The 113,844-nt window shown below is 61.5% G+C and carries 104 protein-coding genes, 1 tRNA gene, 1 other RNA gene and 2 pseudogenes (2 of these 108 only partly in view); 43 read left to right on the top strand and 65 right to left on the bottom strand.

Annotated features, from left to right (window positions below; all coding sequences use genetic code 11):
* From N2A41_RS18025 to N2A41_RS18010, 4 genes are all read right to left on the bottom strand, one after another.
* Window positions 1-111: the 5' end (the start) of a YciI family protein gene (locus N2A41_RS18025; protein ID WP_222384593.1), read on the bottom strand. 228 nt of this gene lie to the left of the window's left edge; 111 of the gene's 339 nt are visible here — the first part of the coding sequence; it begins with the start codon at window positions 109-111; its stop codon lies beyond the left edge, outside the window.
* A 276-nt stretch (window positions 112-387) separates the two neighbouring features.
* Window positions 388-576, bottom strand: a complete 189-nt coding sequence (locus N2A41_RS18020) for a YegP family protein (protein WP_017968150.1) — start codon at window positions 574-576, stop codon at window positions 388-390.
* Window positions 577-750: 174 nt separating this feature from the next.
* Window positions 751-1,743 carry a Bug family tripartite tricarboxylate transporter substrate binding protein gene (locus N2A41_RS18015; RefSeq protein WP_260109395.1) on the bottom strand — a complete coding sequence of 331 codons (993 nt, stop codon included), beginning with the start codon at window positions 1,741-1,743 and terminating at the stop codon, window positions 751-753.
* A 143-nt stretch (window positions 1,744-1,886) separates the two neighbouring features.
* Window positions 1,887-3,689, bottom strand: coding sequence for an ABC transporter transmembrane domain-containing protein (locus N2A41_RS18010; protein ID WP_017968148.1), 1,803 nt, complete (start codon window positions 3,687-3,689; stop codon window positions 1,887-1,889).
* Window positions 3,690-3,882: 193 nt separating this feature from the next.
* Here N2A41_RS18010 and rpmE point away from each other — a divergent pair, with 193 nt between their 5' ends.
* Window positions 3,883-4,104: a 50S ribosomal protein L31 gene (gene rpmE, locus N2A41_RS18005; protein WP_003542805.1), complete on the top strand. Its 222-nt coding sequence runs from the start codon at window positions 3,883-3,885 to the stop codon at window positions 4,102-4,104.
* 192 nt (window positions 4,105-4,296) lie between these two features.
* On the opposite strand, the gene rcdA is transcribed toward rpmE, so the two are convergent.
* The 3 genes from rcdA to N2A41_RS17990 all read right to left on the bottom strand — a co-directional run bounded on the left by rcdA (window position 4,297) and on the right by N2A41_RS17990 (window position 6,883).
* Window positions 4,297-4,812 (bottom strand): protease adaptor protein RcdA, encoded by a 516-nt coding sequence (rcdA, locus tag N2A41_RS18000; protein WP_003542804.1) that lies wholly within the window; start codon window positions 4,810-4,812, stop codon window positions 4,297-4,299.
* Between the two features lie 389 nt (window positions 4,813-5,201).
* The gene (locus N2A41_RS17995; RefSeq protein WP_222280434.1) at window positions 5,202-5,393 is read right to left on the bottom strand and encodes a DUF1192 domain-containing protein; all 192 of its coding nucleotides are present in this window, start codon (window positions 5,391-5,393) and stop codon (window positions 5,202-5,204) included.
* 191 nt (window positions 5,394-5,584) lie between these two features.
* A complete protein-coding gene (locus N2A41_RS17990) occupies window positions 5,585-6,883 on the bottom strand; it encodes an MFS transporter (RefSeq protein WP_017968146.1) in 1,299 nt (432 codons plus the stop codon).
* Window positions 6,884-7,055: 172 nt separating this feature from the next.
* Between N2A41_RS17990 and N2A41_RS17985 the strand changes: the two genes are divergently transcribed.
* The gene (locus N2A41_RS17985) at window positions 7,056-7,220 is read left to right on the top strand and encodes a hypothetical protein (protein ID WP_003542801.1); all 165 of its coding nucleotides are present in this window, start codon (window positions 7,056-7,058) and stop codon (window positions 7,218-7,220) included.
* 47 nt (window positions 7,221-7,267) lie between these two features.
* Here N2A41_RS17985 and N2A41_RS17980 read toward each other — a convergent pair whose 3' ends face one another.
* From N2A41_RS17980 to tkt, 8 genes are all read right to left on the bottom strand, one after another.
* Entirely contained in the window at window positions 7,268-8,191 is a 924-nt protein-coding gene (locus tag N2A41_RS17980) for a PhzF family phenazine biosynthesis protein (RefSeq protein ID WP_222280435.1), read from the bottom strand.
* A 150-nt stretch (window positions 8,192-8,341) separates the two neighbouring features.
* Complete coding sequence (locus N2A41_RS17975; protein ID WP_260109394.1) at window positions 8,342-9,367, bottom strand: class I fructose-bisphosphate aldolase; 1,026 nt, start codon at window positions 9,365-9,367, stop codon at window positions 8,342-8,344.
* A gap of 224 nt (window positions 9,368-9,591) precedes the next feature.
* Window positions 9,592-10,794 (bottom strand): phosphoglycerate kinase, encoded by a 1,203-nt coding sequence (locus N2A41_RS17970; RefSeq protein WP_026154568.1) that lies wholly within the window; start codon window positions 10,792-10,794, stop codon window positions 9,592-9,594.
* Window positions 10,795-10,864: 70 nt separating this feature from the next.
* On the bottom strand, window positions 10,865-12,739 hold the full coding sequence (locus N2A41_RS17965; protein WP_026154567.1) for a potassium/proton antiporter: 1,875 nt from the start codon (window positions 12,737-12,739) through the stop codon (window positions 10,865-10,867).
* Window positions 12,740-13,227: 488 nt separating this feature from the next.
* Entirely contained in the window at window positions 13,228-13,407 is a 180-nt protein-coding gene (locus tag N2A41_RS17960; protein WP_162119434.1) for a hypothetical protein, read from the bottom strand.
* Window positions 13,408-13,665: 258 nt separating this feature from the next.
* A complete protein-coding gene (locus tag N2A41_RS17955; protein ID WP_017968139.1) occupies window positions 13,666-13,983 on the bottom strand; it encodes a hypothetical protein in 318 nt (105 codons plus the stop codon).
* Window positions 13,984-14,230: 247 nt separating this feature from the next.
* A complete protein-coding gene (gene gap / locus N2A41_RS17950) occupies window positions 14,231-15,241 on the bottom strand; it encodes a type I glyceraldehyde-3-phosphate dehydrogenase (protein ID WP_024323244.1) in 1,011 nt (336 codons plus the stop codon).
* 81 nt (window positions 15,242-15,322) lie between these two features.
* A complete protein-coding gene (gene tkt, locus N2A41_RS17945; RefSeq protein WP_260109393.1) occupies window positions 15,323-17,296 on the bottom strand; it encodes a transketolase in 1,974 nt (657 codons plus the stop codon).
* A gap of 333 nt (window positions 17,297-17,629) precedes the next feature.
* Between tkt and N2A41_RS17940 the strand changes: the two genes are divergently transcribed.
* From N2A41_RS17940 to ssrS, 3 genes are all read left to right on the top strand, one after another.
* Entirely contained in the window at window positions 17,630-17,905 is a 276-nt protein-coding gene (locus N2A41_RS17940; RefSeq protein WP_012758879.1) for a DUF4164 domain-containing protein, read from the top strand.
* A gap of 15 nt (window positions 17,906-17,920) precedes the next feature.
* Window positions 17,921-18,298 carry a cell division protein ZapA gene (locus tag N2A41_RS17935; protein ID WP_018072888.1) on the top strand — a complete coding sequence of 126 codons (378 nt, stop codon included), beginning with the start codon at window positions 17,921-17,923 and terminating at the stop codon, window positions 18,296-18,298.
* Window positions 18,299-18,367: 69 nt separating this feature from the next.
* Window positions 18,368-18,526: non-coding RNA, 6S RNA (gene ssrS / locus N2A41_RS17930), on the top strand.
* Between the two features lie 183 nt (window positions 18,527-18,709).
* Here the strand turns inward: ssrS and N2A41_RS17925 are convergent.
* From N2A41_RS17925 to N2A41_RS17910, 4 genes are all read right to left on the bottom strand, one after another.
* Window positions 18,710-20,197, bottom strand: coding sequence for an esterase-like activity of phytase family protein (locus N2A41_RS17925; RefSeq protein WP_260109392.1), 1,488 nt, complete (start codon window positions 20,195-20,197; stop codon window positions 18,710-18,712).
* Between the two features lie 246 nt (window positions 20,198-20,443).
* On the bottom strand, window positions 20,444-21,427 hold the full coding sequence (locus N2A41_RS17920; RefSeq protein ID WP_260109391.1) for an NAD-dependent epimerase/dehydratase family protein: 984 nt from the start codon (window positions 21,425-21,427) through the stop codon (window positions 20,444-20,446).
* A gap of 97 nt (window positions 21,428-21,524) precedes the next feature.
* Window positions 21,525-22,061, bottom strand: coding sequence for a helix-turn-helix transcriptional regulator (locus tag N2A41_RS17915; protein ID WP_260109390.1), 537 nt, complete (start codon window positions 22,059-22,061; stop codon window positions 21,525-21,527).
* Between the two features lie 76 nt (window positions 22,062-22,137).
* Window positions 22,138-22,470: an ArsR/SmtB family transcription factor gene (locus N2A41_RS17910; RefSeq protein WP_164563985.1), complete on the bottom strand. Its 333-nt coding sequence runs from the start codon at window positions 22,468-22,470 to the stop codon at window positions 22,138-22,140.
* Between the two features lie 55 nt (window positions 22,471-22,525).
* On the opposite strand from N2A41_RS17910, the gene N2A41_RS17905 reads away from it, so the two are divergent.
* The 3 genes from N2A41_RS17905 (at window position 22,526) to N2A41_RS17895 (ending at window position 26,563) form a co-directional block, all read left to right on the top strand.
* A complete protein-coding gene (locus N2A41_RS17905) occupies window positions 22,526-23,008 on the top strand; it encodes an SRPBCC domain-containing protein (RefSeq protein ID WP_260109389.1) in 483 nt (160 codons plus the stop codon).
* A gap of 135 nt (window positions 23,009-23,143) precedes the next feature.
* Window positions 23,144-24,175, top strand: coding sequence for a phosphogluconate dehydrogenase (NAD(+)-dependent, decarboxylating) (gene gnd, locus N2A41_RS17900; protein WP_260109388.1), 1,032 nt, complete (start codon window positions 23,144-23,146; stop codon window positions 24,173-24,175).
* A gap of 279 nt (window positions 24,176-24,454) precedes the next feature.
* Complete coding sequence (locus N2A41_RS17895; RefSeq protein ID WP_260109387.1) at window positions 24,455-26,563, top strand: mechanosensitive ion channel family protein; 2,109 nt, start codon at window positions 24,455-24,457, stop codon at window positions 26,561-26,563.
* A 6-nt stretch (window positions 26,564-26,569) separates the two neighbouring features.
* On the opposite strand, the gene N2A41_RS17890 is transcribed toward N2A41_RS17895, so the two are convergent.
* The gene (locus N2A41_RS17890; protein ID WP_222384604.1) at window positions 26,570-26,947 is read right to left on the bottom strand and encodes a DoxX family protein; all 378 of its coding nucleotides are present in this window, start codon (window positions 26,945-26,947) and stop codon (window positions 26,570-26,572) included.
* A gap of 237 nt (window positions 26,948-27,184) precedes the next feature.
* Between N2A41_RS17890 and mprF the strand changes: the two genes are divergently transcribed.
* The gene (mprF, locus tag N2A41_RS17885; protein WP_162119443.1) at window positions 27,185-29,788 is read left to right on the top strand and encodes a bifunctional lysylphosphatidylglycerol flippase/synthetase MprF; all 2,604 of its coding nucleotides are present in this window, start codon (window positions 27,185-27,187) and stop codon (window positions 29,786-29,788) included.
* Complete coding sequence (locus N2A41_RS17880; protein ID WP_222384606.1) at window positions 29,785-31,167, top strand: virulence factor family protein; 1,383 nt, start codon at window positions 29,785-29,787, stop codon at window positions 31,165-31,167. Before mprF ends, N2A41_RS17880 begins: the two co-directional genes overlap by 4 nt.
* An 88-nt stretch (window positions 31,168-31,255) precedes the next feature.
* On the opposite strand, the gene N2A41_RS17875 is transcribed toward N2A41_RS17880, so the two are convergent.
* The 10 genes from N2A41_RS17875 to ruvC all read right to left on the bottom strand — a co-directional run bounded on the left by N2A41_RS17875 (window position 31,256) and on the right by ruvC (window position 36,940).
* Window positions 31,256-31,819 carry a DinB family protein gene (locus N2A41_RS17875; protein WP_222384607.1) on the bottom strand — a complete coding sequence of 188 codons (564 nt, stop codon included), beginning with the start codon at window positions 31,817-31,819 and terminating at the stop codon, window positions 31,256-31,258.
* Between the two features lie 91 nt (window positions 31,820-31,910).
* The gene (locus N2A41_RS17870) at window positions 31,911-32,423 is read right to left on the bottom strand and encodes an NUDIX hydrolase (protein ID WP_260109386.1); all 513 of its coding nucleotides are present in this window, start codon (window positions 32,421-32,423) and stop codon (window positions 31,911-31,913) included.
* A 7-nt stretch (window positions 32,424-32,430) separates the two neighbouring features.
* On the bottom strand, window positions 32,431-33,333 hold the full coding sequence (locus tag N2A41_RS17865; RefSeq protein ID WP_260109385.1) for a metallophosphoesterase: 903 nt from the start codon (window positions 33,331-33,333) through the stop codon (window positions 32,431-32,433).
* Window positions 33,334-34,374, bottom strand: a complete 1,041-nt coding sequence (gene ruvB / locus N2A41_RS17860; RefSeq protein ID WP_017968121.1) for a Holliday junction branch migration DNA helicase RuvB — start codon at window positions 34,372-34,374, stop codon at window positions 33,334-33,336.
* Window positions 34,371-34,769, bottom strand: coding sequence for a PIN domain-containing protein (locus tag N2A41_RS17855; RefSeq protein WP_017968120.1), 399 nt, complete (start codon window positions 34,767-34,769; stop codon window positions 34,371-34,373). Before N2A41_RS17855 ends, ruvB begins: the two co-directional genes overlap by 4 nt.
* Window positions 34,766-35,026: an AbrB/MazE/SpoVT family DNA-binding domain-containing protein gene (locus tag N2A41_RS17850; protein ID WP_222384610.1), complete on the bottom strand. Its 261-nt coding sequence runs from the start codon at window positions 35,024-35,026 to the stop codon at window positions 34,766-34,768. The genes N2A41_RS17855 and N2A41_RS17850 overlap by 4 nt, the downstream gene beginning before the upstream one ends.
* A 54-nt stretch (window positions 35,027-35,080) precedes the next feature.
* On the bottom strand, window positions 35,081-35,695 hold the full coding sequence (gene ruvA, locus N2A41_RS17845) for a Holliday junction branch migration protein RuvA (protein ID WP_017968118.1): 615 nt from the start codon (window positions 35,693-35,695) through the stop codon (window positions 35,081-35,083).
* Window positions 35,696-35,708: 13 nt separating this feature from the next.
* The gene (locus N2A41_RS17840) at window positions 35,709-36,122 is read right to left on the bottom strand and encodes a type II toxin-antitoxin system VapC family toxin (RefSeq protein ID WP_260109384.1); all 414 of its coding nucleotides are present in this window, start codon (window positions 36,120-36,122) and stop codon (window positions 35,709-35,711) included.
* Window positions 36,122-36,373 (bottom strand): AbrB/MazE/SpoVT family DNA-binding domain-containing protein, encoded by a 252-nt coding sequence (locus tag N2A41_RS17835; RefSeq protein WP_017961997.1) that lies wholly within the window; start codon window positions 36,371-36,373, stop codon window positions 36,122-36,124. The genes N2A41_RS17840 and N2A41_RS17835 overlap by 1 nt, the downstream gene beginning before the upstream one ends.
* Window positions 36,374-36,430: 57 nt before the next feature.
* Window positions 36,431-36,940, bottom strand: coding sequence for a crossover junction endodeoxyribonuclease RuvC (ruvC, locus tag N2A41_RS17830; protein ID WP_260109383.1), 510 nt, complete (start codon window positions 36,938-36,940; stop codon window positions 36,431-36,433).
* Between the two features lie 245 nt (window positions 36,941-37,185).
* Here ruvC and N2A41_RS17825 point away from each other — a divergent pair, with 245 nt between their 5' ends.
* Both N2A41_RS17825 and N2A41_RS17820 read left to right on the top strand, forming a co-directional pair.
* Window positions 37,186-39,501: a methyl-accepting chemotaxis protein gene (locus tag N2A41_RS17825; protein WP_260109382.1), complete on the top strand. Its 2,316-nt coding sequence runs from the start codon at window positions 37,186-37,188 to the stop codon at window positions 39,499-39,501.
* A 125-nt stretch (window positions 39,502-39,626) separates the two neighbouring features.
* Window positions 39,627-40,628: an LLM class flavin-dependent oxidoreductase gene (locus tag N2A41_RS17820; protein WP_260109381.1), complete on the top strand. Its 1,002-nt coding sequence runs from the start codon at window positions 39,627-39,629 to the stop codon at window positions 40,626-40,628.
* Between the two features lie 102 nt (window positions 40,629-40,730).
* Here the strand turns inward: N2A41_RS17820 and N2A41_RS17815 are convergent, their stop codons facing one another.
* Both N2A41_RS17815 and N2A41_RS17810 read right to left on the bottom strand, forming a co-directional pair.
* Complete coding sequence (locus tag N2A41_RS17815; protein WP_017968114.1) at window positions 40,731-41,477, bottom strand: YebC/PmpR family DNA-binding transcriptional regulator; 747 nt, start codon at window positions 41,475-41,477, stop codon at window positions 40,731-40,733.
* Window positions 41,478-41,593: 116 nt separating this feature from the next.
* Window positions 41,594-42,028 (bottom strand): DUF6636 domain-containing protein, encoded by a 435-nt coding sequence (locus N2A41_RS17810; protein WP_260109380.1) that lies wholly within the window; start codon window positions 42,026-42,028, stop codon window positions 41,594-41,596.
* 138 nt (window positions 42,029-42,166) lie between these two features.
* On the opposite strand from N2A41_RS17810, the gene N2A41_RS17805 reads away from it, so the two are divergent.
* Window positions 42,167-42,670 carry a pyridoxamine 5'-phosphate oxidase family protein gene (locus N2A41_RS17805; RefSeq protein WP_017968112.1) on the top strand — a complete coding sequence of 168 codons (504 nt, stop codon included), beginning with the start codon at window positions 42,167-42,169 and terminating at the stop codon, window positions 42,668-42,670.
* Window positions 42,671-42,806: 136 nt separating this feature from the next.
* Here N2A41_RS17805 and N2A41_RS17800 read toward each other — a convergent pair whose 3' ends face one another.
* From N2A41_RS17800 to N2A41_RS17770, 7 genes are all read right to left on the bottom strand, one after another.
* Window positions 42,807-43,652, bottom strand: coding sequence for an MBL fold metallo-hydrolase (locus N2A41_RS17800; protein ID WP_260109379.1), 846 nt, complete (start codon window positions 43,650-43,652; stop codon window positions 42,807-42,809).
* A gap of 163 nt (window positions 43,653-43,815) precedes the next feature.
* Entirely contained in the window at window positions 43,816-44,640 is an 825-nt protein-coding gene (locus N2A41_RS17795) for a TIGR00282 family metallophosphoesterase (protein ID WP_011653409.1), read from the bottom strand.
* A 3-nt stretch (window positions 44,641-44,643) separates the two neighbouring features.
* A complete protein-coding gene (locus tag N2A41_RS17790) occupies window positions 44,644-45,231 on the bottom strand; it encodes a 5-formyltetrahydrofolate cyclo-ligase (RefSeq protein WP_017968109.1) in 588 nt (195 codons plus the stop codon).
* Window positions 45,232-45,348: 117 nt separating this feature from the next.
* A complete protein-coding gene (locus tag N2A41_RS17785; protein WP_260109378.1) occupies window positions 45,349-46,056 on the bottom strand; it encodes a DUF1552 domain-containing protein in 708 nt (235 codons plus the stop codon).
* A gap of 60 nt (window positions 46,057-46,116) precedes the next feature.
* Window positions 46,117-47,034 carry an NAD-dependent epimerase/dehydratase family protein gene (locus N2A41_RS17780; protein WP_170277151.1) on the bottom strand — a complete coding sequence of 306 codons (918 nt, stop codon included), beginning with the start codon at window positions 47,032-47,034 and terminating at the stop codon, window positions 46,117-46,119.
* Entirely contained in the window at window positions 47,031-47,855 is an 825-nt protein-coding gene (locus tag N2A41_RS17775) for a glycosyltransferase (protein WP_260109377.1), read from the bottom strand. Before N2A41_RS17775 ends, N2A41_RS17780 begins: the two co-directional genes overlap by 4 nt.
* 387 nt (window positions 47,856-48,242) lie before the next feature.
* A complete protein-coding gene (locus tag N2A41_RS17770) occupies window positions 48,243-49,463 on the bottom strand; it encodes an NAD-dependent epimerase/dehydratase family protein (RefSeq protein ID WP_260109376.1) in 1,221 nt (406 codons plus the stop codon).
* A gap of 119 nt (window positions 49,464-49,582) precedes the next feature.
* Between N2A41_RS17770 and ybgC the strand changes: the two genes are divergently transcribed.
* The 14 genes from ybgC to serA all read left to right on the top strand — a co-directional run bounded on the left by ybgC (window position 49,583) and on the right by serA (window position 65,566).
* Complete coding sequence (ybgC, locus tag N2A41_RS17765) at window positions 49,583-50,038, top strand: tol-pal system-associated acyl-CoA thioesterase (protein ID WP_017968104.1); 456 nt, start codon at window positions 49,583-49,585, stop codon at window positions 50,036-50,038.
* Between the two features lie 375 nt (window positions 50,039-50,413).
* Window positions 50,414-51,133 (top strand): protein TolQ, encoded by a 720-nt coding sequence (tolQ, locus tag N2A41_RS17760; protein WP_162118847.1) that lies wholly within the window; start codon window positions 50,414-50,416, stop codon window positions 51,131-51,133.
* An 18-nt stretch (window positions 51,134-51,151) separates the two neighbouring features.
* Window positions 51,152-51,604, top strand: coding sequence for a protein TolR (gene tolR, locus N2A41_RS17755; protein WP_170262185.1), 453 nt, complete (start codon window positions 51,152-51,154; stop codon window positions 51,602-51,604).
* Between the two features lie 8 nt (window positions 51,605-51,612).
* Window positions 51,613-52,758 (top strand): hypothetical protein, encoded by a 1,146-nt coding sequence (locus N2A41_RS17750; RefSeq protein WP_260109375.1) that lies wholly within the window; start codon window positions 51,613-51,615, stop codon window positions 52,756-52,758.
* Window positions 52,759-53,205 (top strand): cell envelope integrity protein TolA, encoded by a 447-nt coding sequence (locus N2A41_RS17745; protein ID WP_260109374.1) that lies wholly within the window; start codon window positions 52,759-52,761, stop codon window positions 53,203-53,205.
* A 21-nt stretch (window positions 53,206-53,226) separates the two neighbouring features.
* Entirely contained in the window at window positions 53,227-54,534 is a 1,308-nt protein-coding gene (tolB, locus tag N2A41_RS17740; RefSeq protein WP_222294059.1) for a Tol-Pal system beta propeller repeat protein TolB, read from the top strand.
* 151 nt (window positions 54,535-54,685) lie between these two features.
* A complete protein-coding gene (pal, locus tag N2A41_RS17735) occupies window positions 54,686-55,216 on the top strand; it encodes a peptidoglycan-associated lipoprotein Pal (RefSeq protein ID WP_017968098.1) in 531 nt (176 codons plus the stop codon).
* 163 nt (window positions 55,217-55,379) lie between these two features.
* Complete coding sequence (gene ybgF / locus N2A41_RS17730; RefSeq protein WP_260109373.1) at window positions 55,380-56,366, top strand: tol-pal system protein YbgF; 987 nt, start codon at window positions 55,380-55,382, stop codon at window positions 56,364-56,366.
* 11 nt (window positions 56,367-56,377) lie between these two features.
* Window positions 56,378-57,802: a tRNA lysidine(34) synthetase TilS gene (tilS, locus tag N2A41_RS17725; protein WP_260109372.1), complete on the top strand. Its 1,425-nt coding sequence runs from the start codon at window positions 56,378-56,380 to the stop codon at window positions 57,800-57,802.
* A 96-nt stretch (window positions 57,803-57,898) separates the two neighbouring features.
* Window positions 57,899-59,830 (top strand): ATP-dependent zinc metalloprotease FtsH, encoded by a 1,932-nt coding sequence (gene ftsH / locus N2A41_RS17720; RefSeq protein WP_260109371.1) that lies wholly within the window; start codon window positions 57,899-57,901, stop codon window positions 59,828-59,830.
* A gap of 241 nt (window positions 59,831-60,071) precedes the next feature.
* Window positions 60,072-61,424, top strand: a complete 1,353-nt coding sequence (glmM, locus tag N2A41_RS17715) for a phosphoglucosamine mutase (RefSeq protein WP_017968094.1) — start codon at window positions 60,072-60,074, stop codon at window positions 61,422-61,424.
* 264 nt (window positions 61,425-61,688) lie between these two features.
* Window positions 61,689-62,525, top strand: a complete 837-nt coding sequence (locus N2A41_RS17710) for an outer membrane protein (RefSeq protein ID WP_162118840.1) — start codon at window positions 61,689-61,691, stop codon at window positions 62,523-62,525.
* A 186-nt stretch (window positions 62,526-62,711) separates the two neighbouring features.
* Window positions 62,712-63,890: a phosphoserine transaminase gene (locus tag N2A41_RS17705; protein ID WP_222384626.1), complete on the top strand. Its 1,179-nt coding sequence runs from the start codon at window positions 62,712-62,714 to the stop codon at window positions 63,888-63,890.
* An 80-nt stretch (window positions 63,891-63,970) separates the two neighbouring features.
* Window positions 63,971-65,566 (top strand): phosphoglycerate dehydrogenase, encoded by a 1,596-nt coding sequence (serA, locus tag N2A41_RS17700; protein ID WP_020486256.1) that lies wholly within the window; start codon window positions 63,971-63,973, stop codon window positions 65,564-65,566.
* A 74-nt stretch (window positions 65,567-65,640) separates the two neighbouring features.
* Here serA and N2A41_RS17695 read toward each other — a convergent pair whose 3' ends face one another.
* Window positions 65,641-65,904 (bottom strand): hypothetical protein, encoded by a 264-nt coding sequence (locus tag N2A41_RS17695; RefSeq protein ID WP_017968090.1) that lies wholly within the window; start codon window positions 65,902-65,904, stop codon window positions 65,641-65,643.
* 164 nt (window positions 65,905-66,068) lie between these two features.
* Here N2A41_RS17695 and N2A41_RS17690 point away from each other — a divergent pair, with 164 nt between their 5' ends.
* From N2A41_RS17690 to N2A41_RS17680, 3 genes are all read left to right on the top strand, one after another.
* The gene (locus N2A41_RS17690) at window positions 66,069-68,222 is read left to right on the top strand and encodes a putative bifunctional diguanylate cyclase/phosphodiesterase (protein ID WP_260109370.1); all 2,154 of its coding nucleotides are present in this window, start codon (window positions 66,069-66,071) and stop codon (window positions 68,220-68,222) included.
* Window positions 68,223-68,666: 444 nt separating this feature from the next.
* The gene (gene mnmA, locus N2A41_RS17685; RefSeq protein ID WP_260109369.1) at window positions 68,667-69,866 is read left to right on the top strand and encodes a tRNA 2-thiouridine(34) synthase MnmA; all 1,200 of its coding nucleotides are present in this window, start codon (window positions 68,667-68,669) and stop codon (window positions 69,864-69,866) included.
* A 135-nt stretch (window positions 69,867-70,001) separates the two neighbouring features.
* Window positions 70,002-70,078, top strand: a tRNA-Met gene (locus tag N2A41_RS17680).
* Window positions 70,079-70,122: 44 nt separating this feature from the next.
* On the opposite strand, the gene N2A41_RS17675 is transcribed toward N2A41_RS17680, so the two are convergent.
* The 8 genes from N2A41_RS17675 to pobA form a co-directional block, all read right to left on the bottom strand.
* Window positions 70,123-71,313 (bottom strand): IS481 family transposase, encoded by a 1,191-nt coding sequence (locus tag N2A41_RS17675; RefSeq protein WP_260109368.1) that lies wholly within the window; start codon window positions 71,311-71,313, stop codon window positions 70,123-70,125.
* Between the two features lie 506 nt (window positions 71,314-71,819).
* Window positions 71,820-72,653, bottom strand: a complete 834-nt coding sequence (locus N2A41_RS17670; RefSeq protein ID WP_260109367.1) for a VCBS domain-containing protein — start codon at window positions 72,651-72,653, stop codon at window positions 71,820-71,822.
* Window positions 72,654-73,059: 406 nt separating this feature from the next.
* On the bottom strand, window positions 73,060-73,776 hold the full coding sequence (locus N2A41_RS17665; RefSeq protein ID WP_222384630.1) for an ABC transporter ATP-binding protein: 717 nt from the start codon (window positions 73,774-73,776) through the stop codon (window positions 73,060-73,062).
* Window positions 73,757-74,521, bottom strand: a complete 765-nt coding sequence (locus N2A41_RS17660) for an ABC transporter ATP-binding protein (RefSeq protein WP_260109366.1) — start codon at window positions 74,519-74,521, stop codon at window positions 73,757-73,759. Before N2A41_RS17660 ends, N2A41_RS17665 begins: the two co-directional genes overlap by 20 nt.
* Entirely contained in the window at window positions 74,518-75,522 is a 1,005-nt protein-coding gene (locus N2A41_RS17655) for a branched-chain amino acid ABC transporter permease (protein WP_260109365.1), read from the bottom strand. Before N2A41_RS17655 ends, N2A41_RS17660 begins: the two co-directional genes overlap by 4 nt.
* A gap of 1 nt (window position 75,523) precedes the next feature.
* Window positions 75,524-76,387, bottom strand: a complete 864-nt coding sequence (locus tag N2A41_RS17650; protein WP_260111068.1) for a branched-chain amino acid ABC transporter permease — start codon at window positions 76,385-76,387, stop codon at window positions 75,524-75,526.
* Window positions 76,388-76,459: 72 nt separating this feature from the next.
* A complete protein-coding gene (locus N2A41_RS17645) occupies window positions 76,460-77,632 on the bottom strand; it encodes an ABC transporter substrate-binding protein (protein ID WP_260109364.1) in 1,173 nt (390 codons plus the stop codon).
* 210 nt (window positions 77,633-77,842) lie between these two features.
* Window positions 77,843-79,015 carry a 4-hydroxybenzoate 3-monooxygenase gene (pobA, locus tag N2A41_RS17640; protein ID WP_260109363.1) on the bottom strand — a complete coding sequence of 391 codons (1,173 nt, stop codon included), beginning with the start codon at window positions 79,013-79,015 and terminating at the stop codon, window positions 77,843-77,845.
* A 117-nt stretch (window positions 79,016-79,132) separates the two neighbouring features.
* Between pobA and N2A41_RS17635 the strand changes: the two genes are divergently transcribed.
* Window positions 79,133-80,023 carry a helix-turn-helix domain-containing protein gene (locus tag N2A41_RS17635; protein WP_170279757.1) on the top strand — a complete coding sequence of 297 codons (891 nt, stop codon included), beginning with the start codon at window positions 79,133-79,135 and terminating at the stop codon, window positions 80,021-80,023.
* A 32-nt stretch (window positions 80,024-80,055) separates the two neighbouring features.
* Here the strand turns inward: N2A41_RS17635 and N2A41_RS17630 are convergent, their stop codons facing one another.
* The 3 genes and pseudogenes from N2A41_RS17630 to N2A41_RS17620 form a co-directional block, all read right to left on the bottom strand.
* The gene (locus N2A41_RS17630; RefSeq protein WP_311202871.1) at window positions 80,056-80,334 is read right to left on the bottom strand and encodes a hypothetical protein; all 279 of its coding nucleotides are present in this window, start codon (window positions 80,332-80,334) and stop codon (window positions 80,056-80,058) included.
* Between the two features lie 79 nt (window positions 80,335-80,413).
* Window positions 80,414-82,798, bottom strand: a pseudogene (locus N2A41_RS17625) (phosphoketolase family protein).
* Window positions 82,799-82,869: 71 nt separating this feature from the next.
* A complete protein-coding gene (locus tag N2A41_RS17620) occupies window positions 82,870-84,048 on the bottom strand; it encodes an acetate/propionate family kinase (protein ID WP_260109361.1) in 1,179 nt (392 codons plus the stop codon).
* A 290-nt stretch (window positions 84,049-84,338) separates the two neighbouring features.
* Here N2A41_RS17620 and N2A41_RS17615 point away from each other — a divergent pair, with 290 nt between their 5' ends.
* Entirely contained in the window at window positions 84,339-85,940 is a 1,602-nt protein-coding gene (locus tag N2A41_RS17615; RefSeq protein WP_260109360.1) for an inorganic phosphate transporter, read from the top strand.
* An 8-nt stretch (window positions 85,941-85,948) separates the two neighbouring features.
* On the opposite strand, the gene N2A41_RS17610 is transcribed toward N2A41_RS17615, so the two are convergent.
* The gene (locus tag N2A41_RS17610) at window positions 85,949-87,520 is read right to left on the bottom strand and encodes a putative bifunctional diguanylate cyclase/phosphodiesterase (protein WP_260109359.1); all 1,572 of its coding nucleotides are present in this window, start codon (window positions 87,518-87,520) and stop codon (window positions 85,949-85,951) included.
* A gap of 454 nt (window positions 87,521-87,974) precedes the next feature.
* Complete coding sequence (locus N2A41_RS17605) at window positions 87,975-88,529, bottom strand: histidine phosphatase family protein (protein WP_260109358.1); 555 nt, start codon at window positions 88,527-88,529, stop codon at window positions 87,975-87,977.
* A gap of 233 nt (window positions 88,530-88,762) precedes the next feature.
* Here N2A41_RS17605 and N2A41_RS17600 point away from each other — a divergent pair, with 233 nt between their 5' ends.
* The 3 genes from N2A41_RS17600 to N2A41_RS17590 all read left to right on the top strand — a co-directional run bounded on the left by N2A41_RS17600 (window position 88,763) and on the right by N2A41_RS17590 (window position 90,623).
* Window positions 88,763-88,972: a CbtB domain-containing protein gene (locus tag N2A41_RS17600; protein WP_003542661.1), complete on the top strand. Its 210-nt coding sequence runs from the start codon at window positions 88,763-88,765 to the stop codon at window positions 88,970-88,972.
* Between the two features lie 26 nt (window positions 88,973-88,998).
* Window positions 88,999-89,733: a CbtA family protein gene (locus N2A41_RS17595; RefSeq protein WP_260109357.1), complete on the top strand. Its 735-nt coding sequence runs from the start codon at window positions 88,999-89,001 to the stop codon at window positions 89,731-89,733.
* A 257-nt stretch (window positions 89,734-89,990) separates the two neighbouring features.
* Window positions 89,991-90,623 (top strand): hypothetical protein, encoded by a 633-nt coding sequence (locus N2A41_RS17590; protein WP_260109356.1) that lies wholly within the window; start codon window positions 89,991-89,993, stop codon window positions 90,621-90,623.
* Here the strand turns inward: N2A41_RS17590 and N2A41_RS17585 are convergent.
* A complete protein-coding gene (locus tag N2A41_RS17585; protein WP_162118820.1) occupies window positions 90,608-91,270 on the bottom strand; it encodes a sulfite oxidase-like oxidoreductase in 663 nt (220 codons plus the stop codon). The genes N2A41_RS17590 and N2A41_RS17585 overlap by 16 nt on opposite strands.
* Before the next feature lie 109 nt (window positions 91,271-91,379).
* Between N2A41_RS17585 and N2A41_RS17580 the strand changes: the two genes are divergently transcribed.
* The 8 genes from N2A41_RS17580 (at window position 91,380) to N2A41_RS17545 (ending at window position 100,192) form a co-directional block, all read left to right on the top strand.
* Window positions 91,380-93,254, top strand: coding sequence for a sensor histidine kinase (locus N2A41_RS17580; RefSeq protein ID WP_260109355.1), 1,875 nt, complete (start codon window positions 91,380-91,382; stop codon window positions 93,252-93,254).
* Window positions 93,251-94,597: a sigma-54-dependent transcriptional regulator gene (locus N2A41_RS17575; RefSeq protein ID WP_162118819.1), complete on the top strand. Its 1,347-nt coding sequence runs from the start codon at window positions 93,251-93,253 to the stop codon at window positions 94,595-94,597. The genes N2A41_RS17580 and N2A41_RS17575 overlap by 4 nt, the downstream gene beginning before the upstream one ends.
* A gap of 99 nt (window positions 94,598-94,696) precedes the next feature.
* Window positions 94,697-95,020 (top strand): ArsR/SmtB family transcription factor, encoded by a 324-nt coding sequence (locus tag N2A41_RS17570; RefSeq protein ID WP_162118818.1) that lies wholly within the window; start codon window positions 94,697-94,699, stop codon window positions 95,018-95,020.
* A gap of 54 nt (window positions 95,021-95,074) precedes the next feature.
* Window positions 95,075-95,524 carry an SRPBCC family protein gene (locus N2A41_RS17565; RefSeq protein WP_162118817.1) on the top strand — a complete coding sequence of 150 codons (450 nt, stop codon included), beginning with the start codon at window positions 95,075-95,077 and terminating at the stop codon, window positions 95,522-95,524.
* Between the two features lie 209 nt (window positions 95,525-95,733).
* On the top strand, window positions 95,734-96,717 hold the full coding sequence (locus N2A41_RS17560; protein ID WP_017968059.1) for a tripartite tricarboxylate transporter substrate-binding protein: 984 nt from the start codon (window positions 95,734-95,736) through the stop codon (window positions 96,715-96,717).
* Between the two features lie 221 nt (window positions 96,718-96,938).
* Window positions 96,939-97,400, top strand: coding sequence for a tripartite tricarboxylate transporter TctB family protein (locus N2A41_RS17555; RefSeq protein ID WP_017968058.1), 462 nt, complete (start codon window positions 96,939-96,941; stop codon window positions 97,398-97,400).
* Between the two features lie 9 nt (window positions 97,401-97,409).
* Window positions 97,410-98,915, top strand: a complete 1,506-nt coding sequence (locus N2A41_RS17550) for a tripartite tricarboxylate transporter permease (RefSeq protein WP_017968057.1) — start codon at window positions 97,410-97,412, stop codon at window positions 98,913-98,915.
* Window positions 98,916-99,022: 107 nt separating this feature from the next.
* Window positions 99,023-100,192 (top strand): M20 aminoacylase family protein, encoded by a 1,170-nt coding sequence (locus tag N2A41_RS17545; protein WP_170257756.1) that lies wholly within the window; start codon window positions 99,023-99,025, stop codon window positions 100,190-100,192.
* Between the two features lie 167 nt (window positions 100,193-100,359).
* Here N2A41_RS17545 and N2A41_RS17540 read toward each other — a convergent pair whose 3' ends face one another.
* The 11 genes and pseudogenes from N2A41_RS17540 to N2A41_RS17490 all read right to left on the bottom strand — a co-directional run.
* Entirely contained in the window at window positions 100,360-102,147 is a 1,788-nt protein-coding gene (locus N2A41_RS17540) for an adenine deaminase (RefSeq protein ID WP_260109354.1), read from the bottom strand.
* Entirely contained in the window at window positions 102,144-103,064 is a 921-nt protein-coding gene (locus tag N2A41_RS17535) for a nucleoside hydrolase (RefSeq protein WP_260109353.1), read from the bottom strand. Before N2A41_RS17535 ends, N2A41_RS17540 begins: the two co-directional genes overlap by 4 nt.
* A 4-nt stretch (window positions 103,065-103,068) precedes the next feature.
* Window positions 103,069-103,197 (bottom strand): annotated as a pseudogene (locus N2A41_RS17530) (ABC transporter ATP-binding protein); the annotation flags it as partial.
* A gap of 34 nt (window positions 103,198-103,231) precedes the next feature.
* Complete coding sequence (locus N2A41_RS17525; protein ID WP_260109352.1) at window positions 103,232-104,275, bottom strand: LacI family DNA-binding transcriptional regulator; 1,044 nt, start codon at window positions 104,273-104,275, stop codon at window positions 103,232-103,234.
* A gap of 174 nt (window positions 104,276-104,449) precedes the next feature.
* A complete protein-coding gene (locus tag N2A41_RS17520) occupies window positions 104,450-105,883 on the bottom strand; it encodes an efflux transporter outer membrane subunit (protein ID WP_162118810.1) in 1,434 nt (477 codons plus the stop codon).
* 150 nt (window positions 105,884-106,033) lie between these two features.
* Entirely contained in the window at window positions 106,034-109,144 is a 3,111-nt protein-coding gene (locus N2A41_RS17515) for an efflux RND transporter permease subunit (protein ID WP_017968050.1), read from the bottom strand.
* A 48-nt stretch (window positions 109,145-109,192) separates the two neighbouring features.
* Window positions 109,193-110,404, bottom strand: a complete 1,212-nt coding sequence (locus tag N2A41_RS17510) for an efflux RND transporter periplasmic adaptor subunit (RefSeq protein WP_260109351.1) — start codon at window positions 110,402-110,404, stop codon at window positions 109,193-109,195.
* 162 nt (window positions 110,405-110,566) lie between these two features.
* Entirely contained in the window at window positions 110,567-111,169 is a 603-nt protein-coding gene (locus tag N2A41_RS17505; protein ID WP_017968048.1) for a TetR family transcriptional regulator, read from the bottom strand.
* A 198-nt stretch (window positions 111,170-111,367) separates the two neighbouring features.
* A complete protein-coding gene (locus N2A41_RS17500) occupies window positions 111,368-112,312 on the bottom strand; it encodes a phosphoribosylaminoimidazolesuccinocarboxamide synthase (RefSeq protein ID WP_260109350.1) in 945 nt (314 codons plus the stop codon).
* Window positions 112,313-112,559: 247 nt separating this feature from the next.
* The gene (locus tag N2A41_RS17495; RefSeq protein WP_260111067.1) at window positions 112,560-113,258 is read right to left on the bottom strand and encodes a phosphoribosyltransferase; all 699 of its coding nucleotides are present in this window, start codon (window positions 113,256-113,258) and stop codon (window positions 112,560-112,562) included.
* Window positions 113,259-113,272: 14 nt separating this feature from the next.
* Window positions 113,273-113,844: the 3' portion of a pseudouridine synthase gene (locus N2A41_RS17490; protein ID WP_260109349.1), read on the bottom strand. 235 nt of this gene lie beyond the right edge of the window; only the last 572 of its 807 coding nucleotides appear in the window; its start codon lies beyond the right edge, outside the window; its stop codon occupies window positions 113,273-113,275.

The raw sequence follows: 113,844 nt of genomic DNA, 5'->3' as shown, positions 1-113,844 counted from the left end.
CCCCGCCTGCACAAGCGCCTTGCTGTAGGCGACCCAGCCGTCGCGATAGACGGGATCGCCGCGGCGGGCGAAATCTTCGGCGGCTTCGCGAATGATGAGAGCATATTGCATGGAGAACTCCTGATCTCGTTGTTGCGTTGATCCAGGCATGCCGGCCGGATTCTCCATCCGAAACCTCCTGCCCGGCGGAGCGGCCCGGCTTTCGGGATATCCGTTCCGTGACAATGAGACGCGGCCACCCGTCGTTTCGACATGGCCTCATAAAAAATATGCAAAAAGAGAAATGGCGCAGAAAGTCGGAAGCAAGCGTCCGGGCTCAAGGGCGCCGGCGCTGCTCAAGGGCGCGAAAGGGCAGGGCGGCAGTTCAGGCCGCCGCTGCCGGTCTGCTCAGGACTCGGCCTTCGTCTGGTCGACTACCTCGGCGCTTGGCGTGTTCTTCTTGATGGATTCGATGGCACTCATGGCGGACGCCTTCGCCTTGTAGCCCTCGGACGAGAACATGGCCTCCCCGTTCGATGCCTTGAAGCGGAACCGGAACTCGCCGGCCTTATCCTTATAGACTTCGAATTTATACATAGATGTCTCCCGAAATCCCAAATCGCTGAATTGCAACCATCAGCTTAGCGGAGGCTAGATCAAAATGGCGAGCTTTTCCACTGCCTTAATAAGAATTGGGTTGCCAAGCGTCCAATTGCCACCGTTTCCATTGCACGCAAGTGAAGGAGGGATGCCGGTACATGCTCTTTCACATTACTCCATCTGGATATTCGCGCCTTTGACGACCGGCCCCCATTTGGCGAGTTCGGCCTTTACATGGGCAGCCAGTTCGTCCGGCGTCGAGCCGACGATGGTGGCGCTGAATTCTTTCATGCGTTCAGCGACGGCAGGGTCGGCAAGCGCCTTCTTAGCCGAGGCGTTGAGACGCGTTACCACCTCATTCGGTGTCTTGGCCGGCGCGAAAAGCGCATTCCAAGTATAGGTCTCGTAACCTGGAATGCCCGACTCGGCGACAGTCGGCACGTCGGGGAAGGAGGGTGCACGCTCGGCCGTGGTCACCGCCAGCGCCCGCAGGGTGCCAGCCTTGATGTGGCTCGACGAGGAGGGCAAATTGTCGAACATGATTGGCACCTGGTTGCCGATGACGTCGTTCAATGCCGGACCGGCGCCCTTATAGGGTATGTGCTGCATGCTGACACCGGCCATGGATTTGAAGAGTTCTCCGGAAAGATGCAACGGCGTGCCGTTGCCCGATGAGGCGTAGCTGTATTTGTCGGGCTCGGCCTTCAGCAGGGCGATCAGCTCCTGCACGGTCTTTGCCGGCAGTTCCGGATTGACGACCAGCACGTTCGGCACGACGACGAGCAGCGAGACCGGCGCAAAATCCTTTTCGGCGTCATAGGGCGTCGATTTCAGGATGAGCGGATTGAGGGCGTGGGTCGCGACCGTGCCCATCAGGATGGTGTAGCCGTCCGGTTCGGCGCGGGCGACGTTACCGGCGCCGAGATTGCCGCCGGCGCCGGCGACGTTCTGGACGATCACTTGCTGGCCAAGATCCTCCGACATCTTCTGCGCAACGATGCGAGCGAGGACATCGGTTGAGCCGCCGGCCGCGAAGGGTACGACCATGGTGATCGTGCGATCGGGAAAATCCGCAGCAGCGGCAGACGCGCCGACGGCAAAGGCCGCAAGCACAGCGAAACCGAGCGCAAGGCCCGTACGTCGCGTTATATCGGAAAGCGCCATTCCTATCTCCTCCCAAGGATTTCAGCCGCAATATCCCCACCCCCGGGGAATGAAGAGGTTAGGGCGGGACGCGCGAAAGACAACCGCGGAGATGTGCGGCGGGTTCAGACTTTAGTCGCTGTCGGCCGGAGAAGTAGCGCCGGCTATTTCGCCGCGGCGAGCACATCCTCATTGGCGGCGTCGAATTGCAGCCGCGCCAGCCGCGCATAGAGGCCGCCATGGCGGATCAGGCTCTGATGCGTGCCCTCCTCGACGACGCGGCCCTGATCCATGACGAGGATGCGGTCGGCCTTCAGCACGGTCGCCAGGCGATGGGCGATGACGAGCGTCGTGCGGCCGTCCACCAGGCCGTCGAGCGCCTTCTGCACCAGCGTCTCGCTTTCCGCGTCAAGCGCGGAGGTTGCCTCGTCGAGCAGCAGCACCGGCGCGTTCTTCAGGATGGCACGGGCAATGGCGATGCGCTGGCGCTGGCCGCCGGAGAGCATGATGCCGCGTTCGCCAACCTCGGTCTCGTAGCCCCTGTCCAGCCGAGCGATGAATTCGTCGGCCTGCGCGGCAAGGGCTGCAGCGCGGACCTCGTCACGCGAGGCGCCGGGACGGCCGAAGGCGATGTTGTCATGGATCGAGGCGGCAAAGATGGTGACATCCTGCGGCACGATGGCGATGCGCTGGCGCAGCTCGTCGGGCGTCGTCAGCTGCGCATCGACACCGTCGATCCTCACGCTGCCCTGCTGCGGATCGTAAAAGCGCAGCAGCAGCGAAAAGACGGTGCTCTTGCCGGCACCGGAAGGGCCGACAATGGCGACCGTCTCGCCTGGCGCGACGGCGAAGCTTAAGCCATGTAGCGCCGATTTGCCGGGGCGCGAGGGATAGGCGAAGTGCACGCCTGAAAATTCGACGCGGCCGCGGCTGGGCGAAGGAAGCGGCTCAGGGCTGGCGGGGGCTGTGATCGGCGAGACCTCGTCGAGAAGCTCGGTCAGCCGGTCTGCGGCACCGGCTGCCTGCGAAAGTTCGCCCCAGACCTCCGACAGCGCGCCCAGCGAACCGGCGGAGATGACGGCATAAAGCAGGAACTGGCCGAGCGTGCCGGCCGACAGCGTGCCGGCGAGCACGCTGTGGGCGCCGACCCAGAGCACGGCGACGACGCTGCCGAAGATCAGCGTGATGGCGATCCCCGTCAGCAACGCGCGCGAGCGGATGGCGGCGCGGGCGGCCTCGTAGGCGGATTCGACGGCAGTGCCGTAACGCGTCGCTGCGGCATCTTCGCCGTTGAAGGCCTGAACCGTGCGGGTCGCGGCGATCGTCTCGTTGGCGAAGGCGGAGGCATCGGCGAGCGTATCCTGGGCGGCGCGCGAACGTTTGCGCACCGAGCGGCCGAAGGCGACGAGCGGGAAGACAATCAGCGGGATCGCTCCGATGACGAGGCTCGAAAGCTTCGGCGAGGTGACGATCATCATGCCCATGGCGCCGATACAGAGGATGAGGTTCCTGAGCGCTACAGAGGCAGTGGCGCCGACGGCGGACTTGATCTGCGTGGTATCGGCGGTCAGCCGCGAGACGATCTCGCCGGACTGGTTGACATCGAAGAAGGAGGGCGACAGCCTCGTCACATGGGAAAAGACATCGCGGCGAAGATCGGCGACGATGCGCTCGCCAATGGTGATGACGAAATAATAGCGCAGCGCGCTGGCGACCGCGAGCACGATGGCCATGACCATCAGCATGGCGAAGTAACTGTTGATGAAGCGACCATCCGACTGGGTGAAGCCGTGATCGATCATGCGACGCACGGCGAGCGGCAGCGCCAACGAAGTGACGGCGGCAAGCGCCAGCGACATCAGCGCACCGGCCACCATGGCGCGATAACGCATGACGTAGGGCGTCAGCCTGCCGAGCGGCCGCAGCGATCGTCTTTTGTTTTCCTCAGCCCGTGCCTGCTCTGCCAAATCGTCTCCGATCGCCCGCAGGACCCGCGCAATGCGGCCTGTAGGCTCTTGTTATCTAGGCGTCCTTCATGTATAGGCACCGCATCCTAATGGGAAGCCGTAGCCATCACGACTGCGGCTTCATTTATTCAATCGGTTCGGTGGCTGCAACTGCATGCGGCAATTTGAACTCCGGTATCGCAGGAAGATTGTTATGAAGGCAGGCATCCATCCCGAATATCACATGATCAAGGTGGTCATGACCGATGGCACCGAATACGAAACCCGCTCGACCTGGGGTTCGGAGGGCGCTGTCATGAACCTTGAAATCGATTCCAAGTCGCATCCGGCCTGGACCGGCGGCAACCAGCAGCTCATGGACCGCGGTGGCCGCGTCTCCAAGTTCAACAAGCGTTTCGGCGGCCTCGGCCTCTAATCGCTTCTGCTCGACGGAATTCGAAGAGAGCCCGGTTACGCCGGGCTTTTTGCGTTCGCAATGCCCTACTGCGCCACGCGTCTTTTCAGACGCGCAAAGGACGCTCCAGGGATGCCGGTGTTCAGAGGCAAACAAAAAACCGGCCGCGTATAAGACGCAGCCGGTCTGTTTCGAAGAAGTCTGCAGATCCGGTCAGTTGTTGCCGAAGGCGGTCTGCAGCAGGGAAAGCTGAGCCTGGACGCTGTTCTGATTATCATGAACGATCACGGCTTCGGACGGGCGGTAGATCTCGCGGTCGAGCAGGGCAATGCGGTTCTGCAGACGCAGTGAGCGCTCGACGAGGTCGCGGAAGGATTCCGGCAGGTCGCCCCAGCCGGGCGCAGCGCGGTCGACGTTGAAGCCGTCGAGACGGACCTTGTTCTTTTCGGCCAGTACCTGGTCGCGGGACATTTCGCCATTGTTGACGGCGCGCTGCAGCAGCAGCCAGGAGGCCATCTGCATGAGGCGGGTGGTGAGACGCATCGATTCCGCGGCGTAAAGGACCGAGGCCATCCGCGGCAGAACCTTGGAGGCGGCGCGGCCCTGGCCGTCGAGGTAGGCGGCAGTCTCTTCGACCAGCGACATGCCTTCCGCGTAAAGTGCTTTGAACTGCGAGGATGCAGCGGCGCGGCCTGCAAAACTGATCGTGTTCAATCCAACTTCCGACATCGCAATAGTCCCTGTTTGCACGCAGCTACATATATTCAGGTAACGCCGGCACCGACGGAAAAGTTTCCGGGCCCCGTCTTTATGACTTTAAGATGGTATCATTAGCTCAAATGCGCAAGCCGTTTCTTAAGAAAGGGTTAATCTCCACAGTTTCGTGGAAGTGCGCCGGCCATAGGAAAAAGAAGAGCCGCAGACGCGGCTCTCAAGGTAAAACAGGGAGAAAAATCAGACCAATTCACCGCTTGGAAAACTGTCTGAGATCCAGAGAAAATCCGGATGAATATAGTAATACCTTATAAAGCTTAATATTTTATTAACATTGTGCTGAATTAAGACTTGAGGCGGTCCGTTTTATCCACCTATAACCTTGTTTTCGGAGTTTTGGCGGGTTACGAGCGGAAGAAGCTTTCCGCCGCGCGCCGCCCGGAGGCCTTGCGAGTGGCCTCAGCCTCGAGACGGGCGATCTCCGTCTTCAGCAATTCCACCCGCGCCTTCAATTCGTCGACCGAAAGCATAGAGAGATCGGCGCCGATCTCATGGGCGACCTTCTTCTGCGGCCGGTCGTCATCGATGAAGCTCATGGGTTCGTCCTCCGTTGGCTGCATATAGCTTGTTACGCAACTCCCGGCAAAATCGCTTCGCAGTTTTGCTGGAATTGCTCCGGAGCATGATGCCGAAAAGTGTGATCGGCTTTCGGACGACATCACGCTCTCACTACATAATGTAGAACAGGATCCAGATTTTAGGCCGACCCGGCCTAAATCATCCTTTTCTAGCCGAACTTTACAGCAGGATCGTCGCTTTCGGGAGACTTTCCGGTTTCCGGAGGTTTGCTGGTGCCGCGGTCGGCAAGCGACATGCTTTGCGGTGTCAGCATCGGCGAGGTGCCGGTCGGGATCGTCGTGTAGGCGTCGCGGTCGCTGGCGGGGATCGCAGCGCGGATGCGGCTTCGGATGATGGCGTAAACGGTGATCAGCACATGGGCGATGGCGGTGACGAGGAAAAGCGCATGCGGGGTGATCGCCGACATGACGGGACCGCTGATCGTCGGGCCGATCACCGTGCCGATGCCGTAGAGCAGCAGCAGGCCGCCGGAGACCTTGACGAAGTCCTCCGACGCCGCGAAGTCGTTCGCGTGGGCGACGGCGATCGGATAGAGCGTATTCGCCACTGCGCCGTAAAGGACAACGAGCCCGATCAGAAAGGCGGGGGACGTGGGGTGAAGCAGAAAGATCAGCAGGCCGGCAAGGGCGGCGATCCCCGACATGGCGGCGAGCACGTAGCGCCGGTCGATGCGATCGGAAAGCCGGCCGGCGGGCAGCTGCATCACTGCGCCGGCGAAGATGGTGGAGCTCATCATGACGGCGATACTGGTGTCGGAAAGGCCGGCGCCGGCACCGAAAACGGCGCCGAGCGTGCCGTAGGCACCGTTAGCGATACCGACGAGCAGGATGCCGAGGCAGGAGACCGGCGAGTTGCGATAGAGCGCCGGCAGGTCGAGGCGCACTGCCTTCAGCGGCTGCGGCGAAGCGGCGGTCGACAGCGTCGTCGGCAGCATGGCGATGCAATAGAAGATGCCGCAGATCATGAACAGCACCGGCGTGCGCACATCCTCGAGCGGGATCATCATCTGGCCGCCGACGACGCCGAGCAGTGTGATGCCGATATAGAGCGAGAAGATCGCGCCGCGGCTCTCGTTGCTGGCGCGCTCGTTCAGCCAGCTTTCGATGATCATCGACGTGCCGGCGGTGGAGAAGCCGGTGACGGCGCGCAGAACCACCCACCAGACCGGATGAATGATGATGCCGCTGACCAGCGCGATGATGGCGATGATCGAGATGAAGCCTGAAAAGGCACGCACATGGCCGACGCGGCGCACGATCTTCGGCGCAACCAGGCAGCCGATGACGAAGCCACCGGCCCATGAGGTGCCGAGCAGGCCGAGCGTCGTCGTTGCGTAGCCTTCGAGATTGCCGCGCACAGGAAGCAGGATGCCCTGCAGGCCGTTGCCCATGAAAAGGAAGAGCGTGCCAAAGAGCAGCGCGGCGACGGACAGCAGATTTCTCTTCATTTCCCCAGACTCGGTCTTAGCGATTTGCAATGAGATAAGGCAGGACCTGCTTCAGCCCAGCCTCAAGATGATTGATTGTGCCCCGGAATGTCTTTACGGCGTGTCGAGATCCTCTTGTTCGCGCGGAAAAATGTCCGTCCTGTGACATTCCGAAAAACGGAAAAAATAAAGCATGACAAAGCTGATAGCCTTGCTGCTCATCCTTGCCATGGCGATACAGGTGATCAAACCGCTCGGCCTTCCCGGCCTCAGGCGGCGGATGGATTTCTGGAAGCTCGCGCTGATCGCTTTCGCCGTCTGGGCAGTGGCTCTGCTTTCGCGCGATTTCCTGATGTAGCCCCTGGATTACATATAACCCAGGGGCGACGACCCGATCCGGGATCGTCAGTCTTGCAAGCTAATTTCTCCGCGCATGACGGAAACGCAGCCTCCCGAGATGACCACATCGGTGACGATGCCGTCGGATTTCACGACATCAAGAGTGATGACGCTGCGGCGGCCCATTTCGACGCCCTGTTCAATGGCGATGCGGACGTTGATATCGACCTCGGGCGCAAGCGAGACGAGATAGGCGCCAAGCGCAGCTGACGCGCTGCCGGTTGCCGGATCTTCGGGCACGTTGTCGAGGGGCGCGAACATGCGGGCGCGAATCTTCCATGGATTTTCGGCTGTTCGCACATAAAGGAAGAGCGAGAAGTCGTGGCCGCTGGTCGTCTGGCGGCCGGCAGCTGCCTGAAACCCGGCAAGGTTCGGGCGGGTAGCGGCCAGCGCTTCGAGCCCGTTCAGTTCCGCGACGGCGAAGTTCAGGCCGACCGAGGCAAAGACCGGGGCATGGGTGGTGCTGACGATGACGCCGGGGTCGAGTGAGACGCAGCCGGCGACGGTTTCCTCGGCGATGGTATCGCCGATCGTCAGCGGCTGCGGCGCGCGGATGGAGGCAGCAGTAACCTTTCCGCCGCTGCGTTTCAGGTTGACCTCGACAATGCCGGCCTTTTCCTCGAAGCGCAGCGTATCGCCGACCGGCTTGCCGAAGATCTCCGCCTGCTGGCCGAGCACATAGGCCGTGCCGACGTTCGGGTGGCCGGCGAAAGGTATTTCCATCGTCGGGGTGAAGATGCGCACGCGGGCGGAATTCTGAGCGTCTTCCGGCGGCAGGACGAATGTGACTTCGGAATAGTTGAACTCGGTGGCGATCTTTTGCATCGCCGCGTCGCTCAGACCGCGCGCATCGGAAATGACGGCAAGCGGATTGCCCTCGAAGCGGGTGGAGGTGAAGACATCGACGGTGACATAGGAGAGGGTGTTCATGGCGGCTCCTGTTGTGACAGGGCGCTATGAGTAATCACGGTTTTTCGCGGAACGAAGCAGTTTCTTGTCGCCGTGACAATGAGGGGAAAGGAAAGGGCTGAGGGCAGGAAGCTGCGTTTGCCGCTCCCTGCCTATCTCGAACGTGAAAAGTCACGCGGCCTTTTCCAGGTCCTTCTTCCAGTTGCCCTTGGCGGCGAGGCTGTTCATCTCGGCGCGGTGGGTGAATTCGCGCTGGCCGGCGGCGACATTTTCCTGCTTGCCGTTCCAGGCCTTGAGCGCGCTGTCCTGCAGGGCGCGACCGTAGGAGAAGGTGACGAACCAGGGCAGGTGGCCGATGGCATTGATCGCCGAAAGGTGGGCTGTCGCTTCTTCGGTCGTCTGGCCGCCGGAGAGGAAGGCGATACCGGGAACGGCAGGCGGAACGGTCGCCTTCAGCACCTTGACGGTGCGTTCGGCAACTTCCGCGACCGAGGCCTTGCGAGCGTTCTTGCCGTCGATCACCATGTTCGGCTTGAGGATCATACCTTCGAGATTGACGCGGGCGTCGGCGAGTTCCTCGAAAACGATGCGCAGCGTGAACTCGGTCACTTCGGCGCAGCGGTCGATATTGTGGTCACCCGGCTTGCCGTCCATCAGGCATTCCGGCTCGACGATCGGAACGATCCCGGCCTCCTGGCAGAGTGCGGCATAACGAGCAAGCGCCTGAGCGTTGGCGCGGACGGAACCGCGGGTCGGCAAGGTCGGCGAGATGGCGATGACGCCGCGCCACTTGGCGAAGCGGGCGCCTGCTTCATAATATCTGGCAAGGCGTTCGCCGAGACCGTCGAGGCCTTCGGTGATGGTTTCATCGGGATATTTAGCCATCGGCTTGGCGCCGGTATCGACCTTGATGCCGGGAATGGCGCCGGCGGCGCGGATGATATCGACGAAGGGCGTGCCGTCCGCAGCCTTCTGGAACAGCGTCTCTTCGAAGAGGATGACGCCGGAGATATATTTCTTCATCGCTTCGTCGGAGCGGAAGAGCATTTCGCGGTAGTCGCGCCGGCTCGTTTCGGTCGATTCGAGATTGATCGCGTCGAAACGCTTCTTGATGGTGGAGGTCGATTCATCGGCGGCGAGCAGTCCCCGGCCGCCCGTAACCATCTGCACTGCAATGTCTTCCAGTCGTTCGCTCATTTCGTTCTCTCCACAACAATAAACATCGGCACTTCAGGAATATAGAATGCGGATAACAGAAGTTTATAGGGAGGAAAATGCAAGGCTAAGTCATTGAAACGATTGAATTCAATTCAATCGTTTGAAAGTTGGGATTTTTTTCGTCCTCTGAGCAAAAGACCGCGGAAGCTTCTTTTCTTCCGCGGTCTATCCACATGTAAAATCTGCGCAATCAGTCTTGGTGCCTATTTAGCAGCGTTGAGGACGGCGACGCCGGGAAGCTCTTTGCCTTCCATCCACTCAAGGAAGGCGCCGCCGGCGGTCGAGACATAGGTGAAACCGTCGGCAACGCCGGCATGGTTGAGCGCGGAGACGGTATCGCCGCCGCCGGCAACGGAGGTGAGCTTGCCGGCTACCGTGCGCCCAGCGGCATATTTCGCAGCAGCGACGGTTGCAGCATCGAAGGGTTCGATCTCGAAGGCACCGAGCGGACCGTTCCAGACCAGGGTTGCGGCGCGCTCGATCCAGGCGTTGATGGCCTCGACGGACTTCGGGCCGACATCGAGCACCATGGCATCGGCGGGAATGGCGTTGATATCGACCGTCTCGTTGGCGGCGCCCGCCTTGAACTCGCGGGCGATCACGCCATCCTCCGGCAGGATGATGGCGCAGCCGGCAGTGGCGGCCTCGATCATGATCTGCTTGGCGGTTTCGGCGAGATCATGTTCGCAGAGCGACTTGCCGACGTTGGTGCCGCGGGCGGCGATGAAGGTATTGGCCATGCCGCCGCCGATGACGAGCGCATCGACCTTCTTCACGAGGTTCATCAGCAGGTCGATCTTGGTGGAGACCTTGGCGCCGCCGACGATCGCAACGACAGGGCGAGCCGGATCGCCGAGGCCCTTTTCCAGCGCCTCCAGCTCGGCCTGCATGGTGCGGCCGGCATAGGCCGGCAGGTGGTGGGCAAGCCCCTCGGTCGAGGCATGGGCGCGGTGGGCGGCCGAGAAGGCATCGTTGACATAGATGTCGCCGTTGGCGGCAAGTGCCTTGGTGAAGTCGGGGTCGTTCTTTTCCTCGCCCTTGTGGAAGCGGGTGTTTTCCAGAAGCAGGATATCGCCGTCATTCATTGCGGCAACGGCGGCGGCGGCGGCCTCGCCGATGCAGTCGGAAGCCGTCAGCACGGCATGATCAAGCACTTCCTCGACGGAAGGGGCGATCAGCGACAGCGACAGCTCCGGCGAAGGGCCATCCTTCGGCCGGCCGAAATGGGCCAGCAGGATCACCTTGGCACCCTTTTCGGACAGTTCGAGGATCGTCGGCGCCACACGCTCGATGCGCGTCGTATCGGTAACCTTGCCGTCTTTCACCGGGACGTTGAGATCGACGCGGACGAGAACGCGCTTGCCGCTGAGGTCGGAAAGATCGTCGAGGGTCTTGAAAGAAGGCATGGGGAGGATCCTGTCGTGGTTGGCGAAAGTTGCGCCGAACATAGCAAGGATCATTCGAGACGCAAGGCGTTCAACGGCCGTTTTCGCGTGTGCCTTCGTCGCGTCCGGCTGGCGCTTTCGGCGTGCTTTCGGAGGCTGCGGTTTCCCGGTTCCGGCGTCCGTTCAGCCGGTCGCGGATGCGCTGGATGATGTCCTTGAGATTGATGAAGATCGGCAGCGTAATTGCTGGTTCGACCGCTTCGAGCGACATGCCGACGGAGGTGATGTGGTCGTGCTCGTCGAGATCGCGGACGATGAGGATAATCGAGCCGAGGCGGACGCGGTCGGCATAATCGGCCTTGCCGCCGAGGCGCTGCCGCATCAATTCGGCGATCGTCAGGCCTTTTTCGGATTCGTTGAGCAGGCCGGGGCCATAGGCGGCGTCGAGATCGGCGGCGGGGCGGGCGGGAGAGAGCGCGAAGGCGCCGAAGAATTCGGCATCGTCATCATCGACAGGCGCACGGCTAGCGAAAAGCCGGTCGAGCAGCCGGGAGTAGCTCGGCACGATGAAGAGGTAGACGAGATCGTTCTCGCGCAGCCGGCCGGCATATTGATAACGCATCGACTTGCCGTCGCGGATGACGAGCGAGGGCGTCGCCCAGCGCGGAATGCGCTCGCCGCGCAGCACCGGGCTATCCTTGATGACGCGATAGGAGAGCAATTCGTGGTGGGCTGCGCCCGGCAGGTCGACCTCAACCTTGTCGACAGCGCCGATGCGCGGCGGAATGATCAGCCCGAGCTTCTTGGCGACGGGCTTGATCGTCCAGCCCTGGACGAGCAGCGAGACCAGCACGATGATGAAGGCGGTGTTGAAATAGATCTGTCCGTTCTCAAGCCCACCGAGGATCGGCATGATGGCAAGCAGGATGGAAACGGCGCCGCGCAGGCCGACCCAGGCGACGAAGCCGATCTCCTGCTGCGTGTAATCGAAGGGAAGCAGCGACAGCCAGACCGCCAACGGCCGGGCGACGAAGATCAGGAAGAGGGCGAGCAGGATGGCCGGCACGATGATGACAGGGAATTGCGACGGCGTGGCGAGCAGGCCGAGCACCAGGAACATGATGATCTGCGCCAGCCATGTCATGCCGTCCTGGAAGCGTTTGATGGTGCCGATCGCCTGCATCTTGCGGTTTCCGGCGTAGATGCCGGCGACATAGACGGCGAGGAAGCCGCTGCCGCCGACTGCGCCGGTGAAGGAGAAGACGAGAAGGGCGAGCGCCAGCACGAAGATCGGCGTCAGGCCGCGATCGGTATCGAGCTTGCTGACGATCAGCACGATCATCATGCCTCCGAGCAGGCCGAGGATGACGCCGAGGCCCATCTGCTGCACGAACATGGCGAGCATGCCGATATTGATGCCGGCATAACGCTCGCCGCTTGCCAGCACCTCGACGAGGGCGATGGTGAGGAAGATCGCCATCGGGTCGTTGGTGCCGGATTCGACTTCCAGCGTCGAGCGCACCTTATCGCGGATATTGATGCCGCCGATGCGCAGCAGGAAAAAGACGGCGGCGGCATCCGTCGATGCGACGATCGAGCCGAGCAACAGGCCTTCAAGCCAAGTGAAATTCAAAAGCCACATGGCGGCCAAGGCAAAGAGCGAGGCGGTGATCAGCACACCGACCGAGGCGAGCGCCAGAGAGGGCACGGCGGCCAGCCGGAAGGCCTGCATCGGCGTGCCGAAGCCGGAATCGAAGAGGATCACGGCCAGCGCGATGGAGCCGAGAATATAGGCGAGATAATTGTTGCTGAACTCGATGCCGAGGCCATCGACGCCGGCAGCAAGGCCGATCATCAGGAAGAGCAGCAGCAGGGGAGCGCCGAAACGGAAGGCGAGCAGGCTCGAAAAAGCGGCAAGAAGCACGAGTGCCGTCGAAACCAGCACCACGATATAGAACGCTTCCATGCCCACCCCTTTCCATCGACTGCTTCGCGAACACAGCCGCACCCGGCCGATCCGCCTTTATTCAACCCCTCCGTCACGCGCGGCGATCCATCAGTAAACGGCAAAACGTCAGAGAAGGGTAGGCCTTGCGGCTTAACCTCGTCGCGATGCTGCATCATGCTGCTGAACGGCCGCCGGACGGCCAACCGACATGGAATGCTACGGGAGAAAGTCTCTATAAAGAATGTATAGGAAAATCAGGCGAGAGCAGGGCAAAAGAGACAGGCACGGATTTTTCCTGCCGGTATCTGCGAATGGCAAGAACATAAAACACGCTCCTCTTTTCACGCGGCCCGCTTGCCCTGTCCGGGAAGAATGGATTGCATGGGCGGGTGCGGAGAGCGGGGAAAATGAAGGCTGAGATATTTCGATATCGGGTGGAAGTGCCGGCCGCCCAGCGAGAGCAGCCGGCTATAGTTTTGCGCCAGAAGCGGCCGACCCTTGCTCTGCTATCCCAACACCGCCTGAAGTATGACGATCGCGAGAAACGAGAGGCCAATGAACGCGGCGACCCAGATGACCAGGCGATTGGCCCTTGCCAACACGGCAGGTCTGACGTCCCGCTTGGGGTGAAACCGCTGCCGCCGCTTGAGAGTGGTGTGGGACAAGCGCTTTTGTGCCTCTGCCATTTATCACCTCCCTTGGCTCACTAGCCATTGTGCAGCGCTGTGCATTTCCTCAATCTAGCACGCTTGGCCAGCGGATTGCCAACCCGTGATCATCCTTGCGGCCAAGGAATTCGTCGACGATGGTTTCGTGTAGAGACGCCTATCGAATTCGAACCCGAGTAGCGTCAGCACCGCCATCCTGTCCTGCGAACGGCGGCGTCATATCGAACCCGCCGCTTCGATATGACTTCGAAACCGGAAAAAGATGCGGATCGTCGATCAGTCTTCGACGGTATCGTCTTCGCCAGCGGTCAGATCCGCGACCGGGACGAGGAACACGACGAACTCGTCCTCGATGGTCCGTTCAGGATCATCGTCGAATTCATAGGCGTGCTCGACTTCGCTTGCTTCCTCGGTGGTCGCCTTGCGCAGGCTCAGGGCCGCTTTGCGGTCCCAAAGAGGCCTGCCTTCGGATTCCAGGACGGTCAGATCGTCGCGAAAGTCTTCCGCCTCGAAGAAATGCGTCGCTTCCTCGTGATTTTCCGAACGAAAACTGGCAACGGCACGGCCGGCGATTTCAACGGTAAAGTAATCCATCCATCTCTCTCATTTTCATCCGGGCGACAGTGTTGCCGCACGGTATTGGCATTCCGCACCTGGCCGGTGGCCGATGCGGCGTGAGGAAACTGGGCATTTTGGAATGTCCAGGGTGACGTATTCTAGCAGATCTCATCCGGGCAATGGATGAAAAGATACCAATGCGGGGGCGGTTTCGTTCGGAGGCACGGCAACAAAAAGCGGCCCGGTTTCCCGGGCCGCTTGTATGTCGATGCCTCAAGAGCGCTCAGATGAGCTTGGCGAAAGCGACTGCCGTGTCGGACATGCGGCTGGAGAAGCCCCACTCGTTATCGTACCAGGACAGCACGCGCACGAAGTTGCCTTCCATGACCTTGGTCTGATCGGTTGCGAGGATCGAGGAGTGGCTGTCGTGGTTGAAGTCACGGGAGACGAGCGGCTCGTCGGTGTAGCCGAGGATACCCTTCAGCTTGCCGTTGGCAGCGGCCATGATGGCTTCGTTGATTTCACCAACGCTGGTCGCCTTCTTGGAGACGAACTTGAAGTCGACGACCGAAACGTTCGGTGTCGGAACGCGGATCGAGGTACCGTCGAGCTTGCCTTTCAGATGCGGCAGAACGAGGCCGACTGCCTTGGCTGCACCCGTCGAGGTCGGGATCATGGAAAGGGCGGCCGCGCGGGCGCGATACAGGTCCTTGTGCATCGTGTCGAGCGTCGGCTGGTCGCCGGTGTAGGAGTGGATGGTGGTCATGAAGCCGTGGTCGATGCCGACGGCGTCGTCGAGAACCTTCACGACCGGCACCAGGCAGTTGGTGGTGCAGGACGCGTTGGAGATGACCAAGTGCTCCTTGGTGAGCTGGTCATGATTGACGCCGAAGACGACCGTCAGGTCGGCACCATCGGCAGGCGCCGAGACGATGACGCGCTTGGCGCCGGCTGTCAGGTGAGCGGCAGCCTTGTCGCGGGCGGTGAAGATGCCGGTGCATTCCATGGCGATGTCGACGCCGAGTTCGCGGTGCGGAAGCGTTGCCGGATCCTTGATCGCCGTGACCTTGATCGGCTTGCCGTTGCCGACGATGATCGTGTCACCCTCGACCTTCACCGTCGCCGGGAAGCGGCCGTGGATCGAGTCGTAGCGCAGCAGGTGGGCGTTGGTTTCAACCGGGCCGAGATCGTTGATGGCGACGACTTCGATGTCGGTACGGCCGGATTCGACGATGGCGCGAAGGACGTTGCGGCCGATGCGGCCGAAACCGTTGATGGCAACCTTGACTGTCATGTTCATTCACTCCCGATAGAGTAGGGCCCGATAGCGAGGGCCTGGAATTGAGGAGATGGAGAGCGCCTCAAGGCGCCCTCATTAAAGCTTTGCTTCCGCGGCCGCAACGACGGCGTCGGCGGTGATGCCGAAATGCTTGTAAACTTCCTTGACCGGGCCGGAAGCGCCGAAGCTCTTCATGCCGATAAAGGTGCCTTCCGGTCCGATGAACGCATCCCAGCCTTCGCGAACAGCGGCTTCGACGGCGATCTTGACCGGCGAGTTGCCGAGGATTTCCTTGCGATAGGCTTCCGGCTGCTCGAAGAACAGTTCCGTGCAGGGAACCGATACGACGCGGACGGTGACGCCCTTGGCTTCGAGTGCCGTACGAGCCGCAACAGCGATTTCGACTTCGGAGCCGGAGGCAAAGATCGTCACCTTGGCGTCGGCATTGCCGGCGAGGACATAGGCACCCTGTTCGCACAGGTTCTTTTCGCTGTATTCGGTGCGGGCTGCGAGCAGGTTCTGACGCGTCAGAGCGAGGCCCGAGGGACGGTTATGCGTCTTGATGGCGATCTGCCAGCATTCCGCCGTTTCCGTGGCGTCGGCCGGACGGAAGACCATCAGGTTCGGGATGGCACGCAAACCGGCGAGCTGTTCGACGGGCTGGTGCGTCGGGCCATCTTCGCCGACGCCGATCGAGTCGTGCGTCAGGACGTGAATGACGCGGATGCCCATCAGCGAAGCAAGGCGGATCGGCGGGCGGCAATAATCCGAGAAGATCAGGAAGCCGCCGCTGTAGGGGATGAGGCCGCCATGCAGCGCAATGCCGTTCATGGCAGACGCCATGCCATGCTCGCGGATGCCCCAATGCATGTAACGACCGGCGAAATCCGTCGGGGTGATCGAATGCATCTGGCTGGTCTTGGTGTTGTTCGACGGCGTCAGGTCGGCGGAGCCGCCGAGTGTTTCCGGCAGGAAGCCGTTGATGACCTCGAGCGCGTCTTCCGAAGCCTTGCGGGTCGCAACCGTCGGCTTGGTCTCGGCGAGCTTCTTCTTGTATGCGCTGATTGCGGCGTCGAAGCCTTCCGGCAAATCGCCTGCCATGCGGCGGATGAACTCGGCCCTGGCCGGAGCCTTGGCGAGGCCATCTTCCCAGGACCCGACGAGGTCCACCGAGCGGGCGCCGGCCGCACGCCAGTTGTCAAGGACGTCCGACGGGATGACGAAGGGTTCGGCTTCCCAGTTCAGCGCCTTGCGGGTGGCCGCGATTTCCTCGGCGCCGAGCGGGTTGCCGTGGACCTTGTGGGTGCCCTGCTTGTTCGGGGCGCCGAAGCCGATGGTCGTCTTGCAGGCGATGAAGGTCGGGCGGTCGGACTCATGGGCAGCTTCGATCGCGTCGGCGATAGCGGCCTGATCGTGACCGTCGATCTCGATGGTGTTCCAGTGTACTGCCTTGAAGCGGGCGATCTGGTCGGTGGAATCCGACAGCGAGACGGCGCCGTCGATGGTGATCGAGTTGTTGTCCCAGAACAGGATGAGCTTGTTCAGCTTCAGGTGGCCGGCGAGCGCGATGGCTTCATGGCTGATGCCCTCCATCAGGCAGCCGTCGCCGCAGATCGCATAGGTATAGTGATCCTGGAGATCGGAGCCGAACTCCTCGCGCAGCTTGCGTTCGGCAATCGCCATGCCGACGGAATTGGCAATACCCTGGCCGAGCGGTCCAGTCGTCGTTTCGATGCCGCTGGCATGACCGTATTCCGGATGGCCGGCGGTCTTTGAGCCGAGCTGGCGGAACTGCTTCAGATCTTCGATCGTCATGTCCGGATAGCCGGTCAGATACAGCACCGAATAGAGCAGCATCGAACCATGGCCGGCCGACAGCACGAAGCGATCGCGGTTCGGCCAGTGCGGCTTCTTCGGATCGAACTTCAGATATTTGGTGAACAGGACCGTCGCGACGTCAGCCATGCCCATCGGCATGCCCGGGTGGCCGGAGTTCGCCTTTTCAACGGCGTCCATGGCGAGAAAACGGATCGCATTCGCCATCCGGTCGTGTTGTTCGGGAGAGGTCATGGCTTTTCCGCAAGCTCCGGGTGTCGGGGGATGGCCTCGAGCCTCCAAGACCATCGAGTGAAAGCGGCAGAGACATAGCAGTTGGGACGGGCAAGTCAATAAATGGCAGGTCAAATCCGGGCGGGCAACGGCGATTTTTGACATTTGATCGCGCGATTGTACAAATGACGAATCTGATGTGACGAGCCTATGTAAAACGCTCATCCACAGGATAGGCCGGCGGACAGGTGACGGGATTTATTGACGGGCCGTCGGCGAGCTGCATATCCTTTTGAAATCGCAGGGTCGGCGCGGAGTGCCGATTCGCGGATCCTGCGCGGGAATCGGAAAGGCATGATGCCCACAGGCAAAACCATGGAAGCAGCGCTCAACGAGTTGAGACAGGCGATTTCGAGCCTCGAAAACGCCGTCGACATGCGCGTCGAGCGGCAGCGCGAGCAGGGCGAGATCGAAGGCGAGGTGCGGCGCGTGCACGCCGACCGTTCCCGGCTGGCGCAGGAGCTCGACCAGGCCGAATTCCGCGCCAACCGGCTGGAAGAGGTCAATCGCGAGGTATCGCGGCGGCTGGTGACGGCGATGGAAACGATCCGCGCGGTTCTGGATCGCTGATAGAAAGAGTTTGGCATGGCGCAGGTGACGGTAACGATCGACGGCAAGGCCTATCGCATGGCCTGCGAGGAAGGGCAGGAGGATCACCTGAGCGATCTCGCCACTCGTTTCGACAGCTATGTCGGCCATCTCAAGGGCCAGTTCGGGGAAATCGGCGATCTCAGGATCACTGTAATGGCCGGCATCATGGTCATGGACGAGATTGCCGAGCTGACGCGCCGCGTCGCCGGGCTGGAATCCGAGCTCGAGTCGCTGCGCGGCAACCGCGATACGGTGCTTGCAGCGACCGCCCGAACCGAAGAAAATCTTGCGGCAGCGCTGAGCGAGGTGTCGAGCCGAATCCGCGGCATCACCGACAAGTTGAATGGCCGGTCTGCTCCCGAACTCAATTGATCTCAATTAAATAGGGGCGGGCTTCCGTCGCCACTGGCGCGTCGGCGCAAACGACCTTATATATCGCCATGCGGTCTGCGCCTCTCGACAGGAACCACAATCCCTGGGGCCATACTCGATCCAAAGGGAGCTGTCCCTGGCCAGGCCCGTGGGCCTGGACACACGGCGCCCACCTACGTTTGTAGGCACCCAGGATCGTAAACATCCATCGGTGGTCGTGGATCGCACCTTTTCCTTTTTATCGTCGGCAGGAAACCCGGATTTGGCGGGCGAACGCGTCTACAGCGCCGCGCGTCTTTTCAGACGCGCAAAGGACGCTGTAACACTTTGAATGGCTGCATAATTTTGTCCTTAAATCGGTATCGATTTAACGAATTATGCAGCTTGCGCGTCCACCTTTTTGCGCGTCCGTTACTTCTTCAGGCCTGGAAAGGTGACCTGGAAGACCTGGAACATGGTGTCGACGTCGGCACCGCCATCCGCCTTGTAGGCGGCGCCCACCTGGAAACCATCCTGCGTCAAGAAGTCGTTGTCATTGGCGACGAACAGGAAGTAGTCGTCCGGCAGGTTCGGGTCGAGAACGCTCGCCAGACCCATGGCTTCCCATTTTTCCGATAGATTGTTCTTGTCGTTCGGTGCGCCGTTGTGCAGGCCGAAGCGGGCAAGCTCGACCTTGTCGTTGAGGTCGATGAAGGGCGTCGGCGTTGCCGGCGTCAGCGAGGGATCGACGACGCCTTTCGGCGCGATCGGCTTGCCGGCGTCGAAATCGCTGCCGGCGATGTCGGTCGCGGCGGAAACGTCGACGATACCGACCTTGCGGTAGAGCGAGGTGTCGCCTTTCAAACCCTGGCCGTTGCCGCTGTCGCGGGCGAGCATCAGGAAGGTCTTGTCGGACAGGGCGACGATTTCGCTCTCGGCGGCGATCGTCGTCTTGTCCTTGGCGTCCTTGAAGACCGGCAGCGACACGACATATTCGTGCACCAGTTTCAGGTGATCGGGATCGGTGGCGTCATAGATCATGGCGCGGGTATTCTGGCGGGTCGAGCTGGAATCGCCGCCGTCCTGGCGGGCGGCCGATTGCAGCACTGATATGATGAACTTACCATCAGGCGTCATCGACATACCTTCGAGACCCTGGTTGTTCTGGCGGCCAGTCTCCGGATCCTTCGGGTCCGGAGCGGATGCGCCGGGGCCGGGATTGTTGGAGGCAAAGCTCAGCGCGCCCTTGCGCATCGGCAAAAGTGCCTTCGGCGGCTGCGTGGCCGACAGCAGGTGGCCGTCGGCCGAAAAGTGGTAGATGTAAGGACCATATTCGTCGCTGACGAACATGGTGCCGTCAGCCATGCGGATGATGGCTTCATTGTCGAGTGCGATCTTGCCGTTTACCGCTTGCGGCAGCGGCGGAAAATCACCGGCAGCGGGGCGGACGCCGGATTCCGGGTCGAGACCAGTCATGTCGCCACCCTTGTCGTCGACGAAGAGCATGGAATCGACGAGCTTTGCGTCGACGCCAGACTGTTCCTTGCCGGCCCCGGGTGTCGCACCCGGAGCGGTCGGCTTCAAGCCGATCGAGATGGTGTTCAGGCGCGGCCGGTAATCGGCGGTGCCGACGGCGTTGTAACCGCGATCGGGCAGCAGGTAGAGCGTGCCCTTGTAGCCGGCGCCGTCGCGGCTCCAGGCGGCGGGATCGACCGCCATGCCCGAGCCGGAACCAAAGGTCTCGCCGAATTTGTCACGCTGGTTGGCCGCAATGCGGCCAATGCCGACGAGGCCCTTGTTGACGAAGATGAGGCCACCGACGGTGGCGGAATTCTCGGCCATTGCGACGACTGGCAAGGCGGCGGATGCGGGTAGAACCGCGGCGAAGAGCCGCAATGCGTATGGTCTGACATTCTTCATGGAAATACCCTCTCGGTCAAAAGCGCTCTCGAAACGGCTTCCCGCCCGCAGGCTGGACACCGCTTCAAATGACACCCCCGCCTTGGATTCGATTTCCCGATGGCACAACACGCCCTGGAATTCTTCGCCCCATATCCCCGGCAGACGGTCTATGACGGGATCATGATATCTGGATGACGCTTTTCAGCGAAAAGGCCATGCCGAGAGGATGTCGGGCTTTCGCATGGCCGCATTCCAGCTCGCGCTCTATCCGACCGGATAAGGCCCTTCGGCAAAGACCTCGTCGTGGTAGCCTTTAGAGCCGACGTCGAGTGCCAAGGGGCTTCGCCACTCCCTGTTGTCGCGCAGGCAGTCGAGCACGAAACGGAAGTCATATCGCGGCTGCCAGCCGAGTTCCCGTCTTGTGCGTTCGTTGACATAGACGCGGTCGAGCGCCGGAAACATCTTCCAGCCGCGTGATGCGTAGAGGGCGCCTGCATCCGGGAACAGTCGTTCGACGACGTGAGGCGCGTCGCGTCTGATCTCGGCGAGATCACTTGCCGAAAACGGCGTCGTGGCCGAGACGATGTAGCGGCCAAAGCCGATTGCCGGCGCCTTTTCGAGCGCCAGCAGATGGGCGGCGACCACGTCGCTGATATCGACGCGGCGGTGAAGAAGCTCGTTGGCCTGGGCATTCTCTGCCGAATAGCCGTTGCGAATGTCAGGATCGTCGTCGTTTTCGGGAAAGAAACGCAACGTCCTGAGAATGACCACCGGCAGGCCGGACTTGCGGGCGAAGAGTTCGCACAAGCCTTCGGCGGCGAGTTTCGTTATGCCGTAGATGTTTTTCGCGACGGGAAGCACGTCCTCGGTCACCCATGCCGCCGGTTCGCCGGCAGCCGGCGTCAATGCCGCACCGAAGGTGCTGGTGGTGCTGGTGAAGACGAAGCTTGCGACCTCCGCAGCGACCGCTTCCTCAAGCAGGTTGAGTGTGCCGGCGATATTGGTCTCGAGGAAATCGTAATTGCCGTGGGTCGCCACATGCGGCTTGTGCAGCGTCGCGGCATGGATGACGTGGCTGATGCCTGACATCGCCTGCCTGATGAAGGCGCGATCATTGATCGAGCCGACCATGTCGGTGAAAGCCGAGGGCTTGATATCGATGCCGCGCACCCAGCGGCTTTCCGCCCTCAAGGTCCGCATCAGCGCCTCGCCGAGATGGCCGGCACTTCCCGTCACCAGTATCGTCATCACATCGTCTCCTGACCCTTCGGCGGCGGACGCTATAAAGACTGAGGTTTCCAGACAACGCATAAATTATGCATGGGGATGCAGGAAAGCTTGAGGCTCAGCCGATGGTCGTGACAAGGCGGCCGGTGCTGCCGTCGGAAAGCATGATCCGTTCCCAGGTCACGCGGCCGGCGGCGATCGGCAGCAGCGCATTGCCGTTGGCGCCGGTATCGAGGGTCAGCGACGAGAGCCTGCCCGCATGCCAGCCGCGCTCCTCCAGCGACTGCTCGGCGGCGGCGATCTCGGCGGAGGCGTAGGAGAACAGAGAACGGCCGAGAAAGGCGCCGAGTGGCGCCCGCCACTCCGCTTGCCGCGGGCGAGAGGCGGATAGCAGCCGGTGGGTGCGGTCGCAGATCAGATGCACCGGCCGGACGGAATCCTCGATCAGTCGCTTCAGCGCTGCATCGACTGCTGCATGTCGGGGCGAGGCGAAAATCCGTTCCAGCTTGACGGCCTGTTCGGGCGACAGGCTGAGCTGATCGCGCTCCCAGCGCGAGACGGTCGCCTGGTTGACGCCGAGGAGTTCGGCGAGATGTCCCTGTTTCATGCTGCGCAGCAGGCGCATGCGGCGTATGCCGGCTCCCGATATCGTCATCTGTCTGATCCCGTGCCGTTTTGGCAGCATAAGGCTTCGACGGATCGGGCGGCAAGATGGTTTGACAGCCGGGTCATTATTCGGGCTGACCTTCCAGGTCGCCTTTCAGCCGGTCGAGGATAGAGAGCGCATGGCCGGCATAGGTGCTGATCCAGCGGTCATAGATGTGCTTGATCGGCAGGCTGTTCAGGTGGTTCCAGCGCTCGCGACCTTCCTTCCTGGCGATGACCAGGTCGGCCTCCTCCAGCACCTTCAGATGCTGCATCACCGTGCAGCGGTCCATCTCCGGAAACATCTCGCAAAGGTTCCCAGTGGTTCGGGGGCCATCCTTGAGCAGATCGAGGATGTCGCGGCGGCGATGATGCGCCAGCGCCTTGAAAACCGGGTCGTCGGTTGATTCGCTTGACATGTTATATTTTTATAACATAATGATGCCAGGCACAATGGAGAAGAGGAGAAGTATCATGTCTCTCGGAATCCGCGTTTCCGGCCGCATCGGCCGTCCCGTCGCAGAGGTGTTCGATGCCGTCGTCAATCCGAAGAAGCTCAGCAGCTATTTCACCACGATCGGTGGGGCGAGCGCGCCGCTCGTGACGGGCACGACGGTGACCTGGTGGAAGGATGCGCCAGTCGAGGTCGTCGAACTCGTGCCGGAAAGCCGCATCGTGCTGCGCTGGGATGGCGGCACTGGCGGGGACGAGGCAAGATACAAGACGCTGGTGGAGATGACCTTCAAGCCGCTGGAGGATGGCGGGACGCTGGTGACGATCGCCGAGACCGGCTGGCGCGAAGACGATGCCGGCCGGCGCGGCACCTATCTCAATTGCGAAGGCTGGACGCAGATGCTCTGCTGCATGAAGGCTTTCGTTGAATATGGCATCAATCTGCGCGAGGGCATGTTCCTCAGCGAAATGAAGGGTGAGCCGGCCAGCGCGCCGGACATTTGACGATACGTCGATCTCAGCGAGGTCGGCGGTGCAATCGTCGCATTCGCCGATATCACCGAGACTTTGCTTGCCTGTCACACTGCGGGTGCTAATTTCCGGAGTCGATACTTCATTTCGGTTTCCAGGAGATTCATTATGCAGCTTGGCATGGTTGGTTTGGGCCGCATGGGCAATTATATGGTCCAGCGCTTGATGCGGGGCGGTCACGAATGCGTCGTTTACGACGCCAGGCCGGAAAGCGTTGCCGAGCTCGCCGGCCTCGGCGCGATCGGCAGTGCTTCGCTCCAGGAGTTCGTCTCGAAGCTCAGCCATCCGCGCGCGATCTGGCTAATGCTGCCGGCAGCGATCGTCGACAAGGTGCTGGCGAGCCTGATGCCGCTGCTTGAGAATGGCGATATCGTCATCGACGGCGGCAACTCCTACTACCACGACGATATCCGCCGCGGCGCCGAACTCATCACCAAAGGTATCCATTATGTCGATGTCGGCACCAGCGGCGGCGTCTTCGGCCTCGAGCGCGGCTATTGCCTGATGATCGGCGGCGAGAAGGGTATTGTCGAGCATCTTTCCCCAATCTTCGCGACGTTGGCGCCCGGCGTCGGCAAGACGGAGGCCTCGCCGAACCGGAGCGCTGAAGCGGCTGCAGCCAGCACGGCGGAACAAGGCTATCTGCATTGCGGCCCGCATGGCGCCGGTCATTTCGTCAAGATGGTGCATAACGGCATCGAATACGGCCTGATGGCCGCCTACGCCGAAGGTATCAATATTCTGAAACATGCCAATATCGGCGCCGCCTCGCACGAGGCCGATGCGGAGACCGCGCCGCTCGCTCATCCGGAACATTTCCAATATGATTTCAACCTGCAGGATGTCGCCGAAGTCTGGCGCCGCGGCAGCGTCATTACCTCCTGGCTGCTCGATCTCACGGCCGATGCGCTGCATGCCGATCCCGCACTTTCGAAATATGCCGGCCGCGTCTCGGACAGCGGCGAAGGCCGCTGGACGATCATGGCGGCGATCGACGAAAGCGTGCCGACGCCGGTGCTGAGCGCTGCGCTCTACGGCCGCTTCTCCTCGCGCGATAACGACGAATTCGCCAACAAGGTACTGTCGGCGATGCGCGCGGGCTTTGGTGGCCACGTGGAAAAACCGGTCGCGAAATCCTAAAACAATAAAAAGCGCTACTGCGCCATGCGTCTAAAAAGACGCGTGGCGCAGTAGCGCACCCGCCGTCATAGCTGAGGCCGCCGTCCCCAAATTCAGGCCCTGAATTCAGGGACTGAATTTGGGCTCTGAATTTGAGATCGAAGGTCCCGCTGCTCCACCGCCTGCCTTCCCGATGATCTTCGCCTCCACCCTCCTTGCTGGCAGCATCGGTCGAGGCTATCGATGCTATCGAAAGACGTTGGCCTGCATCGGCGGTCGGCGGCCCATCGGAGGACGGCAATGAAGCGTGGCATGGCAGGGATCTCCAGGATCGCCATATTCTGCATAGTGGCGCTGTCGGCGCTTTTTTCGGCAGACTTGCCGGGTGCTGCGCAGATCTCACCTGCGGCTCCTGTTACGGCAGGTCCGCCGGCCGAGGTGCGTCAGATGATGGAACTGATGCAGACGCCTCAGGTCAACCAATGGATGTCGACGCAGATGACGGCGGCGCCCGCGAGCGATTCGGCGGCCGGCGACCAGATGTCGGTCTTGTCGGGTCTGCTTCAGCATGCTCGCCGGCACGTCTCGATGGTCTCCGATGCGGCGATGATGCTGCCCTCACAGGTCGGCAATGCTTCTTCGCTGTTCTTCGGTGAAATCGCCGCCGCCGGTTGGCCGCGCATGGCGGCGCAGTTTCTGGCGATCTTCCTGCTCGGCACCATCGTCGAGCGCATCGCCCGCTATGCCTTTCGCCGCCGCCGCCAGGCGGCGCAGATGGCGGGCATGCATCTTGCCCCGCGCGTCATCCCGGCGCTGATCTTTGCCGTGGCGACGGCGCTTGCTCTTCTCAGCGTCAGCTGGCCGCCGGTCAGCCAGAGCATCGCGATCGTTTGCGTTGTCGCGCTCGTGGTCCAGCGCTTCACGATTTGCCTCGGAGGCGTCCTGGTTGATCTCATCGGGTTGGCGCGGATGGAGGAGGAACGGCAGGGTGTCACCGCTGCGATCATGCCGGCGCGCGCGGTTGCATTCTTCTGGTATCGACGCTGTGCGACTTTCGTCATCTATTTCATTTTCGGCTGGGCGGTGATCCAGTCGATGGAGCCGCTCGGCTATTCCTCGAGCGTGCGGCTCCTCGTCGGCTATATCCTGGGCATCGGCCTGCTGCTGATCGCGATCGCGGCGGTCTGGTCGCGGCCGCACAAGGACGAGAGGCGCGGCCACGGGACCTCCTGGGCGCTTACCGTCTATTTCCTGGTGCTCTGGAGCCTCTGGGTCGCAGGCTTCAACTGGCTGCTTTGGCTCGGCGTCTATGTGCTGTTGCTGCCGCGCGTGCTCGCCGTCTCGACGATTGCGGTAAAATCGCTGCAGCAGACCGAAGCGAGCTTCCTTGCTACGCGCCGCATTGCAGCCGTGCTGCTTGACCGGGGTGTGCGGGCGCTGATCATTGCCGTCGCCGCCGTCTGGCTTGGGCATATGCTCGGCGTCGGTGCCGATACGATGGCCGCCGGCGAAACGATGATCGACAAGATCGCGCGCGGCGTGATCGGCGGCATCGTCATCCTGCTTGCCGCCGATCTGCTCTGGCATGTCATCAAGGCCTATATCGAGGGCAAGCTGCTCGATTCATCCGTGGATGGCGGAGCAACGGATGAAGAGAAGGCCAAACGCGCGCGGATACAGACGCTGTTGCCGATCTTCCGCAATATTCTCGCCGTCGTGATCGCCGTCATTGCTGCTCTGATGGTGCTCTCCGGCCTCGGTATCGAGATCGGGCCGCTGATCGCCGGCGCCGGTGTCGTCGGCGTCGCGGTCGGCTTCGGCGCTCAGACGATCGTCAAGGACGTCATCAGCGGCATGTTCTATCTCTGGGACGATGCCTTCCGCATTGGCGAATATATCGAAAGCGGCAGCCATAAGGGCGTAGTCGAGGCCTTCAGCCTGCGCTCGGTGAAGCTCAGACATCATCGCGGGCCGCTGACGACGGTGCCGTTCGGTGAACTCGGCGCAGTGAAAAACCTCAATCGCGACTGGACGATCGACAAGATCAGCCTCAACGTCAAATACGACACAGATCTCGTCAAGGCGAAGAAGGTGATCAAGCAGATCGGCCAGACGCTGCTCGAAAATCCGGAATTCGGTCCTCATATCATCGAGACCCTGAAGATGAAGGGTGTCGAGCAGTTCGGCGAATTCGCCATCGAAATCCGGCTGTCGATGATGACGAAGCCAGGCGAGCAATTCGTCATCCGCCGCAATGCGCTGGCGATGATCCGCAATGCCTTCCAGGAAAACGGTATCGAATTTGCCGTGCCGACGGTGCAGGTGGCGGGCGACCGCGACGCGGAGGTGGATGCTGCCGTCGCGCGCTACGCCGCGCATGCGCGAGCGGGCGGCGAGCCGGCGGCATGAACCGCCTCACATGGCGCCGGCGGCTGCGATCAGCAGGCCGCCAATGATCGCCATGTTGGTTTTCCAGGTATTGATCGCGCTGTCGCGCGCCGTTCCCTGCATGTCCCAGAAATTCAGCAGCATGATGGTGGCCGCCAGCGTGAAGACGATGAGACCGAATGCCGCTGCCGTGACGAAAAGGCCGAGCATCAGCAGGATGCTGGCGACGATCTGGAACAGGCTGCCCATGACTAGCACTCCTTTCGCAAAAGGAATGCCGCGGGCTTCGATCGCGTCGGTCAGCGGCACGATAACGAAAAAATGATGAATGCCGCCAGCGACATAGAGGCCGCCCAGCAGCAGACGTCCGAGGGCAAGCATCACAAAGGCCGAACCATCCTGCATATCGAACCGTTCTCCCGCCTCTCACATCTCCGTCGAGGGCAAGGCTCTGCCGAAGCTTACGAAAATGCAATGTGCGGAGACCCCCGCCTGCGCAAATTCGCCCCAATTGAGGATGATTGAGGCGCAGGCGGCGGGGCTGGGGTAGCGGCGGCATGGCTTCATAGAGCTTATATGCCTCTCATGTTACATCATCTGAAATGATTCCCGCCAAGCTGGCAGTTGCAGCAGGGTACGAGAATGTCGGGGCACGGCAATTTGGAAGAGATGGAAGAAGCGGACGGTTTTTCTTTTGGCGGGCTTTTCAGGCGTTACAGAACGCCTTTGCTGGCAGCCGCGTCACTGGTGGCTTTCTGCCTCGTCGGTTACGCGATCGTGCAGCTCACCAACGAGGTGCGCTATGACGACGTCGTCGGTGCGCTGGCGGCGACCAGGCCGAGCGCGATCCTGCTTGCTCTGTTCTTTACGGCGCTCAGTTTCATCTCGCTGATCTTCTACGATCTCAACGCCATCGAGTACATCGGCAAGAAGCTGCCCTTTCCGCATGTGGCGCTGACAGCGTTCAGCGCCTATGCCGTCGGCAACACCGCCGGTTTCGGCGCGCTTTCGGGCGGCGCGATCCGCTACCGTGCCTATACGCGCCTCGGGCTCTCGCCGGAGGATATCGGCCGCATCATCGCCTTCGTCACCCTGTCCTTCGGATTGGGGCTTGCGGGCGTCGCGGCAATCGCCCTCATCGTCATCGCCGACGAGATCGGCCCGCTCGTTAGCGTCAGCCCATTCCTTCTGCGGATAATCGCCGGTTCGATCGTCGCCATTCTGGCCGCGGTGATGATCATCGGCCGCGAGGGGCGTGTGCTCGATCTCGGGCCTGTGGCAATCCGCCTGCCGGATTCGCGCACCTGGTCGCGCCAGTTCCTCGTCACCGCCTTCGATATCGCCGCCTCGGCGTCCGTACTCTACGTGCTGCTGCCGCAGACGGCGATCGGCTGGCCGGTCTTCCTCGCCGTCTATGCGATCGCCGTTGGTCTCGGCGTGCTCAGCCATGTGCCGGCCGGGCTCGGCGTGTTCGAGACCGTGATCATCGCCTCGCTCGGCAGTGCTGTGAACATCGATGCCGTGCTCGGATCGCTGGTGCTCTACCGGCTGATCTATCATGTGCTGCCGCTGCTGATCGCGGTGCTCGCGGTCTCGGCGGCGGAGCTGCGTCGTTTCGTCGACCATCCGGCCGCCTCCAGCATGCGGCGCATCGGCGGACGGCTGATGCCGCAGCTGCTGTCGGCTCTCGCGCTGCTGCTCGGCGTCATGCTGGTATTTTCGAGCGTCACGCCGACGCCTGACCAAAATCTCGAATTCCTCTCCAACTATCTGCCGCTGCCGATGGTCGAAGGCGCGCATTTCCTCTCCAGCCTGCTGGGGCTGGCACTCGTCGTCGCCGCGCGCGGCCTCGGCCAGCGGCTCGACGGCGCCTGGTGGGTGGCCGTGTTCTCGGCGCTTGCCGCGTTGACTTTGTCGCTGCTGAAGGCGATCGCGCTGGTCGAAGCCGCTTTTCTCGCCTTCCTCATCTTCGGGCTTTTCGTCAGCCGCCGGCTCTTTAGCCGACAGGCCTCGCTGCTCAACCAAGCGCTGACGGCGTCCTGGCTGATGGCGATCGCCGTCATCGTCGTCGGCGCCGTCGTCATCCTGCTTTTCGTCTATCGCGACGTCGAATACAGCAACCAGCTCTGGTGGCAGTTCGAGTTCACCGCCGAAGCGCCGCGGGGCTTGCGCGCCGTGCTCGGCATTACCATCATCTCGTCGGCGATCGCCGTCTTCAGCCTGCTCCGACCGGCGACCTTCCGGCCGGAACCGGCGACGGACGAGGCGCTGGCGCGCGCCGTCGAGATCGTCATGAAGCAGGGCAATGCCGACGCCAATCTGGTGCGGATGGGCGACAAGAGCATCATGTTCTCGGAAAAGGGCGACGCCTTCATCATGTATGGTCGGCAGGGCCGCTCCTGGATCGCGCTGTTCGATCCGGTCGGCAACCATCGCGCCGTGCAGGAACTCGTCTGGCGATTCGTCGAAGCGGCGCGTGCCGCCGGCTGCCGTGCCGTGTTCTACCAGATCTCGCCGGCGCTGCTATCCCATTGCGCCGATGCCGGCCTTCGCGCCTTCAAGCTCGGCGAACTAGCGGTGGCCGATCTCCGGACTTTCGAGATGAAGGGCGGCAAATGGGCGAACCTTCGCCAGACCGCAAGCCGCGCCCAGCGCGACGGGCTGGAATTCGCCGTGGTCCAACCAGAGGACGTGCCTGATATCATCGACGATCTCGCCGCCGTCTCCACGGCTTGGCTGGAAGACCACAATGCCAAGGAAAAGAGCTTCTCGCTGGGCTCCTTCGATCCCGATTACGTCTCCTCGCAGCCCGTCGGCATTCTGAAGAAGGACGGCAAGATCGTCGCCTTCGCCAACATCCTCATCACCGAATCCAAAGAGGAGGGCACGATCGATCTCATGCGCTTCTCGCCGGCCGCGCCGAAGGGATCGATGGATTTTCTTTTCGTGCAGATCATGGAATATCTGCGCGGCGAGGGTTTTGCCCATTTCAATCTCGGCATGGCGCCTCTTTCCGGCATGTCGAAACGCGAGGCTGCGCCCGTCTGGGACCGCATCGGCAGCACCGTCTTCGAACACGGCGAGCGCTTCTATAACTTCAAAGGCCTTCGGGCATTCAAATCCAAGTTTCATCCGCACTGGCAACCGCGCTATCTTGCGGTCTCCGGAGGGGGCAATCCGATGATCGCGTTGATGGACGCGACATTGCTGATTGGGGGCGGATTGAAAGGGGTAGTGAGAAAATGATCAGGACAATCCTTCTTGCCACGGCATGCGCCTGCATGCTCGCGGCCGCACCGGCTGATGCCGCCGAGGAGACCACGCAGACCTTCGAAACCGGGCTTATCCCGTCGCCGCACATCTTCCTGCCGGAAGGGGAGGTGAAGGGCACGGTGACGCTGATCTCGGATGCCGCCGGCTGGGGCGACTATGAGAAGGCCGAAGCCGACAGGTTGGTCGCCGAAGGCGCCGTCGTCATCGGCATCGATTTTCCATCCTATATCCAGGCGCTTAGCCGGTACGACGTCAGCCTCAACGATGGCTGCGTCTACATGGTCTCGGACATCGAATCGCTGAGCCAGCAGGTGCAGCGCGCGACCGGCAACAACGCCTATCACCTGCCGATCGTCGCCGGCATCGGCGAGGGCGGGGCCTTAGCGCTGGCGATCGCCGCGCAAACGCCGGATGCGACGATCGGCCAGACACTTGCCGTTAATCCGGTCGCCGGCATTCCGCTTGCCAAGGAGCTTTGCACGCCGGCGTCCAAGCAGGTCGTTGGCGAACGCACAGTCTATGGCCTCAGCGACGGGATCTTGCCGGACCCGATCATTACTGTCTTCACGCCTGATGCCAACAAGGATGGCCGGGCGCACGCCGAGGCGCTGAAGAAGGCCCATGCCGCGATCGAGATCCGCGATTCCGCCGACGATGCGCAGACGGCGTTTGCCGATACGCTCGACGATCTCGTCACCGCCTCCGGCGCCTTCGGCAACCCGCTCGGCCTGCCGCTGGCGGTGCTCGAGGCAACGCCGGCCTTCGATACGATGGCTGTGATCTATTCCGGCGACGGCGGCTGGCGCGACATCGACAAGGAGGTCGGTGGCACGCTGCAGAAGGAAGGCATTCCGGTCGTCGGCGTCGATTCGCTCCACTATTTCTGGTCGGAGCGCAAGCCGGAGGAGACCGCCGCCGATCTTTCGAAGATCATCGATTTCTACCGCAAGCAATGGAAGGTGAAGCATGTGCTGCTCGTCGGTTATTCCTTCGGTGCTGATGTCGTACCCGCCACCTACCAGCTCCTCAAGCCAGCCGAAAAGTCGACGGTGGCGCAATTGTCGCTGCTGTCGCTTTCGCACCAAGTTGACTACGTCATCTCTGTTCTCGGCTGGCTCGGCCAGAAGACGGAAGGGGCGGGAGGCGATCCCGTCGGCGATCTGAAGAACATCGATCCGAAGCTCGTGCAATGCATCTACGGCAAGGACGACGATGACGATGTCGCCTGTCCGGCGCTGAAGGACAGCGGCGCCGAGGTGATCGAGCTGCCCGGCGACCATCATTTCGACGAGAATTACGACCTTCTCACCAAGACGATCATCGACGGGCTGAAGAGACGGCTGCAGGATTAGAGCATGATCCGAACACCGTACAGCGGTTTCGGACCACGACAGGCATCAGATAAAGACTTAAAGCGTGCCACGCGTCCTGCAGGACGCGCTAACGCATCAGTGTTTCTTCGCTCCAGCCGAGCGCTGCGAGTTCGCTGCCGCGGAACCTGGCATCGTCGGCAACGATGAATTCATCGAGTTGCGGCGGAGCGACGCTGGTGCCGGAGAGCATCGCATGCACCTGTCCGCGATGATGGGTCTGATGCTGGAAGAGGTGGCCGAGCACGTCGTCCATCCGCTCTTCTTGAATGCGGTCGCCGCGATGGAGGCCGATGGTCGAGGTGAGCCTCTCCGGCGTCAGGGCCTCGCAAAGTGTCACCAGGCGCTGATCGACCTTCGCCTGGGCTTCTGCCAGCGGGAAGACGTCATCGAATGGTTCGTCGATCACAAAGGCCTTGAGCCCGAGCGTGCCGCCTTCCAAGCCGTCGACATAGAACCAGTCGACCGTGATGATATGGTTCAAGGTTTCCTTGATCGAGGGAAAGAAGCTTGTGCGTGGCGCTTCGAATTCGCCAAGCTTCAATGTCGCGCAGGTCCGAAGCAGCCGGCGGTTGGCAAGGGTGTTGTTATAGGCAAGTTTGCGGAATGGCCTGACAGGATCGAAGGTCGGCATCGGCGCATCTCCTCTTTAAGCGCTTTTGGCTACAGCTCCGGGCGCCTTTTGAGGCGCGCAACGGGCGCTGTAACGCCTTGCATTGCTTGCGTCAGTCTTTGCCGTCGAGATCGCCGTCCCGCCAGACGAGATGACGTGGCGAAACGGGAAGGGTTTCGATTTCATCGGCGATGAAATACGGCGGGATGTCGAGTGCGATCAGGGCATGGCGCGTTGCCGGCACCCATTTGAATTCGAGATGGTTGTCGTCGTCCTCGACCCGATGGATGATCTCGCCCGGCCGGAAGGGGAATTTCGGCGGGATGTCCATCAGATAATAGAAGCCGAGTTCGTGCCAATCGCGCTGTTCGTAGCGGAAGAAATTCTCGACGATCCACAGCAGGCGACGGACGGTCACCTCGACGCCCAGTTCCTCCACCATCTCGCGCTTCAGTGTCTCTTCCGACGTTTCGCCGATCTCCACCCGACCGCCCGGAAAAGTCCAGAAGGGCTCGTGTACGGCGCGATGAACGAGCACATGGCCATCGCGAAAACCGAGGCCGGCGATGCGATAGTTGAAACGCCGACCGCCTGCATTCAGGCGGATGTGAATGCGCTTGGTCATGCCATTCTTATCCAAAATCGATCACGACAATTTCCGGCGGCACGCCGAAGCGCACCGGTGCAATGGAGCAGCCAAGGCCGCCGGAAACGATGATATTACGCTCCTCTTCAACGATATGGCCATAGGCGTAGCGATTGCCGTAGCGCGAGGGCACGATCTGCGAACGGCCGAGGAAACGGATCTGTCCGCCATGGGTGTGGCCCGATAGCGTCAGCGAGACGCGCTCGGGCACGCGCGGAAAGATATCGGGCTCATGAGCGAGCAGGATGACGGGCGCATCGTCCGTAATCTGCGCCATCGTTCCCTCGAGATCGTCGAGGCCGAGCATCTGCGTGCGGCCCCACTTCCGGCCCGGCAGCAGCGCCAGCTGATCTTCGAGGCCTGCGAGCCAAAAGCGGCGGCCATCCTTTTCGAGCCGAACGGCGCGGTTGCCATAGACCGGGATGCCGACGTCCGCGAGAGCCCGGTGTCCGAATGTTTCCATCCCGCCGTTCTTCTGGGCGGTCCTGTCCTCCCACCAATCGTGGTTGCCCATAATCGCGTGGACGCCGAGAGGGGCCTGCAAGGTGGCGAGCGCCTTCGACCATTGGCTCGAATGCACGTACTGCGTCACCATGTTCATGCCGGCGGCGTAATCGCCAAGCAGGACGGTGACGTCGCCTTCGAGTTCATTCGCCCTGTGGCAGATCGCGGCAATGCGGCTTGCCGACATCCAGGGTTCGCAGGCATGGAGATCGGCGAGCGCAACGACGCGCAGCTTGAGCCCGGGCGTCCATCCGGGCGGCGTCAGCCGGTAGCGGGTGATGGCGAGCCGCGCGAGCGGTTCATAGGCGAAGGCATAACCACCGAGCGACATGACGCCTGCGATACCGCCGCCCAGAACCTTGAAAAATCCGCGGCGGGTGATCACTCAGTTGTCCTCCTGGAACAGCCGGAACTGCGCAGCCTCCATATCCTTGGGCGGTTGCATTCCCAGATGTTTCCACGCGATTGCGGTCAGAACACGGCCGCGTGGCGTGCGCTGAATAAAACCCTGTTGGATCATATAGGGCTCGATGATGTCCTCGATCGCGTCGCGCGGCTCGGAAAGGCCGGCGGCGATGGTTTCGATGCCGACCGGGCCACCGCCGAAATTGACGGCGATCATGTTGAGGTAACGTTTGTCGAGCTGGTCGAAGCCGACATTGTCGACCAGCAGGCGGGTCAGCGCTTCGTCGGCGATCTCGCGGGTGACGGCTTCTGCCCTTGCCACCTCGGCAAAGTCGCGCACGCGCCGCAGAAGCCGGCCGGCGATGCGCGGAGTGCCGCGGGCGCGTCTTGCAATCTCGCGGGCGCCCTCCTCGGTGATCGGCAGGTTCATCAGCCGCGCGCCACGGCGCACGATCAGTTCCAGCTCCTCGACGGTGTAGAAGCTCAGGCGCACCGGAATGCCGAAACGGTCGCGCAACGGCGTCGTCAACAGGCCGAGGCGGGTGGTGGCCGCCACCAGCGTGAATTTCGACAGGTCGATCTTCACCGAGCGAGCGGCAGGGCCTTCCCCGATGATCAGGTCGAGCTGGAAATCTTCCATGGCCGGATAGAGGATTTCCTCGACGGCGGGGTTGAGGCGATGGATCTCGTCGATGAAGAGCACATCACGCTCCTCGAGATTGGTGAGCAGGGCAGCGAGATCGCCGGCCTTGGCGATAACAGGGCCGGAGGTCGAGCGAAAGTTGACGCCGAGTTCTTTGGCCATGATCTGCGCCAGCGTGGTCTTGCCGAGGCCGGGCGGGCCGACGAAGAGCACATGGTCCAGCGCTTCGCCGCGGTTTTTCGCCGCCTCGATGAAGACCTTGAGATTGGCGCGCGCCTCCGCCTGGCCGGTGAACTCGTCCAGCGATTGCGGGCGCAACGTGATATCAAGGTCTTCGCCCCGCTTTTCGGGCGAAATCAGGCGGGCGGATTCGCTCATGTCAAAAGTTCCATTCCAGGTATGGTTTTTGCGGCTTGGGCATCGAATGTCCTGGTTGTCACGCAACCCGCATCACGATTACGAAGGGCGATGAAGACATCTGCGAATTCTGCATTCGTCCGCACCATGATTGCGAGCGTCTCCTCGACTACTCTTTCATCTTCAAGGATCAGGTCGGCCGAGTCCAACAAGTCCGAAATCGCCTCCATGATCTGTTCTCTCTTCAGCTTGATCCGTTGTCTCAAGAACCACGCGCATTCCATCAGCGTGATGCAACTGATATAGCCGGGTGCCGTATCGGACAGGCTCGCGAAGAGGGTTGTGACCTTCTCCGTCTGGACGACATCGTCCTTCAGGAGGAAGCGCAGCATAATATTGGTGTCGAGGCCAATCATCTTGCACTGGTCACGTGATCGGCGATGGCTTCCCCAACCGCCTCGTCCATTTGCGTCAAAGTAATCGTCGGTCGGTTCGGATCGTGAAACTTGCCTGCCAGGTCGATGGCGCGTTTGTTCTTGGCTTTCATGATGATTTCGCCATCGCGGTTGATGTAGCGGATCCTGTCGCCGGACTTCAGATTCAGCAATTCACGAACTTCAGCCGGAATTGTAGTCTGGCCCTTCGATGTCATCGTACCGTAGTAGATATTCATGCGCATCTCCTTACCATTCGAGTTTAGTAAGGAATTGCGATATATTCAAGGAGATCAACGCGCCAACTCCTTCAATCCCAGCCTGATCAGCTTGGCGCTGTCGGCGCCGTCGCCTGCAGTCTTCATTGCTGCGGCAATCGCATTCGCCGCCTGGTCTCTGCTGTAGCCGAGGTTGGTCAGCGCGGAAACCGCGTCGGCGACAGGCGCGGCCGCGACCCCTTCGCCGAGTTCCTGCTTGAGGGCGATATTGATCGCTTCGCCGGCAAAGGCCGGCGCCCGATTCTTGAGCTCGGTGACGAGGCGCATCGCCACTTTCGGGCCGACGCCCGGCGCACGCGAGACCGCGGCGCGGTCCTGCAGGGCGATTGCATTGGCAAGTTCGCCTGGCGTCAGCGTCGAGAGCACGGCGAGCGCCACCTTGGCGCCGACGCCCTGGACGCTCTGGAGCAGGTTGAACCATTCCCGCTCCAGCGCCGTCATGAAACCGAAGAGCTTCAACTGGTCCTCGCGCACATAGGTCTCGATGAAGAGCACGCAGGCCTCGCCGGCCGAGCCGAGCTTGGACAGGGTGCGGGCCGAGCAATGGGCGACGTAGCAAACGCCGTGCACGTCGACGAGCACATAGTCTTCGCCGATCTCGTCTATGGTGCCTTTCAGCTTGCCGATCATGGGTCGCGGTCTCTCAAGGATGCGTTTCGGGGGTTATAAGGTCAACGGAGGGGAAATAGGAGCGGTATCCGCTGGGATCGCGGGTCAAAATTCTGTAGCCCCTTATTGCCGCATGCGCGCCGATGAAGAAATCGGGCAAGATCCGTTCGCGCCCACCGCCGGCGCGACGGTAAAGCCGGAAGGCCGCAGCAGCGGCGAATGCAGCCGGCCAAGGCAGATTCTCGCGGCGGAATTCATCCTGCGGCAGCAGTCGATCGACTTCGTCCACGTCGTCGTACCGAACGGAAAATTCGGAATAGACGATCGGGTTTATGAGGACAGGACCGTCTTTGAAGACGTCAAGCATCCTTCGACGCGACCAACCGTGCCAGTCCGAACCGACCACGGCCAGATCGACAAGTATATTCGTATCGATCAGTGTGGCCATCAGCGATCACGGGTCATCGACATAAGGTCTTCGGCATCGATCTCCTGATCGCCAGTGCCCTCGAGGCGACGGATCGTCTGTATGAAACGATCCAGGCGACCCCGATCCTCGATCTCCTGCTTGCCGTTCTTTGGCGAGAGAACGAGCTTGCCGCCCTCTATCGAGAAAATGACCTCGCTATTGGCCTCGATGCCGACAAGTTCCCTGAGATCACGAGGAATGGTGACCTGCCCTTTGGACGTAACTCGCATCTTGTTGCTCCTTCATAGTAAGAATTATCCTTACCAATGGAACAAGTCAAGAACAAGCTATCCGGCCAATGCCTGCCGCATTCGGTTGCTGCTACGATTATGCGCGTGGCAGATGGCGATCGCCAGGGCGTCGGCGGCGTCGTTGCCCTTGAATTCGACCTTCGGCATCAGGATCTTCAACATCATGTGGATCTGCTGCTTTTCGCCATGGCCGACGCCGATGACGGCCTTCTTCACGGCGTTCGGGGCATATTCGGAGACCGGCAGCCCGGCGCGCGCCGGTACCAGCATGGCAATGCCGCGGGCCTGACCAAGCTTCAGGGTCGCCACCGCATCCTTGTTGACGAAGGTCTGTTCGACGGCGGCCTCGTCCGGCTTGTAACTGTGGACGATCTCCGCCAGGCCGTCGTGCAATTGGCAAAGGCGGGAGGCAAGGTCCATGTCGCCATCGGAGGTCACGGTTCCGGACGCCACAAACCGCAGGGAATTGCCTGATGTCTCGATGATTCCCCAGCCGGTGCGTCGAAGCCCAGGATCGATGCCGACGATGCGAATCGTGTTTTGCATGGTTCAACCTATAGCGATTGCGAAATAACTGCCATCGATATGTGAACAAAACAAAAACATTCCCGGATTTCGGCCCTGTCATTTACCGCGAATTAAAACAGATGCCTGAATTCTAGTCATCGAATACGAGAGGGGCTTCTCTTCGCGAAGATTTAAGCCCCCGATGTTCTGTTTATAGGTCAGTTGATCAGGCATGCGCAGCGTGCCCGCGCTTGGCAGGTGCGTTCAGAAGGGGTTCGTCGTACATGGCTCGGAGATTTCAATCCCTGTCCTTCAAGGTCATCGTCACATTCATTCTGCTGACCGTGCTGTCGATCGCGGTCATCGATGTGCTTGCCTATTTCGCCAGCAGCCGCATTTCCGACGAGCAGGCGCTGAAGGCCAAGGAAAGCGTGCTGATCTTTCGCGGCGACATGCTGCAGGACCAACTGACGCAGCTTGAAAACCAGGCCAATTCCATCGCGCGCATCGAGGCGCTGCAGATGTCGATCACCAATCTGAAGAGCGGCTGGAAGACCATCGAGAAGACCGCGGGCGATGCCCGGGCCGAGCTGAAGAAAGTTTTCATAGCAGGCAACCCCAATCCCGCCGACCAGCGGGAGAAGCTGATCAAACCGGAGGGGCCAAGCGGCTTTTACTATTCGAGCCACGAGAAGACGCAGGGCGAAGTCGCCCGCGATCTCGAGGATACCGCCTTCAGCGATCTGCTGATCGTCGACCTCGAGGGTACCGTGCTCTATTCCTATAAGAAGCAAGACGATTTCGCCGAAAATCTGAAGTCGGACGCCTGGAAGGCGACCGGCGCCGGCATTGCTTTCGCCAAGGCGATCGAGAATACCGCCAAGGCGACCGATGACGCCGCGCCGACCGGCTTCTCCGGTCTTCGCGTCGATGCCGGCAGCGGCAAGTCGGCGATCTTCTATGCCGTGCCGATCGTCAAGCTTGGGGCGGCCAAGGGCATCATCCTCTTCAAGGTGCGGGATGAGATCGTCACCGGCATCCTCGCTAAGGGCATCGTCCAGGGCAGCACGGCGCGGGCGGCGATCGTCTCCGGAGATGGCTCCGCCGTTGGGCTCGACGGAAGCGGCAAGCTTGCGACGCTTGAAGCGACGCCCTTCACCTTCATCAAGAGCGCGCTTGCCAGTTCGGCGATGACCGTTGCCGATTTCAGCCGAGCGGATGGTGCGGCTCGCGCCTATGTCCGCGGTATCGACTATCGCGGCGATCGCTTCCTCGTGGTCGAAAGCGTCCTTTTGAGCGAGCTCAATGCTGGCTCGATCGAGATCGCCACGCTGCTGACGATGATCGGCATCGGCGTACTCGTCGTCATGGCGATTGCGACCGGGCTCGTCACCAATTTGCTGTTTTCGCCGCTTGCGCGGCTTGCCGGCGTCACCCGCGATGTCGCCGACGGCAAGCTCGACAGCGAGATCGGCAGCCTGAACCGCAAGGACGAGATCGGCACGATGGCCAACGCGCTCGACCGTTTCCGCCACTCGCTGATCGAAAGCCGCGAGCTCGAAGCCGCTAGCGAAGAGACGCGCCTGCAGGCGGAGCAAGACCGCCAGCAGAATCTGGCCGAGCGCGACGCCGAGGCGAAGACGCTGCAGCAGGTGGTCGAGGCGATTGACGAGGGCCTGCATCATCTGGCGAACGGCGATCTCGCCTATCAGATCGATACCCGCTTCCCGAACGAGCTCGAAAGCCTACGCGTCAATTTCAACGAGGCGCTGGCGACGCTCAGCGAAACCATGACGGCAATCGGCGGTAATTCGATGGCGGTGCGCGCCGGCTCAGAGGAGATGCGCACCGGCGCCGACGAACTTGCCGGGCGCACCGAGCGCCAGGCCGGCTCGATCACCGAGACGGCGAATGCGATCAGTGCCATCACCCAGTCGGTCCGCCGGCAGATCGAGCGGGCCGAACAGGCCGAGCGCATCGCCCGCGACGCCAAGAAGGAGACGACCGGCTCAGGCCAGATCATGCGCGAGACGATCGCGGCGATGGAGGCAATCCAGGCCTCGTCGCGCCAGATCAACACGATCATCTCCGTCATCGACGACATTGCCTTCCAGACCAACCTCCTGGCGCTCAATGCCGGTGTCGAGGCAGCGCGCGCCGGTGAATCCGGCAAGGGCTTCGCGGTCGTCGCCATGGAAGTGCGCGAACTCGCCCAGCGCTCGTCGAGCGCGGCCAAGGAGATCTCCAGCCTGCTGCAGAAATCGACGCATGAGGTCGAAAGCGGCGTTGCGCTTGTGGAAAAAGCGGGCGTTGCGTTGACGGGCATCGGCGCCCATGTCGAGGCGATCAACGGGCAGATCAACGACATCATGGGTGCGACCCGCGAGGAAGCGAATACGCTGCGCGAGATCAATAGCGCCGTCGCCGAACTCGACGCGATGACGCAGCAGAATGCCTCGATGGTCGAGGAGACGACGGCGGCGATCCACCGGCTGGCGACGGAAGCCCTTGAAATGGACCGCCAGCTCGGCAATTTCACGCTGCCGCCCGGCCACCATCAACCGAGCGCCGAGGTGCACGTGCTGCGCCGGCACCGGTGACTCAGCGCTTTCAATATTGCATAGGGGCCGCGCTCGCGCGGCCTTTTTTGTTGCGCGCATGGTTTGGAATGGTGTGGGCGCGAACCTACATAGACGGCATCGTCCAACCGCCCGGCAGGTTTCCCATGGTTCCCTTCTCCATACTCGACCTTTCCCCCGTTGCCGAAGGCAGCACCGTGCGCCAGTCCCTCGATGGCTCGGCGCGGATGGCTGTGAAGGCCGAGGAGTTCGGTTACAAGCGCTTCTGGCTCGCCGAACATCACGGCATGCCGGGGATCGCCAGCGCTGCCACATCAGTCGTCATCGGCCATGTCGGGGCTGCGACAAAGCGCATCCGCATCGGCTCCGGCGGCATCATGCTGCCCAATCATTCGCCGCTCGTCATCGCCGAGCAGTTCGGCACGCTGGAGGCGCTCTTCCCCGGCCGCATCGATCTCGGCCTCGGGCGTGCACCGGGAACGGATATGCGCACGGCACAAGCGCTGCGGCGCAACCTGGAGGCCGGTGCAAACAGTTTCCCCAACGACGTGGTGGAGCTGCAGCAACTCCTCGATACGCCGGTCGAGAACCAGGCGATCCTCGCAGTTCCCGGCAATGGCTCACATATCCCGATCTGGCTGCTCGGCTCCAGTCTCTACAGCGCCCAGCTCGCCGGCATGCTGGGGCTTCCCTATGCCTTCGCCTCGCATTTCGCGCCCGACATGCTGCTCGATGCGATTGCGATCTATCGCGACCGCTTCCAGCCTTCGGCGACGCTCGACAAGCCCCATGTGATGGTCGGCGTGATGGGTGCGGTGGCGGCGACGGACGAGGAGGCACGCTATCATTTCACCTCCGCCCAGCAGCAATTCGTCAATCTGCGCCGCAACGTCCGCGGCCCGTTCCCGCGTCCGGTGGCCGATATGGGGGACTTCTGGTCGCCGATGGAAAAGATGAATGTCGAACACACCCTGCGTTATGCCGTGGTCGGCTCGCAGAAGACGGCGGAGGCGAAACTGACGGAGTTCCTACAGGAAACGCAGGCCGACGAGGTGATCATCTCGATGCCGATCCACGACATCGAGGCGCGGCTGACATCGGTGGAACTATTCGCCGGGCTGGGAAATTTCATGCGAGCCGCCGCTTAGAACAGGATGATTTTAGGCCGGTCGGCCTAAAATCTGAATCCTTTACGGCAAGAGGAAACCCGGCGTTGCATCCGGGTTTTATTTGACACCTGCCTGGGGAGATCAGGCCGAGAGCTTCGCCAGGACTTCCTCCGAGACTTCGAAGTTGGAATAGACGTTCTGCACGTCGTCATCGTCTTCCAGGCTGTCGATGAGTTTCAGCAGCGACTGGGCTTTTTCCTCGTCTACCGGGACGTTGTTCTGGGCACGCCAGACGGCCTTGACGGTTTCGGCTTCGCCGAGGCTCGATTCCAGCGCTTTCGCCACTTCGCCGAGGGCTTCGAAGGCGCAGGTGATGTAGTGGCCGTCTTCGTCGGTTTCGACGTCGTCGGCGCCGGCTTCGATCGCGGCTTCCATCACCTTGTCGCCATCGCCGACGGAAAGCTTGTAGGTGATTTCGCCGACATGGTCGAAGGAGAAGGAAACCGAGCCGGTTTCGCCAAGAGCGCCGCCAGCCTTGGTGAAGCTCGAGCGCACGTTGGAGGCGGTACGGTTGCGGTTGTCGGTCAGGGCCTCGACGATGATCGCCGTGCCGCCGGGGCCGTAGCCCTCATAGCGGACTTCATCGTAATTCTCGCCGTCGGCGCCGGCTGCCTTCTTGATGGCGCGGTCGATATTGTCCTTCGGCATGGACTGGGCCTTGGCGTTCTGGATCGCCAGCCGAAGGCGGGCGTTCATCGTCGGGTCGGGCAGGCCGGCCTTGGCGGCAACGGTGATTTCGCGCGCAAGCTTGGAGAACATTTTCGACCGCACGGCATCCTGACGGCCTTTGCGGTGCATGATGTTTTTAAACTGTGAATGGCCAGCCATGGCACCCCTGTTCACGTCTCATTGTTCGGAATGGGCCGCCTTATAAGAGCGAAACGGCACCCGTTCAAGGAAAAAGCGGTAGATTTGCCGCATGATGCACGGGTCTGTCGCCTGTCTCAGTCAACCGTCAGCCGCTTGCGGCTAGCGAAGAAACCATGTCCGTCCCGGCGTCGGCAGCGCAACCCTTCCGTGCTGGAGGTGCAGGAATAGGACCCGCCCCTCCAGCTCTCGCCATAGTCGAGCACATGCTCTTCGCTGCAGCAGGCGGCGTCGCCGACCATCTTGAAGATATAGGCCTTGCCGCTCGCCGGCAGGATGAGGCGGACGTAGAGCGGCTCGATGCGATCGCAGGCAAGCTCCGGACCGCCGTCTTCGGGAACATACATTTCGACGCCGCCGTTTGGCGTATAGACACAGCCGATATTTCTTGTGGGCGTGACGAAGACAACCTGACCGTTCCCGTCGGGCTTGAACGTCCTTTCCGCCGCAAGGCCTGTGGGCGCAAAGGCTGCGCAAAAGATCAAAGCCAGAATCGAATGTCCTGTTCCCATTGTGATCGCCTCCCGGTCAGGCGCACTATCGCATATTCCCCTGCGCGGAAAAGAGGGCACCGTCCGCTGCTGCCGAACGGAACAAAGGCGATGGGATGACGTTTCAAACCGAACTCCATACAACGGAAAGGAACGGTCATGGCAAGTCTCAGCGAGGCGCAGGAACATCCAGCACGTCAGCTCTGGGATCAGGTCAACGATGTTCATGCCGGCATGCTCGGAATTTCCGGACTGGACATGCACATGCAGCCGATGGCACCGCATGCCGATCCTACCACCAACACCATCTGGTTCTACACCAAGACCGATGCCGACATCGTACGCGCCATCAAGCCCGGCAGCCGCGCGCATTTCTGCGTCATCGGCAAGGATCACGACTATCACGCCTGCCTTGCCGGCGTGATCGACGTGCGCCCTGACCCTTCCAAGATCGAGGAATACTGGAGTTCGATCGTCGCGGCCTGGTATGACGGCGGCAAGAAGGACCCCAAGCTTACCATGCTGTCCCTCCATGTCGACGATGCCGAGATCTGGGTTTCCACAGGCAACACGCTGAAATTCGGCTGGGAGATCGCCAAAGCCAATCTCGACGACGACAAGATGCCGGATGTCGGCATCAAGCGCCATCTGCAGTTCGCCTGATGTGCGAGGCTCCTGGATAATTCCTTAATTCGGAATCGATTTGGGGATAGAATTATGCAGCAATTCAAGGTGCTACAGCGTCCTTTGCGCGTCTAAAAAGACGCGCGGCGCTGTAGAAGGAAAACCGCCGGGCCTTTTACTGCACACCCTTCAGCACATAGATCAGCGGTTTTTTCGGCAACGTGCGCATCGAGACGGTGATACTGTCATCGGGCGCATTGACGACGTCGAAATCCTTGCCGAACATCGAGACGAAGGCTTCGACCGGCGGGCCGCGGCGGTGCATCGGCAGGATCAGCGACGAGCGTAGCCGCTTGATGACGCGGCTCATGCTGTCAGCGCCCATGGTCAGGCCACCGTCGACGGGGACCATGACGACGTCGAGGCGGCCGATCTCGGTATAATGGGCATCCGTCAGTTCGTAGTGCAGGTGGCCGAGATGACCGATGCAGAGGCCGGCGATTTCGAAAATGAAGACGGAGTTGCCGTTCTCGTGCGCACCGCCGAAGCCATAGCTGAAGCGGATATCCGTCGTGACGTTGCGGATATAAGCATCGCCGACGACGAGATTAATATTCGCCTTTTCGCCCGGAATATCGCTCCACCCATGCAGCACATGCTTGATGCCGGGATCGGGCGTCAAGGTGAAGTGGGTCGAATGGGCCTTGTTCATGGTCACGACGTCGGGCATCGTCGGCGGCCTGTACCAGCCATTATAATCTGTCGCGATGACGATGCCTGCGGGCGTTTCGATCTCGAAGGTGGAGTGGCCGAGGAAGGTGAGTTTGACGTCCTCGCCCTCGGAGACGGCAGGCATCAGCAGCGGAGCGCCGGAAAAGCTTGCGAAGGTCACCTCGGGGATGGTTTGCGCGATCGCCTGGCACTGGCTGGCCGGTGGCCGCTGCTCTTGTGCCCCGGCAAGATTCGGCGCGGCGAAGGCCGCAAGGCATGCGATAGCGAGGACAAGATATCGCGGCTTCATGCCACACCTCCGGCGCTCTATCACCCTTTGATCGGCGCATAACCCCGAAAATCGATTCCGATTTTCGGGGTTATGCGCGAATGGCGGGAGGATGCGGCATGAGGCCGCAGGGGTCCAGACGGAGGGTGCTCACAATTGCGTGTTGGATGGCGCCCGCAGCCTGCTACCGCCAGAACTCAGGCACCGTCTCCGCCAGCCGCGGTCCGAGCCGGAGCGGCGCGATCTTTTCGGCAAGTCCCGTCGTATCCGAGATCTCCACGCCGACGCCGCAGATCGTCGCGGGGCCGTTCGCGGCCTCCATGCGGCCCTTCGGCATTTTGGAGATGAAGCGGTTGAGCGGCTCCTCCTTGTCCATGCCGAGGGAGGAGTCGTAGTCGCCGCACATGCCGGCATCCGACATATAGGCGGTGCCGCCGTTCAGGATCTGTGCGTCGGCGGTCGGTACATGTGTGTGGGTGCCGACGACGAAACTGGCGCGGCCGTCGACGAAATGGCCGAAGCACTGCTTCTCGCTTGTCGCCTCGGCATGGAAATCGAAGATGATCGCGTCGGCCTGTTCCTTCAGCGGGCAGGCGTCGAGGATGACTTCCGCCGATTTGAAAGGGTCGTCGAGTTCCGGATGCATGAAGACCCGGCCCATGACGTTGGCGACAAGCACCCGCGCGCCGTTCCTGGCGTAGAAAAGGCCGGAGCCGCGGCCAGGCGTGCCTTGCGGATAGTTGGCAGGACGCAGGAACTGATCGTGCCGGCCGGCAAAAGCGACGGCTTCCTTCTGGTCCCAGACGTGATTGCCTGTCGTTACCACATCGGCACCGGCATTGATCGTTTCCAGAAAGATGTCCTCGGTGATACCGAAGCCGCCAGCGGCGTTCTCGCCGTTGACGATGACGAAATCGAGTTTGAGGTCGGAAACCAGGCCGGGAAGACGGTCCCAGACCGCCGTGCGTCCCGTCTTGCCGACCATGTCACCCAGAAAAAGCAGCCGCATTCCCTATCCAATCCAAGAGGCAAAAAAGCGAAGGCCGCTTTCTGTCAGGATGGCATCCAGGCTTATGTCGTGCGGCTCAGCGGGCACATGTGCCACTTCCTGGCAGTCGAATGCAATGCCGATCAGCTTCGGATGCAGGCCTTTTTGCCTTAGCCGGCTGATGGCGCGGTCGTAGTGGCCGGCGCCGTAGCCAATGCGGTGGCCTCTGATATCGAAGGCCGAAAGCGGCACCAGCATGATCTCGGGATCAAGAATGGCGGCATCTGTGCCGGGGCCGACCGTGCCGAAGCCAGTATCGATGAGGGGTGCACCTTCGGCCAGCTCGCGAAAGACGATGGTCTGCCGATCGAGGATCGCCGGCACGCAGAGCCGCGCACCGCGCACGGCAAAGCGCGCCATCAGCGGCCTGAGATCGGCCTCCGAACGGATCGGCAGAAAGCCGGAGATGATCGTACCCAGTGCAAAACCGACGGCCTCGCCGGCATGTTCGGCCATTGCGAGGCTTTTGGAGGCGCGTTTCTCGGCGGGGATAGCGTCGCGGGCGGACAGCCGCTCGTTGCGCAACTGCGCTTTCAATTCTTTCGCGGTCATTGGATCTGCCGGTTCTGAGAGATTTACCCGAGCATAGACGGCGGGATGTCCGATGCAAATGCCGGATGCGACGGTATCACGCGCGTTTCATGCCTCGGCCGCCGACGGCAGCGATCGTCAGACGATGATGCTTGTCGGTATTGTCGCCGCGGCGATGGAGAAGCCTGCCATATCAGGAACGGCATTGGCTCCGGCCTGCCGGTCTTGCAGCCGCAACTCGCGCATCGCCTTTTCGAGCACTTGCTTGAGTTCGCGCACCACCGCCTTGAATTCGTCCATCGTTTCGCGATCATCGGCCGAGATGCCCGAGAATTTCGGGGCATCCTTGGCGACGCTGGCATAGGCGTTACGGGCGTTGGTGGCGGCGTCCGGTTCCTGGGAGCCGGTCTCGCCGGCGGCAGTTTCTCCGGAAGTATCCGTCAGCGCAGCGGCGGCCCCGCTGGTTGCGATTGCCGTCGCATCCGTGGTTGCATCCAGTGGAACAGCCGTTGCCGGGCTGCCGGTCGCGACTGATGATGCGAATTCGGAGGCGGCGGTGCCGACCTTGCGTGCCAGTTCGGCGGCCAGCCGGGCGACCACCTCCGGAGCCATGTTGGAGCTGCGCAGTATCTCCAATTGCTGCTTTGCCTCTTCGAGCTTGCGTTGCGCTTTCGTCTTGGCCTCGTCTCCCGAGTTCGCCAAGGTCTGGCGCATCTGCTGCAGCGCCTGGGTGGCGCGCTGCAGCTTCAGCACGCCTTGATCGGTCTCGGTTCCGGCGGCTGAAATGGCTGCCGCCGAAGACGTGCCGCGCAAGATGATGGAGGCAGACGTGGTTGCGATCTGCATGGACAATTCCCCGATCTTTAATTCGGGCCCCCGATTGCAATTCGGGCGCATTCTGCAACGTCAGACTTGCGTGGAACTGTGTCTTGGGGATTCGGGAAGCGCAGCGGCCAGCCGCTGCATCGTCTCCTCGAACAGAGGCACTCCGCCGGGCGCCCAGCCGAGCGCGCGGATTTTCGTAGTGTTCATGGGGTTGAGCGCGGCACTATCGGCAGCGGCCGGCAGCGCGTGCCGACAGCCCGTCTCTCGGCGGATGCGTGAAAGGATATCGCGCGTGTCGACCGACATGTCCGAGACGTTGAAGACCTCGCCGGAGATGCGGGTGCTTTCCGTCTCCAACATCAGCCGTACCGCCCGCCCGAGATCGCGGCCGTGAACCTCGGTTCCCACGCGGCCAACAACCGTGTGGCCGGCGAGGTAGTCGGCGATGAGGCCGTCCCATTTGTTCGGCGAGAGATCGCCATAGACGCCGGTCGGCCTCAGGCTCACGCCGGCAAAACCCGGCGTCGAGAGATGGGCAAGCGCCCGTTCGGCATCGAGCTTGACCTGGCCGTAGAGTGTTTCGGGCTTGGCCAGCATCGTCTCCGTCAGTTCGGTTCCTGGCGGGTGTTCGCCATAGGCGGCGCGGCTGGACAGGAAGACGCAGCGGCGCGTGCCGGCGCGTTTGGCGGCTTCGAAAAGCCGGACGGTGCCGTCGAGGTTCAACCTATGGAAGGTCTTCGGATCATTGCCCTCGCCGCCGCGATATTTGCCCGGGACATGGCTGAAAGCGGCGTGGACGAAGAAATAGGCGTCGTCGAAGACGTCGATCTGATCTTTGTCGGGATCGAGCGAAAGCGCTGCGAACTCGACCGGGCGGGAGAAGAGGCGGGGCAGCGGCGCGCGACGCCCACCGACGATCACCTGATATCCGGCGGCCAGCAGTTCCTCGACCACATACTGGCCGACGAGACCTGTTCCACCCGATACCAGTACTTTCATGCTGCCCCTTCCGGATTGTCCAGCGCCGTCACCTCAGGCACATCGCCGCCATTGTAGAAACGATGCCACAGATCGATCAAGGGTTGTAGCCGCGCTGCTTTGGGATGATCCTTTTCCCACGGTTTTTCGTACTGGTAATGCAGGATCGAAATGCTCTTCCAGTCCCAAAGCTCCGGCATGGTGAACCATACATATTGCAGCATGTTGAAATAAACCGGCAGGCCGTGCCAATGCGGGAAGAACGTCTCCAGAAAGGTCTGATCGGTTCGCCGCCAGAAGGCGTCCAGCCTGTCAAGCCTTTCGAGCATGTGCCGGAATGTGTCATGCGAGGGCGTGGCGACGAAGACGCCGGAATTCATGCGGCGGAAGTCGGCGAGGCTTTCGTAGACATTGGGGGCGGCGGAAAATTCCGGATAGAGGAAGAGGCTGTCGACGTTTTTCAATACGAGAGCGTCGGCGTCGATGAAGACGCAGCGCTGATATTCGACGAGTTGCCAGAGCCTGAGCTTGCAGAAATTGTCGAGCGGCGAATGAAAATCCGGCTTGCGGCCCTTGGTGAAAGGAGCTGTCGAATGGAGCTGACCGCGGGCGTGACGCTCGTTGAAGGCGGCAGAGAGCGGCAGGTGCTCGACCTCGATCAGGCGGCAGTCGAGCGCTTTCAGGGGCGCGAGGGCGCGTGCATCGACGCCGCCGGTGTGGAGAATAACGATGTCGGCCCCAGTGCCGGTTCGGCACAGGGAGCGGGCTAGCGCGGTCGCGCCCATGGCGTAGTCGGCATTGGTGACAAGGGTGACGTAGGCGAAGGCGGACGAGCGGTTCATCGGGTTCCGCTTCCCCGATATATCTTGCTCCGGCGAAGCAGAGACGGCAAGGCGTTGCTACACGTCTCTTCTCCCCGGCGGGGAGAAGGTGCCGGCAGGCGGTTGAGGGGGTGAGCGACGTTAGGAGTGAATGCGCTGAGCGTAAGCGAAGGGCAATGAATGGCGTGCCGTGTGGCCCCCTCATCCGACCCTTCGGGCCACCGACCGGGGTCGAGCCACGGGTCTCGACCCGTCCTTCGGACCCCCGCTGGGGAGAAGAGGGAGCAAGCCGCGACCTTCCCGCTTTGGCGAGCTCGAATGAGGTGCCCGCCCGTGATTGAGCTGACGTAATGAGGGTGAGTTTGTGGGTTGGCCGCAGGCTGCCTGGCGCTCGTCATAATGCCGCACTCATGAAACCGACTTCAGCCGCTTGCCTTCCGGATCGTGATTGATTGTCGCGGCGATGTCCTTGGTCCAGGCGGAGACGGCCGGCACGCGTGCGCGGTCGACGCGATAGGCGAATTTCTTGGCGACGTCGACGATTTCGCCGAGCAGGCCTGCTTCCAGCGTGATCGGGTCGAGGCCGAGATCGCGGAATTTTTCGTTCCGGACGATCAGCTCGTTCTCGGCGGCTTCCTTGCGCGGGTTGGGCAGCCAGGCAATTTTGGCGCCGCTTATCCCCGCGATCATCTCGGCAAGGTCGCGCACCCGGTGGGTTTCCGTCATCTGGTTGAAGATCTCGACGCGGGCGCCGCGAGCCGGCGGATTTTTCAGCGCCAGCTCGATGCAGCGCACCGAATCCTGGATATGGATGAAGGCGCGGGTCTGGCCGCCGGTGCCGTGCACCGTCAGCGGATAGCCGATCGCCGCCTGGATGAGGAAGCGGTTCAGCACCGTGCCATAATCGCCGTCGTAGTCGAAACGGTTGATCAGCTGCGTGTGGCGGCGCGTCTGCTCGGTATGCGTGCCCCAGACGATGCCCTGGTGCAGATCGGTGATCCTGAGACCATCATTCCTCGCGTAGAACTGGAAGAGAAGCTGATCCAGGCATTTGGTCATATGGTAGATCGAGCCGGGATTGGAGGGGTAGAGGATCTCCTGGTTGACCGTCTCGCCGCCTGCGGTTTCGATGCCGACCGGCAGGTAACCCTCTGGGATCGCCGCGCCGACCGTCGAATAGCCGTAGACGCCCATAGTGCCGAGATGGATGAGATGGGTATCGAGATTGAGCTCCGTCAACGCGTTCAGCAGGTTGTGCGTGGCGCTGACATTGTTGTTGACCGTGTAGTTTTTGTGGCGGTCGCTCTTCATCGAATAGGGCGCGGCCCGCTGTTCGGCGAAATGGATGACGGCATCCGGGCGATGTTCGGAAAGCCAGTTCTTCAGGAGTTCGTAATCCTTGGCGAGATCGATCAGGTTGAAGTGGATGCGGCGTCCGGTTTCGGCATGCCAGATGCGGGTTCGCTCCTGGATCGAATCCATCGGCGTCAGCGACTGCACGCCGAGTTCGGTGTCGATCCAGCGGCGCGAGAGATTGTCGAGGATATGGACGTCGTGACCGGCATCGGAGAGATGCAGCGATGTTGGCCAACCGATGAAACCGTCTCCGCCCATAACCGCAATCTTCATCGCATCGTCTCCTGATTGGTCGCTCGTTGTCGGGAATAGTTAGGAATTGTGACAGTTATTCAATGCTTGCCTGTCTGGAAGCGTTGCGCCAAAGAGGGCACCTCAGTTTGGAGAAAATTATGACGGAACGCCCTTTTTCCATTTCGGGAGAGCTGACGGAGGCCGGACACCGCCTCGTCCAGCGGGTCTATTATGAAGATACGGACTTCTCAGGCCTGGTCTATCACGCCCGCTACCTGCATTTCCTGGAGCGCGGCCGCACCGATTATCTGCGCTGCCTCGGCGTCGAGCAGCGCGAGCTCGTCACCGCCGACGAGGAGGGCCTCGTCTTCGTCGTCCACCGCATGGAGATCGACTTCAAGAGCCCGGCGCGCATGGACGATGTCCTGACGATCCTGACGCATACGGAAAAAGCCGGCGGCGCCAAGATGGTGCTCAATCAGCAGATCCGCTCGGGCGAGACGCTGCTGATCGCCGCCAGGGTGATCATCGCCGTCATCAACGCTCGAGGGCGGCCGAGGCGGTTGCCGGAAACACTGGCAGCGAAATTCCTGGAAGGCAGCACGCCGCTATAGTCCGAATTGCCGAAAAATCGGACCTTGTCAAAACTTGAACTTTATGTGAAGGAATTCCCGCGCCGCAGGATGAGCGCTCTTTCGGCAGCCGGACTTTGCTCCGGTCAAGTAATCCATGGAACGAAATCTTCCAAATACAGGCTTACTGTCACAGTCCGGCACTAACGATCTATTAACCATAATAGTGTCTTACTGGGAAAGTCGGAGTTTGTGCGGTGCACGCCTTCCTTTGACCAAATTTGACGGCAAGAAGGCGGAAGATGAGCTTGGAAGTTTGACCAGGGCTTTGGGCGGCGGCCGCCGGACACTTCTTGCGAGATCAGTTTGTGCCGCCCGGTCCAGCACCGGGCGTTTGGATTCGGGGATTTTGGACCAATGGAACAAGTAGGATTGGCAGCAGCAGCGACGGACGTCAGCCTCTGGTCGCTTTTCATGCAGGCCGGCATCGTCGTCAAGCTCGTCATGCTCGGGCTTATCGCAGCCTCGGTGTGGACGTGGGCGATCGTCATCGACAAATACCTGGCCTATGGCCGCGCGCGGCGCCAGTTCGACAAGTTCGAACAGGTGTTCTGGTCGGGCCAGTCGCTCGAAGAACTCTACCGTTCGCTGTCGGAACGCAACAATACGGGGCTCGCGGCAATCTTCGTGGCTGCCATGCGCGAATGGAAGAAATCCTTCGAACGCGGCGCCCGCTCGCCGATCGGCCTGCAGATGCGTATCGATCGTGCGATGGACGTGACGCTCGCCCGCGAATCCGAATTTCTCGGCGCCCGTCTCGGGTCGCTCGCGACCATCGGCTCAGCCGGTCCGTTCATCGGTCTCTTCGGCACGGTCGTCGGTATCATGACCTCGTTCCAGGCGATTGCCGGTTCGAAGTCGACCAACCTTGCGGTCGTCGCGCCCGGTATCGCCGAAGCGCTGCTTGCCACCGCGATCGGCCTCGTCGCCGCTATCCCGGCGGTTATCGCCTACAACAAGTTCTCTGCCGATGCCGGCAAGCTCTCGGGTCGAATGGAAGGTTTCGCGGATGAATTCTCCGCCATACTTTCGCGCCAGATCGACGAGAAACTGCAGCCGCGCGCTGCCGCTCAGTAACCAACGGAGTATTCTCACATGGGTATGGCTGTTGGAGGCAATGGCGGAGGCGGCGGACGCCGCCGTCGCGGCGGTCGGAACAGGGCCGTGATTTCCGAAATCAACGTGACGCCGCTCGTTGACGTCATGCTGGTGCTTTTGATCATCTTCATGGTCGCGGCACCGATGATGACCGTCGGCGTGCCGATCGACCTGCCGGAAACGCAGGCCAAGGCGCTGAATTCCGAGACGCAGCCGATCACCATTTCCGTCAAGAATGATGGCCAGGTGTTCCTGCAGGAAACATCGATCCCGGCCGTGGAGATCGCCGCCAAGCTCGAGGCGATCGCCACCACCGGTTATAACGAACGGATCTTTGTGCGCGGCGACGCGACCGCGCCTTATGGCGTCATCGCCGACGTCATGGCCCGTATCCAGGGTGCAGGCTTCAAGAATATTGGCCTCGTGACGCAGCAGAAGAAGGACCAATAGCGTTCAAAATGAAGGCCAGCGTCGTCACATCTGTTGTTTTGCACGGGCTGGTGCTTACCTGGGCGCTGGTGTCGCTTAGCGCGCCGGAATCTTTCAAGGTGGAGGATTTCGAGGCGATGCCGGTCGATCTGGTGCCGGTGGAATCCATTACCCAGATGCAGCAAGGCGACAAGAAGGCTCCGAAGAAGGAGACTTCCGCGCCGGTGCCGACGACGCGGCCGCCGATCGCGCAGCCGGCCGAGAATGCCGGCGACAACAATGTCGACCTGAAGACGCCGCCGGTGCCGAACGCCAAGCCCAGCAACAGCGAGGCTGCCGCGGCGAATTCGAGCGAAAAGCCACTGCCGAAGACCGATCCGAAACCGAACGATGTCAAGGACATCGTCAAGGAGGAAACCGAAGTCGAGCAGTCGAAGGAAGTCGCTTCCATTCCGCCGCCGAAGCCCCTCGAAGTGACGCCGCCGAAGCCCGAGGAAAAACCGCCGGAAGAGCAGGCCAAGCCGGAGGAACCGCCGAAGCCGGATGCCGAGGCGCTGCCGGACAATGTGCCGACCCCCGTCGCCAAGCCGCAGGTGAAGCCGCCGGAGCCGCAGAAGCCCGCCGAAAAGCCGCCGGAAAAGACAGCCGACCAGCCGAAGGCTGCCGAGAAGCCGACCGAAAAGAAGAAGGCCGATCAGAAGCAGGAGACGGCGAAATCCGCCTCGTCGATGAAGAGCGACTTCAATGCCGACGAGATTTCGATCTTGCTGAACAAGACCGATCCTTCCGCCGGCGGCGCCAAGCGCTCGACGCAGGAGGCATCGCTGGGGGCGAAGAAGAGCAATGGCGGTTCCAAGCTCAGCCAAAGCGAAGAAGATGCGCTACAGGGTTTGATCCAGGGGAACTGGCTTATCACCCCGGGAATGGAAGGTCTTTCCGGCATGGTCATCACGGTGCATTTCAAGCTCGATAAAGATGGAAATATTATCGGCCAGCCCGAAATCGAGTCTTCCGGCGGAAGCAGCACCGATTCAACGCGTCGTGCGCTGGAAAGTGGCGCTTACCGTGCCGTGATGAAATCTGCTCCCTCGTTCCGCACGACGCTTCCGATGGACAAGTATGACGTGTGGAACGAGGTCGTCCTTAACTTTCATCCCAGCGATATGGGAATTTAAATGCCGAGGAGTCCATTCAATTTCGCGAAGTCTTTCGGACTATACATCGCGCTGACAGGGCTCATCGGCTGCTCCATCTTTCCATTCAATGCGGATGCTGAAACGACCGGTCGAGCGAATGACAGTGCCACTGCGACGCATCTCACTGGGGCGGAGATCGATGCAATGCGGGATGCGATCGAAAATAACTTCTTTGTCGATGGCAGAATGAGCGACGACGGCAATGTATATGCGACGATCAATGTGAAGCTGGATAGAGACGGCCAGATTGTCGGCGTCCCTGACGTTAAGGCCAGTGGTGGAAGTGAGCGCACGCGGAAAAGCTTTGCCGATGCCGGCCTTCGCGCAGTTCGTCGCGCAGCTCCTTTTACAATGCTTCCAAAAGATAAATACGATGGCTGGAAGGAAGTCATTTTGAACTTTGACACCAGCGGTCCTACCCATTAGATGCTGAAAGGCTTGTTTGATATGGTCAAGTGTTCCCTCATCCGCGCTCTGATGGTCATTGCAGGCCTGATTGGGGCTGCAGCCTTTACGACCCCGGCGAACGCGTTGGTCACCCTCGACCTTCGAAAAGGCAATGTCCAGCCGATGCCGATTGCGGTGACTGACTTCCAGGGCGACATAGGCGCGCAGGTTTCGCAGGTCATCGCCGCCGACCTGCAGCGTTCCGGCCTGTTTGCCCCGATCAACCAGGCGGCCTTTATCGAAAAGATCTCCAATCCGGATGCCGCGCCGCGTTTCGAGGACTGGAAGGTCATCAATGCCCAGGCGCTGGTCACCGGCCGGGTTACCAAGGAAGCCGATGGCCGTCTTCGCGCCGAATTCCGGCTCTGGGACCCGTTCGCCGGACAGCAGATGACCGGTCAGCAGTTCTATACGCAGCCGGAGAACTGGCGCCGTGTGGCGCACATCATCGCCGATGCGATCTACAAGCAGATCACCGGTGAGGAAGGTTATTTCGACACGCGCGTCGTCTTCGTCTCCGAATCCGGCACCAAGCAGCAGCGCAAGCGCCAGCTCGCGATCATGGATCAGGACGGCTTCAACGTGCGGATGCTGACCGATGGCAGCGATCTCGTGCTGACGCCGCGCTTCTCGCCGAGCCGGCAGGAAGTCACCTACATGTCCTTTGCCAACCAGCAGCCGCGGGTCTATCTGCTGCAGCTCGAAACCGGGCAGCGCGAAGTCGTCGGCAATTTCCCCGGCATGACCTTCTCGCCGCGCTTTTCGCCGGATGGTCAGAAGGTGATCATGAGCCTGCAGCAGGATGCCAATTCCAATATCTATACGATGGACCTGCGCTCGCGCACGACGACCCGGTTGACCTCGACGGCGGCGATCGACACCTCGCCCTCCTATTCGCCTGATGGTGCGCGTGTCAGCTTCGAGAGCGACCGCGGCGGAAAACCGCAGATCTACGTGATGAACGCCGATGGCTCGGGCCAGACCCGTATTTCCTTCGGCGACGGCTCCTATTCGACGCCGGTCTGGTCGCCGCGCGGCGATCTCATCGCCTTCACCAAACAGGCCGGCGGCAAGTTCTCGATCGGCGTGATGAAGCCGGATGGTTCCGGCGAGCGCATCCTGACGACCGGCTTTCACAATGAGGGCCCGACCTGGGCGCCGAATGGCCGCGTGCTGATGTTCTTCCGCCAGGCGGCGGGCGCAGGTGGTCCGCAGCTCTATTCGATCGATCTGACCGGTTACAACGAGCAGCTCGTGAAGACGCCGACCTACGGTTCCGACCCGGCCTGGTCGCCGCTTATGGAGTAGGCGATGCGCTGCTGCCTTCTTGTCGCCCCAAAGTCATGGAACCGAGCGACCCGGGACAAATCAGTAAATCGTTAACCATAATCTTTGAGGGGCGGTTAACCGAGTGCGGTTACTGTCCGGAAACCCTGATGAAATCGCAAGGAGACCGGCCATGAGCCGAATTCATACCCCGGCAATGAGCCGCATGCAGAATTTCGCCCGCAACCCCGTCATGATCGCGCTTATCGCCGGCCTAGCGCTCGCAAGCTGCGCCAAGAAGCCGCCGAACAGCGCCGGCGACCTCGGGCTCGGCACTGGTGCTGGCGCCGCGACGCCGGGCTCTGCCCAGGACTTCACGGTCAATGTCGGCGACCGCATCTTCTTCGATACCGACTCCTCGTCGATCCGCGCCGACGCCTCGCAGACGCTCGACCGTCAGGCCCAGTGGCTCGCCCGCTACCCGAACTACCAGATCACCGTCGAAGGCCATGCCGACGAACGCGGCACGCGCGAATACAACCTCGCGCTCGGCGCCCGCCGTGCGGCTGCCGCCAAGGACTATCTCGCTTCGCGCGGCGTCCCGGCGCAGCGCCTGAAGACGATCTCCTACGGCAAGGAACGTCCGGTCGCCGTTTGCGACGATATTTCCTGCTGGTCGCAGAACCGCCGCGCGGTTACCGTGCTTGGCGGCGCGGGCATGTAACTGCCGAGCAACAATTCGCTTTTTCGAAAGGCGGTCCCGCGTGGGGCCGCCTTTTCTTTTTGACCACACTTTGGCCAGACTCCGTTGCTTTTTGAAAGCAATTGGAAAAATCTCCTGTTCGTGCCATCGAGGTGCGAAGAATCACTGGGACAGGACGATACATATGAAGAAACTTGTCGTGGCAGGCATGCTGTGCCTCGCGGCTGTGACCGGAAGCGAACGGGCGGCCCATTCCGCCTCGTTTTTCGGGCTACATCTCGGCGACCGATCCGCGGAAAACCAGGCGGCGCCGCCTGTTGTCAAGGTGCAGAGCGGCGACGCGGAGATCCGCGTGCAGCAGCTCGAAGAGCAGCTGCGGCAGCTGAACGGCCGGATCGAAGAGATGAGCTTTCAGCTTCTACAGATGCAGGAGACGATCCGCAAGCAGCAGGAAGACAATGAATTCCGCTTCCAGCAGCTCGAAAAGACCGGTGGCGGCGGTGCCGCCAAGGCACCTGTCAAGAAGAGCGAGACCGATGGCGCTCCAGCAGCCTCCGGCGGCGACGATATTGCCAGGGTGATCCAAGCACCGCAGGGAGCCGAAACGGCTCCCTCCACCAGCGTGCCGGAGAATAGCGGTCTCGGCCAACCACCGAAGGAGCTCGGCTCGATCGATTTCGATCAGAACGGCAATCCGATCGGCGGAAGCGTCGACGAAAATGCCAAGATCGGTTCCGGTCCGATTCCCGATGCCAATAGCAAAACGCCGCAGCAGACCGCCTCGCTCGGCAGCGAGGCCGACCAGTATAAGGCCGCCTACGGGCACGTGCTATCCGGTGATTACAGCACAGCCGAACAGGAATTCACGCAGTATATCACCCACTACCCGAGCAGCGCGCGGGCGGCGGATGCCAATCTCTGGCTCGGCGAAGCACTCTATTCGCAGGGCAAGTACAATGAGGCCGCCAAGACCTTTCTCAATGCACATCAGAAATACGGCACATCGGAAAAGGCGCCGGAAATGCTGCTGAAGCTCGGCATGTCGCTTGCCGCCCTCGACAATACCGAGACGGCGTGCGCGACGCTGCGCGAAGTGTCGAAGCGTTATCCGAAGGCCTCGCGCGCCGTCATAAGCAAGGTTGCGAGCGAACAGAAGCGCCTCGCCTGCTAAGGGATTCCGGAATGTCTCCGGAAACCGCATCGCCTCAACGGGCGATCCTCCAGTTTCTTTCGTCGCTTCAAAGCCCCGCACGCATTCTCGTCGCGATATCGGGCGGCAGCGATTCCACCGGCCTGCTTCTTCTCCTCGATGAAGCCGTGAAGGTCGCGCCCCATCTCAAGATTTCCCTTTGCGCTACAACCGTCGACCATGCGTTGCGCGCCGGCTCGGCAGACGAGGCGCGTGAAGTCGCAGCCCTCTGCACATCGCTTGGCATTCCCCACACCACCATGATCTGGGAGGGCGACAAGCCGAAAACCGGCATCATGGCGGCGGCCCGCGAGGCGCGCTATAGCCTGCTGGCAACCGCCGCCGAAAGTTTCGAAGCCGATCTCATCGTCACTGGCCATACGTTCGACGACCAGCGCGAAACACTGCAGATGCGTGGGATGCGAACGGAGCAGATTTCGACCGGCATTGCGGATGCGGTGCTTTTCAACCGGCGCTTCTGGATTTGGCGGCCGCTTCTCTTTTCCAGCCGGGCAGATATCCGCGCTTTCCTCAAGGAGCGGGGCGTGCCGTGGATCGATGATCCGAGCAACGAAGATGTGACCTATGAGCGCGTGCGGACACGCCGGAAGCTTTCGGCCGATGCAGGTGCCGAGAGGAATGTCCGCGCGGCTTGGGAAGCGCGGCTGGCTCTTTCGGCTAGGGGAGCAGAATGGCTGGATGGTCATTTCACGCTCCACGGCGGTCTACTCGGGCAGGTGACGCCCGACGGGTTGCGGCAGGACCGGGCGGTCCTCGATTATGCACTCGGCCGTCTGACAGCCGTTTTCGGTGGGCTGCCGTTTGCACCGGGGAGGGCGCATATGGAGCATATCCTTGCATTTGTCACCGGCAGTGAGCCGGGACGGATGACCGTTGGCAGGGTGGTGTTCGATCTCAGGCGTGACGGGCTTTATTTGGCGCGCGAGAGCCGGGGGATATTGCCGCTGGTATTGCTGCCGGGAGAGGCTGGGGTTTGGGATGGAAGGTTTTATGCGCGCAATGCGTCGGCCGCATTAATTGAGATCCAGACGCCCAAGGACTTCGGCGCGCAAGACACTTCGCGCCTAATTGAGCCAATCATCGCGCAGAAGCGCGGTGGCTGGATTCCCGTGACATCCCTCGGATCAAGTCCGAGGGCAGGAATGAGGGGGCGTATGCATCACCTTCCCAAGGGTGCATGGAAGCGCGCCGTCGCCGCAGCGCCGGTTTTATCTGCCGAAGGAGCCCCTTTATCTGAGGAATCCGTCCGTAAGGTCGAACTGACGCCCTATTTCGCACCCTTCGACCGCTTTTTGACACGATTTGACTTCATCTTTGCCAATAGGCTTTCGGCGGTTTTCGCGACGGCGCCCTATGCGAGGCTGCCTTTAAGAAGTATTGACGGAAAAACCATCTGACCTGGGGTGTCGCCTTGGCAATCGTGCGGCGCAACCCTATGTTAGAAACGAATAAGACTGTCGCCATGAGGCGGCTGTTCCATGCTGGGGAGTTCAATGAACCCTAACTTACGTAATTTCGCCTTGTGGGCCATCATCGCGCTTCTGCTGATCGCCCTTTTCAGTATGTTCCAGACGGCGCCGGCACAGACGGGCTCCCGCGAAATCCCTTATTCGCAGTTTCTGCGTGAGGTCGATGCGGGCCGCGTGAAGGATGTCGTGGTCACCGGTAACCGGTTGACCGGGACATATCTGGAGAACAACAATACCTTCCAGACCTATTCGCCTGTGATCGACGATAGTCTGCTCGACCGCCTGCAGGGCAAGAACGTGGCCGTCACCGCGCGTCCCGAGACTGATGGTTCTTCCGGCTTCCTGAGCTATCTCGGCACGCTTTTGCCGATGCTTCTGATTCTCGGCGTCTGGCTGTTCTTCATGCGGCAGATGCAAGGCGGCTCGCGCGGTGCGATGGGCTTCGGCAAGTCCAAGGCCAAGCTCTTGACCGAAGCGCATGGCCGCGTGACTTTCGAAGACGTTGCCGGTGTCGACGAGGCCAAGCAGGATCTCGAGGAAATCGTCGAATTCCTGCGTGATCCGCAGAAGTTCCAGCGTCTCGGCGGCAAGATTCCGCGTGGCGTGCTGCTCGTCGGTCCTCCGGGTACCGGCAAGACGCTGCTCGCCCGCTCGGTCGCCGGCGAAGCCAATGTGCCCTTCTTCACCATTTCGGGCTCCGATTTCGTCGAAATGTTCGTCGGCGTCGGTGCAAGCCGCGTGCGCGATATGTTCGAGCAGGCCAAGAAGAACGCGCCCTGCATCATCTTCATCGACGAAATCGATGCCGTCGGCCGCCATCGCGGCGCCGGTCTCGGCGGCGGCAATGACGAACGCGAGCAGACGCTGAACCAGCTGCTGGTCGAAATGGACGGCTTCGAGGCGAATGAAGGCGTGATCCTGATCGCTGCCACCAACCGCCCCGACGTGCTCGATCCGGCGCTGCTGCGTCCCGGCCGTTTCGACCGTCAGGTCGTCGTGCCGAACCCCGACATCGTCGGCCGCGAGCGTATCCTCAAGGTACATGCCCGCAACGTTCCGCTGGCGCCGAATGTCGATCTCAAGATTCTCGCCCGTGGCACGCCCGGTTTTTCCGGCGCCGACCTGATGAACCTTGTCAACGAAGCTGCCCTCATGGCCGCCCGCCGTAACAAGCGCGTCGTCACCATGCAGGAATTCGAGGACGCCAAGGACAAGATCATGATGGGCGCCGAGCGCCGGTCCTCGGCTATGACCGAGGCGGAAAAGAAGCTCACCGCTTACCATGAGGCCGGACACGCCATCACCGCGCTCAATGTCGCCGTCGCCGATCCGCTGCATAAGGCGACGATCATTCCGCGCGGTCGTGCGCTCGGCATGGTCATGCAGCTTCCCGAGGGCGACCGCTACTCGATGAGCTACAAGTGGATGGTTTCGCGCCTCTGCATCATGATGGGCGGCCGCGTGGCCGAAGAGCTCACCTTCGGCAAAGAGAACATCACTTCGGGTGCCTCTTCCGACATCGAGCAGGCGACCAAACTCGCCCGCGCCATGGTCACGCAATGGGGCTTTTCCGATCAGCTTGGTCAGGTCGCCTATGGCGAGAACCAGCAGGAAGTCTTCCTCGGTCACTCGGTTTCGCAGTCGAAGAATGTTTCGGAGGCAACCGCGCAGAAGATCGACAATGAAGTGCGCCGCCTGATCGACGAAGCTTATACGCAGGCCCGCACGATCCTGACGGAAAAGCACGACGAATTCGTCGCCCTTGCCGAAGGTCTGCTCGAATACGAGACATTGACCGGCGAAGAGATCAAGGCGCTGATCCGCGGCGAAAAGCCTGCCCGCGATCTCGGCGATGATTCGCCGCCGAGCCGCGGCTCAGCCGTTCCGAAGGCCGGCGCACGGCCCGTCACCAAGGGCGACGAGCCCGAAGGCGGCCTCGAACCGCAGCCGCATTGAACAGCGGCACTACCTTGAAGAAGGCCGGATTTCCGAAATGGGAGATCCGGCTTTTTCAATTGGTAACGGGATATAATCATTTTTCTTGCTAATTTACGTGCTGATCGCCGCATTTTGTGGCATTCCGCTGAATTGAGGCAAGCATGAATCACGCTCGTGGATTGACGACAATTCACTGAAGCCGGATTCGCTCGGAACGGTGCGCTGCCTTGAATGGCGCGCGGAAAGCGCAGGAGTGCAGATGAAAAGACGCTATTTTGGTACAGACGGCATTCGCGGCCAGGCCAACGTCTTCCCTATGACGCCGGACCTCGCGATGCGGGTTGGCATCGCCGCAGGAACGATTTTCCGTAACGGCGCCCACCGTCATCGTGTAGTGATCGGCAAGGACACGCGGCTGTCAGGATACATGCTTGAGAATGCCCTCGTGGCCGGTTTTACCGCGGCCGGACTGGACGTGTTCCTGCTCGGCCCTATTCCGACACCTGCGGTTGCCATGCTGACGCGTTCCCTGCGATGCGATATTGGGGTGATGATTTCGGCCTCGCACAATCCGTTCCAAGACAATGGTATCAAACTTTTCGGTCCGGACGGCTACAAGCTCTCCGATGACATCGAAGCGCAGATCGAGGATCTGCTCGAGAAGGATCTATCGGGGCAGCTTGCCAAGGCTGAGGAAATCGGCCGAGCCAAGCGCGTCGATGGCGATATCTATCGCTATCTCGAGCACGTCAAACGCACGCTGCCGCGCGACGTCACGCTGCAGGGTCTCCGGATCGCCATCGATTGCGCCAACGGTGCCGCCTATAAGGTGGCGCCCGCCGTGCTCTGGGAACTCGGTGCTGAGGTCGTCACTATCGGCAACGAGCCGAGCGGCATCAACATCAACCTCAATTGTGGTTCCACCAGTCCCGTCGCGCTGCAGAAGAAGGTCGACGAGGTGCGCGCCGATATCGGCATCGCGCTCGACGGCGACGCGGACCGCGTCATCATCGTCGATGAAAACGGTTCGATCGTCGACGGCGACCAGTTGATGGCCGTCATCGCCGAAAGCTGGGCCGAGAGCCAGCAACTGCGTGGCAATGGGATCGTTGCGACCGTCATGTCCAATCTCGGCCTCGAGCGCTTTCTCGATGAGCGCGGCATGGCGCTTGCCCGCACGCGGGTCGGCGACCGCTACGTCGTCGAGCATATGCGCCAGCACAATTACAATGTCGGTGGCGAGCAGTCGGGCCATATCGTGCTTTCGGATTACGGCACGACCGGCGACGGTCTCGTCGCGGCCCTGCAGATCCTGGCCGCAGTCAAACGCACCGGCCGGACCGTCAGCGAGGTCTGCCGTCGCTTCGAGCCGGTGCCGCAGCTGCTGCGCAATGTTCGCATCAGCGGTGGCAAGCCGCTGGAGGATATCCAGGTGCAGAAGGCGATCGCCGATGCCGAAGCCGAGCTTGCCAGGAACGGCCGCCTCGTCATCCGTCCCTCGGGCACCGAGCCGCTGATCCGCGTCATGGCCGAAGGCGACGACCGCGCCCAGATCGAGCGCATCGTCAACGAGCTGATCGGCACGATCTCGAACGTCCGGACTGCCGCCTGATTTTTTCGGGACGAAATGTCAAAAGCCGGTGCGCAAGCGCCGGCTTTTTTGTTATGCGTGCGCACTATTTTGAGCTGATCGCCGCGGCCAAACCATCCCGATGAGCCAAACCGATCTATGTTTCGGGCCGCCTTGATGCCTGGCATCAAGGTAAATAATCGTGGTTAAGCAGCTTTTAACGTTTCCCATTCATTATCCATCCCAAGCGTACAAGATTGGCAGCGACCGAGCCTGCCGACGCAACGGGATTTTGGAGTGGGATCCATGAAAAGAAGCTTGTCCGGCATCTTCGCCGCATTGTTGATCGCGACAAACGCCTATTCCGCGGACCTCGCCCCTGCCGAGCCTATCCCGGAGCAGCCGCCTGAGGTGACGGTCACCGAAGCGACCGGCTGGTACCTGCGCGGCGATGTCGGCTATGCCTTCACCGATCTGCGCGGCGCCCGCTATTTCCAGGGCAGCAACGCCACGGAGGTCGATTTCGACGACGCCGATCTGGACGATACATGGACTGTCGGCGGTGGTGTCGGTTACCAGATCAACAGCTATCTGCGCACCGATCTGACCTTCGACTATCTCACCCAGGCGGATTTCAACGGCTCTACGGTCGGGCAGTGCGGCTTTCCGCTGGTGGACTGCACCTCGAGCGACCGCTCTTCGCTGACAGCCTATACGCTGCTCGCCAACGCCTATGTCGATCTCGGCACTTACGGCTACGTCACGCCCTATGTCGGCGCCGGTATCGGCGGTTCTTACGTGAAGTGGAAGAACCTCAGCAACGTCGCCTGCGCCGATGACGGCAGCTTCTGCGACGACCAGGTCACCCATGGCGGCAAGGGCAACTGGCGCTTCACCTACGCGCTCATGGCCGGCGCTTCGATCGATGTGACCTGCAACATCAAAGCCGATGTCGGCTACCGTTACCTGCATATCGATGGCGGCAACATGTTCGGCTATGCCGACAATGGCGGCCCGGGCCGCGACAAGGGTCTGAGCGCCCACGAAGCTCGCGTCGGCGCCCGCTATCTCTTCGGCGGCTGCGCCCAGGCGAGCTACGAACCGCCGCCGGAAATCCCGCTGCAGCAGCCTGTCTACAAGTAAGTCCGATCCCCTGACATCTGAGCCGCCCCGACCGGGCGGCTTTTTCCTATTGCGGCCATCCCGGCCTGCGTCAAAATATGTTCCGCCCGCGACACTTCGATCTTGACTATGACGCGCCGGGTCCATACACACGGCGGCGGGACACCCTTCCCCAACGAAGGGCTTTCTATCTGAGAGGATAGCATCATGGCGAAGACCGCAAAGCCGGACATCCGTCCGAACAATACTCATTTTTCTTCTGGCCCCTGCTCGAAGCGCCCCGGTTGGTCGCTCGAAGCCCTTTCCGACGCGGCCCTTGGCCGTTCGCACCGCGCGAAGGTCGGCAAGGCCAAGCTCAAGCAGGCCATCGACCTTACCCGTGAAATTCTCGAAGTGCCGGCGGATTACCGCATCGGCATCGTTCCGGCGTCCGACACCGGCGCCGTCGAAATGGCGCTTTGGTCACTGCTCGGCGAACGCGGCGTCGACATGCTCGCCTGGGAAAGCTTCGGCGCCGGCTGGGTCACCGATGTCGTCAAGCAACTGAAGCTCAAGGATGTGCGCAAGCTCGAAGCCGGTTACGGCGAGCTTCCCGATCTGTCCGCCGTCGATTTCGACCGCGACGTCGTCTTCACCTGGAACGGCACCACCTCGGGCGTGCGCGTGCCGAATGCCGATTTCATCCCGGCCGACCGCAAGGGCCTGACGATCTGCGACGCCACCTCGGCGGCTTTCGCGCAGGCACTCGATTTCGCCAAGCTCGACGTCGTCACCTTCTCCTGGCAGAAAGTTCTGGGCGGCGAGGGTGCCCACGGCGTCATCATCCTTTCGCCGCGCGCCGTCGAGCGTCTGGTTACCTACACGCCGGCCTGGCCACTGCCGAAGATCTTCCGGATGACTTCGGGCGGCAAGCTGACGGAGGGCATCTTCCAGGGTGAGACGATCAACACCCCGTCGATGCTCTGCGTGGAGGATTATATCGATGCGCTTGTCTGGGCGAAGCAGGTCGGCGGCCTCAAGGGGCTGATCGCGCGTGCCGATGCCAATGCCAAGGTCATCCACGATTTCGTCGCGGCGAACGACTGGATTGCCAATCTCGCCGTCAAGGCGGAGACGGCCTCCAACACCTCCGTCTGCCTGAAGATCGTCGACAAGGACATCGCAGCGCTTGACGACGACGGTCGGGCGAATTTTGCCAAGGGCCTGGTCGGCCTCCTGGAAAAGGAAGGTGTCGCCTATGACGTTGGCCACTACCGTGACGCGCCGTCGGGCCTGCGCATCTGGGCCGGCGCAACGATCGAGGCATCCGACATGCAGAAGCTGATGCCCTGGCTTTCCTGGGCCTTCGAAACACAGAAGGCGCAGCTCGCTCAGGCGACCGCCTGAGGTTATCGCATTCGGCTCCGCCATAGGGCGGAGCCCATTCCTGATTCATTCATCGCTGAACACTTTTGAAGGAGGCCATCATGGCACCTCGCGTTCTCGTATCCGACGAATTGTCGGAAACCGCCGTCCAGATTTTTCGCGACCGCGGCGTCGAAGTCGATTTCGAACCGCAGCTCGGCAAGGACAAAGACCGTCTGCTCGAAGTCATCGGCAAGTATGATGGCCTGGCCATCCGCTCCGCCACCAAGGTGACGGAAAAGATCATCGAGGCGGCGACGAACCTCAAGGTCGTCGGCCGTGCCGGTATCGGCGTCGACAATGTCGATATCCCGGCCGCCTCGCGCCGCGGCATCATCGTGATGAACACGCCCTTCGGCAACTCGATCACGACGGCCGAACACGCGATCGCGCTGATGTTCGCCGTCGCCCGCCAGCTTCCGGCAGCCGATACCTCGACGCAGGCCGGCAAGTGGGAGAAGTCGAAGTTCATGGGCGTCGAGATCACCGGCAAGACGCTCGGCGTTATCGGCGCCGGCAATATCGGCTCGATCGTCTGCGCCCGGGCCATCGGCCTCAAGATGCACGTCGTCGCCTACGATCCGTTCCTCTCCAAGGAGCGCGCCGAGGAGATGGGCGTCACCAAGGTCGAACTCGAAGAGCTGTTCGCCCGGGCCGATTTCATCACGCTGCATGTGCCGATGACCGACAAGACGCGCGGCATCCTCAACAAGGAAGCACTGGCAAAGACCAAGCCAGGCGTGCGCATCATCAACTGCGCCCGCGGCGGCCTGGTCGATGAGGCAGCGCTTGCCGAAGCGATCAAGTCGGGCCATGTCGCGGGTGCCGCCTTCGACGTGTTCGAGGTCGAACCCGCCAAGGAAAGCCCGCTCTTCGGCCTGCCGAACGTCGTCTGCACGCCGCATCTCGGCGCCTCGACGACCGAGGCGCAGGAGAACGTCGCTTTGCAGGTGGCCGAACAGATGGCGGACTACCTCGTCAATGGTGCGGTCTCCAACGCCATCAACATGCCGTCGATCACGGCCGAGGAAGCGCCGATCCTGAAGCCCTTCATCCGTCTTGCCGACGTTCTCGGCGCCTTCGTCGGCCAGGTCACCGAAGAGCCGATCAAGGAAATCGAAATCCTCTATGACGGCGTCACCGCCAACATGAACACGCGGGCACTGACGAGCGCCGTGCTCGCCGGCCTCATCCGCCCGCAGGTCGCCGACGTCAACATGGTTTCGGCGCCAATCATGATCAAGGAAAAGGGCATCGTGCTTTCCGAGGTCAAGCGCGACAAGACAGGCGTCTTCGACGGCTATATCAAACTGACGGTGACCACCGAAAGCATGACACGCTCGGTGGCCGGCACGGTGTTTTCGGACGGCAAGCCGCGCTTCATCCAGATCAAGGGTATCAACCTCGATGCCGATGTCGGCTCGCACATGATCTACATCACCAATACCGACGTTCCCGGTATGATCGGCTTCATCGGCACGACGCTTGGTGCTGCCGGCGTCAACATCGCCAACTTCCAGCTCGGCCGTGACAAGCAGGGCGGCGACGCCATCGCGCTGCTCTATGTCGACGGCAAGGTTGATGACGCGGTGCTTGCTGAGTTGACCGCCCACCAGGCGGTACGCCAGGCAAAGCCGCTGACCTTCAATATTGACTGAGTTTTTCCTCCCAAGGAAATGAAAAACCCGGCGCTGGAAACGGCGCCGGGTTTTTTGCTGTTTCAGAAGTTAAATTAATGGTGCCGGCGTTTCCGGCGGAGGATTTTGCCGGAACGGGCGGCATCGTCTTCAGCCTTGGTGCGGTGAAGGAAGGCGAGCCTGCTGCCGTCGAGGCCCTGGAAGAATTCATCCCAGGAAATCTCTTCCGGTTCCGAGGAAAAATCGACGCGGACGGTTTCGCTGTCCGGTGCGTTCTTGATGCGGGCGGGATGGCCGCCGCGCGCCTCGATCCAATGTCTGATTCTGCTGTAATCCGTCGTCGTGCCGAACCTGCCCATGAAACCCTCCTCAGCAATTCGAATGCGACATCGATCAGCGGGCAACGCACGATCGACGGAATTGTTCCAGGGCGCCCAAATCATTTTATCGAGGGCCGAGATCGTGATGGCAGACCGCTGCTTTGCACATTCTGAAGGCGGAAGCCTAAAGTTTAACCCTGAGTATGATTCTGATTTTATTTAACTTTTCTCGGTATACCCCTGGCATCGGCATCAACGGCACGCGAATTTCCATGGCCCCCTTGCAGAAGACCGAGCAGATCGAAGCATTAAACGACGACTTCCGGTCATTGTTTGCAACGCATCCGTCGCCGATGTGGGTCTATGATCCGACATCGCTGCGCTTTCTCATCGTCAACGAGGCGGCGGCGGCACTTTACGGCTACGGTGCGGACGAATACCGGCGCATGACGGTTCTGGATATTCGCCCTGAGCATGAGCGGGAACGGATGATCGATGCCGTCAGCGGCCGAACCGACATGGAAAAGGCGGAGCGCTGGGTTCACCTCAAGGCGAGTGGCGAGACCTTCGAAGTGCTGACCTATGGCCGAGAAGTGCGCTTCGAGGGCAGGGCCGCAATCCTGGCGATCGTGCAGGACCGCAGCGAGGTCAACGCCGCCAAACGCCAGATCAGCGATACACGCTCGCTTCTCGACAGCATCGTCGACAACCTGCCGGTCGGCGTCTTCGTCAAGGACATGGAAGCGGACGGGCTTTACATTCTCTTCAATGAGGCCTGCGGCGACATCGTCGGCATGCGGGCGGAGCACGTGGTCGGCCAAACCGACCGGGCGCTGTTTCCTCCCAGTCAGACAGACGCCTTCCGCGAGCAGGATCGCCGGGCCTTCGAAGCCAATACGGCGATCAGCTTCGAGGAGACCATGCTGCGCGCCGACGGTGCGCCGCGCCTCTTGCGCACCGTCAAGCGCGCCCTGCCGACGCCCGAGGGCCATTCGCCGCGTTATCTGCTCGGTATCTCGCAAGACGTGACGGAGGAGCGCGCCGTTGAGGCAAAGCTTGCCCATCTCGCTATGCATGATCCGCTCACCGGCCTGCCGAACCGGGCGGCATTTTCCATGCGTATCAACCAGCGGGCGGTCGAAGCGGCCGCCGACAGCCCGATTGCGCTGCTTTATATCGACGTCGATCACTTCAAGCATATCAACGACAGCAAGGGACACGCCGCCGGCGACGCGCTGCTTTGCCAGGTGTCGGAGCGGCTGCGTCAACTGGCGGAGGAGGGTGATCTTGTCGCCCGTCTTGGCGGCGACGAATTCGCCGTCGTGCTGGAGCTCGACGAGCCGGAGCGGGCCGTGCGTTTTGCGCAGCGGCTGCTCAAGGCGCTGAGCCGTGCCTTCGATCTCGACGGCGTCCGGGAGCACGTCACCTGCAGTATCGGCATCGCCTTGGCGCCCGATCATGCCGGCGACGCGGATGTGCTGATGCGGCACGCGGATCTTGCGCTCTATGCCGCCAAGGAGAGCGGACGCTCGACCTATCGTTTCTACGAGACGGAAATGCGGCTTGCCGCCGAGCGCCGGCACGTGATGACCGCCGAACTGTGGGAAGCGCTGGAGAAGCGCCAGTTCGAGCTGCACTACCAGCCGATCGTGCGGCTCGACAATGACGGCATCGGCGGCTTCGAGGCGCTGATCCGCTGGCGCCACCCCAAGCGCGGGCTGGTGGCGCCGATGGAATTCATTCCGCTTGCCGAGGAGACCGGCCTCATCGTCCCGATCGGCGACTGGGTGATCGGGGAAGCCTGCCGCGCGGCTGCCGGTTGGCCCGTTCATCTGAGGATCGCCGTCAATCTCTCCGTCAGCCAGTTTCGGCATGCGAGCCTGCTTTCGACCGTGGTGGCGGCGCTCGACGAGACGGGCCTCAATGCCGACCGGCTTGAAATCGAGATCACCGAGTCCGTATTCCTGACCGATGCCGACCAAAGCCTGCCGCTGCTGCGGGCATTGAAGGCGCTCGGCGTCCGCATCGCCATCGACGATTTCGGCACCGGCTATTCGTCGCTGAGCTATCTGAGGTCCTTCCCCTTCGACAAGATCAAGCTAGACCGCAGCTTCGTTTCGGGTATCGAGACGGATGCGGGCAATCTCGCCATCGTGCGCGCCGTCGCCGGCATCGGCTCCGGCTTCAATGCGACGACCCTGGCCGAAGGGATCGAGACGGAGGAGCAGTTGCAGAAGCTGCGCGCCGAAGGTTTCAGTGAGGTGCAGGGCTATCTGCTCGGCCGGCCGATGCCGCAGCACGAGGCGGAGGCGCTGATCCACGGCGGCGGTCTCAAGGCCGCTTCGTCACGCAGATAGAAGCGCTTGCTCTGTAGCGGGGATCAGCCGTCCGGCGCATGCCCCCTGGCGCTATCAAGCATTCGTCATTTTGAGAAAGGCGGCAGAAGCGGCATAATTGTCGTGGGCTGGAAAGGAGGATGTCTATGAAACGCTATTCATTCTCGATGATCGGACTGGCGCTCGTGACCGCCATTATCGCCAATCCGGGCATCGCATTCGCCTGCAACAAGCTGATCGGCACTTGAGCCGCACCCCCGCTTCCAAGGCGCGGCTTCGGCTGCGCCTTTCTTTGTACGGGAATGCGAAACGCTCAGGCGCCGAACGCCGCCCCTTGCGTCCAGGGACAATCCTTTCTATATCGGTGCCTCATCGAGAGACGGCGGCCGATCCCGCCGGAGATCAGCAATCCGCCGCAATTGCAGCGCAATGGCGGATCGTGACCCAAGCAGAATGGCACCATCGTTGAACACACTGGATTTTGACAAGAAGCCGGAAGAGACCCGTGTCGTCGTTGCCATGTCGGGCGGCGTCGATTCATCCGTCGTCGCCGGCCTTCTCAAACAGCAGGGTTACGATGTGCTCGGCATTACGCTGCAGCTTTACGATCATGGCGCCGCCGTTCACCGCGCCGGCTCCTGCTGCGCCGGCCAGGATATCGACGATGCGCGCCGCGTCTGCGAAACGCTCGGCATCCCGCATTATGTGCTCGATTACGAAAAGCGCTTCCGCGAGACGGTGATCAATCCCTTCGCCGAGAGCTATGTGGCGGGCGAAACGCCGATCCCTTGCGTTTCCTGCAACCAGACCGTCAAATTCGCCGATCTGCTGGCGACCGCCAAGGAACTTGGCGCCGATGCGCTGGCGACCGGTCACTATATCCGCTCGGGACTGAACCCTTCGCCGGACAATCCCGGCCGCCGCGCGCTTTTCCGCCCGGCCGATGCCGACCGCGACCAAAGCTATTTCCTCTTCGCCACGACGCAGGAACAGATCGATTATCTCCGCTTTCCCCTGGGCGGCCTGCCGAAGGCCGAGACCCGCAGGCTTGCTGAAGAGATGGGCCTCGTCGTTGCCAAGAAGGCCGACAGCCAGGACATCTGCTTCGTGCCGCAGGGCAAATATTCCGACGTCATCACAAAGCTGAAGCCGAATGCGGCGCTCGCCGGTGAGATCGTCCATCTCGATGGTCGCGTGCTCGGAACCCATGAGGGTATCCTGCATTTCACGATCGGCCAGCGCCGCGGCATCGGCATCGCTACCGGCGAACCGCTCTACGTCGTCTTTCTGGACGCCCGTTCGCGCCGGGTGATCGTCGGACCGAAGGAGGCGCTGGAAACGCACCGCGTCTACCTGCGCGACATCAACTGGCTGGGCGACGAGACACTTCAGGAAGCCGCTTCCGGCAAGGGCTTTGCCTGTTACGCCAAAGTCCGCTCGACACGCGCGCCGGCGCCCGCCGTGCTCCATATCGATGCAACAGGCACCTATGTCGACCTGACGGTCGGCGAGGCGGGCATCGCACCCGGCCAGGCCTGCGCGCTTTATTCGGCCCCCGGCGACAACGCCCGCGTCTTCGGCGGCGGTTTCATCGAGCGCTCCGAGCGCGAGCCTTCGGCGGAAGCCTGCCTGAAGGTCCTTTTGGCCAACCCCGTCGCCGCTTGAAATCCATCGGAACGGGAGGCGGCTAAAGCCCACCGTTTTTCTCGATCATGCGCTTGACACAAAGCCGAAGCGCACCTTATAAGCCGCTCATCCCACGAACCGGCATCGCTTCGCGAGCGGGTATCGTTGACCAGTGGCGGAGTAGCTCAGTAGGTCAGAGCAGAGGAATCATAATCCTTGTGTCGGGGGTTCAAATCCCTCCTCCGCTACCAATTGTTTTCATGTCCATTCCCGACACATAGGTAACGGAACGTACCTAAGACATGGGTGACAACCTCGTGCCGAACGGGTTGTCGATGGTTTGCAAGGTTCTCTGCTCCAGGTCGATATATCCCAGATCATAGTGCATGAAGCTGACGAGCCAAATGCCGTTGTCGACTTCTTTGATGCCGAGTTTCTGTCCGGCCATGACGGTTGAGATATTGATCTTCTTGCGGTGCATACAGATGCGTCCACAATGGGTGACCAGCACGTCGCGGTCATGGAAGGGGTATTCGATCTCGGGCAGGCCGGTATAGAGGCGGTCTGACGGCCGATAAATCTCTGCCGGATGCCGCATGTTCAGCGCCTCATGTGGGCGTTCCTCGTTGAATTCGCGGATGAAGTCATCGAAGCGTGCCTGCTGTTGGAGGATCGTCCTGCCGGGCGGGCGGGTGGCCTCCTTCTTCAGCGTCAGATGCATGCGCTCGTGGCGGCCGTTCTGCTGCGGGTGACCGGGTTTGATGCGCTCGATGCCGATGCCGAGCCTCAGCCACCAGACCGACAGCTTCGACAGATTGTAGAGCCCATTGGGGCTGGCGAAGGGCAGACCGTTGTCGGAGCGGATGGCGGTGGGCAGCCCGCGTTCGGCAAAGAGCCTGCGGAAGGCTTCGAAGACGCCCTGCTCGCGGGTCGATTCGAAGGCCTCGCAGCAGAGAAGGTAGCGTGATGCCTGGTCGGTGACCGTCAAGGGGTAACAGTAGCGTCCGTTGCCGAGCTTGAACTCTCCCTTGAAATCGGCGCACCAGAGGTCATTGGGAGCAAGCGCTTCACCAAGCACCGTTCCCACGGCCTTGTTCGCCCGGTTCCTCTTGCGGGCCTGGCTCACAAGGCCGTGTCGGTCGAGCACGGCATGCACGGTGCTTGTGGCGGGAATGCGCACATCGCCTGCAAGCCGCTTGACCAGAAGCTCCCGGATTTTGCGTGCTCCCCAATATGGTTTTTCCTTCTTCAGTCGCACGATCATCGCCGTGACTGGCTCGGGCAACTGGTTGGCATAACGGACCGGTCGGCGCGACCGGTCCGTCAGGGCATCAAGCCCTTCGTCCTTGTAACGGTTGAAGATCTTGTAGCCGGTCTTGCGCGAGATGCCGAATTCCCGGCAAACATCGCTCATACCCTCGCCCTCAAGCAGCCGGGCGACAAATCGAAGACGTTCCTCCATGACCGAAATCTCTCTCCACGGCATCAACACCTCCCGCTTCAAAACGGAAAGTGTTACCCATGTCTCCGGTACAAAACGTCACCTATCTCTCAGGTCGGGCATCATTACATAAAGTGCGAAATTTAGGACTCCGATAAGAATCCTTTTTTGTGGGCGTGGTAGCATACTGGTCGCAGCGCCAAACGTGGTTGCGAGGGGACCAATCCCGTTGCGCCCTGATCTGCAGCATAACGACAAAGAGAGGCCTATCTGTAGAGCGTCAGAAGCAACAGAGGTATCTTCGTTGCCCAAAGGTGCGATGCGACAGCGATAATAATAGCCCATACGGCGAGCGAGAACATGACCGCCGCTAACCTGATCCCGACTGGCTGCATCATTTCCTCCATTCCAGCATAATCGTGCCCCCTCGAACGATCCAATGCTAGCAAGACGCAGGCCCGTCAGCTATCGCAAGATTTTGGTATCAGATAGCTACAGCGGAGCGCGCTTGGCGAAGGTGCAAAGATTCCGAGACTCCCTTTCCCCCTTCGTCAAACGATAAAATGAAAGTTGTCGTATTGCGCGCCGTAATAATCCGGGCCGCTCGTTTCGGTGATGACGGGCTCCGTGTCGAGGATGAGATAGTCGATTTCGCCGTAGGCGCTGAGATCGATCACTTGCGGGTCATGAATGCTGTCGGCGGTGACGTTGACCGTGACCAAGAAGACGGTATCGCCGTTTAGACGACCTTCGATCGTCAGAACGTTGTCATAGTCCGATGTGCCGTTTGCGACACTGAATTGCTCGATCTGAAAGTGGCCGCCGTCGGCGGCTTGGATGGGTGTCCAGAACACGCCTCCTCCCAGATAGTGGTTGCCATCCGCTTCCTCCAGCACAGTCGCGTCGTCACCATCGTGCCAGGCACCCCAATCAAAGCCTTTGTAGCCCGTCGGGAAGTCGTGGTTGCCGACATCCTCGAAATTCACGAAGATGTTGCCGTGTTCCGGCAAGTCGACCGCGATATTGAGCAGGCCGAAGTCGGTGGCGCCTTTGCCATCCGAGATCTTGAAATTGAACTGGTCGAAGAGTTGGTCTCCCGGGCCGAGCGCTGATACCACCGGGTTGGTATGATCGAGCTCGTATGTGTAATTGCCGTTGGAATAGACGGTCAGAGTGCCATATTTTCCCTCAACTGTGGTGGTCGTGGCAGGCCCGTTCGGATCGGCCGGTTGCGGAATTCGCTGTCCATTGACGAAGTTGAGACGCACCTGGTCTCCGTCGGCATCCGTGGAACTGGTATTGTCCAGAATGTTGCCGTCGATCGGGTTGTCGACGTTGAAAATAGGCTGGTATACGTCACCTGCGACCGGCTTGTGGTTTGCCATTTCTACCTCCCGTGTGATTTTCTGTTCGACTATGCAACCCTATCGGGTATCTGGCAACCGAAATAGATGGAGCGTCAGAGCAATTCCGCCCGTCAGCGCCACAAATTCCGGTAGATTACAGCTCAACTATTCAAGTAAAGGGAGCGGCATAAACTCGATCCTCTTTATGAACGAGGATTTACGCCTTGTCTTACGTTGATGCCGCTTGATCGATCATGGTGTTTCTCGCCCTTTCAGGCGATCCGTCAATTCGGCCAGCGGAAAACTTTCAGGCAGGATAATCATGACGGGTCAATCATGACGTCGTCATGACGATATACTGCATGGATTGCTCGGCGGGTTCAGCGCAATCTTGAAGGCGAAAGGGGGCAATCAGCAGAGCCGGAGCTTTTGCCGATCATTCCCATCAATGCAGGCCGCCGACCCCGAGCAGGCTCTCGACAGCCTCGTGATCCCTGGCGAGATTTTCCGGCGTTCCGGTCCATGCCAGTCTGCCGCGTTCGAGGATGACGACCTGATCGGCGAAATCGAGAGCGCTCTGGATGCGCTGCTCGACCAGCAGGATGGTCATGTCTCCCGCCTTGGCAAGGTCGGCGAAGGCCGCCATCAGTTCCTCGCAGATAACGGGCGCAAGGCCCTCCAGCGGTTCGTCAAGCAGCAGGACGGAGGGGCGACCGAGAATGGTGCGAGCCGTGGAGAGCATCTGCTGCTCGCCGCCAGAAAGCTGGCTGCCGAGGTTGCGGCGGCGCTCCTTCAGGCGCGGGAACATCGCATAGGCTTCCTCCAGCGCCCCTTTCGGCCGCGCCTTCAAGCCGACGAAAAGGTTTTCTTCGACTGTCAGCGTCGGGAAGACACAGCGCGCCTGGGGCACATATCCGAGGCCTTTGTGCGCGCGTGTAGCACTCGGTGCCGTCGTGACATCCAAATCGCCGAGACGGATGCTGCCCTCGTATCGCCTTGTCTGCCCTGCTAGCGTTGCCAAGAGCGTGGTCTTGCCCATGCCGTTGCGGCCGAGCACGGCAAGCCGGGCACCTGCCGGCACGGAGAAGGAAATGCCTTCGAGCACTCTCGTCGGCCCATATCCGGCCGACAGGTTGTCGACCTCAAGCGACAGGGCTGGCATTGGCATAGCTCCCGAGATAGGCCTCGCGCACGCGTGCATCCTTGGTGACGTCTTCAGGCCGGCCGTCGAAGATGATCGCGCCTGATGCAAGCACGATGACGCGTCTGGCAAAACGGAAGACGAGATCCATGTCGTGTTCGATCATCAGCACGGCGAGATCGGCGGGCAGATCGGCCAGCGCCCGCTCGATGCGGCCGGTATCGCTTTGCGGCACGCCGGCTGCGGGTTCGTCGAGCAGCAGCACTTTCGGCTTCAATGCCAGCGCCACGGCGATCTCGAGAAGCCGCTGCTGGCCATAGGCGATTTCGCTGACCTTGCGATGCATCAGGAAAGCCAGCCCGAGTTTTCCAAGGAGATCATCGACCTCAGCCATGACATCGGGCATACGCAGGAAATTGCCGAACATGTGCCCGGACTTTCCCTCGCGTTGAAGGACGGCAAGTCCCAGATGTTCGGCCGGGGTCATGTCCTGGAAGAGCCGCGTCACCTGAAAGGAGCGGACAAGACCGCGTCTGACCCTGCCGATCGCATCGACCTTCGTCACCACCTCGCCACCCAGGCGAACCTCGCCGGAATCGGGAGAGAGATTACCGGTCACGAGGTTGACGAAGGTGGTCTTGCCAGCGCCGTTCGGGCCGATCAGCGCGATGCGATCGCCAGGTGACATCGTCAGCGAGACATTATTGGTGACGGCAAGGCCGCCGAAGGCTTTCTTGAGATTGGCGACTTCGAAGACCGGGCTCATGAGCGTTGCTCCCTGCGGCGGCTAACGAAGGCTGCGGCCGTCCCGTAGAGACCTTTGGGCGCAAAGAGCACAACGGCGATCAGCAGCGCGCCGACCATGGTCAGCCAATGGAAGGGATTGGCGGCGGAGACATAGTCCTCGAAGAGCATGAAGATGACAGTGCCGGAAAGTGCCCCGAAGAGAGAACCGGTGCCGCCGAGCACCAGCATGACAAGCGCTTCGGCCGACTGCGTGAAAGACAGGCTGTCGAGGCCGACGACCTGTGTCGAGATCGCATTCAAGGCGCCGCCGACACCGGCAACGGCGCCTGATATTGCGTACATCCTGATCAGAGCTGCCTTCGGCGAAGCGCCCATGGCGCGGATGCGCAGCGGGTCCTGCTTGATGGCGCGACAGAGCATGCCGAAGGGCGAGCGAACCAGGACCCTCAGCAGCACGAAGACGATCAGCAGCAGCGCCATTCCGAAGAAGAAGGCGGTATGACCGTAGAGATCGAATTCGAACAGGCCGAAGACCGGGTCCGGCGCGATGCCGGAAAGTCCATCGCTGCCACCTGTCCAAGACGAGGCCTTGTTGGCGAATTCATGGAAGAGGTTGATCAGTGCAATCGACAGCACCAGCTGCGGCAGACCATGCGCACGCAGGATGATGGCGCCGCAGAGCAGCCCGGCAACCGCGCCGCCGGCAACGCCGGCCATCATCATCAGCAGCGGATCATTGATGCCGTAATGCGCCGACAGGATCCCGGCGGCATAGGCGCCGGAGCCGAAAAGTGCTGCATGGCCAAGCGTTGCGACGCCGCAATAACCGGTCACGAGATCGAGCGACAGGACGAGCAGCGCGATCGTGATAATCCGGGTCAGAAGGGCGAGATTATCGGGGAAGGTGAAATAGCCGATGGCGGCAATGGCTACGATGACCGCTATTCCGATAAGATCGCGGGTGATGAACCCGAGACGATGCTGGAGAGGCCCGTTTTCGTCATTCATGACAAGCGCCATCCTAGTTCACCCTTCCGGCAAGGCCGCGGGGGAAGACGCAGATGATGGCGATCACGGCGAGATAGAAGAAGAATTCGCCGAATTCCGGCATCAGATACCGTCCTGTCGTATCGATCGCGCCCAGCAGCAGGCAGGCGATCAGGGCGCCCGGAATGGAACCCGCGCCGCCGACGGAGACGACGACCAGGAAGGTGACCATGTAGCGCAGCGCATAATAGGGCTCGACGGGCAGGAGTTCGGCGCCGACCACGCCGCCGAAGGCCGCAAGCCCGACGGCGACGGCAAAGCTCATCGCGTAGATGATGTCGGTGCGCACGCCGAGTGCAGCAGCCATCGCCGCATCATCCACAGAGGCGCGCAGCTTGACGCCGAAGCTGGTCCTGTCGACCGCGAACCAGAGGGCGAGCGCCACGGCCAGGCCGCAGAGGATGACGAAAAGCCGGTGAACGGGAATGGTGCGAAAGCCGAGATCGGCCGATCCTTGCAGCGCAGCGGGCAGCGGTATGGTCTTCAGCGTCGGCCCCATCAGGTAATTGGCGATGCCGATGATGCAGAAGGTGAGGCCGATCGTCATCAGCACCTGGGTCAGTTCCGGCGCGCCATAGATCCGGCGGTAGAGAAAACGCTCGATGGGAACGGCGACGACGATCGTGATGACAACGGCAGCAATGACCGCTGCGGCATAACCGAGGCCGAGGTCGCGGGCGACATAGGAGGCGATGTAGCCGCCGATCATCGCGAAGGCGCCATGGGCCAGGTTGACGACACGCATCAGCCCCATGGTCACCGAAAGGCCGATCGATATCACGAAGAGCACCATGCCATAGGCAAGGGCGTCGACGGCTATGCTGAAGACTGTCTGCATTGACATACCTTGCTTCGATGCGGCGGGCTCGGCCTGATCGCAGGCCAAGCCCGTCACCGGCCTTGCTCGATGTTACTTGACGGCCGCCAGGCCCGGATCGCCCTGCTTCTCGAAGGTCTGGACCTCCTTGTTGATGTAGGTCCCGTCATCGGCCTTGACGACTTCGCGCAGATAGATGTTCTGCGTGATGTGACGGCTTTCCGGATCGATCGAAACCGGGCCGCGCGGGCTCGTCCAGGCAAGCCCCTTGACCGCATCGACAGCCTTCTGAGCATCCTGCTTGCCGCCGGTCGCCTCGATCATCTTGTAGATGACATACATGCCGTCATAGGCGCTGACTGAGGGGAAGGAGAGTTCGGCCTTGTTGCCGATTGCTTTGGTCGCCGCCTCGACGAAAGCCTTGTTCTCGGGAGAATCGTGCGACACGGCGTAGTGGAAGGTCGTCTGGATGCCGAGTGCCGCATCGCCGAGCGCCGGCAGATCGGATTCCTGGGTCAGATCGCCCGGCGCGAAGAACTTGATGCCGGCAGCCTTCAGGCCATTGTCGTTATAAGCCTTGACGAAGCCGAGCGTCGTCGGGCCTGACGGCAGGAAGGCGAACACGCCCTCAGCGCCGGAATCCTTGATGCGCTGCATGATCGGGCTGAAGTCGTTGGTCGCAAGCGGCATGCGGATCGCCTCGACGATCTGGCCGCCGGCCTTTTCGAAGCCGGTCTTGAAGGCGTTCTCGGCGTCGATGCCGGGGCCGTAATCGCTGACGACCGAAATCACCTTCTTGACGCCGGCGTCGAAGGCGACCTTGGCGATCGGCGTCGATGTCTGCCAGGTGGTAAAGGAGGTGCGGACGACGAGCGGGCTTTTGGTCACGATCGCCGAGGTGGCGGCGTTCATGATAACCATCGGCACATTGCCCTGCTTCAGGATCGGCGTCACCGCCATGGCATCGGGCGTGAAGTAGAAGCCTGTGAGATACTGGACCTTTTCCTTGACGATCAGTTCCTGCGCCAGCGCCTTGGATTGGGCGGGATCGGCCTGCGGCACGTCGCGATAGACGATTTCCACCGTATCGCTGCCGACCTTGTTGCCGTTGACCGCCATATAGGCGTCGATGCCGGCCTTGAAGTTTTTGCCTTGGAGCGCGAACGGACCGGAGAACGGACCGATGACCCCGACTTTGATGGTGTCGGCATAGGCGCTCGTGCCCACGACGACTGCCGCAATGGCGGCCAGAAATAGCTTCTTCATTCTCTCTCTCCCTTTTTTGGCGCACTCCAGCGCCGTATTCGTTAGCTGCGAGAAATTTAGCGCGAACCTGTCATGCGAAATGGTGATGTAAAATGAAATAAGTGCCGTAATCCATAACTGTACAATTATGATTGTGGCTCGAAGAGCGGAACTATCGGCGGCCCGTTCTACGGTCGAATTTTGGTCCATGGCCCACCTCAGACACTTCTATCAGAATGGCAGCCCCACATAATTCTCCGCAAGCACCGTCGAGGCGGCGCGGGAATGGGTGAGATAGTCGAGGTCCGCCTCCTGGATCTTCTGGTCAAAATCCCCGGTATCCGGAAAGCGATGCATCATCGTCGTCATCCACCAGGAAAACCGCACGGCTTTCCACACGCGGGCGAGCGCCTTCTGCGAATAGGCGTCAATGCCACTATTCGAGCCTTCGCGGTAATGCTCGATCAGCCCGGAGAAAAGATAATGAACGTCGCTGGCTGCAAGGTTCAATCCCTTGGCGCCGGTCGGGGGGACGATATGGGCGGCGTCGCCGACCAGGAAAAGCCGGCCGAAGCGCATCGGCTCAGTGACGAAGGAGCGCAGCGGCGCGATCGATTTCTCGAAGGACGGCGCGGTCGCCAAAGCCTCGGCGTGATGCACCGGCAGACGCCGTCTCAGTTCGTCCCAGAAGCGATCGTCGCTCCAGTCCTCGATCTTCTCGTCGAGCGCGCATTGAATGTAGTAGCGGCTGCGGGTGGCCGAGCGCATCGAACAGAGCGCAAAGCCCCTTGGATGGTTGGCGTAGATCAACTCATGGCTGACAGGCGCCACGTCGGCAAGGACCCCCAGCCAGCCAAAGGGATAGACCTTCTCGAAACTCCTGATCGCACGTTCAGGGATGGCCTTGCGGCTGGCGCCGTGAAAGCCGTCGCAGCCGGCGATGAAGTCACAATCGATGCGCTTGGCAACACCGTCTTTCACATAGGTGACGAAGGGTGAATGGCCGTCGAAGTCATGCGGCGCGACGTCGACGGCATCATAAATCGACAGGGAGCCGCTTTCTTCGCGCCGCTCCATGAGATCGCGCGTCACTTCGGTCTGTCCATAAACCGTGACGCGCCTGCCGCCGGTCAGTTCGTGCAGGTCGATGCGATGGTCGCGGCCGTCGAAGGCCAGCGAGAAACCGTCATGCAGCAGGCCTTCGGCATGCAGCCTCGCGCCTGATTTGGCCTGATCCAGCAGCCCGACGGTGCCTTCCTCCAGAACGCCGGCACGAACCCGGCCGAGGATGTAATCCTTGTTCACGCGATCGAGAATGACATTGTCGATGCCGGCTTCGGTCAGAAGCTGGCCGAGCAGCAGGCCGGATGGTCCCGAACCGATGATGGCGACCTGAGTTCGCAAATGCTTCCTCCCTGCATTTTTGCGTTTTGCCAGATTCTGTCGTGTTGTCTCTGTCGCAGCAATGGACATTCCGGCCGAAAAATTGCACGAATCGAACATTAGTGCGGGAGCAGCCCTATGAGCAGACATGTCCCTACCTACGAACTCTACGGTGAGAATACCGGGCGAAAGCCCGATTTTTGGTTGCATTGCGAAACAATTCGCTCCCGCAGCAGCTTGCATCACTGGGAGATTCGACCGCACCGTCACGAGAGTTTCTTTCAGATATTGTACATCGAAGGCGGGTCAGGCGATGCGATCTTGGGCGAAAACAGCCATGCCATCCGTCCCCCGGCCATCATCACCGTGCCGCCCGGGCTCAACCATGGCTTTCGTTTTTCACGCGATATCGACGGCCTGGTGATCACCCTGTTGAGATCCCATCTCAGCCATCCGCCCGGCGACCGGAGCCATCTCGGCGAATGGCTGGCGGCGCCGCACCTGACGCCGCTCGATCCCGATCATGCCGAGGCTGCCTATGTCATGCAGACGTTGAAGCGGCTGGGCGACGAATTCGAGAACCGCCGCAGCGGCCGCAACGAGGCATTGGCCGCCTATGTCGCCTTGGCGCTGCGGCTGACGGCGAGGATTTCCCATGAGGGGAATACGCAGGAGCTTCCGCCAAACGAGAACGAGCGGCGGATGGAAATGCTGAGCGAACTCATTCAGCAACATTTTCGGTCACACAAGCCCGCGTCCTTCTACGCCAGGGAGCTTGGGCTTTCCCCGACGCATCTCACCCGTATCGTCCGGTCGATGACCGGCAATACTCCTCATGAATTGATCGCCGGCAAACTCGTCGAAGAGGCGAAACGCCAGCTGGTTTTCACGCTGGGCAGCGTTCAGGAAATCGGATTTCGGCTCGGCTTTGCCGACCCCGCCTATTTCTCGCGATTCTTCGTTAAATACACCGGAGAAACGCCGCGGGTCTGGCGCATGAAGGAGAAGGTTCGGCTTGAAGGTGTATAGGCCACCCGCAATGGTTGCGGCGCGCAACTGCCCTACCAGTCTTTGACGCCCTCTTCCGTGTTGCGGGCGCGTTCGCCGCCGCGGGTCTCGTATGCGTCTCGTTCCTCAGCTGACTTGACGGCATCGTCTGAGCCATCGCGCTGGGCTTCGGGCGTCATGTAGAAGGCGAGCACCTCTTCCAGCCGGGCGGCGGTAAGCGTGGCAGCGAAACTTTTCATGTCGTTTCCTCGGTCGACGGCCTTGAAGCTTGCCTCAGATGCATAGCTTACGATGCGGCCTTCAAGGAACAGTGCGCCGATGGTTTTCACCAACTTTAGACTTTGCTTGACGATTGCTCCCGCCGGATGATCTCTGCCGACCAGTTCCGCGCGATTCCCTCTGGTTTTCGTTTCACGCCGCCGGCCAGGTCCAGTTCCGCACCTCCGGCATGTCCTCACCATATTCACGGACATAGTCGTGATGCTCCGCAAGCTTGCCGCGGAAGGCTGCGAGCGCTTCGCCTGCCTTTTCCTTCAGGCCCGGCACACGCTCGATCGCTTCGATGGCGAGGTGGAAGCGGTCGAGTTCATTGAGGACGGTCATGTCGAAGGGGGTCGTCGTCGTACCTTCCTCGATGAAGCCGCGGACGTGGATGTTGCGGTGGTTGGTGCGTTTATAGGTCAGACGGTGGATGAGATAGGGATAGCCGTGATAGGCGAAAATGACAGGTTTGTCTGATGTGAAGATCGCATCAAATGCCTCATCGGTCAGGCCGTGCGGATGCTGATCCCTGGATTGCAGTGCCAGGAGATCGACGACGTTGACAGTGCGGATCTTCAGTTCCGGAATGGCGTTGCGCAGAAGATCGACGGCGGCAAGCGTCTCCATGGTCGGCACATCGCCGGCGCAGGCCATGACGAGATCGGGCAGGATCGTGTCGTCCTCGTTGCTCGCCCAGTGCCAGATGCCGATGCCGGCCTCGCAATGTTTCACCGCCTCGTCTATCGACAGCCATTGCGGCTCCGGCTGCTTGCCGGCGACAATGACGTTGATGCGGTCATAGGTGCGCAGGCAATGGTCGCCGACCCAGAGCAGGGTGTTGGCATCCGGCGGCAGGTAGATGCGGACGATATCGGCCTTCTTGTTGGCGACGAGGTCGACGAAGCCGGGATCTTGATGGCTGAAGCCGTTGTGGTCCTGACGCCAGACATGCGAGGTCAGCAGGTAGTTCAGCGACGAGATCGGCTTTCTCCACTCGAGTTCCCGCGTCACCTTCAGCCATTTGGCGTGCTAGTTGAACATGGAATCGATGATGTGGATGAAGGCCTCGTAGCAGGAAAACAGGCCGTGCCGGCCAGTCAATAGATAGCCTTCCAGCCAGCCCTGGCAGAGATGTTCGCTCAGCACCTCCATGACACGTCCATCCCGAGACAAGTGGACGTCGTAGGGCTCGATACCCTCCATCCAGACACGGTCGGTGACTTCGAAGACGCTGCCGAGACGGTTCGACTCTGTCTCGTCGGGGCCGAAGATACGGAAATTGGCAGCCTTCGCGTTGCGCTTCATCGTGTCGCGCAGGTAATGGCCGAGGATTTCCGTCGACTGCACCATGGCGCTGCCGTGCTTGCCGATATCGACCGCGCAGTCGCGTATACTTGGAACGTCGAGCTCTTTGCGCAGCAAACCGCCATTGGCGTTCGGATTGGCGCCCATGCGGCGCTCGCCGACAGGGGCGAGCGCCCGCAGCTCGGGTTTCAGCCGGCCGTCGCTGCCGAACAGGTCCTGCGGATCATAGCTGCGCATCCAGTCCTCGAGGATCTTGCGGTGCCCTTCGTTCTCGCGGCAGTTGGAGACCGGCACCTGGTGGGAGCGCCAGAAGCCTTCGACCTTCTTGCCGTCGACTTCCTTCGGTCCTGTCCAGCCCTTCGGGCTGCGCAGCACGATCATCGGCCAGCGCGGGCTGATATCGGGCGCTTTGCCATTGCGGGCTTCCTCCTGGATTTCGCGAATGCGGTCGAAGACCCTGTCGAAGGTCGCGGCCATCTGCTGGTGCATATCGCGCGGCTCGTGACCCTCAACGAAGAAGGGCTCATAGCCGTAGCCTTCAAAGAGGCTCCGCAAATCCTCGTGACTGGCGCGGCCAAGAATGGTCGGATTGGCGATCTTGTAGCCGTTCAGATGCAGGATCGGCAGCACGACGCCGTCGCGGGCAGGGTTCAGAAATTTGTTGGAGTGCCAGCTTGCTGCGAGCGGCCCGGTTTCGGCCTCGCCGTCGCCGACGACGCAGGCAACGATCAGATCGGGATTGTCGAAGGCGGCGCCATAGGCATGGACGAGGGCGTAACCGAGTTCGCCACCCTCGTGGATCGAGCCCGGTGTTTCGGGTGCCGCGTGGCTCGGAATGCCGCCGGGGAAGGAGAACTGCCGGAAGAGCTTGCGCATGCCCTCCGCATCCTCGGAAATATCGGGATAGATCTCGCTGTAGATGCCTTCGAGATAGGTGTTGGCGACCATGCCAGGCCCGCCATGGCCGGGGCCGCACATGTAGATGATGTCGAGGTCGCGAGCGCGGATGAGGCGGTTCAGATGCGCGTAGATGAAGTTGAGGCCGGGTGTCGTGCCCCAGTGGCCGAGCAGCCGGGGCTTGATGTGCTCCGGTTTCAGCGGCTCGCGCAGCAGCGGATTGGCCAGCAGATAGATCTGGCCGATGGAGAGATAGTTGGCGGCGCGCCAATAGCGGTCGATGAGCGTAAGTTCGGCATCGGTAAGGGCAGCGGTCGAGACATGCTTATCCATGGGTTTCTCCCGTTTGAAAACGTCTTCAACGTCAATTCTACCGGCTGATGCCGGCAAGCTGTTGATCTGGATCAGCCACTGCCAAGAACGGTCAACGCCTCGTCGGCGATGATTTGTTCCTCATCGGTGGCGATGACGTGAGCGGCGATGCGGCTTTCCCGCGCGCTAATGGTGAAACCATTGGCGGCATTGGCCTTTTCGTTGATCGTAAGGCCAAGCCAGACCAGCCGCCTGGCCACGCCTGCGCGGATCTCCGGTTGATGTTCGCCGATGCCTGCGGTGAAAACGATAGCGTCAAGGCCATTCAACGTCGCCGCCATGCGGCCGATTTCACCAGCAATGCGCAGCGTGAAGAGGTCGATCGCCTGGTGTGCCTGCGGCCGTCCGTCCTTCAACAGGTCGCGCGTATCGGCGCTGATCCCGGAGACGCCGAGCAGGCCGGCGTTGTGATAGAGCAGATCCTCGATCTCTGCGAAGGACTGTTTCCTCTCTCCGGCCAGATGCAGGATGACGCCGGGATCGAGCCAGCCCGGACGCGTCGCCATCGGGATGCCGTCGAGCGTCGAAAAGCCCATGCTGCAATCGCGGCTGACGCCGTCCTCCAGCGCACAGAGGCTGGCGCCGCTGCCGAGATGGGCGACGACCACTTTTGCCGCGGGCGGCCCCTTGCGGCGAAACTCGCTGGCGATGAATTTATAGGACAGGCCGTGGAAGCCGTAACGCTTGATGCCCTCGTCATGCAGCATCCGAGGAATGGCGAAGCGGCGAACGAGATCGTCCTGGGTGGCGTGGAAGGCCGTGTCGAAGGAGGCCGTCTGGGCAAGATGCGGTTTCAGATGCCGGAGCGCACGGATGAAACGTAGCGCCTGCGGCTGGTGCAGGGGCGCAAGCGAGGTCAGCGCGTCGACCGCATCGATCGCGGCGTCATTAAGGGCGACGGCGCTGGTGAAGCGCTCGCCGCCATGGACGACGCGGTGGCCGGCTGCGCGCACGGCGGCGATATCGAAATGCCCGGCGAGAAGGGAAAAGGTCTCGTCGATGACGCCATGCAGGTCTTCCGTCGTCTCCGCCTTCAGCGGCATCTCGATTGTCTGTGGCCCCGCTGTCAGGCTGAGAGACAGCGGCTCGGCGCGGAAATCGATCACACCCTTGACGATGCGCCGCGCCGCATCGCCGTCGATCGCGAAGATGCCGATCTTCACCGTCGAGGAACCGGCGTTGAAAGTGAGGAGCAGGTCGGTCGATGGCATGTCTCAAAGACTCCGCACGGTTGTGGTCACGACCAAACTTAGCGTCGAGGTTTCCGGCGGAAAGAAGTTATTCGCCCGCTGCTCGTTTTTTGTCGAAGCGCTCACGACCGTCTTGGGCGGCCGTGATCGACATACGGCATGTTTCACGAATGTGCCGGGACGAGCATGTGACGGTTAATATCGCGCAGTGTCAGTGTCTTACGGGCGGATCAGCCAGGGCGTCATGAGAGCTTCACGCGGCGGAATTATTAACAAAAGGCAAATTTGCAAACGGAATAAGGAACTATGCCATGGCCGATATTGCCCCCAGCCAGGTTCATAGCGACGCTTCCCATCCGCTCCACAGTTCGAATTCGGCCGGCAAATGGTTCTTGCCGCTGTTCGCACTCGTTCTGGTTTGCGGCCTTGGATATGTCGCCTATGCACTCGCCCGCGACCTGACGACCGCAGTTGCCGTTCCCTGGATTCTCCTCGGCCTTGCGCTGCTCATCGCGCTCGGCTTCGAGTTCGTCAACGGTTTCCATGATACGGCCAATGCCGTCGCCACCGTGATCTACACCCGTTCCATGCCGGCGGAATTTGCCGTCATCTGGTCCGGCTTCTTCAACTTCCTCGGCGTGCTGACTTCGAGCGGTGCCGTCGCCTTCGGCATCCTGGCGCTGCTGCCGGTGGAATTGATCCTGCAGGTCGGTTCCGGCTCCGGCCTTGCCATGGTCTTCGCGCTGCTGATCGCCGCGATCGTCTGGAACCTTGGCACCTGGTATCTCGGCCTGCCGTCATCGAGTTCGCACACGCTTGTGGGATCGATCATCGGCGTCGGCCTTGCCAACCAGGTCCTGGCGCCGGCAGGCACGGCGACCAGCGGCGTGGACTGGTCGCAGGCGACCAATATCGGCCTCTCGCTTTTGATCTCGCCGCTGATCGGCTTTGGCCTTTCCGCTGTTCTCCTGCTGGTCATGAAGGTTCTGGTGCGCAACAAGGCGCTTTATGCCGAACCGAAGGGCAGCCAGCCGCCGCCGCTCTGGATCCGCGCGATCCTGATCTTTACCTGCACCGGCGTCAGCTTCGCTCACGGCTCCAACGACGGCCAGAAGGGCATGGGCCTCATCATGCTCATCCTTATCGGCCTGGTGCCGACGGCTTTCGCGCTGAACCGCACGCCCGATGTCAACTATCTCGAAGCCTACAAGTCGGCATCTGTCCAGGTGGAAGCCGCGCTCGGCAAATATGTGAAGCCTGGGGTGACCGTTGCGGACTACAAGGCCGAAGTCAGCAACGCCGTCAAGAACAAGACCTGGACGGATGCGACGACGCCGGCCCTGCAGCAATATATCCACCAGACCAGTGCCGAGGTCGCCGCCTTCCCGACGCTCGAAGCGGTGCCGACCAATCTCGTCGGCAACGTCCGCAACGACATCTATCTGATCGGCGAGGCGCTGAAGCTGATCGACAAGCAAAAGCTGCTGCCGATGGACGCCGGCGACCTCAGCGCGGTCACGAACTACCACAAGGCAGTCGACAACGCGACCAAGTTCATCCCGCTCTGGGTGAAAGTGGCGGTCGCAATCGCGCTTGGCCTCGGCACGATGGTGGGCTGGAAGCGCATCGTCGTCACCGTCGGCGAAAAGATCGGCAAGACGCATCTGACCTATGGTCAGGGTGCGGCAGCCGAAGTCGTGGCGATGGTCACCATCGCTTCGGCCGACCATCTCGGCCTGCCGGTCTCGACCACGCATGTGCTGTCGTCAGGCGTTGCCGGCACCATGGCGGCGAACGGTTCCGGCCTGCAATGGTCAACGGTGCGCAACATGCTAATGGCCTGGGTGCTGACGCTGCCGGCCTCGATCGCGATCGCCTTCGTGCTGTTCGTGATCATGCGTCAGATTTTTTAGGCGTCCCGTCAGGCCGTGGAGGCCAGGCTCGCATTGCGATCGCTGATGAAGATGCCCGCCTCGGCGGCGGGCATCGCCTTGCCGAAAAGATAACCCTGGCCGATATCGCAGCCGAGCTGCAGCAGGAAGGCGAGCTGGCCGTGCTCTTCGATGCCTTCGGCCGTCGTCTTGATGTTGAGGCTCCTGCCGAGACCGAGCATGGCGCGAACGATCTTTTCCTGGCGCTCGTCGTCGCGATAGGTGGCGATGAAACTTTTGTCGATCTTGATCTTGTCGAAACGATAGCGGGCGAGCTGGGCGAGGCTCGAATAGCCCGTGCCGAAATCGTCGAGGGCGATCTGGATGCCGGCCGCATGCAGCTCGTCAAGAATGAGGGCGGCGACGGCGGGATCCTGGATCAGCGCGTTTTCGGTGATCTCCACTTCCAGGCGCTGCGGCGGCAGCCGGCTTGCCGAAAGCACCTTGAGAATGCGCGACGTCAGCAATCTGTCTTCCATCTGCACCGGCGAGACGTTGAAGGACAACGTCACATGCTCCGGCCAGGCGAGGGCGTCGCTGCAGGCCTGGGCGAGAAGATCCTCGAACAATGCCGTGATCATGCCGGTTTCCTCGGCTATATCGATAAAGGCCGGCGGAGGAATATTGACACCGTCGTCGCTGATCCAGCGCGCCAGCGCCTCGAAGCCGCAGAGCTGACCGGTCTTCAGGTCGATCAGCGGCTGATAGAAGGGCTTGATCGCCTTGTTGGAAATTGCGGCACGCAGCCTGGTTTCCAGAGCGGCACGTTCCGTTACCTTGTCCTGCATCGAAGGTTCGAAAACCAAACAGTGGTTGGGTCCACGCGATTTCGCCTCGTACATGGCGAGGTCGGCACGGTGGGCGGCATCTTCCAGCAGCTCGGCTCCCTCGGCCCAGCGGTCGTAGCCAACGCTGGCGCCGACTTCGACGGCAAAGCCATCGATATGGATGGGACGGGTGACGGCCTGGATCAGCAGCTTGGCAAAACGCTCCTCACGCTGTGACGTCAGGGCGAAGGCGACGATGATGAATTCGTCGCCGCCGAAGCGATAGACGCAGTCGGCATTGCCGAGCGCGCAGATGCGTCTGGCAACCTCGATCAACAGGATGTCGCCGCCCTTGTGGCCAACAAGATCGTTGACCTTCTTGAAGCCGTCGAGGTCGACGGAGAAGATGGTGACGTTGCGGTCCCACTCCTCGATCTCGGCCTCGTCGTCTTTGATCGGCCGTGAGAGGATCTTGCGCTCGAAGGCGTAGCGGTTGGGCAGCTTGGTGAGATGGTCGTGGGTCGCGGTCCAATCGGCTTTTGCCTGGGCGGCCGCGCGCAGTTCCATTTCCTTACGCAGGTCGGCGATGCGCAGCACCGAATAGATGAAGCTCATGGCGCCGGCGATGCCGAGCGCCAGAACGACCTTGTCGGCGCCATACTCGCCGAATCCGATCAGGAAGGCGACCAGGCTGTCGTCGAGCTGTAGCAGCGTGCCGAGAAGCCAGAGGGTCACTCCAGACACCACGATCGACACGCATTGCCGTCCGGCCCTGCTTTGGAAAAACACCGGCATTATGCCTTCTCCATCTCCACCTTCGCGGAAATATCACGAAAGTCTGAAATGTTTGTTGAAACCAGAAGGCGAATTATCAGAGGCCGTAGCCTGTTGCGTGCCGCAGAGAGACCCGACAGGCTTGTGGGGAATCAGGGCGTCGTTATCAGCGCGATGCCCTTCGTGGTTCGGGAGACTGGCGCATGCGGGAAAGAATGAAGGCGAGCGTGCTAATGCATCGCTCGCCCTTTCCAGTGCTTCAGGCGGTGACGATCAGCAGCGGAACGCTGACGATGAGACCGACCAGAACCGTGACTGTGGCGACACGCATGAAACGCAGGCGTCGTGTGCGCTCGCCACTCCAATCATATGTCATTCTTCCATCTCCTTGGGACAAGGAAGTAGTTCCCGCAAAGCCGGGTTCAACAGAGATGGCGCGATTTGCTTGTGCAAAGCTGGATAAGATCAGCAGTCTCTAATGCTGGAAGCGCAGAGACCAACGCTGTCCGTTGCTGGTCATGCGGATAACGGAAAGCGGCTCGACGTCGCTCAGCCAGAAGGAGGAGAGTGGCGCCTGAAGCACATGCACGATCGCTGCCCGGATGACGGCCGCATGGCTGATTGCAATGATGTGGCCGTCGAGGACGGTCTGTCCATCCATCCAGCCGGCGATGCGCTTGCGCAGATCAACAAGGCTCTCGCCGCCATGCGGAGCCGCTTCCGGATCGCTCATCCACCCGATGAGGTTTTCCGGCTCTTCGGTTCCGATCGCCGCGATCGACCTGCCGGCCCAGCGGCCATGGTCGCAGTCGCAAAGCGCCTGATCTATCCGGGCTTCGAGGCGCAGCGCATCAGCAGTCTGACGGGCGCGCAAGGCCGGGCTCGTGGCAATACGATCGGCGCGCGGCGGGGGGGGCATCCTGCCGGCCTCCTTCACTGCCTTGTCCTCCAGCGGTTCGTCGAGCGGGAACAGCGCCTTGCGGCTTGCTGCCGTCGCGCCGTGGCAGATCCAGGTGAGGCGCGTGTTCACAGTCGTTCTTGTCTCCCGGAATGCAGCGACAGCGTCCTTCGCCGCCTTGTGAAGTTTCGTTGACAGTCTCTTCGGCGTGCAGATATAACCGTGCTGTTGCGGGTTTGGAAGCCGGTGAAAGTCCGGCGCGGTCGCGCCACTGTGACCAGCGTGTCGAAGCCTCTTCGCGCTGGAAGTCAGACCCTACTGCACAAGCACTCTTTCGACTGAACGCGTCATTCCCGGAGGAATACATGTCTGACACCACTTTCGCGCCCGTTGCTGTACCGGCGCCGATCCCTGTAGGCGAGATCCTGCCCTGGGCGATCTTCGGCGGCCTGCTGATGCTCATCGTCCTCTATTTCGTCGGCACCGAGGAAGGCGCGATGGCGCTGTTCAACGGCATGTATGTGCACGAGTTCGTGCATGACGGCCGCCATCTCCTTGGCTTTCCCTGCCACTAAAGCGCTTCGCGATCGGAGTCCCTGACATGGTTGGAAACCTTCTGCTTCGCGGCATGCTCGCGGGCGTGATTGCTGGCATCCTCGTTTTCGCTTTCGCTCATACGTTCGGCGAGCCGCTGGTCGATGCGGCGATCGCCTTCGAGGAGGCAAGCGCCCAGGCCGCCGGCGAGGCTGCCGAACCCGAAATCGTCAGCCGCGCCACACAGGCCGGTCTTGGCCTTTTCACCGGCGTCTTGGCCTACAGCGTCGCCGTCGGCGGGCTCTTCGCGCTCGCCTTCGCTTTCGTGCAAGGCCGCTTCAGCAGCCTTTCGCCGCGCGGCACGTCGGCCGTCATCGCCATTGCCGCCTTCGTGGCGGTTGTCCTCGTTCCCGGTATCAAGTATCCGGCCAACCCGCCGGCGGTCGGCACTCCCGATACGATCGGTGCCAGGACCGAGCTGTTCTTCCTGATGATCGTCGTCTCGCTTGCGGCGCTGATTGCGGCGGTCGCGCTGTCACGCCGCCTTAGTGAGCGTTTTGGTCTCTGGAACGGCGCGATCATCGCCGGCATCGGCTATCTCGTCTTCATCGGCGTCGTGCTCTATCTGCTGCCGCCGATCAACGAGGTGCCGGAGAACTTCTCGGCGATGGTACTTTGGCGGTTCCGCACGACCTCACTCGGCATGCATGTGATCCTCTGGGCAACCTTGGGCCTTGCCTTCGGAGCATTGGCGGAAAAGCGGCTTGCGGTTAAGAGCGGGCTGCGGCCAGCGTTTCGGTGATCCGGCGTATCGAGGTGGCGACTTGCTACCCCTTCTCCCCAGCGGGGAGAAGGTGGCCCGGAGGGTCGGATGAGGGCGCCACACGGCACGCCCTATATGTTGCCCTTCGCTTGTGCTCAGTGCATTCGCAGCTTTGCTGCTCACCCCCTCATCTGCCTGCAGGCATCTTCTCCCCGCTGGGGAGAAGGAATATGTGGCGGCGCCGTATTCCTCTCTCGTCCGTCAGGAGCCCGAGGACAGGAAGGCAAGTTGGTGGGATGGCACGCTATCTCTATCGATGGCTTGCATTTCTTGGTCTCAACGCGACCTTGCTTCTATTGATTGCCGGAAGCGCTTTTGCCCATAGCCGCGGCGGCGGCAGCGGCAGCCACGCCGGGCTGGATGTCCCGGAAATTTCCCATGGCGAGATGGCTGTCATGTCTGACTATCGCAGTGGGATTATCGACCTTGCATCCCGTGCAGTCGATACGAACGAGCCGTTCCGCCGCATGCTGAACTATGCCGAGATCCAGTATTCCTACTGTCTGTGGGGCCGGATGCCGGGCAGCGTGGCGGATGAGGAAAGTCCGTTCAACGAATGCACCCATGCCTATCTGGCCGCGACCAAGGCCGTCTTGCTTTCAATGCGCGAGATGCCGCGGGAGGCCGCTGCTGCAGGCGAAATCATTTCCGCTGTCGATGCTGACATGGTGCGGCGCGGTCTCGCGCTCATCACCTGCCGGTTCAGCGGCGAGGCCTTCAACACAGCCGATATCGTCAAGCCGCGCTGGAGCGGGATCCCATTCCATGTCGCCAGCATGGCGTCTCTGACGGGGCTCGCCTCTTTGTTCGGCCTCGGTGTGTTTGTGCTTCGCCGCCTCTCGCAACCGAAGGCTCAATCGTTGGAATAGCGCTGCTCGCGCCACGGATCGCCATACATGTGGTAGCCGTTCTTTTCCCAGAAGCCTGCCTGGTCGGCTGATATCAACTCGATGCGGCGCAGCCATTTGGCGCTTTTCCAGAAATAGAGGTGCGGCACGACGAGGCGCATCGGTCCGCCGTGCTCCGGCGTCAGCGGCAGGCTTTCCCAGGCCGTGGCGAGGATCGCATCCTCGGCTGCGAAATCGGCGAGCGGCAGGTTGGTGGTGTAGCCGTCATAACTCGTCAGCATGACGTAACCGGCTTCTGGCTTCGGCATGGCGAGGTCGAGCAGATCGCGCGTCGAAACGCCTTTCCATTTGTTGTCGTAGCGCGACCAAGTGGTGACGCAGTGGATATCGCTAACTTTGGTGCTCTGCTCGATCGCCTGGAAGGCGGCCCAGGTGAGGGTGAGCGTCGTTTCGACGAGGCCGCGCACGTCGAGCCGCCATGTATCGGTCGAAACGACAGGCTGCTGGCCGAGATCGAGCACCGGCCAGTTCTTGACAAGGTGCTGGCCGGGCGGCAGGCGCTCGGCTTCGGGCCGACTGATGCGGCCGGTGAGGAACTTACCTTCGGTCGCCCAACGGCGTTTGGAGGTAGTGAGCTTGCTGTCGGTGGGCGCCTGATCGTCGCTCATGAGTGGGTCTCCTGCGATGCAGCAATAGGACATCCGCCCTTGACGGTGTCAAGTTTGGGCGACCCCTTGGAAATCCTTGCCGGGCTCACTAAACTCGGTGCCATGGGGCATGCCTCGCTGGGGAGTGGAGGCAGGAAGGGAGGAGCCGGTTCTGTCTTCGAGATATCGTGCGATAGCGGCGTTGCTGGTCGTGCCGCTGATCATCTTCGCTTTCTTCACCTATGGAAGTGCGATTGCGACGCGCGTCTATATGGGGGAGGCTTCGGCGCAGGCGGGAACGGCGCTGCGCCTTGCCGTTTCGGCACTCAGCGGCCATCTCAACCGCTACGAGGCGCTACCGGCGCTGATCGCCGATCACGACGATATCAAGGAGCTGGTGAGCGCGCCCGAGGATGAGGCGCTGCGCGATGCGGCCAATCTCTATCTCAAGGCGATCAACGGACTGCTGAAATCCTCCGACATCTATGTGGTCAAGCCGGATGGAGAGACGATCGCGGCCAGCAATTACGATAGACCTGCAAGTTTCGTCGGACAGAATTTCAGCTACAGGCCCTATTTCCAGGATGCGATCGAGGGCCGGCAGGCGCGGTTCTACGCGCTCGGCACCACCTCGCTGAAGCGCGGCTATTATTTTGCCGCACCGATCCGGACCGGCGCGGATATTCGCGGCGTCATCGTCTTCAAGGTCGATATCGACATGATCGAATCCTCCTGGGGCGGCGGCGAATACAAGATCTTCGTCTCCGATCCCGAGGGCATCATCTTCATGTCGGGAAGCCCGGAATGGCTTTACGGCGCCATCCTGCCGCTGACGGCCGATCGCATCGCCCGCACCGAGGCGTCGCGGCGTTATGCCAATGCCAGGCTGACGGCGCTGCCAGTGACGCGACACCACTTCGACCAGCATGAGCTGATGACGCTGGCCGGCGAACGCGGCTCGAGCGAATATCTGGTGCTCTCGCATTACATGCCGGCTGAGGACTGGACGGTGAACGTGCTGATGGAAACGAGTTCCATCCGCACCCAGGCGCGCACGGCGCTTGCGGCCGTCTTTCTCATCCTGTGCATCGCCGGGCTTACGGTGGCGGTTCTGCGCCAGCGGCGGACGCGGCTTGCCGACCGCATGCAGATGCAGGCCGAGGCGCGCAACGAGCTGGAACGACGTGTCGAGGAGCGCACGGCCGATCTTGCCCGAGTCAACAGCCGTATCGAAGAGGAGATCGCCGAGCGGCGGCAGACCGAGCAGCAGCTCCGCCAAACGCAGGCCGACCTGATCCAGGCCGGAAAACTTGCCGGTCTCGGGCAGATGTCGGCTGCTCTTTCGCACGAGTTCAACCAGCCGCTCGCCGCGGCCAAGACCTATACGGACAGCGCCTCGGTGCTCATCGACCGTGGACGGACGGAAGAGGCGCGGGACAATATCCGGCGTATCGGCGGGCTGATCGACCGGATGGCGTCGATCAGCCGTCACCTGCGCAACTTCGCCCGCAAACCGAACGAGAAGCTCGGCCCCGTTTCCCTCGACGAGGCGATGCGCGACACGCTCGAGATCATCGCCTGGCGGCTGAAGGCGGCAGATGCCGAACTGCTGCTCGATCTCGGGCCGCGTCCGCCGGTGGTGCGCGCCGGTTCGGTGCGGCTGCAGCAGGTGCTGGTCAACGTGATCTCGAATGCGGCCGATGCGGTGGAAGGGCTTAATGACCGGCGCATCGAGATTTCGGCCTTCGATGAAGCCGGCAAGGTGGTGCTGACGGTGCGGGACCATGGACCGGGCGTGCCAGCCGCAATCGCCGAGCGCATCTTCGACCCTTTCTTCACGACGAAGGGTGTCGGTAAGGGGCTCGGCCTCGGGCTTTCGATCTCCTATAACATCATCAAGGATTTCGGTGGCAGCCTTACAGCTGCCAATCATCCCGAAGGGGGCGCGGTGTTCCGCATCGAGCTGCAATCGGCGGCAGGGCTGATGCCGGAGGCAGCGGAATGAACGATGCAAAGATCCTGCTGGTTGACGACGAGGAGGAACTGCGACGCTCGACGGCGCAGGCGCTGGAGCTCTCCGGCTTCAGTGTCGAGACCTATTCGAACGGCGACCACGTGCTGGAGCTGATCGGCTACAGCTTTCCCGGCGTCGTCGTCAGCGATATCCGCATGCCCGGCATGGACGGCATGACGCTGATGCAGAAGATCCGCGAGCTCGACCCGGAGGTGCCGGTCATTCTCGTCACCGGCCACGGCGACGTTCAGCTTGCGGTGAAGGCGATGCGCGAGGGCGCCTATGATTTCATCGAGAAGCCGTTCACGCCGGAGATGCTCGCCGGCGTCATCCGCCGGGCGATGGAGCGGCGCGGCCTCGTGCTCGAAAACCGGCTGCTGAAGGCGGTCGCCGGCAAGCGCGACGATATCGAGGCGCGGCTGCCGGGGCGCACGCAGGTGATGGTGGATTTGCGCTATCGCATCCGGGCGATCGGGGCGAGCGATGCCGATACGCTTATCGTCGGGGAAACGGGGGCCGGCAAGGAAGTGGTGGCGCGGGCGCTCCATGACATCAGCGCCCGGGCGAGCCGGCCGTTCATCGCGATCAATTGCGCCGCACTTCCGGCAAACCTGATCGAGAGCGAACTCTTCGGCCATGAGGTGGGAGCCTTTCCGGGCGCGGTAAGGCCGCGCTATGGAAAGTTCGAACATGGGCGCGGCGGCACGATCCTTCTCGACGAGATCGGCTCCATGCCCTTCGACCTGCAGGCGAAGTTCCTGCGGGTGCTGCAGGAGCGGGTGATCTCCAGGCTCGGATCGAACGAGATCGTACCGCTCGACGTGCGCTTCATCGCGACCAGCAAGGTGGATCTGGAAGCGGAAGTGGCGGCCGGCCGCTTTCGCGCCGATCTCCTCTACCGGCTGAACGTTGCGACGCTGCATGTGCCGTCGCTGTCGCAGCGGCGGTCGGACATTCCGCTGCTTTTCCTGCAACTGGTGCGGGAAGCGGCCGCCCGCTACGGCCGCGATGAGATGGCGGTGCCGCCGGACGTGATTTCCGACATCGCTCAGCGCGACTGGCCCGGCAACGTGCGCGAACTCCGGAATGCCGCCGACCGTCTGGTCCTCGGTCTCGATGATGGCGGGCCACAGGCAGAGGAAGCGACCGGGCTTGCGGAGCGTGTCGCCGAATTCGAACGGGGGGTCATTGCCAGCGCGCTGGTGGCTCATGGCGGCAGCCTCAGGCCGGTCTATGAGTCGCTCGGCATTTCCCGGAAAACACTCTACGAAAAGATGCAGAAATACGGTCTCGACAAGCGAATGCTGACAACCGAAAGTCAGCGCCCCTTTTAACGGCGCATGTATACCAGCCACATTTTACGACTTGACATGCAACCATTTGGTTGCCTATAAGGAAGAAAAATAGGCAACCAAATGGTTCCGTATAAAGACATGGATGATGACGCAGTTTTCCGGGCTCTGGCAGATGCGAGCCGGCGGCAGTTGCTAGATCGGCTGTATGCGAGGAACGGCCAGACTCTGGCTGAGCTCTGCGAGGGGCTTGCGATGACGCGCCAGGCCGTGGCCAAACATATTGCGATCCTGGAGGAGGCGAGCCTCGTTTCGTCCAAGCGCCAGGGCCGGGAGAAACTGCACTTCATCAATCCCGTGCCGATCAACGAGATCGCGCAACGATGGATCAACAAATTCGAGCGGCAGCAGCTGAATGCGCTCGCCGATCTGAAGCAGACCCTCGAAGGCGAGGGCGGCCACTAGATCCGCGGCCTGGCCATCGGGAGCATCTTGTCCTCGCCAAAAAGGAGTATCATCATGGCTGGCAGCACATATAACTATGTCACCTTTATTCGCACGACGCCGGAGCAGCTTTGGGCGGCGCTGACGACGGCCGAGTTCATGAAGAAATTCTGGCTCGGCGCCCACTTCGAGACCGAGTGGCGAGCGGGCGCCGCCTGGAAGCTTCTGTTCGAGGACGGATCGGTCGCCGACATCGGCGAGATCCTGGAATGCGATCCGCCGAAACGGCTCGTGCTGAAATGGCGGAACGAGTTCATGCCGGAGCTGAAGGCCGAGGGCTATTCGCAATGCGTGATGGAGATCGAGGCGGTCAACGATACGGCTACCAAGCTGACGGTGACCCATTCCATTGCGGTCGAGAATTCCAAGCTTATCAACGCCGTTTCCGGCGGCTGGCCACGCATTCTCTCGAACCTCAAGTCGCTGATCGAAACCGGCGAAGTGGTGCTGCCTCCCAAAAAATGAAGGCAGACGTCATAGCGCGATGGGTGGATTTCCACCCATCGCACCGGCCGTTTGTTTCCAAATCGACCCATGCTGCATCGCACTGTCGCAAAATCGTCTTTCGAAAGCGGCTGCAATGATTGCGGGTCGATTTTTCCCGGCGGCAAATAGGTCATCCCCGGCGCGGAGGATGTGTCGGCGGGCTCGCTTATTTCATCAGGGAGGAAACGATGAAAATTCTGAAGGCCATGCTCGGCCTGACCGCGGCTGCCGCGGTCTCTCTTCTCGTCGGCGTCGCTTCGGCGCAGACCTATCCCGAGCGCACCATCACCATGGTCGTGCCCTTTGCGGCCGGCGGCCCCACCGACACCGTCGCGCGCCTGGTCGCCGAATCCATGTCGAAGGATCTCGGCCAGCAGATCGTCGTCGAAAATGTCGGCGGCGCCGGCGGCACGCTCGGCGCGGGCCGCGTGGCGAGTTCCGATCCCGACGGTTACACCATCCTGCTGCACCATATCGGCATGGCGACCAGCGCTACGCTCTACCGCAAGCTCGCCTACGACACGCTCGGCGCCTTCGACTATGTCGGCCTCGTCACAGAGGTGCCGATGACGATCGTTGCCCGTAAGGACATGGAGCCTGCCGACCTCAAGGGATTGATCGATTATATCAAGGCCAACAAGGACAAGGTGACGGTCGCCAATGCCGGCATCGGCGCGGCCTCGCATCTCTGCGGCATGATGTTCATGAGCGCCATCCAGACGCCGCTCACGACCGTTCCCTACAAGGGCACCGGCCCTGCCATGACCGATCTGCTCGGCGGTCAGGTTGATGTCATGTGCGATCAGACGACCAACACGACGAAGCAGATTCAGGGCGGCACGATCAAGGCCTATGCCGTGACCTCGCCCAAGCGGCTCGACGTGATGAAGGACATTCCGACGGCCGTCGAAGCCGGGCTGCCGGGTTTTGAAGTCGGCATCTGGCACGGCATCTATACGCCGAAGGGCACGCCGGCTGAGATCAACGAACGTCTGTCGAAGTCGCTGCAAGTCGCGCTGAAGGATCCGAATGTCGGCGCCCGCTTCGCCGAGCTCGGCACGGCGCCATCCTCCGACGCCGATGCGACGCCGGCTGCGCTGAAGGCCAAGCTCGAAAGCGAGATCGCCCGCTGGAAGCCGATCATAGAGGCCGCCGGCGAGTATGCCGACTGAGAGTATACCCGCATCCTGGGCGTGCTGGCCAAGCCCCTCACCCTAACCCTCTTCCCGCGTGCGGGGAGAGGGACCTGCCTAACACAACGGTGGGAAAGGGCGAGAGGTCTGCGGCGTATCCCCTTCTCCCCGCGCGCGGGGAGAAGGTGCCGGCAGGCGGATGAGGGGCTACTTTCTTTGTGACCGCGTCACATCAATCATCTCCAACCCCAGGAGACACCATGAAGTCCATCAGTTTCGATACCACCAATGCGATCTGCGGTGCGCTTTTCGTCGCGACCGGTGCTTTCTTCGCCATCCAGTCGCTGGGGCTCGACCTCGGCACGGCAGTGCGCATGGGGCCTGGCTATTTTCCGTTGGTGCTTGCCGGTGTGCTCGTGCTTCTCGGCGCGATCATCTTCATTCAGGCACTCCGCGTCGAGGGCGAGCCTATCGACCCCTTTGCCTGGCGCGGCATGCTCTTCATCCTGCCGGCACCGGTGTTCTTCGGGCTGACGGTGCGCGGTCTCGGATTTGCACCGTCACTGTTCCTCACCGCCTTCATCGCCTGCTTCGCATCGCAAAAGATGAACGTGTTCTTCGCGATCATCCTCTCGCTGCTGCTGACGATCTTTTCGGTGGCGGTCTTCAGCTACGGGCTCGGCCTGCCGTTCGAGCGCTTCGGCCCCTGGGTCCGGTTCTAGGAGGCGATGATGGATCTTTTCAGCAATCTCGCGCTCGGCTTTGCAACAGCCGGCACTCCGGAAAACCTACTCTTCTGCCTGATCGGCGTGCTGCTCGGCACGCTGATTGGCGTGCTGCCCGGCATCGGCGCCACGGCGACGATCGCCATGCTCCTGCCGATCACCTTCCAGCTCGAACCAGTCTCCTCGCTGATCATGCTCGCCGGCATCTATTACGGCGCACAGTATGGCGGCTCGACGACGGCGATCCTGATCAACATGCCGGGCGAATCTTCCTCGGCGGTGACCGCGATCGATGGCTACCAGATGGCCCGCAAGGGCAGGGCGGGGGCAGCACTTGCGATCGCGGCGCTCGGCTCGTTCTTCGCTGGCACCGTGTCGACCTTCCTCGTCGCGATCTTCGCGCCGCCGCTCACCGCAATCGCGCTGCAATTCGGCTCGGCGGAATATTTCTCGCTGATGATCGTCGGTCTCGTTTCCTCGATCGCTCTTGCGCACGGGTCTGTCGTCAAGGCGCTGGCCATGGTGGCGCTCGGGCTGCTACTTGGCCTGGTCGGCACCGACATCTATACCGGCACGCCGCGCTTCACGCTCGGCATCCGCGAATATGCCGACGGTCTGAACTTCGTGGCGCTTGCCGTCGGCGTATTCGGGGTTGCCGAAATCCTGCGCAACCTCGAGGGCGAGTCGACACGTACGGTGCTGATGGCCAAGGTCACCGGCCTCTTGCCGTCCCGCCAGGAATTCAAGGAGATGATCGCACCGATCATTCGCGGCACGGCGATCGGTTCGGCGCTCGGCATCCTGCCAGGCGGTGGCGCCATCCTTGCCTCCTTCGCCTCCTATACGGTGGAAAAGCGGATGTCGAAGACGCCGGGGGAATTCGGCAAGGGTGCGGTTGCCGGCGTCGCAGGACCGGAATCGGCAAACAATGCCGGCGCCCAGACCTCGTTCATTCCGCTGCTGACGCTTGGCATTCCGGCCAATCCTGTCATGGCGCTGATGATCGGTGCGATGATCATCCAGGGCATCGTGCCGGGGCCGAATGTCGCCATCGAACAGCCGGCGCTGTTCTGGGGCATCATCGCCTCAATGTGGATCGGCAACCTGATGCTGGTCATCCTCAATCTGCCGCTGATCGGGCTCTGGGTGAAACTGCTGACCGTGCCCTACTACGTGCTCTTCCCTGTCATCATGGCCTTCTGCTCGATCGGGGTCTACAGCGTCAACGCCAATGTTTACGATCTCTATGCCGTCGCCTTCTTCGGGCTCATCGGCTATGTGCTGGCGAAGCTTCGTTGCGAGCCGGCGCCGCTCCTGCTCGGCTTCGTGCTGGGGCCGCTGCTCGAGGAGAACCTGCGTCGCGCCATGATCCTGTCGCGCGGCGATCCCACGACCTTCGTAACGCGACCGATCAGCGCCATTCTCCTGGCGATTGCGGCCGCCGTCCTCATCGTCGTCTTCCTGCCGAGCATCAAGAAGAAGCGCGAGGAGGTGTTCGTCGAGGAAGCCTGAAGGGTTGAACTTGTGGGCCGTTTGATGAACAACGGATGGTCTGACGCGGGCGCCGGTTGGGCGCCCGTTTCGCTTTACAGGATATCCAGGCCCATGAGCATTGCCCGATGAGCATCCCCGCCCGGATCAAGGACGATCTGCCTTTTCTCACCTCCCTGCGCCGCGATCTGCACGCCCATCCCGAACTCGGTTTCGAGGAGGAACGCACCGCCGGCATCGTCGCGAAGCTTCTCGAAGAGGCTGGTGTCACAGTGCATCGCGGGCTCGGTGGAACTGGCGTGGTCGGTACGCTCCAGATCGGCAACGGCACGCGCAGGATCGGGCTCCGCGCCGACATGGATGCGCTTGCCATGCCTGAGATGGCGGAGCGGCCTTATAAATCGACAGTATCAGGCAAGATGCATGCCTGCGGCCATGACGGCCATACCGCAATGCTCATCGGCGCCGCCCGGCATCTGGCGGCGACACGGAATTTTTCCGGTACGGTGCATTTCATCTTCCAGCCGGCCGAAGAGGGGCGCGGCGGAGCGAAGCGCATGGTCGAGGAGGGGCTGTTTCAACTTTTTCCCTGCGATGCCGTCTATGGGCTGCACAACATGCCTGGGCTTGCGGTCGATGAGATCGCCGTGGTCGAGGGACCGCAGCTTGCCTCCTCCGACAGTTGGCGGATTACCTTCCGCGGGACCGGCACGCATGGCGCCAAGCCGCATCTCGGCCGCGATCCGATCACGGCCGCCGGCACCTTCCTGTCATCGCTGCAGACGATTGTCGGACGGGTGATCGATCCGCTGCAACCGGCGGTCGTCAGCGCCTGTTTCCTGCAGGCGGGCGACCCGAAGGCGCTGAACGTCATTCCTGATATCGTCGAGATTGGCGGAACGGCGCGGGCCTATTCGCCTGAGGTGCGCGATCAGCTGGAGACCGAGATCGGCCGGTTGGCGCAAGGTACCGCGGCCATGTACGGAATCGCAGTGGACTATGCATTCGAGCGGCGAATTCCGCCTGTCGTCAATGATGCGGATGCGACGGCGCGGGCGCTTGGTGCGGCTGGTGCGGTCTTTAATGAGAAGGTGCGGACAAGCTTTCCGCCATCGACCGCGGGAGATGATTTCGCCTTCTTCGCGCAGAATGCACCGGGCTGCTATGTCTGGCTCGGCAACGGTCCGGCGATGGACGGGGCGCTGCACCATAATACGGCTTATGATTTCAACGATGCCGCGCTTGGCTATGGAGCGGCTTATTGGGTGGCGTTGGTGGAGCGGGAGTTGCAAGGGTAAGCTCCGGCGTTTGCCGCCCCTCATTCGCCCTACGGGCACCTTCTCCCCATGGGGAGAAGGGGAATCGATACGTTGCGGCGAGTCTCTTCTTCCCAGCGGGAAGAAGGAGACGGCAGACGGATGGGGCCACACGGCACGCCATCGTCATATCATATGTGCGTTTTGGCTTACAGAACCTCTAGCACCGCGCTCTCCGTCACTGTCCCCATTACAACATCGGCAATGCCGCGATCGGTCTGATGCGGGCCGGCATTGCAGGCGAGCGTTGCGCCGAAGCAGGCCTTGAAGACCCGATAGGGTGGTTTCCAGTCGACGATCTTTTCCATTGCACTGCGTATGCGGACGAAGGCCAAGGCGGTGTCCTTCAGTGATGCCTCCGTCACCAGACCGGAGAGCGGTAGCGGCAGCATCGCTTCGATCCGCCCATCCTTGGCGACCGCCATGCCGCCGCCGGCTGATATGACGGCGTTGGCGGCGAGCGCCATGTCGCCCGCATTGCCACCGAAGACGGTGAGGTTGTGGCTGTCATGCGAAACCGTGGTGCAGAAGGCGCCGCGCCATTCACCCCAGCCGGTGAGGAAGCCGATGCGCGGGATGCTGTCGGTCTTGCCGTGGCGATGGACGACGGAGATCATGGCGCTGCCGACCGGCGGCACGACGAAACCGTCCCTCACTTCGGTTTCGGCCTCGCCCCATTGCGTGAAGCGCGGGCGGTCGATGGTGGCGACGCGGACGCGCTCGCCCTGGGCCGGAATGCGGAAATCATTCTCGGTCAGCGGCGGCAGCTTCATCGAATTGACAAGCGGCGCCGTATCAATCTGCTGGACGGCCACCTGCATGCCGCCGTTGCGGGCGACGATACGGCCGCCTGATATGACCAGCCGCGCGCGGAATTCCGTGAGGTCGTCGAAGAGCACGATGTCGGCGCGGCGGCCGGCGGCGACAAGGCCGAGATCGGGACGCTGCAGACGTTGTGCGGCATTGAAGGTCGCTGCACGGATGGCCCATTCCGGCTTCATGCCGTAGCGCACCATGCGCCTGATGACGTCGTCGAGGCCGCCGCCTTCCTGGAGTTCGTCGGGAAAGACGTCGTCGGTGCAGAGCGTGACGGTGGGAGGCAGGTGGACGAGACCGTTCAGCACTTCGACGAACTCCTGCAGCAGATGGTCGTGAGAGCCGCGCAGCTCGATCGTCAGGCCGGCGGAAAGCTTGGCAAGGAGATCGGCGCCGGAGGTAAGTTCGTGGTCGGAGGTGATGCCCGATGCCATGAAGGCGTTGAGATCGGCGCCTTCGAGGCCGCGGGCATGGCCGCAGACGAGCTTGCCGGCGGCAAGGCCGGCATTGACGATGGCGGTCATGCGCGGATCGCCGTCGATGACGCCGCGCATGTTCATCACTTCGGCGACGCCACCGACGGCGGAGGAGCGCAGCATCTCGGCGACGACGGCAGCATCGAAATCGGCGCCGGCAATTTCCAGGCCTGGCGCGGAAGGCACACAGGAGGGCGCGAGCAGGATCACGCGCAGTGGCAGGCCGCGCGCCGCCTCGATCGCCCAGCGCACGCCGTCGAGCCCATGGACGTTGCCGAATTCGTGCGGATCCCAGACGATCGTCGTCACGCCACGCGGCAAGACGGCGTTCGCATATTCGGCCGGCGTCACCATCGAACTTTCAACATGCATGTGCGTGTCGATCAGGCCGGGCGTCAGGATGCGGCCCGAAGCATCGATGGTCTCGATGGCATCCGTTCGGCTTGCCGGGGCATGGACGCTTGATATCAGCGCGCCGACGAGGCCGACATCGGCTTCCCGGATTAGGCCCGTTACCGCATCGAGCAGCCTGCCGCCGGTGATCAGCACGTCGAAAGGGGCGTCGCCGCGCGCTGCAGTGACGGCGCGGGCGCGCAAGGCGGGATCATTGAGATCGGCGGGTTCCTGACGAGGGGTGGCGTTCATTTGCGGGCCTCGTCGACCAAAGCGGCGAGAATGATAACACGCGCCGTGTCGGCATCGATGTCGGCGGCGAATTGGGCATTGAAGGTCGCATGCGTGGCGCGGGTCTCGACGATGGTGCGGCCACGGGTGAGGGCACCCTGCAGCTCGACGTCGATGCGGGCGGGACGGAAGCTCACGACATCAGGGGCTACGAAGGCGACGGCCGCAGAGGGGTCGTAGATTGCCATGGCCGGGCGGCCGCGGCTGGTGCCGATGCGGATATAGGCCGAGAACATATCGGTGATCAGCTCTGCATTGGCGCCGCCGGCATTGCGCATGGGTTCGGTGTCCTCAGGCCTTGCCAGCACCTTGCGGCAGAGGTCGAGATCGACCATGCGCAGCGGCAGGCCATGGGCGATGACGATCGAGAGGGCCTCGGGATCGGCGAGCGCATTGAATTCGGCGGAGGCCGTATGGTTGCCGCTGGTGACGCCGCCGCCCATCCAGACGAGTTCGGTGATACGGGCGGCAAGATCGGGCCGGGCAAGCGCCACGGCGGCGATGTTGGTGAGGGGCCCGAGCGCCAGGATACGGTGCTGGCCCTGGCGCTCCAGCCAACGGCAGAGTGCTGCGAAGGCATCGCTGTCGGCAAGGGCCGCCACCTTCGGCAGGCTCTTGCCTGATGTCGGGATGCCGGTTTCGCCGAGGATCGTCTGCGCGGTTTCGAGCTTGCCGAGCACGGGCATGGCGCGGCCGGTGTGGATGGGAAACTTCCAGCCGAAGGCACTGGCGGCGCCGGCGGCGTTCACCTTTACCTGCGCCAGAGGCGTATTGCCGAAGACCAGCGATACGCCGTCGATCTCGAATTCCGACTGCACCACCACCAGAATGGCGGCGATGTCGTCGAAGCCCATATCGGTGTCGATCCAGACGCCCATGATTTCACCCGAAACGTTTGAGGTTTGCAGCACCTGCAACCGGCAGATCGAAGATGAGTGCACTGCCGGTCTCGTGCGACGGCAGGCATGCATCGATCTCGGCTTTGATCGGGCCGAGCGCGGTGTCGAGGAGGAGTGCTGCCGAGGCAATGAAGGCTTTTTTCATCTCACATTTTCTCCATCTCTGAGGTTTTTGGTGCCGGCTTCGCAGGCCGGGATGATTGGCGGACGATCAGCTGCATGGCGACGCGTTCGATCTCCGCGGTAACGAGCATGCCCTTGCGGATGGTGCTTGTTTTTATAGTATCCACCAGCGCCGATACGGCAATTTCGGCAATCCTATCCATGTCCATCCGGACCGTCGTCAGCGACGGCGTGACAACAGGCGACCAGATGAGGTCGTCGAAACCGGTGACGCTGACGTCAGTGGGAATGTTGATGCCAGCCTGCTGCAACTCCGTCAGCGCCCGCAACGCCTGCAGGTCGGAGAGGGCTGCGAAGGCGGTGAAACCCTGTCTGACTTTTTCGGCGAGGCCGAGCGGGCAGCCACTGCCGTTCTCCCGCTCCAGCCGGTCGATCCACAGGGTTTCCGAATGCATGCCCGGGCGCATGCCGGAGCGGATGCCGCCGGCGCGGTCGTTCTGGACGTTGGATTCCTGATTGTTGCCGATGATGAGGATACGGCGATGGCCGAGGCCCGCGAGATGAACGGCGATTTCGTGGCCGCCCTGCCAATGGTCGGCGGCAACGGTGTTTCCAGGCGTCGAGGGAGTATCGATGATGGCGACCGGACAGGCCGCTGCCGAAATGCGGGTGGCGCGGCGGGGAATGATGACCATGCCGTCGACGCCGCGCTCGGCCAGCCGGTTGATCGCCTCGGTCTGGGCGGCGACATCGCCGCGGGAATCGGCGATCAGCACGCCGTAACCTGCGGCGGACGCAGCAAATTCGATCGCCTGCGCGATCTTCGGGAACAGCGGATTGGCGATATCGGGCAGCACTAGGCCGAGAACGCCGCTGCGGCCGGTCCGTAGCGCCCGGCCGGCCTGGCTCGGGACGTAACCAAGTTCCGCCGCATGCTCGCGAATTCTTTCGACCAATTGGCCGGAGACCCGGCCTTTGCCGGAAAGCGCATTGGAGACCGTCGCGACGGAGACGCCGAGCGACGTTGCTATCCTGCTGAGGTTCGGTCCCGGGCGCGGTGCTGCCATGATCGACGATCACTCTGATTAATCGTTTAATCAGAGTGATAGCTCAGCTTTTTCTGCATGTCGAATCCAAATGCATCTTATCGCAATTATTCGATTGCGGCACGCCGCAGGCAAGAAAAAGCCCCGCGAGGCTATCGCGAGGCTTTGTACTTCTCAAGTCGATTGCGGCAGCTGTCAGCCCTTGACAGCCACAACCTTCGCCGCCGGTGCGGTCGTCTTGCCGCCGGGGGCGAAGCCACCACCAACCGCGATGTTCAGCGAGACATAGTCCTTGGCCATCTGTTGGACGGATGCGGCAAGGCTTGCCTGGGCCAGCGAAACCTGGCGCTGCGCGTCGAGAACGTCGAGCAGCGAGGAGGCGCCGTCCTTGTAGGATGCAGTCGAAAGTTCCAGCGTTTCCTGCGTGGTCTTCACCTGGGCCTGAAGCGCCGCGACCGTTTGCGCGTCACGCCGGACGGCCGAGAGCGCATTCTCGACCTGCTCGACCGCGGTCAGCACCGTCGATTTCCAGTTGAGATAGGCAGTGGCGGCATCGGACTGTGCCGACTTGACGTTGGCGCGAAGGCGGCCACCATCGAAGATCGGCAGGTTGAGCGTCGGGCCGAAGGACCATGGCGTCAGGCCGCCATGGATGCCACGCTGGTTGATGTAAGACGGCGAGATCGAGCCGCTAAGCGAGATGCTCGGATAAAGCTGCGCCTGGGCAACGCCGATATTGGCCGTTGCGGCGGCAAGATCACGTTCCGCGACGCGGATGTCCGGACGATTGCGGATCAGGTCGGCCGGGATGCCGGAGGTGATGCCGCCGCGGAATACCGGCTGACCGGAGCCCTTCAGCAATTCATCGACAAGAGCCGAAGCCGGCAGGCCGAGCAGCGTGGCGATGTGATGGGCCGATACGCGGATATTGGTTTCGAGGCCGGGAATTTCGGCGAGCGTCGACTGCACCAGGCCTTCGGCCTGAACGACGTCAAGACGCGAGGCGGCGCCGGCTTCCAGCTGGAACTTGGTCAGCTCGTAGGTTTCCTGACGGGACTTCAGATTGGTCTTCGAAAGCGCTAGACGCTGCTGGAAGTAGCGAACGTCGATATAGCTCGAGACAAGGTCCTGTATGAGGGTCAGCCTGGCAACGTCAGCCGATGCGTAAGCGGAATCGAGCGAGGCAAGCGCGCTCTCCGTATTGCGCTTGTAGAGCCCGAAGAGATCGAGCAGCCAGCTCAGCTGGACGTCGCCGGCACTGGTATTGCGCGTGTCGAACTGCGTGCGCAGCTCGCCCTTCTGGCCGCTGACCGTCTGCGAGGCGCCGACATTCAAATTCGGCAGGCCGCCGGCGCCGGCAGTGGTCACGTTTGCGGAAGCTGCATTGATTCTTTCGATCGCCTGTTGAACTGTCAGGTTCTGATCGAGGCCGGCCTTGACGTAGCCGTTCAGTCTTGGATCCTTGAAGGCGGTCCACCATGCTGCAGTAGCAACATCGCCATCACTCTTGGTCCCACCCTCTCCGAATTTGGCGGGCAGCGGCATCTCAGGAGGAACATGATCCGGGCCTACAACGCAGCCCGACAACAATAACAATAATGCCGGTGTGGCAAAACGAAGAGATACCATTCATTTCATCCTGTACTCGAGCAAGTCAATTCTTGTCCGAAGCTTCATGCTTCACTATCGGCCGCCGCGCCTCGTTCTACCAAAAACACCATTCCGAAGCAGTCGGGCGCAATGTAGCAACGGGAACAGCAATATCACAGTGCATTTATATCACAGTCCTGCCGCATTTTTGCCGCGTGTGGCAAAGATGCGTCGAATGACGACGAAAAACGACGGCACGAAGAAAATTCCGAGCATCGTCGCCGCCAGCATGCCGCCGAGAACGCCGATACCAATCGCATTCTGTGCCGCCGAGCCCGCGCCTGTCGCGATCGCCAGCGGCACGACGCCGAGAATGAAGGCAAGCGAAGTCATGATGATCGGCCGCAGGCGCAATCTCGCTGCTTCCAATGTCGCCTCGTAGAGCCCCATGCCGCTTTCCATGCGATCCTTGGCGAATTCGACAATCAGGATGGCGTTTTTTGCCGCCAGCCCGATAGTGGTGAGCAGGCCAACCTTGAAATAGACGTCGTTCGCCTGGCCGAAAAGGGTTGCCGCCGTCAACGCTCCGAGGATGCCGACGGGCACCGCCATGATCACCGAGAAGGGGATCGACCAGCTTTCGTAAAGCGCTGCCAGGCAGAGGAAGACGACGAGAACCGAGATCGCATAGAGCATCGGCGCCTGCGAACCGGAAAGCCGTTCCTGATAGGAGATGCCCTGCCAGGCAACCGTATAACCGCCGCCGAGCTCACTGGTCAGGGCTTCCATTTCGTTCATCGCATCGCCGGAAGAAACTCCGGGTGCGGCAGCGCCGTCAAGCGGAATGGCGCTGACGGCATTGAAGCGGGCAAGCGAGGGCGCGCCCTTCACCCACTCGGTGCGGGTAAAGGCGGAGAATGGCACCATTTCGCCGTCATTGTTGCGGGCGTACCAGTGGTTGAGATCGTCCGGCTGCATGCGGAAGGGCGCATCGCCCTCGACATAGACCGGCTTGATCTCGCCGTTCAACGTGAAGTCGTTGACGTCGCGGCCGGTGAAGATGATCGACAGCATCGAATTGACCGAGGCGATGTCGACGCCCATGGCGCCGATCTTTTCCTGATCGAGCACGATGCGCATCTGCGGCTCGACTTCCTTGTTGCTGCTGCGCAGCGCCACGACTTTACCCGAGCTGTTGCCCATCTGGATTAGCCGCTTGGAGGCTGCCGTCAGAGCGTCGTTGCCGTGGCCGCCGGTATCGACGAGATACATCGAGAAGCCGCTCGACACGCCGAGGCCCTGGATTGCCGGCGGCAGGAGCGCGAAGACCTGTGCCTCGCGCATCGCAAAGAAGCTGCGAAGCGCCCGGCTGACAACCGACTGAGCACTCAGATTTGGATCGGTGCGCAGCGAAAAATCCTTGAGCTTGGTGAAAACGATGGCGCTGTTCTGGCCGGAGCCGTTGAATCCAAAGCCGAGGGCGCCGAAGACCGATTCGACGGCATCCTTCTCATTCTGGCGATAATAGTTTTCCACCTTCTCAACGACGGCCTGGGTCTGCTGCGTGGTCGAGCCAGGCGGCGTGGTGACGATGGTCAGCAGCACGCCCTGATCTTCCTGCGGCAGGAAAGAGCTCGGCAGCCGGGTGAATAGATAGGCACAGCCGGTGCCGACGAGAAGAAAGACCAGCATGACGCGGATCGGCCGCTTCAGGAGATAGCCGATGGTCCTGACATAGCCGTTGGTCGAGCGCGTGAAGTTGCGGTTGAACCAGTCGCCGACCCGGTGTTTCCGGTGTTCGCTGACCGGCTTCAGCATCGTGGCGCAGAGCGCCGGCGTTAGCACGATCGCAACGAGTGCCGACAGCAGCATGGCCGATACGATGGTGATCGAGAACTGGCGATAGATGATGCCTGTCGAGCCGCCGAAGAAGGCCATCGGAATGAAGACGGCGGTCAGCACGAGCGCAATGCCGACAATGGCGCCGGTGATCTCGCCCATCGATTTCTCCGTCGCTTCGAGCGGCGAAAGCTTCTCTTCCGACATGATGCGTTCGACGTTTTCGACGACGACGATCGCATCGTCGACCAAAAGGCCGATCGCAAGCACCATGGCGAACATCGTCAAGGTATTGATCGAGTAGCCGGTGACCGCCAGCACCCCGAAGGTGCCGAGCAGCACCACGGGAACGGCGATGGTCGGGATCAGCGTGGCGCGCAGATTTTGCAGGAAGACGAGCAGCACCACGAAGACGAGCACGATTGCCTCGATCAGCGTATGCACGACCTTCTCGATCGACAGTTCGACGAAGGGTGTCGTGTCATAGGGATAGGTGATCTTTACGCCTTCCGGCAGAGTGCGGCCGATGACATCGAGTGCGGACCGCACGCGGGCGGCGGTATCGATCGCGTTGGCGCCGATTGCGAGGTTGACGGCAAAGCCGCTCGAAGGCATGCCGTTGTAGCGCGAACTCCCCCCATAGCTCTCCTGACCGATCTCGATGCGCGAGACGTCGCTCAAGCGCACCGTCGCGCCGTCCTTTTCGACCTTCAGGATAATGTGCTCGAAATCGGCGACGGTGGTCAGCTGGCTTTGGGCGGTGATGGTGACGTTGATCTGCTGGCCGGGGATCGTCGGCTGGGCGCCGAGCGAGCCAACGGAGACCTGGGTGTTCTGGGCCTGGATGGCAGACGTCACATCGCTCGGCGTCAACTGGTATTTCAAGAGCTTGAACGGATCGAGCCAGACGCGCATGGCGTATCCCGAACCGAAGACATTGATGCTGCCGACGCCTTCCAGGCGCTGGATCTGATCCTCGATCGAGGTCGACATGATATTGCCGAGGTCGACGGAGTTGCGTTTGCCATCGGTCGAAACAAGCGAGCCGACGAGAAGGATGCTCGAGGTCGAGCGCGTCACGCTGATGCCGGCATCGATGACGTCGCCCGGAAGCTGCGACTGGACCAGCTGCAGCTTGTTCTGCACTTGCACCTGGGCGATGTCAGGATCGATGCTGGTTCCGAAAGTGAGCTGGATGTTGGCCGACCCGGTCGACGAGGTCGAGGTCATATAGGTGAGGTCGTCGAGGCCGGTCATGCCGTCTTCGATGATCGTCGTCACCGATTTCTCGACCGTCTCGGCGCTGGCGCCGCGATAGGTGGCGTTGATGCGAACCGTCGTCGGGGCGATGTCGGGGTATTGAGAGATCGACAGGGTGAAAATCGCCAGCAGGCCGGCGAGCATGATGGTGATCGCAATGACCCAGGCGAAAATTGGACGTCGGATGAAAAACTTGGCCATCGGTTGTTCCTGTGCGGCTGGGACGGTGACGATGCGGGCCTGAAGCGATTATTTCGCTGCAGCCTTCTCAGCGTCACCGGCCGCAGGCTGTTCGGCAGGCACGACCACGCCGTTGTCATTGATTTTCATCGGGACCGGTTTCACCGGCATGCCCACCGTGACGGACTGGAGGCCGGTGACGATCAGCTGATCGCCGTCCTTGATGCCTTCGGTCACGAGCCAGGAATTGTTGGAGGGCGAACTGTTCTCGAAGGCGCGGGTTTCGACCTCGCCGTCGGCGGAAACGAATTGTGCCGTCAGCCGGCCGTTGGCGTCACGGCTTGTCGCCAGCTGCGGCAGCGCATAACCGGCCTCGGCGCCGAGCTCGACGGTTGCGCGGACATACATGCCGGGCAGCACGATGCGGTCGGGATTGGGAAAGAGCACACGAATGATGAAGGTGCCAGTGGTCTCGCTGACGACCTGCTTCGACATGTCGAGCTTGCCTTGCTGATTGTATTCCTTGCCGTCTTCGAGGATCAGGTGGAAGGCGACGTTCTCCGCACCCTCGATGTTGCCGGCGGCCATCGCATCGCGCAACCTCAGCAGGTTGGTGCTCGATTCCGTCAGCGAGATATAGATCGGATCGAGTTGGCGGATGGTCGTCAGCGCCGTCGTCTGGTTGGCAGAGACGACGTTGCCGACATTAACGGCCGTCTGGTCGATGATGCCATCAAAAGGGGCGACGATCCTGGTATGGTCGAGGTCGATCTGTGCGGCGGAAAGCGCGGCCTTCGCCGACTCGACTTCGGCCTTGGCCTGGAGCAGCGTCGTCTTAGCCGTTTCGAATTCGATCTGGGTGGCACCGCTGCCGACGAGGCGCTGGTAGCGGTCGAGATTGCTTTCAGCGCTCGGTACGCTGGCTTGCGCCTTGGAGATTGCCGCCTTGGCCTGCTCGACGGCGGCTATGTAGGGTGCATCCTCGATCTGGTAGAGAAGGTCGCCCTTCTTGATCTCGCCGCCTTCCTTAAAGGCGACCTCGCGGATCAGGCCGCTCACCTGCGGCCGGATATCGGCGGTCTGAAATGTCTCGGCACGGCCAGGCAGGATGGTGGTGATCGGGAACGTGCCCTTCGTCAACGCGATCACGCCGACCGGGGCAGCCTGCTGTGCCGCGCCTGCGCCCGCATTGCCCGCAGGCTTGGAGCCACTGTCGCTGCAGGCGGCGAGAAGGGCTGCGAATGCCAGGGCCGAGGGAACGAGGAGGGCACGCCGTATCATGCTGAATTCCTGTGCGGTAGCATTCGCCATTCAATCTATGCGCTCGATCCAGCGCTCGGCTGGGCCGAGCACAGGCTTGTACAAGCATCAGGATTGGTTTCAAATGCCGTTATCCGAATTTAACAAAAGCTTTACGAAGTGACGTAATTCAACAATCATCACTTAGCAAGCGCTATTTTGCAGTGCGGCATCGACGAAACACACGATTTTTTCGGCGCGGTGAACAAGGGTCTCCTTATCGTCGCGAGCGATCAGGACAGGGTGCAGCACGCAGGCCAGGACGTCTGCAACGGTACGCGCCGCGCTCTCGGGATGGCGGCAATGATAACGTCCCTCCGCCATGCCTTCACGGATGATCTCGCCGAGCTTCGCTTCGATGCGGGCGCGGTAACGATTGCCGGCCTCGAGTTTGGCTTCGATCGTCGAGAGTACCATTTCGAAGATATAAGGGTTCTTCTGGATGTCCTGGAGGTGGCTTTCCAGCAGGCGCAGGATGAAGCGGAGCAGTTGTTCCTTTGGCGGCAGCTTCTCATCGCAGGCGGCGAAGCGCTCGGCGGCATCGTCGAGATGGCGTCCGGCGATCGCATCGACCAGCGCGACCTTGGAGCGGAAATGCTTGAAGACATTGGCGGGCGACATGTGGAGCGCGCCGGCGATATCGGCGATCGACACCGCGACGAAGCCCCGCTCGCGAAACAGCATCTCCGCCATGGAGAGAATGTCTTCCCGCGTTTCCTCGGCCTTGCGTCTTGGCCTTCTTGCCATTTGTTCCCCGCCGGGCTGAGCCCGATACCCCTTTTTTTTGATGCTAGCGCATAACCCCGAAAATCGGAATCGATTTTCGGGAAGGATTATGCGCCAATTCAAAGTGATAGAGCGTCCTCTCGGACGCGCGGCGCTCTAGCGCGATGGGTGAAACGTCGCAAGCCGGTGAACGGCTTGGCGGCCTTCGCGTTCGTCTTTTCAAGGGAAATAGCGGGCGAGGTTGGCTCGGACACGAGCAAGCGGCGTCTCGCCGCTGTTGTCTGGAACAAAACGCTCACCGGTGATCGCCTCGTAGGCTTTGATGTAGACGGCCGAGGTCTGCTCGATCAGTTCGGCGGGGATTTCCGGGATCTCGTCCTTATAGGGATCGCAACGCTCCGCCACCCAGGCGCGGACGAAATCCTTGTCGAAGCTTTCCGGGCGTTTCCCGGCGGCAAAGCTTGCCGGATAGCTTTCGGCAAGCCAGTAGCGGCTGCTGTCCGGCGTGTGGATCTCGTCAGCGAGGATAATGTTGCCGTCACCATCAGTGCCGAACTCGTATTTGGTATCGACCAGAATCAGGCCGCTTTTCACCGCCATCTCCTGGCCGCGGGCAAAGAGGGCGAGCGCATATGTCGACAGCGTCTGCCATTGCTCTTTCGTGAGAAGGCCACGCGTGACGATTTCGGCCGGCGTCAGCGGTTCATCGTGACCGCCGTCGAATTCCTTGCTGGTCGGCGTGATGACGGGTTCGGGCAGGACCTGGTTGTCGCGCATACCGTCGGGCAGACGCATGCCGTACATCTCGCGCTCGCCCTTTTTATAAAGCGTCAGGATCGAGGTGCCGGTGGTGCCGGCGAGATAACCACGCACGACGACCTCGACCGGCAGGATGTCGAGCCGCTTGCCGATGACGACATTCGCATCGGGATAGTCGAGAACGTGGTTCGGGCAGATGTCTTTCGTCGCCTCGAACCAGTAGCGCGCCGTCTGCGTCAGCACTTGGCCTTTATAGGGGATGCTGGTGAGGATGCGGTCGAAAGCGCTCAACCGGTCGGTGCTTATAATGATGCGGCGTCCGTCCGGAAGATCGTAATTCTCGCGCACCTTACCGCGGTAATAGTTGGGCAATTCCGGGAAATGGGCTTCGGAGAGAATTCGCACGGCGCTCGACTGTCCTTCATTATTGGGTGAAGACTTCCTGCTCTAGTTTCATTGCTGGGGAAGTCAAGTCGATCGGGTATCGCCCGCAGGCCGACATAGGCGAAATCGAAGAAGCGAAAGCCGGTTCCGGTCGCCTTGGCGAGCGCATCGAACGACATGGGCGGGTCCGTTGTTTCATCGATCAGGCGGACCGTAATCGTTCTTCATGCGCTGTACAGAGCGCTTTCAGGCAGAGATTGAACAATCCTCATATCTCACGTCCGGCTGGTGGTGCCTGCCACCGGCCCATGGCGTTCCGCTCCAGAATGGGGGTTGCGAAGACGCCCACGGTGCGCGCGTTCCATTGCGGCCCGGCGGCTGCGAGGCTGTCGCGCCACCGCTCCGATTGCAGCATGGCGGCACCGATAACGACGGGTTCGATACCGCAGCCTGTCAGCAGATGAAGGCCGGCGACGATCGAGGCGCCGCTGGAAATGACGTCATCGATGAGTGCGACGCGCTGTCCCTGAAGCAGCGGCAGCATGCGCGGATCGATATAGAGGCGCTTCTGCTGTGACGGCGTGGTGACTGAAGACAGGGCAACGGAGAGCTCGTCGCGATACCAGAATTTACGCGAGGTGCCGAGCGGAACGTAGCGGCTATGGCCGAGTTTCTGCGCCACGGCGGCGGCCAGCGTCAGGCCGAGCGTTGGCATGCCGGCGACGACATCGATGCGCATGGGCCTGATCTTTTCGGCAAGGCGTTCGGCGAGCGCATCGAGCACGGCGAAGCTTGCCTGGTTGACGATCAGCGAGGCGAGGGCGTGATCGCCATCGGCCAGCACACGGATCGGCAGGCGAAGCTGACGGCCGTCCTCGAGCGCGGCGACATAGAAGGAGGTAAATTCCCCATTGCCGGCAAAGGTGCCGGGCGGATGAAGCTCCTGCCAGAAATCGTGCGGCGCCATTTCCATCGCAGCAGTCAATTGCGTCTCGTCCTTTCCATGCCGGTTCTCCGGCGTAGCGCCTGCAATTCCGCTTCGCTCAGCGCACGCACGGCGCCTTTTGGCAGTTCACCGAGTTCGAGCCCGCCAATTGCGACGCGCACGAGGCGCAGGCATTCGGTTCCCAGCGCCTCCAGCATGCGGCGGATCTGGCGGTTGCGGCCCTCGTCGAGCTCGACCTCGACCCATGAATTCCTGTCGCCCTGGCGCAGGCGCCGCGCGGCGGTCGCCGTCAGCAATTCGCCGTCGTGGCGGATGCCCGATGTCATGGCGGCAATGTCCTCATCCTCCATGATCCGGTCGATCTGGACATGATAGGTCTTCGTCACATGCGTGACCGGATCGAGGAGGATCTGGGCGAATTCGGTGTCGTTGGTGAAAAGCAGCAGGCCCTCGCTTGCCTTGTCGAGCCGGCCGACCGGAGAGAGATGCGGGATGTCGAAATCCCTGAGGCAATCATAGACCGTCGGCCTGCCTTCGGGATCGTGGCGGGTGGTGACGAGACCGCGGGGCTTGTTGAGCATCAGATAGATTTTCGCTTCGGCAGCGA

The organism is Rhizobium sp. SRDI969 (genome assembly GCF_025152725.1).
Taxonomy (GTDB): domain Bacteria; phylum Pseudomonadota; class Alphaproteobacteria; order Rhizobiales; family Rhizobiaceae; genus Rhizobium; species Rhizobium leguminosarum_I.
Note: the sequence above shows the minus strand (reverse complement) of the source record. Positions and strands in the feature narration are given on the sequence as shown.

Bases quoted from the DNA above. Each gene is read 5' to 3' on its own strand.
- N2A41_RS17610 (WP_260109359.1), bottom strand. From the start codon at position 87,520: ATGCCGGTGTTTTTCCAAAGCAGGGCCGGACGGCAATGCGTGTCGATC.
- N2A41_RS17560 (WP_017968059.1), top strand. From the start codon at position 95,734: ATGAAAATTCTGAAGGCCATGCTCGGCCTGACCGCGGCTGCCGCGGTC.
- tolB (WP_222294059.1), top strand. From the start codon at position 53,227: ATGGTCAAGTGTTCCCTCATCCGCGCTCTGATGGTCATTGCAGGCCTG.
- N2A41_RS17895 (WP_260109387.1), top strand. From the start codon at position 24,455: ATGAAGCGTGGCATGGCAGGGATCTCCAGGATCGCCATATTCTGCATA.
- N2A41_RS17670 (WP_260109367.1), bottom strand. From the start codon at position 72,653: ATGGCAAACCACAAGCCGGTCGCAGGTGACGTATACCAGCCTATTTTC.
- N2A41_RS17510 (WP_260109351.1), bottom strand. From the start codon at position 110,404: ATGATACGGCGTGCCCTCCTCGTTCCCTCGGCCCTGGCATTCGCAGCC.
- tilS (WP_260109372.1), top strand. From the start codon at position 56,378: ATGTCTCCGGAAACCGCATCGCCTCAACGGGCGATCCTCCAGTTTCTT.
- N2A41_RS17600 (WP_003542661.1), top strand. From the start codon at position 88,763: ATGTCTGACACCACTTTCGCGCCCGTTGCTGTACCGGCGCCGATCCCT.
- N2A41_RS17565 (WP_162118817.1), top strand. From the start codon at position 95,075: ATGGCTGGCAGCACATATAACTATGTCACCTTTATTCGCACGACGCCG.
- ruvC (WP_260109383.1), bottom strand. From the start codon at position 36,940: ATGCAAAACACGATTCGCATCGTCGGCATCGATCCTGGGCTTCGACGC.
- N2A41_RS17515 (WP_017968050.1), bottom strand. From the start codon at position 109,144: ATGGCCAAGTTTTTCATCCGACGTCCAATTTTCGCCTGGGTCATTGCG.
- N2A41_RS17940 (WP_012758879.1), top strand. From the start codon at position 17,630: ATGATGCCCACAGGCAAAACCATGGAAGCAGCGCTCAACGAGTTGAGA.
- N2A41_RS17665 (WP_222384630.1), bottom strand. From the start codon at position 73,776: ATGCCAGCCCTGTCGCTTGAGGTCGACAACCTGTCGGCCGGATATGGG.
- ybgC (WP_017968104.1), top strand. From the start codon at position 49,583: ATGACGGAACGCCCTTTTTCCATTTCGGGAGAGCTGACGGAGGCCGGA.
- N2A41_RS17580 (WP_260109355.1), top strand. From the start codon at position 91,380: ATGCCTCGCTGGGGAGTGGAGGCAGGAAGGGAGGAGCCGGTTCTGTCT.
- rcdA (WP_003542804.1), bottom strand. From the start codon at position 4,812: ATGTCGGAAGTTGGATTGAACACGATCAGTTTTGCAGGCCGCGCCGCT.
- N2A41_RS17505 (WP_017968048.1), bottom strand. From the start codon at position 111,169: ATGGCAAGAAGGCCAAGACGCAAGGCCGAGGAAACGCGGGAAGACATT.
- N2A41_RS17935 (WP_018072888.1), top strand. From the start codon at position 17,921: ATGGCGCAGGTGACGGTAACGATCGACGGCAAGGCCTATCGCATGGCC.
- N2A41_RS17850 (WP_222384610.1), bottom strand. From the start codon at position 35,026: ATGAATATCTACTACGGTACGATGACATCGAAGGGCCAGACTACAATT.
- N2A41_RS17975 (WP_260109394.1), bottom strand. From the start codon at position 9,367: ATGAGCGAACGACTGGAAGACATTGCAGTGCAGATGGTTACGGGCGGC.
- N2A41_RS17990 (WP_017968146.1), bottom strand. From the start codon at position 6,883: ATGAAGAGAAATCTGCTGTCCGTCGCCGCGCTGCTCTTTGGCACGCTC.
- N2A41_RS17650 (WP_260111068.1), bottom strand. From the start codon at position 76,387: ATGCAGACAGTCTTCAGCATAGCCGTCGACGCCCTTGCCTATGGCATG.
- N2A41_RS17970 (WP_026154568.1), bottom strand. From the start codon at position 10,794: ATGCCTTCTTTCAAGACCCTCGACGATCTTTCCGACCTCAGCGGCAAG.
- N2A41_RS17785 (WP_260109378.1), bottom strand. From the start codon at position 46,056: ATGCAGATCGCAACCACGTCTGCCTCCATCATCTTGCGCGGCACGTCT.
- N2A41_RS17795 (WP_011653409.1), bottom strand. From the start codon at position 44,640: ATGCGGCTGCTTTTTCTGGGTGACATGGTCGGCAAGACGGGACGCACG.
- N2A41_RS17985 (WP_003542801.1), top strand. From the start codon at position 7,056: ATGACAAAGCTGATAGCCTTGCTGCTCATCCTTGCCATGGCGATACAG.
- N2A41_RS17520 (WP_162118810.1), bottom strand. From the start codon at position 105,883: ATGGTATCTCTTCGTTTTGCCACACCGGCATTATTGTTATTGTTGTCG.
- N2A41_RS17840 (WP_260109384.1), bottom strand. From the start codon at position 36,122: ATGGCCACACTGATCGATACGAATATACTTGTCGATCTGGCCGTGGTC.
- N2A41_RS17910 (WP_164563985.1), bottom strand. From the start codon at position 22,470: ATGTCAAGCGAATCAACCGACGACCCGGTTTTCAAGGCGCTGGCGCAT.
- N2A41_RS18015 (WP_260109395.1), bottom strand. From the start codon at position 1,743: ATGGCGCTTTCCGATATAACGCGACGTACGGGCCTTGCGCTCGGTTTC.
- tkt (WP_260109393.1), bottom strand. From the start codon at position 17,296: ATGACCTCTCCCGAACAACACGACCGGATGGCGAATGCGATCCGTTTT.
- N2A41_RS17815 (WP_017968114.1), bottom strand. From the start codon at position 41,477: ATGGCTGGCCATTCACAGTTTAAAAACATCATGCACCGCAAAGGCCGT.
- N2A41_RS17745 (WP_260109374.1), top strand. From the start codon at position 52,759: ATGCCGAGGAGTCCATTCAATTTCGCGAAGTCTTTCGGACTATACATC.
- N2A41_RS17925 (WP_260109392.1), bottom strand. From the start codon at position 20,197: ATGAAGAATGTCAGACCATACGCATTGCGGCTCTTCGCCGCGGTTCTA.
- N2A41_RS17750 (WP_260109375.1), top strand. From the start codon at position 51,613: ATGAAGGCCAGCGTCGTCACATCTGTTGTTTTGCACGGGCTGGTGCTT.
- N2A41_RS17905 (WP_260109389.1), top strand. From the start codon at position 22,526: ATGTCTCTCGGAATCCGCGTTTCCGGCCGCATCGGCCGTCCCGTCGCA.
- pal (WP_017968098.1), top strand. From the start codon at position 54,686: ATGAGCCGAATTCATACCCCGGCAATGAGCCGCATGCAGAATTTCGCC.
- ruvA (WP_017968118.1), bottom strand. From the start codon at position 35,695: ATGATCGGCAAGCTGAAAGGCACCATAGACGAGATCGGCGAAGACTAT.
- N2A41_RS17585 (WP_162118820.1), bottom strand. From the start codon at position 91,270: ATGAGCGACGATCAGGCGCCCACCGACAGCAAGCTCACTACCTCCAAA.
- N2A41_RS17980 (WP_222280435.1), bottom strand. From the start codon at position 8,191: ATGAACACCCTCTCCTATGTCACCGTCGATGTCTTCACCTCCACCCGC.
- N2A41_RS17705 (WP_222384626.1), top strand. From the start codon at position 62,712: ATGGCGAAGACCGCAAAGCCGGACATCCGTCCGAACAATACTCATTTT.
- mprF (WP_162119443.1), top strand. From the start codon at position 27,185: ATGTCGGGGCACGGCAATTTGGAAGAGATGGAAGAAGCGGACGGTTTT.
- N2A41_RS17525 (WP_260109352.1), bottom strand. From the start codon at position 104,275: ATGGCAGCACCGCGCCCGGGACCGAACCTCAGCAGGATAGCAACGTCG.
- N2A41_RS17540 (WP_260109354.1), bottom strand. From the start codon at position 102,147: ATGAACGCCACCCCTCGTCAGGAACCCGCCGATCTCAATGATCCCGCC.
- N2A41_RS17570 (WP_162118818.1), top strand. From the start codon at position 94,697: ATGGATGATGACGCAGTTTTCCGGGCTCTGGCAGATGCGAGCCGGCGG.
- N2A41_RS17590 (WP_260109356.1), top strand. From the start codon at position 89,991: ATGGCACGCTATCTCTATCGATGGCTTGCATTTCTTGGTCTCAACGCG.
- N2A41_RS17835 (WP_017961997.1), bottom strand. From the start codon at position 36,373: ATGCGAGTTACGTCCAAAGGGCAGGTCACCATTCCTCGTGATCTCAGG.
- N2A41_RS17995 (WP_222280434.1), bottom strand. From the start codon at position 5,393: ATGAGCTTCATCGATGACGACCGGCCGCAGAAGAAGGTCGCCCATGAG.
- N2A41_RS17890 (WP_222384604.1), bottom strand. From the start codon at position 26,947: ATGCAGGATGGTTCGGCCTTTGTGATGCTTGCCCTCGGACGTCTGCTG.
- N2A41_RS17920 (WP_260109391.1), bottom strand. From the start codon at position 21,427: ATGACGATACTGGTGACGGGAAGTGCCGGCCATCTCGGCGAGGCGCTG.
- N2A41_RS17880 (WP_222384606.1), top strand. From the start codon at position 29,785: ATGATCAGGACAATCCTTCTTGCCACGGCATGCGCCTGCATGCTCGCG.
- ybgF (WP_260109373.1), top strand. From the start codon at position 55,380: ATGAAGAAACTTGTCGTGGCAGGCATGCTGTGCCTCGCGGCTGTGACC.
- tolQ (WP_162118847.1), top strand. From the start codon at position 50,414: ATGGAACAAGTAGGATTGGCAGCAGCAGCGACGGACGTCAGCCTCTGG.
- N2A41_RS17955 (WP_017968139.1), bottom strand. From the start codon at position 13,983: ATGGATTACTTTACCGTTGAAATCGCCGGCCGTGCCGTTGCCAGTTTT.
- N2A41_RS17555 (WP_017968058.1), top strand. From the start codon at position 96,939: ATGAAGTCCATCAGTTTCGATACCACCAATGCGATCTGCGGTGCGCTT.
- N2A41_RS17545 (WP_170257756.1), top strand. From the start codon at position 99,023: ATGAGCATCCCCGCCCGGATCAAGGACGATCTGCCTTTTCTCACCTCC.
- N2A41_RS17965 (WP_026154567.1), bottom strand. From the start codon at position 12,739: ATGGAAGCGTTCTATATCGTGGTGCTGGTTTCGACGGCACTCGTGCTT.
- glmM (WP_017968094.1), top strand. From the start codon at position 60,072: ATGAAAAGACGCTATTTTGGTACAGACGGCATTCGCGGCCAGGCCAAC.
- N2A41_RS17870 (WP_260109386.1), bottom strand. From the start codon at position 32,423: ATGACCAAGCGCATTCACATCCGCCTGAATGCAGGCGGTCGGCGTTTC.
- N2A41_RS17535 (WP_260109353.1), bottom strand. From the start codon at position 103,064: ATGGGCGTCTGGATCGACACCGATATGGGCTTCGACGACATCGCCGCC.
- serA (WP_020486256.1), top strand. From the start codon at position 63,971: ATGGCACCTCGCGTTCTCGTATCCGACGAATTGTCGGAAACCGCCGTC.
- ruvB (WP_017968121.1), bottom strand. From the start codon at position 34,374: ATGAGCGAATCCGCCCGCCTGATTTCGCCCGAAAAGCGGGGCGAAGAC.
- gap (WP_024323244.1), bottom strand. From the start codon at position 15,241: ATGACAGTCAAGGTTGCCATCAACGGTTTCGGCCGCATCGGCCGCAAC.
- N2A41_RS17495 (WP_260111067.1), bottom strand. From the start codon at position 113,258: ATGGCGCCGCACGATTTCTGGCAGGAGCTTCATCCGCCCGGCACCTTT.
- N2A41_RS17660 (WP_260109366.1), bottom strand. From the start codon at position 74,521: ATGAGCCCGGTCTTCGAAGTCGCCAATCTCAAGAAAGCCTTCGGCGGC.
- N2A41_RS17645 (WP_260109364.1), bottom strand. From the start codon at position 77,632: ATGAAGAAGCTATTTCTGGCCGCCATTGCGGCAGTCGTCGTGGGCACG.
- N2A41_RS17575 (WP_162118819.1), top strand. From the start codon at position 93,251: ATGAACGATGCAAAGATCCTGCTGGTTGACGACGAGGAGGAACTGCGA.
- N2A41_RS17805 (WP_017968112.1), top strand. From the start codon at position 42,167: ATGGCAAGTCTCAGCGAGGCGCAGGAACATCCAGCACGTCAGCTCTGG.
- ftsH (WP_260109371.1), top strand. From the start codon at position 57,899: ATGAACCCTAACTTACGTAATTTCGCCTTGTGGGCCATCATCGCGCTT.
- N2A41_RS17915 (WP_260109390.1), bottom strand. From the start codon at position 22,061: ATGACGATATCGGGAGCCGGCATACGCCGCATGCGCCTGCTGCGCAGC.
- N2A41_RS17620 (WP_260109361.1), bottom strand. From the start codon at position 84,048: ATGCCATCGACCGACCTGCTCCTCACTTTCAACGCCGGTTCCTCGACG.
- tolR (WP_170262185.1), top strand. From the start codon at position 51,152: ATGGGTATGGCTGTTGGAGGCAATGGCGGAGGCGGCGGACGCCGCCGT.
- N2A41_RS17825 (WP_260109382.1), top strand. From the start codon at position 37,186: ATGGCTCGGAGATTTCAATCCCTGTCCTTCAAGGTCATCGTCACATTC.
- rpmE (WP_003542805.1), top strand. From the start codon at position 3,883: ATGAAGGCAGGCATCCATCCCGAATATCACATGATCAAGGTGGTCATG.
- N2A41_RS17790 (WP_017968109.1), bottom strand. From the start codon at position 45,231: ATGACCGCGAAAGAATTGAAAGCGCAGTTGCGCAACGAGCGGCTGTCC.
- N2A41_RS17635 (WP_170279757.1), top strand. From the start codon at position 79,133: ATGAGCAGACATGTCCCTACCTACGAACTCTACGGTGAGAATACCGGG.
- N2A41_RS17770 (WP_260109376.1), bottom strand. From the start codon at position 49,463: ATGAAGATTGCGGTTATGGGCGGAGACGGTTTCATCGGTTGGCCAACA.
- N2A41_RS17695 (WP_017968090.1), bottom strand. From the start codon at position 65,904: ATGGGCAGGTTCGGCACGACGACGGATTACAGCAGAATCAGACATTGG.
- N2A41_RS17710 (WP_162118840.1), top strand. From the start codon at position 61,689: ATGAAAAGAAGCTTGTCCGGCATCTTCGCCGCATTGTTGATCGCGACA.
- N2A41_RS17960 (WP_162119434.1), bottom strand. From the start codon at position 13,407: ATGGCAGAGGCACAAAAGCGCTTGTCCCACACCACTCTCAAGCGGCGG.
- N2A41_RS17775 (WP_260109377.1), bottom strand. From the start codon at position 47,855: ATGAACCGCTCGTCCGCCTTCGCCTACGTCACCCTTGTCACCAATGCC.
- N2A41_RS18020 (WP_017968150.1), bottom strand. From the start codon at position 576: ATGTATAAATTCGAAGTCTATAAGGATAAGGCCGGCGAGTTCCGGTTC.
- N2A41_RS17615 (WP_260109360.1), top strand. From the start codon at position 84,339: ATGGCCGATATTGCCCCCAGCCAGGTTCATAGCGACGCTTCCCATCCG.
- N2A41_RS17810 (WP_260109380.1), bottom strand. From the start codon at position 42,028: ATGGGAACAGGACATTCGATTCTGGCTTTGATCTTTTGCGCAGCCTTT.
- N2A41_RS17855 (WP_017968120.1), bottom strand. From the start codon at position 34,769: ATGATTGGCCTCGACACCAATATTATGCTGCGCTTCCTCCTGAAGGAC.
- N2A41_RS17800 (WP_260109379.1), bottom strand. From the start codon at position 43,652: ATGAAGCCGCGATATCTTGTCCTCGCTATCGCATGCCTTGCGGCCTTC.
- N2A41_RS17690 (WP_260109370.1), top strand. From the start codon at position 66,069: ATGATTCTGATTTTATTTAACTTTTCTCGGTATACCCCTGGCATCGGC.
- N2A41_RS17550 (WP_017968057.1), top strand. From the start codon at position 97,410: ATGGATCTTTTCAGCAATCTCGCGCTCGGCTTTGCAACAGCCGGCACT.
- N2A41_RS17820 (WP_260109381.1), top strand. From the start codon at position 39,627: ATGGTTCCCTTCTCCATACTCGACCTTTCCCCCGTTGCCGAAGGCAGC.
- N2A41_RS17655 (WP_260109365.1), bottom strand. From the start codon at position 75,522: ATGGCGCTTGTCATGAATGACGAAAACGGGCCTCTCCAGCATCGTCTC.
- N2A41_RS17595 (WP_260109357.1), top strand. From the start codon at position 88,999: ATGGTTGGAAACCTTCTGCTTCGCGGCATGCTCGCGGGCGTGATTGCT.
- N2A41_RS17780 (WP_170277151.1), bottom strand. From the start codon at position 47,034: ATGAAAGTACTGGTATCGGGTGGAACAGGTCTCGTCGGCCAGTATGTG.
- N2A41_RS17875 (WP_222384607.1), bottom strand. From the start codon at position 31,819: ATGCCGACCTTCGATCCTGTCAGGCCATTCCGCAAACTTGCCTATAAC.
- N2A41_RS17675 (WP_260109368.1), bottom strand. From the start codon at position 71,313: ATGCCGTGGAGAGAGATTTCGGTCATGGAGGAACGTCTTCGATTTGTC.
- gnd (WP_260109388.1), top strand. From the start codon at position 23,144: ATGCAGCTTGGCATGGTTGGTTTGGGCCGCATGGGCAATTATATGGTC.